At 63.4% G+C, this 98,636-nt stretch carries 71 protein-coding genes, 1 tRNA gene and 3 pseudogenes; 45 read left to right on the top strand and 30 right to left on the bottom strand.

The genetic code is table 11. From position 1 onward, the window contains the following. Positions 1-260: 260 nt before the first annotated feature. The gene (locus G486_RS0100390; RefSeq protein ID WP_027013748.1) at positions 261-1,121 is read right to left on the bottom strand and encodes an isocitrate lyase/PEP mutase family protein; all 861 of its coding nucleotides are present in this window, start codon (positions 1,119-1,121) and stop codon (positions 261-263) included. Positions 1,122-1,292: 171 nt separating this feature from the next. Between G486_RS0100390 and prpR the strand changes: the two genes are divergently transcribed. Next, positions 1,293-3,338 (top strand): propionate catabolism operon regulatory protein PrpR, encoded by a 2,046-nt coding sequence (prpR, locus tag G486_RS0100385; protein WP_084454922.1) that lies wholly within the window; start codon positions 1,293-1,295, stop codon positions 3,336-3,338. Here prpR and prpF read toward each other — a convergent pair. The 4 genes from prpF to prpC all read right to left on the bottom strand — a co-directional run bounded on the left by prpF (position 3,328) and on the right by prpC (position 8,939). After that, positions 3,328-4,527: a 2-methylaconitate cis-trans isomerase PrpF gene (prpF, locus tag G486_RS0100380; protein ID WP_027013746.1), complete on the bottom strand. Its 1,200-nt coding sequence runs from the start codon at positions 4,525-4,527 to the stop codon at positions 3,328-3,330. The two genes, prpR and prpF, sit on opposite strands and share 11 nt — an antisense overlap. A 36-nt stretch (positions 4,528-4,563) precedes the next feature. Further along, positions 4,564-7,179, bottom strand: a complete 2,616-nt coding sequence (gene acnD, locus G486_RS0100375) for a Fe/S-dependent 2-methylisocitrate dehydratase AcnD (RefSeq protein WP_027013745.1) — start codon at positions 7,177-7,179, stop codon at positions 4,564-4,566. 201 nt (positions 7,180-7,380) lie between these two features. Continuing rightward, positions 7,381-7,779 (bottom strand): GntR family transcriptional regulator, encoded by a 399-nt coding sequence (locus G486_RS21220; protein WP_084454920.1) that lies wholly within the window; start codon positions 7,777-7,779, stop codon positions 7,381-7,383. Beyond that, the gene (gene prpC / locus G486_RS0100360; RefSeq protein ID WP_027013744.1) at positions 7,776-8,939 is read right to left on the bottom strand and encodes a bifunctional 2-methylcitrate synthase/citrate synthase; all 1,164 of its coding nucleotides are present in this window, start codon (positions 8,937-8,939) and stop codon (positions 7,776-7,778) included. The genes G486_RS21220 and prpC overlap by 4 nt, the downstream gene beginning before the upstream one ends. A 217-nt stretch (positions 8,940-9,156) precedes the next feature. Here prpC and G486_RS0100355 point away from each other — a divergent pair, with 217 nt between their 5' ends. From G486_RS0100355 to G486_RS0100315, 9 genes are all read left to right on the top strand, one after another. Next, on the top strand, positions 9,157-10,605 hold the full coding sequence (locus G486_RS0100355) for a short-chain fatty acyl-CoA regulator family protein (protein WP_027013743.1): 1,449 nt from the start codon (positions 9,157-9,159) through the stop codon (positions 10,603-10,605). A gap of 264 nt (positions 10,606-10,869) precedes the next feature. Next, positions 10,870-13,095 (top strand): putative bifunctional diguanylate cyclase/phosphodiesterase, encoded by a 2,226-nt coding sequence (locus G486_RS21215; protein ID WP_156919812.1) that lies wholly within the window; start codon positions 10,870-10,872, stop codon positions 13,093-13,095. Then, positions 13,092-13,424 carry a YnfA family protein gene (locus G486_RS23840; RefSeq protein WP_027013742.1) on the top strand — a complete coding sequence of 111 codons (333 nt, stop codon included), beginning with the start codon at positions 13,092-13,094 and terminating at the stop codon, positions 13,422-13,424. Before G486_RS21215 ends, G486_RS23840 begins: the two co-directional genes overlap by 4 nt. A gap of 243 nt (positions 13,425-13,667) precedes the next feature. Continuing rightward, on the top strand, positions 13,668-17,195 hold the full coding sequence (gene smc / locus G486_RS0100340; protein WP_027013741.1) for a chromosome segregation protein SMC: 3,528 nt from the start codon (positions 13,668-13,670) through the stop codon (positions 17,193-17,195). Between the two features lie 49 nt (positions 17,196-17,244). Then, complete coding sequence (locus tag G486_RS0100335) at positions 17,245-18,507, top strand: cell division protein FtsZ (protein WP_027013740.1); 1,263 nt, start codon at positions 17,245-17,247, stop codon at positions 18,505-18,507. Between the two features lie 35 nt (positions 18,508-18,542). Next, positions 18,543-20,651 carry an NAD-dependent DNA ligase LigA gene (ligA, locus tag G486_RS0100330; protein ID WP_027013739.1) on the top strand — a complete coding sequence of 703 codons (2,109 nt, stop codon included), beginning with the start codon at positions 18,543-18,545 and terminating at the stop codon, positions 20,649-20,651. Beyond that, a complete protein-coding gene (locus G486_RS0100325; RefSeq protein WP_027013738.1) occupies positions 20,651-21,622 on the top strand; it encodes a patatin-like phospholipase family protein in 972 nt (323 codons plus the stop codon). Before ligA ends, G486_RS0100325 begins: the two co-directional genes overlap by 1 nt. Positions 21,623-21,794: 172 nt before the next feature. Then, the gene (locus G486_RS0100320; RefSeq protein WP_027013737.1) at positions 21,795-23,354 is read left to right on the top strand and encodes a sensor domain-containing diguanylate cyclase; all 1,560 of its coding nucleotides are present in this window, start codon (positions 21,795-21,797) and stop codon (positions 23,352-23,354) included. A gap of 248 nt (positions 23,355-23,602) precedes the next feature. After that, entirely contained in the window at positions 23,603-23,905 is a 303-nt protein-coding gene (locus G486_RS0100315; RefSeq protein ID WP_245587212.1) for a single-stranded DNA-binding protein, read from the top strand. Between the two features lie 130 nt (positions 23,906-24,035). Here the strand turns inward: G486_RS0100315 and G486_RS0100310 are convergent, their stop codons facing one another. Continuing rightward, positions 24,036-25,061: a porin gene (locus G486_RS0100310; protein ID WP_027013735.1), complete on the bottom strand. Its 1,026-nt coding sequence runs from the start codon at positions 25,059-25,061 to the stop codon at positions 24,036-24,038. Positions 25,062-25,466: 405 nt separating this feature from the next. Here G486_RS0100310 and G486_RS0100305 point away from each other — a divergent pair, with 405 nt between their 5' ends. Then, entirely contained in the window at positions 25,467-26,102 is a 636-nt protein-coding gene (locus G486_RS0100305) for a response regulator (protein WP_027013734.1), read from the top strand. Positions 26,103-26,119: 17 nt separating this feature from the next. Here G486_RS0100305 and G486_RS0100300 read toward each other — a convergent pair whose 3' ends face one another. Further along, complete coding sequence (locus G486_RS0100300) at positions 26,120-28,783, bottom strand: hybrid sensor histidine kinase/response regulator (RefSeq protein ID WP_169728557.1); 2,664 nt, start codon at positions 28,781-28,783, stop codon at positions 26,120-26,122. A gap of 139 nt (positions 28,784-28,922) precedes the next feature. On the opposite strand from G486_RS0100300, the gene G486_RS0100295 reads away from it, so the two are divergent. From G486_RS0100295 to G486_RS0100265, 7 genes are all read left to right on the top strand, one after another. Beyond that, positions 28,923-30,287: a dicarboxylate/amino acid:cation symporter gene (locus G486_RS0100295; RefSeq protein ID WP_027013732.1), complete on the top strand. Its 1,365-nt coding sequence runs from the start codon at positions 28,923-28,925 to the stop codon at positions 30,285-30,287. A gap of 149 nt (positions 30,288-30,436) precedes the next feature. Further along, positions 30,437-31,183: a fimbrial biogenesis chaperone gene (locus tag G486_RS0100290; RefSeq protein ID WP_034386186.1), complete on the top strand. Its 747-nt coding sequence runs from the start codon at positions 30,437-30,439 to the stop codon at positions 31,181-31,183. A 63-nt stretch (positions 31,184-31,246) separates the two neighbouring features. After that, a complete protein-coding gene (locus G486_RS0100285; RefSeq protein WP_027013730.1) occupies positions 31,247-31,642 on the top strand; it encodes a hypothetical protein in 396 nt (131 codons plus the stop codon). 449 nt (positions 31,643-32,091) lie between these two features. Further along, positions 32,092-32,634 carry a fimbrial protein gene (locus tag G486_RS0100280; RefSeq protein ID WP_051302950.1) on the top strand — a complete coding sequence of 181 codons (543 nt, stop codon included), beginning with the start codon at positions 32,092-32,094 and terminating at the stop codon, positions 32,632-32,634. 17 nt (positions 32,635-32,651) lie between these two features. Next, entirely contained in the window at positions 32,652-33,491 is an 840-nt protein-coding gene (locus G486_RS0100275) for a fimbrial biogenesis chaperone (RefSeq protein WP_211233736.1), read from the top strand. A gap of 172 nt (positions 33,492-33,663) precedes the next feature. Next, entirely contained in the window at positions 33,664-36,339 is a 2,676-nt protein-coding gene (locus G486_RS21210) for a fimbria/pilus outer membrane usher protein (RefSeq protein WP_169728556.1), read from the top strand. Positions 36,340-36,434: 95 nt separating this feature from the next. Then, positions 36,435-37,709 (top strand): fimbrial protein, encoded by a 1,275-nt coding sequence (locus G486_RS0100265; protein WP_211233735.1) that lies wholly within the window; start codon positions 36,435-36,437, stop codon positions 37,707-37,709. Positions 37,710-38,007: 298 nt separating this feature from the next. On the opposite strand, the gene nth is transcribed toward G486_RS0100265, so the two are convergent. Then, complete coding sequence (gene nth, locus G486_RS0100260) at positions 38,008-38,661, bottom strand: endonuclease III (RefSeq protein ID WP_027013726.1); 654 nt, start codon at positions 38,659-38,661, stop codon at positions 38,008-38,010. Positions 38,662-38,868: 207 nt separating this feature from the next. Between nth and G486_RS0100255 the strand changes: the two genes are divergently transcribed. Continuing rightward, positions 38,869-40,065, top strand: coding sequence for an aminotransferase-like domain-containing protein (locus G486_RS0100255; protein ID WP_027013725.1), 1,197 nt, complete (start codon positions 38,869-38,871; stop codon positions 40,063-40,065). A 10-nt stretch (positions 40,066-40,075) separates the two neighbouring features. Beyond that, entirely contained in the window at positions 40,076-40,297 is a 222-nt protein-coding gene (locus tag G486_RS0100250; RefSeq protein ID WP_027013724.1) for a SlyX family protein, read from the top strand. Positions 40,298-40,333: 36 nt separating this feature from the next. On the opposite strand, the gene G486_RS23245 is transcribed toward G486_RS0100250, so the two are convergent. Then, complete coding sequence (locus tag G486_RS23245; protein WP_084454960.1) at positions 40,334-40,468, bottom strand: DUF3149 domain-containing protein; 135 nt, start codon at positions 40,466-40,468, stop codon at positions 40,334-40,336. A gap of 391 nt (positions 40,469-40,859) precedes the next feature. On the opposite strand from G486_RS23245, the gene acs reads away from it, so the two are divergent. Together acs and G486_RS0100235 are read left to right on the top strand one after the other, a co-directional pair. Continuing rightward, entirely contained in the window at positions 40,860-42,857 is a 1,998-nt protein-coding gene (acs, locus tag G486_RS0100240) for an acetate--CoA ligase (RefSeq protein ID WP_027013723.1), read from the top strand. 250 nt (positions 42,858-43,107) lie between these two features. Continuing rightward, complete coding sequence (locus tag G486_RS0100235; RefSeq protein ID WP_027013722.1) at positions 43,108-43,575, top strand: hypothetical protein; 468 nt, start codon at positions 43,108-43,110, stop codon at positions 43,573-43,575. Between the two features lie 87 nt (positions 43,576-43,662). Here the strand turns inward: G486_RS0100235 and G486_RS0100230 are convergent, their stop codons facing one another. Beyond that, the gene (locus G486_RS0100230; RefSeq protein WP_027013721.1) at positions 43,663-43,968 is read right to left on the bottom strand and encodes a c-type cytochrome; all 306 of its coding nucleotides are present in this window, start codon (positions 43,966-43,968) and stop codon (positions 43,663-43,665) included. Between the two features lie 109 nt (positions 43,969-44,077). Here G486_RS0100230 and G486_RS0100225 point away from each other — a divergent pair, with 109 nt between their 5' ends. Continuing rightward, positions 44,078-44,317 carry a TIGR04438 family Trp-rich protein gene (locus G486_RS0100225; RefSeq protein ID WP_027013720.1) on the top strand — a complete coding sequence of 80 codons (240 nt, stop codon included), beginning with the start codon at positions 44,078-44,080 and terminating at the stop codon, positions 44,315-44,317. A gap of 237 nt (positions 44,318-44,554) precedes the next feature. On the opposite strand, the gene G486_RS0100220 is transcribed toward G486_RS0100225, so the two are convergent. Then, positions 44,555-45,784, bottom strand: a complete 1,230-nt coding sequence (locus G486_RS0100220; protein WP_027013719.1) for a nucleoside recognition domain-containing protein — start codon at positions 45,782-45,784, stop codon at positions 44,555-44,557. 164 nt (positions 45,785-45,948) lie between these two features. Here G486_RS0100220 and G486_RS0100215 point away from each other — a divergent pair, with 164 nt between their 5' ends. Together G486_RS0100215 and G486_RS0100210 are read left to right on the top strand one after the other, a co-directional pair. Then, a complete protein-coding gene (locus tag G486_RS0100215; protein ID WP_027013718.1) occupies positions 45,949-46,740 on the top strand; it encodes an SIR2 family NAD-dependent protein deacylase in 792 nt (263 codons plus the stop codon). 174 nt (positions 46,741-46,914) lie between these two features. Further along, positions 46,915-48,711 carry a methyl-accepting chemotaxis protein gene (locus G486_RS0100210; RefSeq protein WP_027013717.1) on the top strand — a complete coding sequence of 599 codons (1,797 nt, stop codon included), beginning with the start codon at positions 46,915-46,917 and terminating at the stop codon, positions 48,709-48,711. 90 nt (positions 48,712-48,801) lie between these two features. On the opposite strand, the gene G486_RS0100205 is transcribed toward G486_RS0100210, so the two are convergent. Next, on the bottom strand, positions 48,802-49,344 hold the full coding sequence (locus G486_RS0100205; RefSeq protein WP_027013716.1) for a LuxR C-terminal-related transcriptional regulator: 543 nt from the start codon (positions 49,342-49,344) through the stop codon (positions 48,802-48,804). Positions 49,345-49,418: 74 nt separating this feature from the next. Here G486_RS0100205 and G486_RS0100200 point away from each other — a divergent pair, with 74 nt between their 5' ends. Both G486_RS0100200 and G486_RS0100195 read left to right on the top strand, forming a co-directional pair. Next, the gene (locus tag G486_RS0100200) at positions 49,419-50,135 is read left to right on the top strand and encodes a CoA transferase subunit A (protein WP_027013715.1); all 717 of its coding nucleotides are present in this window, start codon (positions 49,419-49,421) and stop codon (positions 50,133-50,135) included. Between the two features lie 2 nt (positions 50,136-50,137). Next, positions 50,138-50,776, top strand: coding sequence for a 3-oxoacid CoA-transferase subunit B (locus tag G486_RS0100195; protein WP_027013714.1), 639 nt, complete (start codon positions 50,138-50,140; stop codon positions 50,774-50,776). Positions 50,777-50,846: 70 nt separating this feature from the next. On the opposite strand, the gene G486_RS0100190 is transcribed toward G486_RS0100195, so the two are convergent. The 5 genes from G486_RS0100190 to fabI form a co-directional block, all read right to left on the bottom strand. After that, positions 50,847-51,677 carry a DNA ligase gene (locus G486_RS0100190; protein WP_027013713.1) on the bottom strand — a complete coding sequence of 277 codons (831 nt, stop codon included), beginning with the start codon at positions 51,675-51,677 and terminating at the stop codon, positions 50,847-50,849. Positions 51,678-51,926: 249 nt separating this feature from the next. Next, the gene (locus G486_RS0100185) at positions 51,927-52,871 is read right to left on the bottom strand and encodes a ZIP family metal transporter (RefSeq protein ID WP_084454913.1); all 945 of its coding nucleotides are present in this window, start codon (positions 52,869-52,871) and stop codon (positions 51,927-51,929) included. A gap of 80 nt (positions 52,872-52,951) precedes the next feature. Then, positions 52,952-53,587, bottom strand: a complete 636-nt coding sequence (locus G486_RS0100180) for a superoxide dismutase (RefSeq protein ID WP_027013711.1) — start codon at positions 53,585-53,587, stop codon at positions 52,952-52,954. 48 nt (positions 53,588-53,635) lie between these two features. Then, complete coding sequence (locus G486_RS21205) at positions 53,636-54,142, bottom strand: hypothetical protein (RefSeq protein ID WP_245587210.1); 507 nt, start codon at positions 54,140-54,142, stop codon at positions 53,636-53,638. 152 nt (positions 54,143-54,294) lie between these two features. Then, positions 54,295-55,095 (bottom strand): enoyl-ACP reductase FabI, encoded by an 801-nt coding sequence (fabI, locus tag G486_RS0100170; protein WP_027013710.1) that lies wholly within the window; start codon positions 55,093-55,095, stop codon positions 54,295-54,297. Positions 55,096-55,211: 116 nt separating this feature from the next. Here fabI and G486_RS0100165 point away from each other — a divergent pair, with 116 nt between their 5' ends. The 4 genes from G486_RS0100165 (at position 55,212) to G486_RS0100150 (ending at position 61,072) form a co-directional block, all read left to right on the top strand. Then, positions 55,212-57,044: an extracellular solute-binding protein gene (locus G486_RS0100165; protein WP_027013709.1), complete on the top strand. Its 1,833-nt coding sequence runs from the start codon at positions 55,212-55,214 to the stop codon at positions 57,042-57,044. A 103-nt stretch (positions 57,045-57,147) separates the two neighbouring features. Next, positions 57,148-58,173, top strand: coding sequence for a microcin C ABC transporter permease YejB (locus G486_RS0100160; RefSeq protein ID WP_027013708.1), 1,026 nt, complete (start codon positions 57,148-57,150; stop codon positions 58,171-58,173). 125 nt (positions 58,174-58,298) lie between these two features. Further along, the gene (locus tag G486_RS21200) at positions 58,299-59,384 is read left to right on the top strand and encodes an ABC transporter permease (protein ID WP_051302946.1); all 1,086 of its coding nucleotides are present in this window, start codon (positions 58,299-58,301) and stop codon (positions 59,382-59,384) included. A 35-nt stretch (positions 59,385-59,419) separates the two neighbouring features. Next, complete coding sequence (locus G486_RS0100150; RefSeq protein ID WP_027013707.1) at positions 59,420-61,072, top strand: ABC transporter ATP-binding protein; 1,653 nt, start codon at positions 59,420-59,422, stop codon at positions 61,070-61,072. A gap of 161 nt (positions 61,073-61,233) precedes the next feature. Here G486_RS0100150 and selD read toward each other — a convergent pair whose 3' ends face one another. After that, on the bottom strand, positions 61,234-62,292 hold the full coding sequence (selD, locus tag G486_RS0100145; protein WP_027013706.1) for a selenide, water dikinase SelD: 1,059 nt from the start codon (positions 62,290-62,292) through the stop codon (positions 61,234-61,236). Between the two features lie 401 nt (positions 62,293-62,693). Here selD and G486_RS0100140 point away from each other — a divergent pair, with 401 nt between their 5' ends. From G486_RS0100140 to G486_RS23230, 5 genes and pseudogenes are all read left to right on the top strand, one after another. Beyond that, complete coding sequence (locus G486_RS0100140; RefSeq protein ID WP_245587209.1) at positions 62,694-63,260, top strand: YfiR family protein; 567 nt, start codon at positions 62,694-62,696, stop codon at positions 63,258-63,260. Positions 63,261-63,268: 8 nt separating this feature from the next. Continuing rightward, a complete protein-coding gene (locus G486_RS0100135) occupies positions 63,269-64,480 on the top strand; it encodes a sensor domain-containing diguanylate cyclase (RefSeq protein WP_245587208.1) in 1,212 nt (403 codons plus the stop codon). Between the two features lie 14 nt (positions 64,481-64,494). Continuing rightward, complete coding sequence (locus G486_RS0100130) at positions 64,495-64,983, top strand: OmpA family protein (RefSeq protein WP_245587207.1); 489 nt, start codon at positions 64,495-64,497, stop codon at positions 64,981-64,983. Between the two features lie 114 nt (positions 64,984-65,097). Then, a pseudogene (locus tag G486_RS24385) lies at positions 65,098-66,119 on the top strand (transposase). A 416-nt stretch (positions 66,120-66,535) separates the two neighbouring features. After that, a complete protein-coding gene (locus tag G486_RS23230) occupies positions 66,536-67,342 on the top strand; it encodes a HEPN domain-containing protein (protein WP_084454905.1) in 807 nt (268 codons plus the stop codon). 178 nt (positions 67,343-67,520) lie between these two features. Here G486_RS23230 and G486_RS21190 read toward each other — a convergent pair. The 9 genes and pseudogenes from G486_RS21190 to G486_RS21185 form a co-directional block, all read right to left on the bottom strand. Further along, positions 67,521-68,030 (bottom strand): annotated as a pseudogene (locus G486_RS21190) (DDE-type integrase/transposase/recombinase); the annotation flags it as partial. 116 nt (positions 68,031-68,146) lie between these two features. Further along, positions 68,147-68,242 (bottom strand) — tRNA-Sec (locus G486_RS0100110). Positions 68,243-68,347: 105 nt separating this feature from the next. Continuing rightward, on the bottom strand, positions 68,348-70,288 hold the full coding sequence (gene selB / locus G486_RS0100105; protein WP_027013701.1) for a selenocysteine-specific translation elongation factor: 1,941 nt from the start codon (positions 70,286-70,288) through the stop codon (positions 68,348-68,350). A gap of 94 nt (positions 70,289-70,382) precedes the next feature. Next, on the bottom strand, positions 70,383-71,840 hold the full coding sequence (gene selA / locus G486_RS0100100; RefSeq protein ID WP_027013700.1) for an L-seryl-tRNA(Sec) selenium transferase: 1,458 nt from the start codon (positions 71,838-71,840) through the stop codon (positions 70,383-70,385). Positions 71,841-71,842: 2 nt separating this feature from the next. Continuing rightward, a complete protein-coding gene (fdhE, locus tag G486_RS0100095; protein WP_027013699.1) occupies positions 71,843-72,805 on the bottom strand; it encodes a formate dehydrogenase accessory protein FdhE in 963 nt (320 codons plus the stop codon). A gap of 242 nt (positions 72,806-73,047) precedes the next feature. After that, positions 73,048-73,674, bottom strand: coding sequence for a formate dehydrogenase subunit gamma (locus G486_RS0100090; protein ID WP_027013698.1), 627 nt, complete (start codon positions 73,672-73,674; stop codon positions 73,048-73,050). Further along, positions 73,671-74,600, bottom strand: coding sequence for a formate dehydrogenase subunit beta (fdxH, locus tag G486_RS0100085; RefSeq protein ID WP_027013697.1), 930 nt, complete (start codon positions 74,598-74,600; stop codon positions 73,671-73,673). The genes G486_RS0100090 and fdxH overlap by 4 nt, the downstream gene beginning before the upstream one ends. 12 nt (positions 74,601-74,612) lie before the next feature. Then, positions 74,613-77,672, bottom strand: a complete 3,060-nt coding sequence (fdnG, locus tag G486_RS0100080) for a formate dehydrogenase-N subunit alpha (RefSeq protein ID WP_156919810.1) — start codon at positions 77,670-77,672, stop codon at positions 74,613-74,615. Between the two features lie 302 nt (positions 77,673-77,974). Then, positions 77,975-79,159, bottom strand: coding sequence for an AI-2E family transporter (locus G486_RS21185; RefSeq protein ID WP_084454903.1), 1,185 nt, complete (start codon positions 79,157-79,159; stop codon positions 77,975-77,977). Positions 79,160-79,376: 217 nt separating this feature from the next. Here G486_RS21185 and G486_RS0100065 point away from each other — a divergent pair, with 217 nt between their 5' ends. The 5 genes from G486_RS0100065 (at position 79,377) to G486_RS0100045 (ending at position 87,190) form a co-directional block, all read left to right on the top strand. After that, positions 79,377-82,256 carry a 2-oxoglutarate dehydrogenase E1 component gene (locus G486_RS0100065; protein WP_027013694.1) on the top strand — a complete coding sequence of 960 codons (2,880 nt, stop codon included), beginning with the start codon at positions 79,377-79,379 and terminating at the stop codon, positions 82,254-82,256. A 53-nt stretch (positions 82,257-82,309) separates the two neighbouring features. Continuing rightward, positions 82,310-83,536: a 2-oxoglutarate dehydrogenase complex dihydrolipoyllysine-residue succinyltransferase gene (gene odhB / locus G486_RS0100060; RefSeq protein WP_027013693.1), complete on the top strand. Its 1,227-nt coding sequence runs from the start codon at positions 82,310-82,312 to the stop codon at positions 83,534-83,536. A 233-nt stretch (positions 83,537-83,769) separates the two neighbouring features. After that, positions 83,770-85,197 (top strand): dihydrolipoyl dehydrogenase, encoded by a 1,428-nt coding sequence (gene lpdA / locus G486_RS0100055; RefSeq protein WP_027013692.1) that lies wholly within the window; start codon positions 83,770-83,772, stop codon positions 85,195-85,197. Positions 85,198-85,355: 158 nt separating this feature from the next. Next, positions 85,356-86,459, top strand: coding sequence for a cell division protein ZapE (zapE, locus tag G486_RS0100050; RefSeq protein WP_027013691.1), 1,104 nt, complete (start codon positions 85,356-85,358; stop codon positions 86,457-86,459). 59 nt (positions 86,460-86,518) lie between these two features. Further along, positions 86,519-87,190, top strand: a complete 672-nt coding sequence (locus tag G486_RS0100045) for a hypothetical protein (RefSeq protein WP_156919808.1) — start codon at positions 86,519-86,521, stop codon at positions 87,188-87,190. Positions 87,191-87,357: 167 nt separating this feature from the next. Here the strand turns inward: G486_RS0100045 and G486_RS0100040 are convergent, their stop codons facing one another. Continuing rightward, the gene (locus tag G486_RS0100040) at positions 87,358-88,125 is read right to left on the bottom strand and encodes a PP2C family protein-serine/threonine phosphatase (RefSeq protein ID WP_027013689.1); all 768 of its coding nucleotides are present in this window, start codon (positions 88,123-88,125) and stop codon (positions 87,358-87,360) included. A gap of 153 nt (positions 88,126-88,278) precedes the next feature. On the opposite strand from G486_RS0100040, the gene G486_RS0100035 reads away from it, so the two are divergent. Beyond that, positions 88,279-90,282 (top strand): ATP-dependent DNA helicase, encoded by a 2,004-nt coding sequence (locus tag G486_RS0100035; RefSeq protein WP_027013688.1) that lies wholly within the window; start codon positions 88,279-88,281, stop codon positions 90,280-90,282. 107 nt (positions 90,283-90,389) lie between these two features. Here G486_RS0100035 and G486_RS0100030 read toward each other — a convergent pair whose 3' ends face one another. Further along, entirely contained in the window at positions 90,390-91,187 is a 798-nt protein-coding gene (locus G486_RS0100030) for an outer membrane protein assembly factor BamD (protein ID WP_027013687.1), read from the bottom strand. Between the two features lie 200 nt (positions 91,188-91,387). Between G486_RS0100030 and dnaE the strand changes: the two genes are divergently transcribed. From dnaE to clpA, 3 genes are all read left to right on the top strand, one after another. After that, positions 91,388-94,927 (top strand): DNA polymerase III subunit alpha, encoded by a 3,540-nt coding sequence (dnaE, locus tag G486_RS0100020; protein WP_027013686.1) that lies wholly within the window; start codon positions 91,388-91,390, stop codon positions 94,925-94,927. Positions 94,928-95,078: 151 nt separating this feature from the next. Next, positions 95,079-95,438: an ATP-dependent Clp protease adapter ClpS gene (gene clpS / locus G486_RS0100015; protein ID WP_211233732.1), complete on the top strand. Its 360-nt coding sequence runs from the start codon at positions 95,079-95,081 to the stop codon at positions 95,436-95,438. Between the two features lie 63 nt (positions 95,439-95,501). Further along, entirely contained in the window at positions 95,502-97,835 is a 2,334-nt protein-coding gene (gene clpA / locus G486_RS0100010; protein WP_027013684.1) for an ATP-dependent Clp protease ATP-binding subunit ClpA, read from the top strand. Between the two features lie 452 nt (positions 97,836-98,287). Here the strand turns inward: clpA and G486_RS24380 are convergent. Further along, positions 98,288-98,636: pseudogene (locus tag G486_RS24380) on the bottom strand (DDE-type integrase/transposase/recombinase); the annotation flags it as partial.

Raw genomic sequence — 98,636 nt, 5'->3', positions numbered from 1 at the left:
CCTCGCAATAGCACGGCTATTGCTGCGGTGTCGCGCCTCGTATCCCATCCCGCAAAGACACTGGCGCGGCACCGAGGAGATCGTAAACACGTTCTGAGCCCGGAGTCCGCTGTTGATTGCAAGGATTACCCTTTGCTTGCGTTGATGTCGGCCTGCATACCCGCTGGGCTATGGCGCAAGATTCGGAGCCTTGAAGGCAAACGAGTGCACGGCAGTGAGATGCTCTTTGCCGTGCACGCTCGCCGCCATATCGGCGGCGGTTATTGGTATTTTTTCTCCAGCCCATCCCAGAAGGGCTTGTTGACCAGACGCTGGCGCTCGGCGAAGGGGGTGACCACGTTGGGGTCTTCATCCACCTTGCGCTCGTTGCGCAATTGGGTCAGGGCTTTTTGCATGCCGGCCACGGCGCCTTGCAGGGCAGCGTTGGCATAGAGCACGAAGCCATAGCCGAGATCGGCCAGGGCTCCGGCATCGGTGATGGGCGTTTTTCCGCCAATGACCATGTTCATGAGCTGGGGCTGGGGCAGGCGCTGGGGCAGGGCACGGATTTCCTCGGCGGTGGTCACGGCTTCCACGAACAGGATGTCGGCTCCGGCTTCGGCAAAGCGTGCTGCGCGTTCCACGGCGGCCTCGAAGCCCTGGGTGGCACAGGCGTCGGTGCGCGCCATGATCATGGTGCCCTGGTCGCGGCGCGCATCCACGGCGGCCTTGATCTTGCCCAGCATTTCCTCGGTGGAGATGACCTCCTTGCCGCTGAAGTGGCCGCAGCGCTTGGGGCTGATCTGGTCTTCAAGCTGAATGCAGTCGGCACCTGCGCGCTCCAATGTGCGCACGGCATGGTAGGTGTTGAGCGCGTTGCCAAAACCTGTGTCGGCATCGACGATCAGCGGCAGCTCCACGGCTTCACGAATGCGCGCCGTATGGTCTGCAATATCGGTCAGCCCCATGAAGGCCTGATCGGGCAAACCGAACCACATATTCGTCACGCCGGCGCCCGTCACATAAATGGCTTCAAAGCCCATGTCGGCGACCACGCGCGCCGACATGGCGTTGAATGCTCCAGGAACAATGACGCCACGGCGGGCTTGGGCAAGGGTTTTGAGTTGCTGTTTGGTGTTCATGTGAGAGATGGTGTTGGGGTTGCACAGAGGCCGTGGCCTTGTCATGGCATGGGTGTTGCAAGCCCCGTGCCAATGAGAAGAGCAGGCGCATCAGGTCGCGAAAAAGGGCTTTTGCTGCGTGAGGACTGCAAAAAACCCGGCTTGTGTTGCATTGATGAAATAATCACTTTCATGAATGAAACACGTTCCATGCTGCAGACTGTCGCTCCCCCGGGTTTTGGCAAAAGCCTGCCTCTGGTGCTGACCGTGGGGCGCCATCGACTGGGCCAGGTGTTGGAGCGCATGGCCTCGGCGGTCAGCGATCAGGTGCGTGTGGAGCATGTGAGCGCATCTTTCGACGAGGCCGTGCAGGCCGTCGAGGCCTTGCATGCGGCCCAGCCCGTGGACGCCCTGGTGGTGGCCGGAGCCAGCGGCGCCTGGCTGCGCGAGCGCCTGGACATTCCCGTGGTCATGATCGAGGTGGGTGGCTTCGACCTGCTCCAGGCTCTGGCCCAGGCGCGTGTTCTCGCGGAGCGCGCGGCCGGCGCCAGGGCCGAGCAGGGCGCGCGGGCCAGCATCGGTCTGGTGTCTTTCGACCAGATATCGGATCAGCTCCAGCAGTTCGAGGCGCAATTCGGCACGGGCATCGTCCAGTTCAGTTACAGCGGGCCCGAAGATGCCAAGGCCTGTGTGCAGTCCTTGCGCGAGCAGGACGTGGGCGCCGTGGTGGCGCCGGGTCTGGTGGCCGAGCTTGCCGAGCAGGCCGGCATCCCCAGCGTGCTTTTGTATTCGGACGGGGCTGTTCTACAGGCTCTGCGTGATGCCGTGCTGCTGGCGCGCCACCGCCATGCAGAGCGTGCGCGTCATCAGCGCCTGGAAAGCGTGCTCGGCCAGTTGCAGGACGGCGTGGTCGCCGTCGATGCCCAGGGGCGGATCCAGGCCTTGAACTCCACCATGGCGGCTTTGCTGGGGACTCCCATGGCTGCTCTGCATGGACGCAGGCTGGACGAGGTGGCGCCGGTCCTGGGTGCAGGCCTGGTGCTGCAGGGGCGGCTGCGCGAGGGCGAGGCCAGCGAAGAGGTGGTGCAACTGGCCTTGCGCACCCTGTCCGTACGGCGTGCGCCCATCGTGGAAAACGGGCAATTGGCCGGTGCCCTGCTGGTCTGCCGCGACCAGGCAACGATTCAGCGAGCCGACCGCAGCCTGCGCGCCAGCGCCGGCCAGCGCGGCGCGGGCGTGCGCTGGCGCATAGAGGATTACGCGGGCGACAGCGCGGCGGCCAGGCGCGTGCGCAGCCTGGCGCGGCAGTTTGCGGCCAGCGATGCCACCGTGCTCATCCAGGGCGAGAGCGGCACGGGCAAGGAGCTGGTGGCCCAGGGCATTCACCGCGCCAGTGCGCGTGCGGCCCAGCCCTTTCTGGCCGTGAACTGCGCGGCTCTGGGCGAGAGTCTGCTGGAGAGTGAGCTGTTCGGCTATGACGAAGGCGCTTTCACAGGGGCCCGGCGCGGCGGCAAGACCGGACTCATCGAGGCTGCGCACACCGGCACGCTGTTTCTCGACGAGATCGGCGACATGCCTCTGGCCCTGCAATCGCGATTGCTGCGCGTGCTGCAGGAGCGCGAGGTATTGCGTGTGGGCGCAACCACGCCCGTGCCCGTGGACTTGCGCGTGATTGCCGCCACCCATGCCGACCTGCAGGCCTTGGTGGAGCGTGGCGAGTTCCGCCGCGATCTCTACTACCGCCTCGCGGTGCTTCGGTTGCAGACCCCGGGCCTGGCCCAGCGGGGCGCCGAGGACGTGGCCGCCATGGCGGCAGCCATGCTCCATCAGAGGCTGGGGGCGGTTGGTGTGGACCAGGCTGATGGCTTGCGGCGTGTGCTGCAGACGCTGCTTGAGATGGCCGAGGGACATGCCTGGCCCGGCAATGCGCGTGAGCTGGATAACTGGGTGGCCCGGCTGCTGGCCTGCCGACAGGATTTACTGGGAGTCAGGGAGCAGGGCCTCAAGACCAGCCTGCTGGAGCTGTTTCCCGAGCTGGCATGGCGCGAGGTAGGGGGCGCGTCTTGCGCCGAAGGGGCGCAAAAGCTGGAGCCCGAGCCCAGCCTCAGGCAGGCGCGGCTCACGGCTGAGCGTGAACGAGTGCGCGAGGTGCTGCAGCAAGTTCACGGCGATCAGCGCCGCGCCTGCGAGGTGCTGGGCATCAGCAGGGCGACGCTGTGGCGCAGACTCAAAGAGTAGGCTGCGGCACGCGAATCCAGCCCTCCATGAGAATGCGTGCACTGCGGCTCATCAAGGCCTTGGTGACTTTCCACTCGGGGCCGTTGGGGCCTGTTTCCTGTCGGGCTTCGGCGCCCACGCGCAGCGTGCCCGAAGGATGGCCAAAGCGCACCTGACTGCGCTGGCCGCCGCCCGCCGCGAGGTTGACCAGCGTGCCGGGCACGGCCGCTGCCGTGCCAATGGCCACGGCAGCCGTGCCCATCATGGCGTGGTGCAGCTTGCCCATGGAGAGGGCGCGCACCAGCAGGTCCACGTCGCCTGCCTCGATGTGCTTGCCGCTGGATGCGGTGTAGCCGGCAGGGGGCGCCACAAAGGCGACCTTGGGCGTGTGCTGGCGCGTGGCGGCCTCGCTCAGGTTCTTGATCAAACCCATCTGCAGGGCGCCCTGGGCGCGTATGGCCTCGAAGCGTGCCAGGGCTTCGGGGTCGGAGTTGATGGCCTCCTGCAGCTCGCAGCCCGTATAGCCGAGGTCCTTGGCGTTGAGGAAGATCGTGGGTATGCCCGCATTGATGAGGGTGGCCGCAAAGCTGCCCACGCCGGGCACGTCCAGCCGGTCCACGAGATTGCCGGTGGGGAACATGGCGCCGCCATCCTCGCCTTCATCGGCGGGGTCGATGAACTCCAGTGCCACCTCGGCCGCAGCAAAGGTCACGCCGTCGAGCTCGAAGTCGCCGGTCTCCTGAACCTGGCCGTTGGTGATGGGCACATGGGCGACGATGGTCTTGCCGATGTTGGCCTGCCAGATGCGTAGCGTGGCGATGCCGTCCTGGGGGATACGCGCCGCATCGATCAGGCCCATGTGGATGGCGCAAGGGCCGACGGCAGCCGAGAGATTGCCGCAGTTGCCGCTCCAGTCCACAAAGGCCTGGTCTATGGACACCTGGCCGAACAGATAGTCCACGTCGTGATCCGCGCGTGTGCTCTTGCTCAGGATCACGGCCTTGCTGGTGCTGGACGATGCATTGCCCATGCCGTCAATCTGCTTGCCGTAGGGGTCGGGGCTGCCCAGGGTGCGCAGCAAGATGGCGTCGCGCAGCTTGCCGGGCTGGCGCGCAGCCTCGGGCAGGTCTTGCAGGCTGAAGAACACGCCCTTGCTCGTGCCGCCGCGCAGATAGGTTGCGGCAATGCGCAGCTGTGGTGCTGGGTTCATGCTGGATACTCCATTTTTGATAGCTGCTTGCGCTTTTCAGGTATGCGCTACAGGCGTTTTTTGCTTGGAATTCTCGGCCAGAAAGTCCTGGGCGAAGCGCTGCAATACGCCGCCGGCTTCATAGATCGACACTTCCTCTGCGGTATCCAGGCGACACAGCACGGGCACTTCGGTGCGTGCGCCGGTCGTGCGGTAGATGTGCAGCGTGAGCTGGGCGCCTGGCTGGCGCTGGCCGACCACGTCGAAGGTCTCGGTGCCATCCAGGTGCAGCGTGTGGCGCGTGGTGCCGGGCAGGAACTCCAGCGGCAGCACGCCCATGCCTATGAGGTTGGTGCGGTGAATGCGCTCAAAGCCCTCGGCCGCAATCGCCTCCACGCCGGCCAGGCGAACGCCCTTGGCGGCCCAGTCGCGCGAGCTGCCCTGGCCGTAGTCGGCGCCGGCAATGATGATCAGCGGCTGCTTGCGGTTCATGTAGGTCTCGATGGCCTCCCACATGCGCATGACCTGGCCTTCGGGCTCGACGCGGGCCAGCGAACCCTGGCGCACCTTGCCCTCGCCATCGACCACCATTTCATTGAACAGCTTGGGGTTGGCGAAGGTCGCGCGCTGGGCCGTCAGGTGGTCGCCGCGGTGCGTGGCGTAGGAGTTGAAGTCCTCCTCGGGCAGGCCCATCTTGGCGAGGTACTCGCCAGCGGCCGAGTTCAGCATGATGGCGTTGGACGGCGACAGGTGGTCGGTGGTGATGTTGTCCGGCAGGATGGCCAGGGGGCGCATGCCGCGCAGCGTGCGCTCGCCGGCCAGCGCGCCTTCCCAGTAGGGCGGGCGGCGGATATAGGTCGACTGCGGGCGCCAGTCGTAGAGCGGGCTCTCGCTGATGCCGCTGTCCGCATGGATGGCGAACATGGGCTCGTAGACGGTGCGAAATTGCTCGGGCTTGACCGAGGCATTGGCCACGGCGTCGATTTCCTCGTCGCTGGGCCAGATGTCCTTGAGGCGGATCTCGCGCCCCTCGTACAGGCCCAGCACATCGTTTTCTATGTCGAAGCGTATGGTGCCCGCGATCGCATAGGCCACGACCAGGGGCGGCGAAGCCAGAAAGGCCTGCTTGGCATAGGGATGGATGCGGCCGTCGAAGTTGCGGTTACCCGAGAGCACGGCCGTGGTGTAGAGGTCGCGGTCGATGATCTCTTGCTGAATCGCGGGGTCCAGCGCGCCGCTCATGCCGTTGCAGGTGGTGCAGGCAAAGGCCACGACGCCAAAGCCCAGTTGCTCCAGCTCGGACTGCAGGCCGGCTTCCTCAAGGTACAGGGCCACGGTCTTGGAGCCCGGGGCCAGCGACGACTTGACCCAGGGCTTGCGTACAAGCCCCAGACGGTTGGCGTTGCGCGCCAGCAGGCCGGCGGCGATCACGTTGCGCGGGTTGCTGGTGTTGGTGCAACTGGTGATGGCGGCAATGATCACGGCGCCGTCGGGCATGGACGAGCCGTCCTGCGTCCAGGCGCCGGCAATGCCCTTGGCGGCCAGGTCAGCCGTGGCCACGCGTGCGTGCGGGTTGGAAGGGCCGGCCATGTTGCGTACCACGCTGGAGAGATCGAACTCCAGATCGCGCTCGTACTCGGCGGCCTGCAGCGCATCGGCCCACAGGCCGGCTTCGCGTGCATAGGTCTCGACCAGGGCGATCTGCTCGGGCGTGCGTCCCGTAAGCCTCAGATAGTCAAGAGTTTGCTCGTCGATCGCGAACAGCGCGGCCGTGGCGCCGTATTCGGGCGCCATGTTGGAGATGGTGGCGCGGTCGCCAATCGTGAGGCTGCGGGCGCCTTCGCCATGGAATTCCAGATAGGCGCCCACGACTCTTTGCTGGCGCAGGAATTCGGTGAGCGCGAGCACGATGTCCGTGGCCGTGATGCCGCTTTGGCGGCGGCCCGTGAGCCTGACGCCCACGATCTCGGGCAGGCGCATCCAGGAAGCGCGGCCGAGCATCACGTTTTCGGCCTCCAGCCCGCCCACGCCCACGGCGATCACGCCCAGGGCGTCCACATGCGGCGTATGGCTGTCGGTGCCGACCAGGGTGTCGGGGTAGGCAATGCCGTTGTCGGCATGGATCACGGGGCTCATTCGCTCCAGGTTGATCTGGTGCATGATGCCGTTGCCCGGAGGGATGACCTCCACGTTCTTGAACGCGCGCTTGCACCAGTCGATGAAGTGAAAGCGATCCTCGTTGCGCCGGTCCTCGATGGCGCGGTTCTTCTCGAACGCCTGCGGGTCATAGCCGCCGCATTCCACGGCCAGCGAGTGGTCGACGATGAGCTGCACGGGCACGACCGGGTTCACGGCGGCAGGATCGCCCCCTTGATCGGCAATCGCATCGCGCAGGCCGGCGAGATCGACCAGGGCCGTCTGGCCCAGGATGTCGTGGCAGACCACGCGTGCGGGAAACCAGGGAAAGTCGCGCTCGCGCTTGCGCTCCACGATCTGCGTGAGGCACTCGGTGAGCAGAGCTGGCTCGCAGCGGCGCACCAGATTCTCGGCATGTACGCGCGAGGTGTAGGGCAGGCGGCTCCAGGCTCCGGGGCGGATGGCCTCGACGGCTGCCTGGGCGTTGAAGAACTGCAGGTCGGTGCCTGGCAGGGGCTGGCGGTATGAGGTATTCATGGGGCGGGCTCGAAAAAGGCAAAGGCCGGCGTTATGGGGTTGCAGCTCTCGTAATGCAAACAGCGTGCCATGGCGGACTTGCCCATGAGGGTGCATGGGCAAAGGCTGGCCGGCCTTGGAGGGGGCGGGCCCGGATCGAAGTCTGGGGCCGCCAAGGGCTCAAGGTTGTTTCAATTCTGCTTCTGAATTGAAGTATTCATTTCAGAATTGATTTTCGGCAGGGTCTGAGCCCTGAGCCAGTTGCAGCCTGGCCTGGGCCAGGCCGTGCATGCTGCGCGTCAGCTCCTGAGGCGTGTTCTCGCTGTCATGGCGCTGCAGCAACTCACCCAGCAGCGCGTGCAGGCGCCGGGCCTCCTCGATCTGGGCCGGGCTCAGCACGGTCACGCTCATGCCGCGCCTGGCCTGGGCCGTGAGCAGGCCTTCATGGCACAAGAGCTTCATCGCCTCGCGCACGGGGGTGCGGCTCACGCCGAACTCCCGGGCCAGATCGCCATCGTTGACCGCACTGCCGGGCGGCAGGCGGTGCGCGAGAATCAGCTCGCGCAGCTTGTCGGCAATGGCAATGCACAAAGAGTGAGGTTGCAGCGGCCGGACGTTCATTGGCGTGCGTCTATGGGAGTGAACTCCAGATCGTCCGGGCCGATGTAGTTGGCGCTGGGGCGGATGATCTTGTTGTCCTGGCGCTGCTCGATGATGTGCGCCGCCCAGCCGCTGGTGCGCGCGATCACGAACAGCGGTGTGAACATGGCCGTGGGCACGCCCATCATGTGGTAGCTGACGGCACTGAACCAGTCGAGGTTGGGAAACATCTTCTTGGCATCCCACATCACGGCCTCGAGGCGGTCGGCAATGTCGTACATCTTGGTCGAGCCGGCTTCGTCGGACAGGCGCTTGGCCACGCCCTTGATGACCACGTTGCGCGGGTCGCTGATCGTGTAGACCGGGTGGCCGAAGCCGATCACGACTTCCTTGGCTTCCACGCGGCGGCGGATGTCGGCCTCGGCCTGGTCGGGGTTGTCGTAGCGCTTCTGAATCTCGAAGGCGACCTCGTTGGCGCCGCCATGCTTGGGGCCGCGCAGCGCGCCAATGGCGCCCGTGATCGCCGAGTACATGTCGCTGCCCGTGCCGGCCACCACGCGGGCCGTGAAGGTGGAGGCGTTGAACTCATGCTCGGCATAGAGGTTGAGCGAAGTGTGCATGGCCCGCTCCCAGTCGGCGCTGGGCTTTTGGCCGTGCAGCAGGTGCAGGAAGTGGGCGCCAATCGAGTCATCGTCGGTCTCGACCTCGATGCGGCGGCCGCTATGGCTGAAGTGGTACCAGTACAGCAGCATGGAGCCCAGCGATGCCATGAGCTGGTCGGCGATATCGCGCGCACCGGGCAGGTTGTGGTCGTCCTTCTCGGGCAGGGCGCAACCCAGGGCCGAGACACCGGTGCGCATCACGTCCATGGGGTGGCTGGCTGCAGGCAGTTGCTCCAGCGCCACCTTGACGTTGGCGGGCAGGCCGCGCAAGGCCTTGAGCTTGGTCTTGTAGGCACGCAGTTCGGCGCGCGTGGGCAGCTTGCCATGTACCAGCAGATGGGCAATTTCCTCGAATTCGCAGACTTCGGCGATGTCCAGGATGTCGTAGCCGCGGTAGTGCAGGTCGTTGCCGGTCTTGCCTACGGTGCACAGCGCGGTGTTGCCGGCGGTCACGCCGGAGAGTGCCACGGATTTCTTGGGTTTGAAGCTGCTGGCGGCGGTATCGGTGGGGGCGGTCATTGCAAAGTTCTCCTTGGATTCGTAGATGGGAAAAGCCCGGGCTGCATGCTTGCGTTCAGTGCTTGCAGCCTGCGATACTTCGCAATCTACGCATTCGCTGCATTCAGTGAAAGACCTGAATTGGCGAATGATGGCGAAGAAAAAAACGGAAGTTTGCGAAGTTTGCAAATTTCTTATCCAGCCAATGCCCGCAACGAATGAACCAGGAGCTTTATCCGTGGCCAAGACTTTCATGGGCCTGCGCTTGCGCAGCCTGCGCGCCGAACGTGGCCTGACCCAGGCGGCCATGGCCCAGACCCTGGGCCTGTCGCCCAGCTATCTGAATCAGCTAGAGCAGGACCAGCGGCCTCTGACCGTGGCCGTGCTGCTCAAGATCCACAAACTGCTGGGCGTGGATATCCAGCAGTTTTCCGAGGATGAGGAAGCCAGGCTGCTGGCTCAGCTGCGTGATGCGGTGGCGGTCCTGCCCCAGGCCGAAGCGGCAGTCCCGCTGCCCGAGCTGCGCGAGGCCGCGAGCAAGATGCCGCATCTGGCCCGGGCCCTGGTTGCCATGCACAGGCGCCATGCCGTGGATGTGGAGCGCATCGAGGCCCTGGCCAGCCGCCTGGGTGACGGGCGCAGCGAGGAGGAGAGCGGCAATGCACTCCTGGCCGGCGTGGTGCGGCAAATGCCTTTCGAGGCCGTGCGCGACTTCTTCTTTGCGCACCGCAATTACTTCGATGGCCTGGATCGTGCCGCCGAAGCCCTGGCCGCCCAGGCGCGCGCACATGGCGGCAGCCTGCAGGACTGGCTGCAGCAGCGGCTCATGGCCTCGCATGGCGTGCAGGTGGTGCGCGGCATGGGCGAGCATGGGGGGCGGCACAGACATTACGAGCCACAAAGCCGCAGCCTGTTCATCGCTCCGCAGCTGAGCCCGGCACAGCAGGCATTTCAGCTTGCCACCCAGTTGGCCCTGATCGAGCTCGCGGGCCTGATCGAGGCCGAACTGCAGACCGCGACCTGGCAGGACGAGGCCACGCGGCGGCTGGCCGCTGTCGGTCTGGCGAACTATGTGGCCGGGGCTCTGGTTCTGCCCTATGGGCCGTTCTTGCAGGCCGCCCAAGGCCTGGGCTATGACATCGACTTGCTGGGGCGGCAATTCGGCGTGGGTTTCGAGACCGTATGCCACCGCCTGTCGACCTTGCAGCGGCCCGAGGCCCCGGGCGTGCCTTTTTTCTTCATACGCGTGGACCGGGCCGGCAACATCTCCAAGCGCCAGTCGGCCACGCACTTTCACTTTTCCAAGACCGGCGGAACCTGTCCGCTGTGGAACGTCTACGAGGCCTTTGCCCAGCCGGGCCGCATCCTGCCCCAACTGGCCTCCATGCCCGATGGCCGGGTCTATCTGTGGATTGCGCGCTGCATCAGCCATGACGGTCAGGGCTTTGGTGCACCGGGAAAGACCTTCTCCATAGGCCTGGGCTGCGACTTGCAGCATGCGGCCCAGCTCGTCTATTCCAAGGGGCTGGATTTGCGCGACATCCACGCAGCCACGCCCATTGGCATGGGCTGCAAGGTCTGCGAGCGCAATGTCTGCCCGCAGAGGGCCTTCCCATTCGTGGGCAAGCCGCTGCGGATCAATGAGAACGAGAGCGGCTTTGTGCCTTATGGTGCAGCGGCAGCCTGAAGTTGTTGGAGGTCAAGGGTATTTGTATCGAGTACCATGGCTGTCTGCTATTTCTAGGGGTTAACACGGTATCTATTCATTCCGTGTACGGCCAGTCTCGTATGGAGCTCTTGTAGGATGGGGTCTGCATGAACTGATCTTGATCGGTTCCCGGGCCTGCTCTGGTTTCGTTCCTGCCTGCTCAGTTCCGTGAAGGCGGCTCCTGCTCTTGGGCTAGAGTCTGCCTGCTCCTGCGACGACTCTGTTTACCGCCCAATCCACTCCATGTCCTCTTTGCCACAGCGCATGCTTGTAGCCATTCGGTCGCTTTGGAGCCGGCGCCATGGCGCAGGCGGTAGGCCCACGGCGGTCTTGCGCGAGGCGGAGGCGCGTTTCGGGCAATTGTTCGAGCAGGCTGCAGTGGGCGTGGCCCATGTGGATGCCGGCCAGGGCCGGTTGCTGCAGGTCAATCGGCGCTTTTGCGACATCGTCGGCTATACGGCCCAGGAACTGCGCCAGATGCAGGCTCTGGACATGTTGCATGCCGATGAAGTCGAGGGCGATAAGGAGCTCATGCGGCGCATGGCAGTTGGGGAGCTCAAGGAGTTGCATCTTGAGCGACGCCTGCGTTGCAAGAGCGGCGAGCTGGTCTGGGTGGATATTCATGTCTGCGTACTCAGTGAAGGCGAGGAAGGCGTTCGCTTGCTGTCCCTGGTCCAGGATGCAAGCGACCGCTATCTGCTGCGTCAACTGCGCAGTGATGGCGTTCGTCATTTGCGCAGCGTGATTCAGCGCCTGCCCTTGGGGCTGGCCATGGTCGAGACGGGCGGGCGCTTTGCGTACTGGAACGACGAGTTTCTGCGTCTGGCCGGTCATGGCAGCCGATGGCCGAGCATGGACTGGCAAAGCTGGTGGGGCGCCATGGAGGGCGATCCGCAAAAAGTGCAGCGCATGCAGCGCCGTCTTGAGGCCGAGAGAAGCCGTCCCCGCAGCGAGGATCCGACAGCAGGCGCGCTCAAGCCCGAGGAGTATGAGCTCAGAGGGCGCGACGGGGTGCGCCGCTGCATCATGGTCGGAGGGCTGCTGCTGGATGAGGGCTGCCTGCTGATTCTTCAGGACCAGAGCCAGTACAAGCTGGCCGAGGAAGAGATCCACCGCCTGGCTTTCTACGATCCCTTGACAGGCCTGCCCAATCGGCGCTTGCTCGTCGACCGGCTGCAGCAATGTCTGGGATCGAGCCGGCGGCGCCTGCGCTGTGGCGCCGTGCTGCTGCTCGATGCCGATAACTTCAAGAGCCTGAACGACTCCCTGGGACTGGAGAAGGGCGATGCCCTGCTGCGGCAGATCGGTCAGAGGCTGGTGCAGCTCTGGGGCGAGACGGTCACGATCTCGCGCTATGGGGGCGATGATTTCGTCATGCTGTTCGAGGATCTGGGTGCCGACTCCGTACAGGCGGCAGCCCATCTGGAGGGCGAGATCCAGCGCATGCGCGCCGCCTTGCGCGAGCCCTTCTCGGTGGTCGGGCAGTCCTGCAGGGTCACGTTCAGTGTGGGCATCAATATCTTTGGCGACCAGGACATGGGTTCCGACGAGGTGCTCAGAGGCGCCGAGATGGCCATGTACCAGGCCAAGGGCCAGGGTCGCAATACCTTGCAGTTTTTCGATCCCGAGCTGCAGGCCGTGCTGCGCGCACGCACGGCCATGGAGCAGGAAATGCACGAGGGGCTGGCCCAGAGCCAGTTCGTGCTGCATTACCAGCCCCAGGTCGAACGGGGGCGCATCGTGGGCGCCGAGGGCCTGCTGCGCTGGAAGCATCCGCGCCGGGGCTTTATTTCGCCGAATGCCTTCATTCCCCTGGCCGAGGAGACCGGCCTGATCCAGCCGCTCGGCGAGTGGGTGCTCAACGAGGCCTGCCGCCAGTTGCAGGCCTGGTCGCGCCTTCCGCAGATGCAGGAGATGGTGTTGGCCGTGAATGTGAGCGCGCGCCAGTTTCACATGGACCAGTTCGTCGACCAGGTGCTGCAGGCCATGAACGCCCATGGCGTGAACCCCTACCGACTCAAGCTCGAACTCACGGAGAGCCTGCTGCTCTCCGACATGGACGACACGGCGGCCAAGATGGCCCAGCTCAAGGCCTACGGTGTGGGCTTTGCCCTGGACGACTTCGGCACCGGCTATTCATCGCTGGTCTATCTCAAGCGCCTGCCGCTGGACCAGCTCAAGATAGACAGCAGTTTTGTGCGCGATGTGCTCAGCGACGCCAACGATGCAGCCATCGCGCGCACCATTGTTGCCCTCGGAACCAGCCTGGGCCTGCAGGTCATGGCCGAAGGCGTGGAGACCGAGGCCCAGCGCCGCTTTCTTGAAGTCCATCAATGCCATGCGTGGCAGGGCTTTCTGTCCAGTCCCCCGGTGCCTGTGGAGCGCTTCGAGGCCCTGGTGCAACTGGCAGCCCAGCAGCCCATGCCTCAGACCTGGGGCCGGTCCCAGGACCTGGGTGGTGTGCAATGAGCGTTCTCAAGACCCTGGGCCTGTTTGCGGCCACGGCAGTGGCCGAGATCCTTGGCTGCTATCTGCCCTGGCTCTGGCTGCGCCAGGGCGCCAGCGTCTGGCTGCTGCTGCCGGCAGCACTCAGCCTGCTGGCCTTTGTCTGGCTGCTGACCCTGCATCCGGCTGCGGCCGGCCGGGTCTATGCGGCCTATGGCGGGGTCTATGTCTCGGTGGCCCTGGTCTGGCTGTGGCTGGTCGACGGCATCAAGCCCACGGCCTGGGACTGGGCCGGCGTGCTGGTCTGTCTCGTGGGCATGGGCTTGATCGCGTTTGCGCCGCGCGAGCTTTGACCTGCAGGGCTGCAAGCGTCGCTTGCCAACCCTGAATAAAATGCTCCTTTTAAAGTAGCTGGTAGCGCTTTCTGGGTAAGGGCTAGAGGCCAAAAAGACCCATTTTTTTCTTCTGATACGGCATTTGTGCCGGGCCTTGACCGGGGTGAGCCATGCCGGCCCATGGGGCGCGTTATCATCCGTGACTGTTTGTTCAACCCCACCCGGTCCTCTCGACGCCGCTAAACCTATCCGCTACGCACTGTGCGCCTGAATTCGATCAAGCTGTCCGGCTTCAAGTCCTTTGCCGAGCCCACCAACTTCGTGCTGCCCGGCCAACTGGTCGGCGTGGTCGGGCCCAATGGTTGCGGAAAGTCCAACATCATGGACGCCGTGCGCTGGGTGCTGGGCGAGTCCAAGGCCAGCGAGCTGCGCGGCGAGTCCATGCAGGACGTGATCTTCAACGGCACGACGCACAGAAAGCCTGCAAGCCGCGCGAGCGTGGAGCTCACGTTCGACAACAGCGACCACCGCGCGGGCGGACAGTGGGGGCAGTTCGCGGAAATCGCGGTCAAGCGCGTGCTCACGCGCGAGGGCAACAGCAGCTACTTCATCAACAACCAGGCCGTGCGCCGGCGCGACGTGCAGGACGTTTTCCTGGGCACGGGCCTGGGGCCGCGCGCCTACGCCATCATCGGCCAGGGCACGATCAGCCGCATCATCGAGTCCCGGCCCGAAGAGCTGCGCCTTTTTCTGGAGGAGGCCGCAGGCGTCTCCAAGTACAAGGAGCGCCGGCGCGAGACCGAGAACCGGCTCTCGGCGACCCACGAGAACCTCACGCGTGTGGAAGACATTCTGCGCGAGCTCAATGCCAACCTCGAAAAGCTCGAAAAGCAGGCCGAGGTCGCGGCCCGGTACAACGCGCTCAATGACCAGGTCACGCTCAAGCAGCATCAGCTGTGGTTTCTGAAGAAGGCCGATGCCGAGGTCGAGCAGGACAGTGTGCGCATCGAAGGCCTCAAGGCCGTCAACGAGCTCGAAGAGCGCATGGCCGACATCCGCAACAACGAAAGCGGGCTGGAGACCCTGCGCCAGGCGCATTACGACGCCAGCGACCAGGTCAACCAGGCCCAGGCCAAGCTCTACGAGGCCACGGCCGAGGTCGGGCGGCTGGAGGCCGAGATCCGCTACGTGGTCGAAGGCCGCCAGCGCGTGCAGCAGCGCCTGCAGCAACTGGCCGAGCAGGTGCTGCTGTGGAACAACCGCAGCGAAGAGGCCCGGGGCGAGATAGAAAACCTCGAAGGTGCGGGCATGGATGCCGAGGAGCAGGCCGAGCTGTTGGCTGCCCAGGTCGAAGAGCAGGGCATGCGCCTGCCCGATCTGGAGGACGGGCTGCGCGCCGCGCAAAAAGCCGATACCGAGCAGCGCACCAGCGTGGTCCAGGTGCAGCAGCAAATCCAGGTGCTGGCTGCCGAGCAGCGCAGCCTGGAAGAGCAGCGCCGCCAGCTCGAAGGCCGCTTCGAGCGCCTGCGCGCCGACCGCAATGCCTTGCAGGCGCCTGACGAGGCGCGTCTGGCCAACCTCCAGGCCCAGCTGGCCGAAGCCCAGGAGTTGGCCGAAATGGCGGACGCCGTGCTCAACGAGCTGCAGGAGTCCGTGCCCCAGCTCGACGAAGAGCGGCGCGAGCGCCAGCAGGCCGTGAACCAGGAAGCTGCGCGCCAGGCGGATCTGTCGGCGCGGCTCGAAGCCCTCAAGGCCTTGCAGGAAAAGCTCAAGACCGATGGCAAGCTCCAGCCCTGGCTGGCCAAGCACGGTCTGGACGGCATGCAAGGCCTGTGGAGCCGCATCGCCATCGAGCCCGGCTGGGAGAATGCGCTGGAAGCTGCGCTGCGCGAGCGCCTGGCCGCGCTCGAAGTCGGGCGCCTGGACATGGTGCGCGGCTTTCTGGGCGCAGGCGGGCAGGACGCGCCGCCCGCGCGGCTGGCATTCTTCAGTCCGCCCCAGGCGGCCCAGGCCCCGGAGGGCGGGCGCTTTCCACGGCTGTCGGATCTGTTGCGCGTAAACCATGCGGGCCTGCTGGCCGTGCTGACGAACTGGCTCAGCGGCTGCCATACCGCAGCCACGCTGGACGAGGCCCTGGCTCTGCGGGCCCAACTGCAGCCCGGCGAGACGGTGTATGTGCCCACGGGCCATGCGGTCAGCCAGCACAGCGTGAGCTTTTATGCCCAGGACTCGGAGCAGTCGGGCATGCTGGCCCGGGCCCAGGAAATCGAGCACCTGGAAAAGGAGGTACGTGCCCAGGCCTTGATCGCCGACGAATCGCGCTCGGCCCTGGTGCGCGCCGAAAGCGCTTATGCCGAGGCCTCGCAGCGCCTGGTCTCGGCGCGGCGCGAGGCCAGCGAATCGCAGAGCCGGGCCCACGAGCTGCAGGTGGAGACCTTGCGCCTGTCCCAGATGGCCGAGCAGGCCCGGGCGCGCAATGCCCAGATCAGCGCCGACCTGTCGGAAGTCGAGGCCCAGCTGTCGGATATCGAGGAGCGGCGCGTGACTGCCGAGGCCCGGTTTGAAGAGCTGGACATGCAACTGGCCGACAGCCAGGAGCGCCATGCCCAACTGGGCGACAAGGTGCTGGAGGCCGAGCGCCGCCTCAACGAATCGCGCGAGCAATTGCGCACGCTCGAGCGCCAGGCCCAGGAGGCCACTTTCTCGCGTCGCAGTCTGGAGGCGCGCCGAGGCGAGCTGAGCCGCACGATAGAGACTGCAAGCCAGCAGGCGCGCTCCCTGGCCGAAGAGCAGCAGCGTGCCCAGGACGAGCTTGCGCGCCTGACGGATGCCGCGGCCCAGGGCGGCCTGCAGGATGCGCTGGATCTGAAGATGCAGCGCGAGCAGGCCGTGGCCGCGCGCCGCAGCGAATACGACGACCTGACCAACAAGCTGCGCGCCAGCGACGAGCGCCGCCAGTCGCTGGAGAAAGCGCTGGACCCGCTGCGTCAGCGCATTACCGAATTCCAGCTCAAGGAGCAGGCCGCACGCCTGGGGCTGGAGCAGTATGCGAATCTTCTTGAAGAAGCCGGGGCTGATCTGGCTGCCGTGGCCCAGTCGATTGCCGAAGCCAATGTGCGCCTGCACGGCCTGCAGGGCGAGATCGACAGGCTGCACCGCGAGATTGCGGCGCTTGGCGCGGTCAACCTCGCGGCGCTCGATGAGCTGACGCTGGCGCGCGAGCGCAAGACCTTTCTGGACGCACAGGTGCTGGACCTGACCCAGGCCATGGACACGCTGGAGGAGGCGATCCGCAAGATCGACGCCGAAACCCGCGAGCTGCTGTCCGGGACCTTCGAGACCGTGAACCGGCACTTTGGCCGCATGTTCCCCGAGCTGTTCGGCGGCGGCCAGGCCAAGTTGGTGATCACGGGCGACGAAATCCTCGACTCGGGCGTGCAGGTCATCGCCCAGCCCCCGGGCAAGAAAAACCAGACCATTCATCTGCTCTCGGGCGGAGAGAAGGCGCTGACCGCGATTGCGCTGGTGTTCGCGATCTTCCAGCTCAACCCCGCGCCGTTCTGTCTGCTCGACGAGGTGGACGCGCCGCTGGACGATGCGAATACCGAGCGCTATGCCAAGCTCGTGGCCAGCATGAGCAGCGGCACGCAGTTTCTGTTCATCAGCCACAACAAGATTGCCATGGAAATGGCCAAGCAGTTGATCGGCGTGACCATGCAGGAACAAGGCGTTTCTCGCATCGTGGCGGTGGATATGGAGTCCGCCCTGTCCATGGCTGAGCTATCCTGAGAGCCTGCCCGCAAATTTTTGAATCCCGGTTGGATTGCCGTTTCCTGTCATGAGTACCTTGCAAATCAGTCTGGCGGTCATAGGCCTTGTGTTGCTGGCCTTGATCTTTGCCTACAACAACTGGACCGCGCGCCGCAATGCCCCCAGGCGCGCCCAGCCCCTGGACGAAGCCTCGCGCGATCCCTCGCGCCACGAACCCGGAATGGACACCGTAGGCCATGGTCCCGATCTCACGCAAAGTCTGCGCGAGCCCATGCTGGGCGACTTCGGTACGGGCCAGCCGAAGGTGGTTGACCGCTTTGCCCAGACCGATGCCGAGCTGGCCCTGCTCGTGCAGCAGGAAGACGAGCTGCGCCGCATTCAGGAGCAGGCCTTGGAGCAGGCCGAGCCGCCTGCCCAGGAAAGCCGGCCCGCTCCTGCGGCGGGCGATGCCGGACCGCAGGAGCCACGGCTCGACGATGCGGCCCTTGTGGGCGTGGTGGCCGAGCGCCGTGCGGGGCTGGATGCCCTGATCTACGCCATTGCCCCGGTCGCCGTGGGCCAGGCCGTGCCCGGCGAGCTGGCGCTGCAGGCCCAGCCTGCGACCCGGCGTGCGGGCAACAAGCCGTTTGCCATCGAGGGCATGAACGAGCAGACCCAGTGCTGGGAGCGGCTGCAGGCCGGTCAGCGCTATGTGGGCTTTCAGGCCGGCGTGCAGCTGGCCAACCGCACGGGGGCGCTCAACGAGATCGAGTTCTCGGAGTTCGTCGCCAAGGTGCAGCGCTTTGCCGATGCGCTCGGCGCGGCTCCCGACATGCCCGACATGCTCGACGAGGTTGCGCGCGCCAGAGAGCTCGACCAGTTCGCGAGCGAGCATGACGCCCAGCTGAGCTTCATGCTGCGCGCCCGCCAGGCTTCCTGGAGCGCAGGCTATGTGCAGCAGGCCGCTGCGCGCGAAGGCTTTGTGCCCGGCTCCATGCCGGGGCGCATGGTCTTGCCTGCAGCCATGGCAGGCCTGCCGCCGGTGCTGGTGCTCAACTACGATCCCCAGGCCGCCATGGCCGACGATCTCGACTCCTCGGTGGTGCGCGAGTTCATGCTGAGCCTGGATGTGCCTTTGGTGGCGCGCGAAGAGCAGCCGTTTGCGCGGCTGCGCGAGGTGACGCAGAACCTGTGCCAGGCCATGGATGGCGTGCTGTGCGACCAAAATGGCTACCTGCTGCCGGCCATGGCCCTGGACCCGATTGCCCAGGACCTGGAGCAGCTCTACGACAAGCTCGACAGCCGCGAGCTGTCCGCCGGCTCGGTGCTTGCGCGCCGGCTGTTCAGCTGAGGCGAGTCCGCCTCGGCCTTCTCTTTCGGCCCTCAATGACCAACAACCTGGATTTGTTCTCGGGCGCGCATGAGTCTGCGCCCGCACCTGTCGTTCCCGACAAGGTCTTGTTCAAGCTGCAGCAGCTGCGCGCGCAGCTCAACCAATGGGCGCATGAATACTATGTGCTTGACGAGCCCAGCGTGCCCGATGGCGAATACGACCGCGTATTCCAGCAGCTGCAGGCGCTCGAAGGAGCCTATCCCTCGCTGGTCACGCCGGACTCGCCCACGCAGCGCGTGATCGGCGCCGTGCTCGACGGTCTTGCGCCCGTGCGCCATGCGGTGCCCATGCTCAGCATACGCACGGAAACCGACAACGAGGCCACGGGCGCCCAGGCCTTTGATGCACGCGTGCGCCGCGAGCTGGAACTCGATGAGTCGGCGCCCCTGGTCGAGTATGTGGCCGAGCCCAAGTTCGACGGCCTGGCCATGAATCTGCGCTATGAGAACGGCGTGCTGCTGCAGGCCACGACGCGCGGTGACGGCGAGATCGGCGAGGATGTGACGCACAACATCCGCGCGATTCGGCAGATCCCGTTGAGCCTGCCCCGGGATGCAGGCGTGCCGCCCGTGGTCGAGGTGCGTGGCGAGGTCTACATGCGGCGCGCCGATTTCGTCAGGCTCAATGCGCGCCAGCAGGCCGCAGGCGCCAAGAGCTTTGCGAATCCGCGCAATGCGGCTGCAGGCTCGGTGCGCCAGCTCGACTCGGGCATTTCGGCCCAGAGGCCGCTGTCCTTTTTTGCCTACGGCCTGGGCGAGATCACACCGCCCGCCCATGGGGGGCCGGATTTCGCAACCCACTATGCAATGCTGCAGGCCCTAAAATCATGGGGTTTTCCGGTTGCACCCCAGGTCTGCATTGCGCAAGGCGCTCCTGATCTGATAGCTTTTCACGAGCGCATGGGCGCCGATCGAGCCGATCTGCCCTATGAGATCGACGGCGTGGTCTACAAGGTCAACAGCCTGGCCCTGCAGCGCCAACTGGGCTTTGTGACGCGCGAGCCGCGCTGGGCCGTGGCCCACAAATACCCGGCTGAGGAAATGCCCACGCGCATGGAAGGCCTGGACGTGCAGGTTGGCCGCACGGGCAAGCTCACGCCCGTGGCGCGGCTCGCGCCCGTGGCCGTGGGTGGCGTCATCGTGACCAATGCCACGCTGCACAACCTGTTCGAGATCCGCAAAAAGCGCGTGCGCGTCGGCGATACCGTCATCGTGCGCCGCGCAGGGGATGTGATTCCCGAGGTGGTCGGCAAGGTCGCCGGCACGCGTGCGGCCTATGTGCCCAATTTCCGCATGCCCGCAAGCTGCCCGATCTGCGGCAGCGCCGTGGTGCGCGAAAAGGGCGAAGCCAACCACCGCTGCACGGGCGGGCTGTTCTGCCCGGCCCAGCGCAAGGAGGCCTTGCTGCATTTCGCGGCGCGCCGGGCCATGGATATCGAGGGCCTGGGCGACAAGATCGTCGACCAGCTCGTGGATGGCGCCGTGGTCCGCAGCCTGCCCGATCTCTACCGTCTGGGCCTGGTGGCCCTGGCCTCGCTGGAGCGTATGGGCGAAAAATCGGCGCAAAACCTGCTGGACGCACTGGAGAAATCCAAAAGCACCACGCTGGCCCGCTTTCTGTTCGGCTTGGGGCTGCGCCATGTGGGCGAGACCACGGCCAAGGATCTGGCGCGCCACTTCGGCAGCCTGGACGCCATCATGGCTGCCGAGGTCGAGCAGCTCTTGCAGGTGCGCGACATAGGCCCCGTGGTCGCAGCCAGCATCCACACCTTTTTTGCCCAGCCCCATAACCGCGAGGTCGTGGAGCAGCTGCGCGCCTGCGGCGTGCACTGGGAGGAGGGCGCGCAGCGCGAGCTGGGAGCCCAGGTGCTGGCCGGCAAGAGCGTGGTGCTCACGGGCACCCTGCCCACGCTCAGCCGCGATCAGGCCAAGGAAATGCTGGAGGCTGCGGGAGCCAAGGTTTCGGGCTCGGTGAGCAAGAAGACCTTTTGCGTGGTCGCCGGCGCGGAGGCCGGCAGCAAGCTCGCCAAGGCCCAGGAGCTGGGCCTGCCCGTGCTTGACGAAGCCGGCATGCAGGCGCTGCTGCAAACAGGAGAGCTTTGATGCCTTTGGTGCCGCGCAAGCCCAAGCTGGGCCTGGTTCTGGGCAGTGGTTCGGCACGTGGCTGGGCGCACTTCGGCGTGCTGCGCGCGCTGCTGGAGGCGGGCCTCAAGCCCGACATCGTCTGCGGCTCCTCCATCGGAGCGCTGGTCGGGGCCTCGTATGCGGCTGGCGAGATGCAGCGTTTCGAGGACTGGGTGCTGGGGCTGGGCATGCGCAAGGTGCTGGGCTTCATGGACTTCAACATCACAGGCGGCATGCTCAAGGGCGAGAAGCTGATCTCGTTCTGGCGCGAGAATTTCGTGGATTCGGCCATCGAAGACCTGGCCACGCCTTTCGGTGCCGTGGCCACGGACCTGCATTCGGGCGCCGAGGTCTGGCTGCGCAAGGGCTCGATTGCGGATGCCGTGCGCGCCTCGATCGCGCTGCCGGGTCTGTTCACGCCCGTGTACCGCGATCAGCGGCTGCTCGTGGACGGCGGCATCGTCAATCCCGTTCCCACTTCTTTGGCGCGTGCCATGGGGGCCGACATCGTGATCGCCGTGGATCTGAATGCCGACATCATGCGCCGTCACCTGAGACCGCTGGAGGGCGAGCAAGAGACTGAGCTGCCCGATGGAGAACAGGCCGTGCCGGACGCCGAAGAGCCGGCCCAGAACATGGCCTGGATGCGCAGGCTGCAGCAAGGCGTGATGTCCTGGATGCCGGGTCAGCCGCGCAGCGACGAGGTCACCAGCAGCCTGCCGCCCACGCCTTCCCTGCTCGACGTGGTCATGGTCAGCGTGAACATCATGCAGATGCGCATCACGCGCAGCCGCCTGGCCGGCGATCCACCCGAGCTCGTGATCGCGCCCCGGCTGGCGCAGCTGGGCCTGCTGGACTTTCACCGCGCACGTGAAGCAATCGATGCGGGCTACGAGGCCGCCCGGGCGGCGCTGCCGGGGTTGCGCCACTGGGGGCTTGAAAACCGTTAGCCCTGGTCTCGGCAGTTTTTGTAAAAAATTGACACTTTTTCGGGCAGGGTCAATTTTTTCAAGGATGTTGACCTGTGAAGTAGAGTGCTCCTGCTTCGAGAGATATGCGAAACCAATATCCCATACATTTCTCGGGCTTTTCTTGATTGTCTGAGGTGTTATTGGGGTTTTTATGAAGAACAAATCCATCCTGAGAATGGATCTGCGGCGCCTCATAATATTATTGACGATGGCCAGTGCCTTCGTTTCTCTGGTAAATACGTTTTATGCGACCTATTCTGTCCAGCGTCAGCAGCTGATAGATAGCGTCATGCAAAGCAATCTGGTTTATTCAACCAAGCTGGCAAAAAGCACGAATGATTTTCTCAAGCTGGCGAGGCAGCAGCTTTCGGTGAGCTCGAGCATCATCGGGGATCACTTCGATGACGCAGGCCGCTTGAGGGAAGAGGCTGAAAGACTGAAGACCCAGACGGACAGCTTCAATTCGGTCGTCATTCTGGATGCCCAGGCGAACGTGCTGGCCTCGTCGCCGGAAACCTTGAGCCTGACAGGCAGGAAGCTGAGTTCGCCAGGAGTATTGGAGGCCATGGAGCAAAAAGAGCCCATGGTTAGCGAATCCTATGTCTCAAGCATAGGCAATCTGCTGGTTTTTATTTCTCATCCCATATTCAGCAAGAGTGGAGAATATCTCGGCGCTATAGGCGGAACAATCTATCTGAATCAGGAAAGTATTTTGAATCGTCTGCTGGGACAGCATTATCACAAGGACGGCTCTTATCTGTATGTCGTGGACTCCCATGGCAAGCTGATTTACCACCCCGATGTAAAGAGGGTGGGGAGCACGGTTTCGGGGAATGCCGTGATCGAGAAGATCGCCAAAGGGCAGTCGGGCAGCGAGGTCGTGCGCAACAGCCATGGCGTGGAGATGGTGGCCGGCTATGCGATTGTGACGGCCACGGGATGGGGTGTGGTTGCCCAAAGGCCGATGCAGATCACTCTGGCGCCTCTGGAGGCCTTGATGTGGCAGGTGCTCTCCAAGACATTGCCCATGGCCTTGCTGTCATTCGTGCTCATATGGTGGTGCGCGAAACAGGTGGCCAGGCCCTTGAGAATGCTCGCCGATGGCGCGCAGACCATGGGCGAGCCCGGGGCAGAGAGCCGGATCCAGAAAATCAGATCCTGGTATTTCGAATCCCAGGAGTTGAAGAAGGCCATGCTGCTCGGAGTTTCCTTGCTCCATCAAAGAATCCGGCGCCTGCGCGAAGATGCGGAAACCGATCCTTTGACCCATCTGGCCAATCGCCGTGGCCTGGAGGCAGCTCTCCAGAGTCATCAGCTCTCCGGGCTGCCCTTTTCAGTCATCTCCATAGACATCGATCATTTCAAGAAGGTCAATGACAGCCACGGGCACGGCGCGGGCGATCTGGTGCTGCGCGAGCTGGCCCGGCACATGAAAGCGGTTTCCCGCGTGGATGATCTGCCCTGCCGGGTGGGGGGCGAGGAATTTCTCGTCATTTTGCCGAGCACGAACAAGCCGGCGGCATTGCAGGTTGCCGAGAGACTGCGCCAGCGCGTCGCGTCTGCAGACTTCGAGGGCGTGGGGCAGATCACCATCTCTCTGGGCATTGCGAGCTGGCCTGAGGACTCCGAGGACATGTCGGCAGTCTTGAAGCGCGCGGATGAAATGCTTTACCGGGCAAAACACGGCGGCAGGAATCGTGTGGAGAGTTAGCACCTGAGCAGCCAGGGCTATCCGATCCGGTTTTTTGAATCCATTGACTCCGCAAAAGTGCCACCGCCTGCTGGCGGCCTCGGCAGGGCTTGCGGTGGCCGTGGCGGGCGCAAGCCGAGGTGGCCGACGCGCCTGCGCCAAGGCGGGAGCCAGGGGGCTTTCGGGGGCCTGGCTCCCGTCTTGCCGGGGCGGATCAGTTTACAATCGGCGCTTTTTGCAACGAATCTTTTTCTTACTTTTCTCAGATGATGGATGGATTGATTACCGGCCGACTGACCGGTACGCCCGAGCACCGCAGTGATCGCAATCGTCGCCCCTTCATGGTGGCGCGCATGCGCTCCGAGGCCTCCGATGGATCTTCGGTGCCGGTGAATGTCGTGGCGTTTGATACCGAGGCCTGCGAGCGTTTGCGCTGCCTCGTTGAGGGCGATGCCGTGGCCTTGCGCGGCAGCTTTACCCCCAAGGTCTGGATAGACCGCCAGGAGCTTCCCCATCCCGTGCTGGATGTGGTGGCCCACCAGGTATTGGCTTCCCCCGAACTGCAGTACTGAAGAGCCGGCCAGGCTGCCGTCGCTGCGCACGGAAGCCATGAAAATATGAGCTGCTAGCGCCTGCCCTGATTGGATTTCAGATGGTTTTCTATCTGAAACCCAGTAGCAGCAAGCGCTAGCAGCTCATGATTTAGAAGCGATGGCGAATGCCGCCGATCACGCTGGTGCCCGATTTCAGATCCGTCACGCGATCGTGCATGAGCACGGCGTAGACGTCGGTGCGCTTGGACAGGAAGTGGTCGTAGCCCACGCTGTAGGTATCGCGCTTGGTGCTGCTGCTCGCGACTTCGGCCTTGGTATGCGCCCAGGCGGCCTTGATCGAGCCTGCGCCCACGGGCAGATCCAGTCCCAGGGAGTAGGTGCTGTTCTTGCGGTCCTGGTCGCTGACCTTGGCCTGACCGTAGGTCGCGTAGAGCTTGGCCACAACGAAGTTGTAGCTGCCGCCCAGCATCCAGTCGGTCTTGGTGGGCATGAGGGCCAGGCTGACGGGGTTGCTGATCTGGGCGCGCTCGTAGAACGCGGTCAGGCTCAGCGGGCCGCCCGAGTACATGGCGTTCACGCCCACATTCTTCTTGCCCGAGTTGCCGGCCTGTTCGCCGAACTGGTAGTGCACATTCGCCGAGAGGCCGCCAAAGCTGGGTGTGGAGTAGACGATCTGGTTGCTCCAGCCGGTATCGGCCGGTGTGGTCAGATTGTCCGAGCCCCAGCCGCCCGTGCCCATGTTGGCGTGCAGCACCAGGGGAGAGATGGTGAAGGAGTCGCCGAAGGGGTTGGTGCTGATGGTGGGCAGGAAGTTGGGCGCAATGCCGCGACCCAGGCGCAGGCTGCCGAAGCCGCCGCTCAGGCCCACATTGGCATCGCGCGAGAAGAAGGGATCACCGCCGAAGCGGCCGGGCTCGCCCGTGTCCACGCGCAAAAACGAGGTCAGCAAAAAATCTGCCTTGAGGCCGCCGCCCAGGTCTTCCTGGCCCTTCATGCCCCACCAGGAGGTGGTCATGCCGCCGGAGCCGACAACGCCTTTGCTGCCGGCATCGCCGGCCATGCGCATGGAGCCCGCATAGGCATCCATGAGCCCCGTGAACTGTACCGAGCTCTGGGCCTGGGCCGCGCCCGCGCAGGCCAGGGCTGAAGTCAGGGCGATCAACGTGTTTTTCATATGAGAAGTCTTTCTGTATGCGGATGAAGTGGCTCAAGCAAGCCAGGGTCGGGCTTGAGAGTGAAGACGGCTGGCGCGCTGGCCCAGGTGGCAAGCCATGGCAGCGGTGTTTTCACCCCTGGCTCTCGGGGCGCTGGGGCGAATTCCGGGAGGCACTTGTTACAAGCCGCGTATTAAAGCGCAGATGCTTCTTCGGCAAAGGCCTGAGAATGCATATTTGCAGCCCACTGTGGTTTGTTGATCACAGATTGGCTGCAGTTTTCTCCGCCCTTTTTCCTGCACGCTTTCATGCAAGAAGCGTGCCTCTCACGATGGCTGCCGGCTGGAGCGAGAGTCACGGTTTTTTCAGCAAAATGCAGCTCCGCCAGGGCCGGGGCCCGCGAGAGTCGTGCCAGACTTTGCACCATGCTTGAGCCCACGCTTTTGGTCGCTGATGACCACCCCCTGTTTCGTGCCGCCGTAATCCATGTGCTGCGCGAGTCCATGCCCGGGGCCCGTGTGCTCGAAGCGGCCAGCGCGGCCACGCTGGGCAGTTGTCTGGAGCAGCATCCCCAGGCCGACCTGGTGCTGCTGGATCTGAGCATGCCCGGCACACGGGGCTTTTCCGCCTTGCTCCATGTGCGCGGCGAGTACCCGGAGATCCCGGTCATCGTGATCTCGTCCAACGACCATCCGCGCGTGATCCGGCGCGCCCAGCAGTTCGGCGCCGTGGGCTTCATCCCCAAGTCCTCGCCGGCCGAGTCGATTGCAGCGGCGATTGCCACGGTGCTCGATGGCGGCAGCTGGTTTCCTCCGATGGCGGCCGAGAGCTCGGATGCCGATGCGGCGCTGGCCGCCAAGCTGGCCCAGCTCACGCCCCAGCAGTTTCGCGTCCTGATGTGCCTGGCCGATGGCCTGCTCAACAAGCAGATTGCCCATGAGCTGGGTCTGGCCGAGAACACCGTCAAGGTCCATGTGACGGCGATTCTCAAGAAGCTCGAATGCTATAGCCGCACCCAGGCGGCGGTGCTGGTCAAGGCCCTGGAGGCCGACGCCGCCTAGGACGGGGCGAGCGTGATCTAGCCCTGGGGCTCGCGGTGGCGCAGCAGGGTCTGGCTCATGAGGGCGCGCAGCGCGGGTGCACGCACGGGCTTGGCGAGAAAGCCCCAGCCGCGCTCGGCCGCCTGGCGGCGCAGCGTGCTGTCGTTCTCGGCCGTGACCAGGATCACGGGCGGCGACTGGCCCCAGATCTCGCTGAGCCGGGCATAGACATCGGGGCCGTGCAGGCGGCCCAGGCGCACGTCCAGCAGCACCAGTTGCGGGGCCTGTCCGGGCCGGGCGGCTGCCAGGGCGTTCTGGGGCGTGTCCACCAGAGGCGTCTTGCAGCCCCAGCGCTCCAGCAGGGCCTGCATGGCGGCCCGGCTCTGGGCATCGTCCTCGATGTACCAGACGCTGCTGTCCTGCAAGGGCGCATCTCCGGCCAGACCGTGGTGGCCGGGCGTTGGTGCCGCGCTTTGCAGGGCACTGAGGGCGCTGGCATCACCCAGCGGCACGCAGACCCAGAACACGCTGCCGTGGCCCAGGCGCGAGCGCAGGCCTGTCGGATGGCCGAGCAGCCGGCCCAGGCGCTCGACGATGGCCAGGCCCAGGCCTGCGCCTCGGTCATCGCCATGGCCTTCATTGAGGCGGCGGAACTCCTCGAAGATCTCGCCCTGCAGGCTCTCGGGAATGCCCGGCCCTTGGTCGTGCACTTCTATACGCAGCTGATCGCCCTGACGCCGGCAACCGAGCACGATGCGCCCCTGGCGCGTATAGCGAATGGCGTTGGACAGGTAGTTCTGCAGAATGCGGCGCAGCAGGGCCGGGTCGCTGCGCACCACGCAGCGCGTGCTCACGTATTCCAGGCGCAGCCCGTGGCTCTGGGCCAGGATGCCGAAGTTGTGCTGTATGACCTGCAGCAAGGGGCCTAGCGCAAAGTCGCTCACATGGACTTCGAGCTGGCCCGATTCCATGCGCGAGATGTCGAGCAGGCTGCCCAGGATCGCGTCCTGGGCCGCGAGCGCGTTCTCTATGCTTTCTGCCACATGGCGGCCGGCTTCGTCCTGCACATGGCTGCTGAGCAGCGAGGTGAACATGCGCGCCGCATTCAGCGGCTGGAGCAGGTCGTGGACGGCGGCGGCCACAAAGCGCGTCTTGTAGCGGTTGGCCTGCTCGGCCTCGCGCTTGGCCTGGGCCAGGTCGCGCGTGCGCTCGGCAATGCGCTTTTCCAGCGCATCGGCCAGGGAACGCAGCTCGCGCGCCGTATTCTTGTAGCTGGTGATGTCGGCATAGCTGGTCACGAAGCCGCCGTCGGGCAGGGGATTGCCGCGAATCTCCAGCACCGTGCCGTCATCCTTGGTGCTTTCGTGCAGATGCGGCGTGCCCTTGCGCAAATGGTTGAGGCGCCGCTCTATGGCCTTCTCCACGGGGCCGCGGCCCAGCAGGCCACGGCGTGCGTTGTGGCGAAACAGCTCCTCGATGGGCTGGCCGATGTTCAGCAGCTCGGGCGGAAAGCGGAACAGCTCCGCATAGCGCGAATTCCAGGCCACCAGCTTCAAATCCGCATCGATGATGACCACGCCCTGGGGAAGGTGCTCGAGGCTGCGCGACAGGCCGGTGTCGGCCTGCTTGGCGGCCTGGACGATGCCGTCCTGGGCGGTGCGCAGCTCCTGTGCATGCTGCTTGAGCACGGTCTCCAGTTCCCTGCGGCTTCTTTGGCGTATGGCGGCCACGCGGCGGCGCTGCTGTATGAACAGCAACAGCAGTGCCAGGGCCAGCCAGGCCGCGGCTGCGGCCGCTGCCGCCCAGCGGCCCGCGAGCACGGAGGCGCGTGTGCTGTGCAGCAGGTTCAGGCTCCAGTCGGTGCCCGGAATGTCCAGCGTCTGCCAGAGCAGGGGCTCGGCGATTGCGGGGTTGCGGCTGCGGATGATGGCGGCGCCGTCGGGTGCCGTTTTCGTGAGCGCATAGCCCAGCGGCGTGAGCTTCTGGTTGGCATACTGGCGCGTTGCATGCAGCTCCAGGCGGTCGGCCTGACTCAGCGGCTGCAGCAGGCGGTAGCGCCATTCGTTGCGGCTGGCCAGGAACACCACGCCATGCGAGTCGGAGGCAAACACGATGTCGCCGCTGGCCGGCCAGGCGCGTTCGAGCTCGGCCAGCGCAATCTTGATCACCACGATGCCCAGCGGCCGGCCTTGTTCGTCGGCAATCGCCTGGGACAGAAAGTAGCCGGGCACGCCCGTGGTCAGACCTATGCCATAGAAGTAGCCCTGGCCCAGGCTGAAGGCCTGCTGCACATAGGGGCGAAAGCTGTAGTCCTCGCCGACGTTGCTGCGTGCATCGCGCCAGTTGCTGGCCGCGAGGGCAATGCCCTGGCGGTCGATGAGCGTGAGTGTCGAGGATTCGCTGGCTCCGTTGGCACGCTCCAGCTTGAGGTTGAGCGCCTGCACCTCCTGGGGGGATTGAGGACGGGAGACGGCGTCGCGCAACTCCTTGTCCAGCGCCAGCACCAGGGGCAGGGTGCGGTAGCGGTCTATGCGCTGGCGCAAGGTCTGGGCATAAAGGTCCAGCTGCTGGCGAACGGCCTGGCTCTCCTGGCGCAGGCTGCGCTGCTGCACGTAATGGCTGGCAAGACCCATGGAGAGCACCAGCCCTGTGACAAGCAGCAGCAGGCTGCGGGCCGGGCGGAGACGGCGAGGAATCAACATGCGCACAGTATCGGTGCAGCCTGCGACTAGAGGGTTCTACTTACTACCAATAGGTTATGTGCGAATCCAGAGGGCGGCGGTACAAACCAGAGCAGCGCATCTTCAAGGATGCGAGACCTGCTTGCCCACTGGAGCCCTCATGCACGCCATCCCCTCAACCAGCGCCGGCGCCGTGCGCCTGCCGTTTTATCGCCAGCTGTATTTCCAGGTGGTCGTCGCCATCGTTCTGGGCGTTCTGCTCGGGCATTTCGAGCCCCAGTACGCGGAGCAGTTCAAGCCTCTGGGCGACGCCTTCATCAAGCTCGTGAAGATGATCATCGCCCCGGTGATCTTTCTGACCATCGTCACGGGCATTGCGGGCATGACGCATCTGCGCACCGTGGGCCGGGTGTTCGCCAAGGCCATGGCCTATTTCCTGTTCTTCTCCACGCTGGCCCTGATCGTGGGCATGGTCGTGGCCCATGTGGTGCAGCCCGGTGCGGGCATGAACATCAACCCCGCCGATCTGGACCAGAGCGCGGTCAAGACCTATGTGGCCAAGTCCCATGAGCTGACCCTCACGGGCTTTGCGATGGACATCATTCCCAAGACGCTGCTGAGCCCGTTCGTGGGCGACAACATTCTGCAGGTGCTGTTCGTGGCCGTGCTGTTCGGCATCTCGCTGGCCATGTCCGGCGAGGCCGGCAGGCCCGTGCTCAACTTCCTGGAATCGCTCACGGCCCCCGTGTTCAAGCTTGTGGGCATCTTGATGAAGGCTGCGCCCATTGGCGCCTTCGGGGCCATTGCGTTCACGATAGGCAAGTTCGGCCTGAGCTCCCTGGTCAACCTGGCCTGGCTGGTGGGCTCGTTCTACATCACTTCGCTGCTGTTCGTGGTCGTGATACTGGGCTTTGTGGGCCGCCTGTGCGGCTTCTCGGTGCTCAAGCTCGCGCGCTATCTCAAGGCCGAGCTGCTGCTGGTGCTGGGCACCTCGTCTTCCGAGTCGGCCCTGCCTTCGCTGATGGACAAGATGGAGAAGGCCGGCTGCGGAAAATCCGTCGTCGGTCTGGTGGTTCCCACGGGCTACTCGTTCAACCTCGATGGCACCAACATCTATATGACGCTGGCCGCGCTGTTCATCGCCCAGGCCACGAACACCGATCTCTCGCTGGGCCAGCAGATCGCACTGCTGCTGGTTGCGATGCTGAGCTCCAAGGGCGCGGCCGGCGTGACGGGCGCGGGCTTCATCACCCTGGCTGCAACCCTGGCCGTGGTGCCCGAAGTGCCCGTGGCCGGCATGGCCCTGATCCTGGGCGTGGACCGCTTCATGAGCGAGTGCCGTTCGCTGACCAATTTCATGGGCAATGCCGTGGCCACCATCGTGGTCTCGCGCTGGGAGAATGACCTGGACTACGCCAAGCTCACCACGGCCCTGGATGGACGTGCGACTGAAGTCATGGCGCCTGCAGCCCCAACCCTGCGGCCCGTGGATGCGGGTGCCATGGTCAAGGGCCTGAACGCATAAACCCGTTTTCTGCCTCTGGAAAAGGCTTCCGGATTCAGCTTGAATCGTTCATCCTCAACTCCCTGTTTGCGCTTGCGACAGGGAGTTTTGTTTTTTGCATACGCAGCCCGGCAGGCACAGGCTCGGCCCAATGACACAGGTGGTGAAACGTGGATCCTCGATGGTGTCGCGGTGCGCTGGTCGCAATCAGCTGCTTTGCCGGCCTGACCGCCGGGGCAGGGGTCATGGCCGAGCGCACGCGCGTGGTTTTTATTCAGGGTCAGCGTGAGGCTTCGCTGACCCTGGTCAATCTCAATGCCTATCCGGTCATCACCCAGGTATGGGTTGATGATGGGCGCCTTGATGGAGAGCCTGTCACAGCCCTGGCGCCCTTCATGCCCTTGCCGCCCGTGTTTCGCCTTGAGCCCCATCAGCAGCGCAGCCTGAGGCTGTTGAGCACGGGCCAGCCTCAGCCCGAAGACAGGGAGAGCCTGTATTGGCTCAACATCTACGAGATCCCGCCCCGGCCCAGTGCGCCACAGCAGGCGGCGGATGCGCTCTTGCTGACCGTGACCATGCGCACCCAGATGAAGCTGTTCTACCGTCCCAGGGGCTTGCAGCCCAGTGCCGAAGAGGCGGCGCGGCACCTGGCTTTTACGCTGGAAAAGAGCCGCCTCAGGCTGGACAACCCCACGCCCTACCACATCACCCTGACGGGCCTGGTCTTGCAGGTCGACGCGCAGCAGCTGTCTTTGCAAGCCATGCTGCTGCGGCCTTTCTCGGTGCAAACGCAAAAGCTGGACCAGCCCTTGCCCGAGGGGCAGCCCGCAAGCCTGGAGTTCGAATGGATAGATGATGATGGCGCAAGGCACCAGAGCCGGGCGGACCTGAAGCCGCCGCCAGGCTCTCTAGAATAGTTGCCGGCTCTTGAGGGCGGCTCTTTTTGTGTCGACCGGAGCAAGAAAGAGGCAAGAGGTTTTATGAAAAATGATGCGCACCGCAACAAGGAGCTGGCAGAGCAGTTGCTCGACTGGAATCGCCGCAATCTGCGCCACGATGTCGAGCTGAGCCAGTCATTGATCGCAGAGCGCTTTGCGCCCGAGTTTCAGGTATTTGCCAACGGGCGCAGTTATGCCGCCGACCATGAAAGCTATCAGGGGTTTTTGCAAGGCTTCAAATCCAGCATTGCGAGCATCGATTACGAGGTGACTCAGATCGTGGCCGATGAAGCTGGCGTGGTGCTGGCCATGCGCGCCAGGGTCGAGCGTGTCAATGCGGTGCGCGACCAATTCGAGGCCATGCTGCTTTTGCGCTTTGATGAGCAGGGCAAGCTCGTGCTGTGGCATGAGGTGTATGTGCAGTCGCAGGCAGTCTGAAACCGGCGGCCCAGCGCAAGGGCTTGAAAAGCCTGAATTTCTTCCTGCAGGAATATTTTCCAATTATCTTTAGAAGATAATATTTGACGGGTTATTGATGCAGTTTTTTTGCATTGCGTAGGATTAATCTTTCTCCTTGTGAGGAACTGCTCCTCTATGCTGTCAAATTGCATTCTTTAAAATGGACTTGCGTGCAGTTGCCTCATCGCCGCTCCTGAGCAATTGCCTTCCATGAAGCAGTCTTTTCCCAGTGTTCAGCGCCTGGCTGAAATCAGTTCGATGCGGCTGATTGTTCTCTGTTGAATAATTGATCTGTTATGGAATTTTTTATTTCATAAGGAGATCTCCATATCGATTGATTTTCAATAATCTTCCAATTAAATGATTTAAACCCATGTGCATGGTTCGTGTGCATGATGATCCGTGGATTTTATTTTTCAAAGGCTTTGATGTCTGTTCAATTAAAATTATTTATTTTTTCTTTCGCGACTTCCCTGGCTGGTGCTGCAGCCGCAGCCAATACGATTACCTTCAACGGCGAGGTGACCGATCAGACCTGCCAGGTGGAAATCAATGGGTCCAGTGCTCCTGTGGTGATCCTGGATAGCGTGCCTGTTTCGGCCCTGAGTGCTCCGGGCATGGTTGCAGGCGCTACTCCTTTTACCCTGAAGCTGACCAACTGCGTGGCACCTGCCACGGGAAGCGAGAGCTTTCAAGCCTTGTTCCAGGCCGTGAATGCCACATCCAACGGCAATCTGCCGAATGCAGCTGCAGGCGGTGCCCAAGGCGTTTCTTTGCAGCTGCTGGATGCTGTGGGCGGCAATCCCGTGCGCCTGACCAGCGGCAGTCCTGCGAAAGGGGGCAGCATTGTTCTGCAAAGTGGTCAGACCAGCGCAAGCCGTGATTTTGCCATTCAGTACTACTCCGAGAGTGCTGCGGTGAGCACAGGCATGGTGAGCGGCTCCGTGACGTATACCGTGCGTTACGAATAATCCGAAATGCCCGGGCTGTGTTGTACGGTCCGGGCATTGAAGAAGGATTCACTGGCGGCGTGTGGATTCATCAATCGTTGCTTCAGCCGATCTGGACGATGAAACCCATGTCCCAAACCATGTTTCGGTTTTTCATGAAATCGACTGGCTTTCTGATCTGCGGCCTGGTGGCTGTGAATATTGCAAAGGCCAGCGTGGTCGTGACTGGAACCAGAATCATCTATCCGGGTGACATACGCCAAAAGACCATTCAGCTGACCAATCACGATGATTTTCCAAACGTGGTTCAGGTGTGGACCGATGTCGACGATCCAGGCTCTACGCCGGATCAGGAGGGAGCGCCCTTCATCGTCAATCCACCCATATTCCGCATGGAGCCCGGAAAAGGCCAGAGCCTCAGAGTCATCTATGTGGGCCAGGACCTGCCCAGGGACAGGGAGTCCTTGTTCCATCTGAATGTCCAGCAGATTCCACCGCGCAGTTCGGTGCATGCGGGCAAGAGCCAGATCCTGCTGATGCTGAGGAGTCGTCTGAAGATTTTTTATCGCCCTCAGGGAATCGAGGGCCAGCCCGATGAGCTCAAGGAACAACTGAAGTTTTTGCTGTTGAGACATGCGCAGGTCTGGAGCGTGCATGTGGAGAATCCAAGCGGGTACTACGCGTCGTTCGCAGGTGCGCAAGTCAGCGTGGGAGATAGAAAGTGGGCTTTGCAGACCAGCATGATTGCTCCGCGCAGGATCGCGGAGTGGGAGCCCGAAGAAAAAGAGGCCTTGCCCTCAGGGCCTGTTCGCCTGACTTACTGGCTCATCAATGACTATGGTGCCAAGCTGGAAGTCACCCATGAGCTGGCTCCCTGAGGCCGCAGCACCGGTTGACGCTCTCCATTCTGCGGGTCAAGGGCTTGACGGTGGGTCTGCCGTGCGCCCAGTCTTCCCAAGGGGCCGGCCATGGCCCAGGCATTGCATGGCGCATGCTGTCGGGTGGGGGCGCCGGCACGGTGCCGAAGAGGCAACCGGCGCATTCTCCGGCTTGGCGGGTGCACGATGGCTGGTGGGTGGACTGCTCGTCGCCTGTGCGGCCGCAGTCGCAGCCGATGGGGAGCAGGAAAAGCCGGCCCAGTTCGTGAGCCCTGGGCTGCAGGAGGCGCGTGAGCCCATGCTAGAAGGCCGGGCCTCCACCGCGACCTACCAGTTTGATGAGGACTTGCTGCTGGGCTCTGATCTGGGAGGGGCGAATATCTCCCGCTTCAATACCGCAGCCCAGGCGGAGGCAGGCAGCTATAACGTCGATGTCTACCTGAATGGCCGCTTTGTAAGCAGTACCGAGGTGCTGTTCAGCCTTGAAGAAAGCTCCTCGCATGCGCAGCCATGTTTTACGGAAGAGTTTTTTCAAAGGACGTTGGGCGCAAGGCCCAAGGACGCGAATGCCGGCACAGGAGGTGCTACGGCTCGGCAGTGCCAAGGGCTGCAGTTGCGCCTGCCTGGCTCGGGGTTCGAGTTGGACATGGCGCGGCTGAGGCTGGAGCTCTCGATCCCGCAGGCCTTGCTGCTCTCCAGGCCTGAAGGTTATGTCGATCCCCAAGAGTGGGATCCGGGCGAGACCATGGCATTTACCAGTTATGACCTCAGTTTTTACCGGTCACGGCAGACGGGGCTTTCGGCTGCAGGGGCGGAGTATGCGTATGCCGGGTTTAACAGCGGCATCAACTTCGGTTTGTGGCGCTTGAGGCAGCAGTCCAATTACTCCTACTCGCGCTTCGGCAGCCAAAGCCGCAGTCAGTGGACCAGCATTCGCAGCTATGCCCAAAGGGCGTTGCCTGCACTGCGCAGCGAACTCACTCTGGGTGAAGGCTATACCCCCGGCAACTTGTTTTCCAGCCTCGGCTATCGGGGCCTCAGCCTGGTCAGCGATGAGCGCATGCTTGTCGACTCCCGGCGCCAATATGCGCCAGAGGTCAAAGGAACGGCCAGCACGGCGGCGCGTGTGGTTGTCAGCCAGAACGGCAAGAAGCTGCGCGAGATCAGCGTCGCCCCCGGTCCATTTGTGATTGACGACCTCTACGGAACAGCGCCTGCGGGCGATCTTCTGGTGCAGGTGTTCGAGGCCGATGGCAGCATTTCCAGCTTTGTCGTGCCGTTTGCAGCATTGCCGCAATCGATTCGCCCGGGTCTGTCTCACTATGCATTCACCCTGGGCCAGGTCAGGCAGCAGGTGAGATCTAACGACTTGTTTGCGGATCTGAGCTATCAGCGTGGTGTGAGCAATGCTCTTAGCGCCAGCCTGGGGGCGCGTCTGGCCCAGGGCTATATGGCCTTGCAGGGCGGTGGCGTATGGTCCACGGCGCTCGGCGCCCTCGGGATGAGCGCGACCTATTCAAAAGCGGACATCGGCGCGGGTATCTACAGGCAGGGCTGGCGTTGGGGCGTCAATTACAGCCGCACCTATCAGCCGACGAATACGACGATGAGTCTGGCGAGCTACCGTAACTCCGGCGAAGGCTATTTCGAGCTGGTGGATGTGCTGGGCTCGCGTCGAATGCTCAACAGGGGCCGGTCCTGGGACTCTCCGACCAGCAAGCAGCGCAATCAGTGGGTGCTGATGCTGAATCAGAGTCTGCAGAGCTATGGAAGCCTTTATGTTTCAGGCTCCGTCAGCCACTTCTATGGAGGAAAAAACCGTGACTCCCAGGTGCAGATGGGCTATTCGAATCTCTGGGGGCGCGTCGGTTTCAGCCTGTCTTTGTCGCGTCAGCACTATGTCTACGACAACCAGGCATCGTTCGATGCCTATTCCGGTCCACTTATGGCTGCGGGCAGGCAGGGGGGCGTGCACAACACTTTGACCCTGAGCCTGTCCATACCTCTGGGCTCATCGAACTCGGCTCCGGGCCTGAGCGCATCCGCCACGAGAAACTCGGCCGAACCCCGAAGCAGCCGGCTGGATGCGGGCCTCAATGGAACACTGGGTGCAGACCGTGCCTGGAGCTATGCACTGGCTCTGAGCCAGGAAGGCGCAGGCCGCAGTCCTTCCGGCAACGGCACGCTGCAAAAGCAGGCCGCGCTTGCCACGTTTTCTGCCGGCATGGCCGTGAACCAGAGCTACCAGGCGCTCAATGGCGGCATGCGTGGCGCTGCAGTCCTGCATCAGGGCGGACTGACTCTGGGCTCGTCGGTGGGAGACAGCTTTGCTCTCATCGAGGCGCAGGGAGCCAGCGGTGCGGGCGTGCGCGGAACCCGTGCGGGGCGCATAGACAGCCGAGGCTATGCGCTGCTGTCCTCGCTTTCACCCTACAGGTACAACTCCGTGGGGCTGGATCCGCAAGGCCTGGCTGCAGATGCCGAGCTGGTGGAGACCGAGCACAAGGTCGCGCCTTATGCAGGGGCCAGTGTGCGTGTGAAATTCAAGACCCTGAGCGGCAACCCCTTGCTGATCCAGGCCTCCCACCCCAGCGGAGCGCCTTTGCCTCTGGGGGCCTATGTTTTCAGCAATGAAGGGGTGAATGTAGGCATGGTGGGCCAGGGCGGCCAGATTTACGCAAGAGCGCAAGGGGAGCAGGGCAGCCTGCTGATACGCTGGGGGCAAAAGCCTGGACAGTCTTGCGTTCTGAGGTATGACCTGCGTGGTGCTGCGCGCACTCAGACCGTGATTCGGCTCAAGGCGGACTGCATGCCGCAGGCCGGGGCCTCTCCTGGAGAGCATCGATGATGGTTGCATTGCTTCGCTGGGCTGGCCTGGCTGTATTCTGTGCCGCCAGCCTAGCCTGTCTGCCGGCTGCGGCTACCTGCTACAAAGTCACCAAGATGGGGTCCGCCAGAACGGTTGCCTCCCATGAGATCCGCCCTGGGGACGGGGTGTCCACGGGCAACTGGACCGGTGCCTGCGACACCTGCAATGGCTCTCTGGGCCTGCCCGGCGTGGTCAATGTGGGCGATGCCAGCTTTCAGCCCCATCCGGCGCTGATCGCCAGTGCCGTGGCGCCCATCACCCAGTATGGGTCCGCTGGTGGCTACAGCCCGGAACAGGTCTTTTTCCGCTGTGCACCAGGCGATGCGGTGTATGAAATGTTCTCCACCAACGGCGATGACCTCTACAGCGGCTACTACAACGGCGGTGATGCCATGGGCACAGCACTGGGGTTGCCTGCTGCGTACAGAACGGCCTGGGCGAATGTGCTGCTGCGGCTCACGCATATTGCGACCGGAGAGTACATCACCCATGTCTGGAAGGAGCGGAGGCTGACCGGACTGGACCTGGATTCAAGAGGCTTTCAGCTCGTCAAGGCCAAGAATCTCAGCGCGGTGCGCTCCGAGCTCTACAGCGCCCCGCTGGAGCCCGGCGTGTCTTTTCCTTATCGCCCAAGCACGCAGTCCCAAATGTATTTGAGGGCCCAGCCTGCGGCGTATATCGCCATCAAAGGGCCGGGGCTGCCGTATCCGAATGTAGGCCAGCCTCATGCCAGCGGTAACTGGGGCGGCTTTTATGCGCGCTGGCCGGGGGCGATAGGCCTGTACAGAAGCGTGACGCTCAAGCGCTTTCCGACCTGTGCTGTCCTGATGGTCACTCCCCAGGTGATTTTTGCGCCGATCACGCAGGCAGAGCTCAACAGCGGAGGAAGCACGAGCATGTCTTTCGAGGTGCTGTTCAAGTGCCAGGCGGGAGCGCAAAGCAGTACCGCGCCGGGTGCAACAGCCTTGGGCGTGCTGGTCTCTGCGGGGGCCAGAGCTGCCTCGTCCGCGCTTGCTCTTGCCAACGCAAGCGGGGGTCTTGCCTATCTGGTCTCCGACAATTATGGACAGAGCGGCATGGCCGGGGGCGTGGGCATTCGCATCCTGCGAAACAGAGTGCCGATGAATTTGCTGGTGGAAGAGTCTTCGGCCGCTGGCGTGAACGCCACAGATGCGGGCTGGTATCCCGTGATCGGGCCGGCCAGCCAGTACCAGGGCGGAGCCGGGGGCGCGAGCATCTTCAGCGAAATGTTCGAGGCACGTCTGGAAAAGCTCAGGGTCGGAGTCCAGCCTGCGGTCACGCCGGGCCGGGTGCGCGCCACGGCCCAGATCGTGATCCGCGTCCAGTAGGCTTAGAGCGTGTTTACGATCTCTACGCAGGTGCGTTGGAGCGCAATCGGGATGAGTTGGAGTCGATGGGCCGCAGCTTGCACCGGGGTGCAAGCAAGGGCCAGTGCGAAGAAATCGCCCGATTTCGCTCCAACCCTTCGGGCCAGTGCCTTTGCGGGCGGTCTACAGCGTTGCGAATCCTCGCAATAGCACGGCTATTGCTGCGGTGTCGCGTCTTGCATCCCATCCCGCACAGACACTGGCGCGGCACCGAGGAGATCGTAAACACGTTCTTAGGCCTTGAGGCGGGCGGGACCGCTCAGCGTGCGCCCTGGGTGGGTGAGGCTGTCTTGGGCGAGAAGTCGCAGTAGCTGCTGACAACACACTCCCAGCAGCGGGGCTTGCGCGCCTGGCAAACATAGCGACCCAGCAGGATGAGCCAGTGGTGTGAATCCACGGCGTACTCGGCAGGAACGCGCTTGAGCAGCTGCATTTCCACGGCCAGCGGCGTCTTGCCCGGGGCCAGGCCCGTGCGGTTGCTCACGCGGTAAATATGCGTGTCCACGGCCATGGTGGGCTGGCCGAAGGCCACGTTGAGCACCACGTTGGCGGTCTTGCGGCCCACGCCGGGCAGGGCTTCGAGCTCTTCGCGCGTGCGGGGTACCTGACTGCCGTGGCGCTCTACGAGAATGCCGCAGGTCTGCATCAAGTGTCTGGCCTTGCTGCGGTATAGGCCTATGGTCTTGATATGGCCCTCCAGGCCTTCAAGGCCTAGATCCAGAATCGCCTGGGGCGTATTGGCGACAGGAAACAGCCGGCGCGTGGCCTTGTTCACACCCACATCCGTGGCCTGGGCGGAAAGCAGCACGGCGGCGAGCAGTTCGAAGACCGTGGTGTATTCGAGCTCGGTCTGGGGCGAGGGATTGGCGGCCTTCAGGGTCGCGAAAAAAGGCGTGATCTGGCTGGGCTTCATGGCGTGAGGCAAACAATGGGCAATGGCTTGAGCCGGGCGATGCAGGCCTTGGATTGTGCCCCGGCCCGGCCTCTTGTCGTCCAGGGTTTGGCTGAACTTGGGTCAAGGGCAGGGCAAACAGGCCACAATAGCGTAGCGCCGCCCCGAGCGGCCTTTGCCTTTTCGGGCTGCTCAAGATCCCGGGTTCATGGAGAACGGAATACCAAGATGCAATTCGCCGACCGACTCAACAAGGTGGAGACTTCCGCCATACGCGAGCTGTTCAAGCTGCTGGGCAAGCCCGGCATCATCAGCTTTGCGGGGGGCTTTCCCGATAGCGCCATGTTCGATGTGGCCGGGATCGAGGCAGCGTCCAGGGCGGCTTTGCAGCAGGAGGCCGGCGCAGCCTTGCAATATGGCGCGACCGAAGGCTATCAGCCATTGCGCGAGCAACTGTCGGCTTTCATGGCTGACAAGGGGGCCAGGGACGTGGCTCCTGAGCAGCTCATCGTCACCACGGGCAGCCAGCAGGCCCTGGACCTGCTTGGCAAGACCATGATCGACCCTGGTGACAAGGTCATCGTCGAGGGGCCTACCTTTCTCGCAACAATTCAGTGCTTTCGTCTTTACGGAGCCGAAGTCATCAGCGCCCCGGTGGATGGACAGGGCGTGGACGTGGACGGACTGGAGAAATTGATTGCCGAGCATCGCCCCAAGCTGGTGTATCTGATTCCCACCTTCGGCAATCCCAGCGGTGCCACGCTGAGCCTGGAGCGCCGCAAGAAGGTGCTCGAACTGGCGGCAAAGCATCAGACCCTGGTGGTCGAGGACGACCCCTACGGCGATCTGTATTTTGGCGAGGCACCGCCGCCCAGCCTGCTGGCCTTGTCGGCCCAGGTGCCTGGCAGCCGCGCGTGGCTTGCCCATTGCGGCAGTCTGAGCAAGGTGCTCAGCCCCGGCTTGCGCATAGGCTGGCTGGCTGCCGGGCCCGAGTTGCTGGCCCGCGCCGTGATGTGCAAGCAGTTCAGCGATGCCCATACCAGCACCTTTGCCCAGGCAACGGCGGCGCAATACCTGAAGTCCGGCCTGATGCCAGCCACCCTGGCCCGTGTGCGCGAGGTCTATGCGCGACGCGCCAAGACCATGGGTGATGCCTTGCATGCGCAACTGGGCGATGCCGTGGAGTTTGTCCAGCCTCAGGGCGGCCTGTTTCTCTGGGTCAGGCTCACGGGCAAGGGCGGCAAGCTGGCCGATGCGGGCGAGTTTGCCAGGCGTGCCATAGAGCAGGGTGTGGCCTTTGTGCCCGGCACACCGTTCTTTGCGCAGAATCCCGACCCGAGCAGCTTGCGCCTGTCGTTTGCCACAGCCGATGAGGACCGGATACGTGAAGGTGTGACACGGCTGGCCAAGGCCTTGAACGCCTGAAGTCACGCACATGAGCCAAGAGCTGCAAGTGCTGCAGGAGCGAGTGGTCGAGCTGGAGATCAAGGCCAGCTATACCGATGACTTGCTTGAGCAGCTCAATCTCACGATCTACCGCCAGCAGCAGCTTCTCGATCGCCTGGTCGAGGAGCTGCGCGAGCTGCGCCGTCAGGTGCCAGAAGGCGCCTCCGGCGGGCCACGCAATCTGCGCGACGAACTCCCGCCGCATTACTGAATCTGCGGCGGTCCTTGAGATACGGGCCGCCGCTTTTTACTCCAGAGGCTGTGCGGCCACGCTCTTCATCTTGCCCAGGAACAGGCGCAGGAAAAAGGCTGCCATGACAAGAATGAATACGATGACGCCCAGGCTCATCAGGCCGTAGTCGGTGGAAAACAGATCAATCATCAGCTTCATAAGACCTCCTGCGGATATTGCTCGCTAGTGCTGGACAACGCCTCGGAGCTGCTGGCAGGAATGAGCCAGGCCCGGTTGGCGGATGTCTTGACTATCCGCAGCAGGCGGCCTGGCACGCTTGCGCTGGGTCAAAGCCTTGGACTCTGCGGCTTGCGTCAGGACAAGCCCTGGCGGGTTTGTCAAAGTCGGAGCTCAAGTTTGCAGGTGATCGTGGCTTGGTGAGCAACTCCGGGCCAGGGCCGACGCTGCGCACGCGGCTGGATCGTGATCCGGGCCCAGCACTGGTGCGGGTCTGTTGCATGCAGTCAGTGGCATGTAAGACCGGGCAAGGAAAGTAGCACCACTATTTGAATTCGATAACCCGCATTGGAGACAAGAAACAATGACGACAGCAAGCTCGCCCATAGAGTCCGTCCTGGTGGAGAACCGCGTATTTCCGGCTCCGGCCGAGTTCGCCGCCAAGGCCCGCATCTCGGGCATGGAGCAGTACCAGGCCCTGTGTGCAGAGGCCGAGCGTGACTACGAAGGATTCTGGGCACGTCTGGCACGTGAGAACGTTGTCTGGAGCAAGCCATTCACCGAAGTGCTCGACAGCTCCAACCCCCCGTTCTTTCGCTGGTTTGCCGATGGCGAGCTCAATGCCAGTGCCAACTGCCTGGACAAGCACATGGGAACGGCCGTGGAGCACAAGACGGCCATCATCTTCGAGGCCGATGGCGGCGAGGTCACCAAGGTCAGCTACCGCGAATTGCTTGACCGGGTGTCGCAGTTCGCAAATGCGCTCAAGGCCCAGGGCGTGCAAAAAGGTGACCGTGTCCTGATCTACATGCCCATGACCATCGAGGGCGTGGTGGCCATGCAGGCCTGCGCGCGCCTTGGTGCCACCCATAGCGTGGTGTTTGGCGGCTTCTCGGCCAAGGCCGTGCAGGAACGCATCGTGGACGTCGGCGCCGTGGCCGTGATCACGTCCAACTACCAGATGCGCGGCGGCAAGGAGCTGCCGCTCAAGGCGATTGTCGATGACGCCCTGGCTCTGGGTGGCTGCGAAGGCGTGCGCCATGTCTTTGTCTACGAGCGCACGGCAACCGCCTGCGCCATGGTGCAGGGCCGGGACAAGACTTTCGGTGAAATCCTGGCTGGTCAGTCCACCGACTGCGCCCCAGTGGCCGTGGGGGCCGAGCATCCGCTGTTCATCCTCTACACCAGCGGCTCCACGGGCAAGCCCAAAGGCGTGCAGCACTGCACGGGTGGCTATGTGCTGTGGGCCAAGCAGACCATGGAGTGGACGTTCGATGTGCGCCCCGAAGACGTGTTCTGGTGCACGGCCGACATAGGCTGGATCACGGGCCATACCTATGTGGCCTACGGCCCCCTGGCTGCCGGCGCGACACAGATCGTGTTCGAAGGCGTGCCTACCTTCCCGCATGCGGGACGCTTCTGGCAGATGATCGAGCGCCATGGCTGCAGCATCTTCTATACCGCACCCACGGCCATACGCTCGCTGATCAAGGCCGCAGACAGCGATCAGGCCGTGCATCCGAGCAACTGGAATCTGTCCAGCCTGCGTCTGCTCGGCAGTGTGGGCGAGCCCATCAACCCCGAGGCCTGGATGTGGTATTACAAGAACGTGGGCGGTGAGCGCTGCCCCATTGTCGATACCTTCTGGCAGACCGAAAACGGCGGCCATGTGATCTCGCCCATGCCGGGCGCGACGCCTCTGGTGCCGGGTTCGTGCACCTTGCCTTTGCCTGGCATCAAGGCCGCCATTGTCGATGAGACCGGTCACGAGCTGCCCGATGGAGCCGGCGGCCTGCTGGTCATCAGCAAGCCCTGGCCCAGCATGATCCGCAATATCTGGGGTGATCCCGAGCGCTTCAAGAAAAGCTATTTCCCGGCCGAGCTTGGCGGCCAGATCTATCTGGCTGGCGATGGCGCGGTGCGCAGCGAGGACCGTGGCTATTTCCGCATCACGGGCCGCATCGACGATGTGCTCAATGTCTCCGGCCATCGCATGGGCACCATGGAGATCGAGTCTGCGCTGGTGGCCAAGACCGATCTCGTGGCCGAGGCCGCTGTCGTGGGCCGGCCGGACGATCTGACCGGCGAGGCCATCTGCGCCTTCGTGGTGCTCAAGCGTGGCCGCCCCTCGGGCGAGGAGGCCAGGCAGATCGCCAAGGAGTTGCGCGACTGGGTGGCCAAGGAAATCGGCCCCATTGCCAAGCCCAAGGACATACGCTTTGGCGACAACCTGCCCAAGACGCGCAGCGGCAAGATCATGCGCCGCCTGCTGCGCTCCATTGCCAAGGGTGAGGCGATTACCCAGGATACGAGCACGCTGGAGAACCCTGCGATTCTCGATCAGTTGGCACAGGCTAATTGAAGCGCTTCCCCTGTGCGCTTTCCCCTGGCGGGGCGGTCTTTGCTGTGCGACTGCCCCTGGCCTGGGGCAAGTCAGTTTCAAGGGCCGTGGGGGCACGATGAAGGGCTGAGTCCGGGCCGCAGGCTCGGCTTTGTGATGAGGTAAATTACCGGGCTGAGATACCGCCATCCAGGCCTGAGGACGGAATGTCCGGTTGGTACCGGGTGGTGTTTTTTTCCGTCTTTGTCTTCATCACTACGAAAGAGCTGCCATGAATCTTAGAACCTTGCTGCTGCTGATCACGGTGGCTTTGATAGCGCTGCTCGCTGCGTTCAACTGGGGGCAGCTAGCGGCACCGGGAACGGTATCGCTGGGCATTGCCGAAGTCCAGGCACCATTGGGGGTCCTCATGCTGGCACTGACCTGCTTGCTGGGGGTGTTCTTTGTTGCCTATGTGCTGTGGCTACAGGGTTCGGTGCTTGTGGAAGCGCGTCGCCATGCCAAGGAAATGCAAAGTCAGCGCGACCTGGCCGATAAGGCCGAAGCCTCGCGGTTCACGGAGCTGCGCTCGGTGCTCGAAGCCATGCATGCGCGCGGTCAGGAAGCCTTGATAGAGCGCCTGGACGGGCTGGAGATTCATCTGGTGCAGCGTGCCCAGGAGTCTGACAACAGCACGGCAGCCTATGTGGGGCAACTGGAGCAGCAAGTGCGTGAATTCACCAGGGGCACCGGGACCTGAGGGTGAATTGCCTTGGCGGTTGTCCCATGAAAAAGCCACGCAGATGCGTGGCTTTGAGCTGTAAAGGCTTGTCTCTTTTGGCGGGGATTACTTTTGCGACAGCACCCAGGCCACCAGCTTCTTGGCCTCTGCCTCACTCACCTGCGGGTTGGCTGGCATGGGAACCGGGCCCCAGACGCCGCTGCCGCCTTTGACGATCTTGGCTGCAAGCTTGTCGGCCGCATCCTTCTGGCCTGCGTACTTGGTGGCAACTTCCTTGTAAGACGGGCCAACCAATTTTTTATCGACTGCATGGCAGGCCATGCAATTCTTGGACTGGGCGAGAGCCTGATCGGCCATGGCAGGGGCCATGGCACCAGCAGACAGAGCGGCGGCAATCAGTAGATGCTTCATCGAGAGTTCCTGGTTGTTGGTCTGGCAGATTTACTGCAGAACAATTGTAGTGGTGCAGTGCATGGATTTCCCTCATGTGGGGAAGTCGCTAATTTGAGGGAGAAAACGTATGTATTTACTGGGCTTGGCAGTTTTGTTGAGTTTGCTCAAACTGGCCGAGGTCGACCCTGTGGCTGGCTGGCCGTGGTGGTGGATTTTGCTCGTCTATGGTCTCACAACCGCCTGGTGGGCCTGGGCCGACAGCTCGGGCTATACCAAACGGCGCCAGGCCGAGAAGGAAGTGCGTCGTCGTGAGCAGCGCATCAAAAGGCAAAAGGAGTCCTTGGGGTCACAGGCCCGCAAGCGCTGAAAGCAGCGGGCCGTCCCGGCTTGCCTCAAGCTCGCAAGAGGTGGCGCGGATGCCGCGGGCCCGGTCAGTGGCAGGCGTGCCCCGATTTAGCCATGTCCTGTTGTCATGCTATTGAATTGATTGCGCATAGCGCTTGCCAGTCAATGAATTCAGCATTGAATACTGCTGAAAGTCACTGAAATCAAGTGCTGGCAGCTATCAAATTGCTGAGAGTGAATACATCCAAGCCCTGGTCGCTCAGCCAAAGAACTGGTAGCAGACCACAATCGCCGCCACCACTCCCGCAAGCTCGGCCGCCAGAGCACAGGGCACGGCATGGCGCGCGCGCTGCACGCCCACGGCGCCGAAGTACACGGCCAGCACGTAGAAGGTGGTCTCGGTGCTGCCCTGGACGGTGGCCGCGACCAGGGCCGCAAAGCTGTCCACGCCCTGGCTTTGCATGGTCTCTATGAGCATGGCGCGCGCCGCGCTGGCCGAGAAAGGCTTGACCAGGGCGGTGGGCAGGGCATCGACGAAGCGTGTGTCCATGCCCAGCGTCTGCACAGCCCAGCGGATGCCCTGCAAGGCATAGTCCAGGGCGCCCGAGGCGCGCAGCACGCCCACGGCGCAAAGCATGGCGACCAAGTAGGGCAGCAGGTTTTTCGCAACCTCGAAGCCCTCTTTGGCGCCTTCGACAAAGCTGTCGTAGACGCCTACGCGGCGCCAGGCGCCCAGCAGCAGAAATAGCAGGATCAGCGCAAACAGCGTGAGATTGCCCAGCAGCGAGGAAAACTGGGCCAGGGCTGCAGAGGTCAGCGTGGCCAGAAAGGCCATGAGTGCTGCCAGGCCCAGGCCCAGGGGCAGCAGATAGGCGAGCACCACGGGGCTGAGCAGCGGCAGGCGCTGCACCAGGGCGACGGCCAGCAGTCCGGCTAGGGTCGAGGCCGAGGTGGCCAGCAAAATGGGCAGAAAAACCAGGGTGGGATCGGGCGCGCCCTGCTGCAGCCGGTACATGAAGATGCTCACCGGCAGCAGCGTCAGCGACGAGGCATTGAGCACCAGGAACAGGATTTGCGCATTGGTGGCGGTGCCGGGCTCGGGATTGAGCTCCTGCAGCGCGCGCATGGCCTTGAGGCCCATGGGCGTGGCCGCATTGTCGAGGCCCAGTCCGTTGGCCGCGAAGTTCAGCGTGATCAGTCCCAGGGCCGGATGACCGCGCGGCACGCCGGGCATGAGGCGCGCAAACAGCGGCCCCAGCATACGTGCCAGCCACTCGACCAGGCCGGCCTTTTCGGCGATGCGCAAAAAGCCCAGCCACAGGGTGAGCGAGCCGAACAGCAGCACCATGACCTCCACCGACAGCCTGGCCATGGAAAACAAGGCCTGGACCATGGCCGAGAACACCTGATCCTGGCCCCCGATCAGCCACTGCGCGCAGGCCGATGCGGCCGCAACCAGAAAAAAGCCCAGCCACAAGGCATTGAGCATGTTCAGTCCTTTGCTTTGGATGCCATCCAAAGCTTGCGATTAGAACCGGTTTTGCCCTTTGATTCCGGCTTCCAGGCCAGGAAAAGGCCGGTGGGCGCTATGCTTGGATGCCGTCCACGATCCGCAGGCGCGCGTAACAATGGCGCAGCTTTTTTTGCATCTTCATGCCTCTTGCTCCTTCTTCGGATCCATTGTCCGCCTCGCCCCCGGCCCGGCCAGTTGCCGCCAGCGGCGAAGTACAGGCGCTGCGCCAGCGTCTGGCCGCAGCCTGCCAGATTGCGGTGCTCACCGGCGCGGGCATGAGTGCCGAGTCGGGCGTGCCCACGTTCAGGGATGACAGCAGCGGTTACTGGTCCCAGTTCAATCCCCAGGAGATGGCCAGCGAGGCCGGCTTTCGTGCCCATCCGCAAAGGGTCTGGAACTGGTATGCGCATCGCCGCGCCGTGATTGCGCGGGTTGAGCCCAATGCCGGCCATCTGGCCCTGGCCCGCTGGAGCCGGACCCATGAGGGGCGCATGAGCGTGATCACCCAGAACGTGGATGGCCTGCACCAGCGAGCGGGCAGTGCAGGCGTTCTGGCGCTGCATGGCGAGCTCATGCGCAATCGCTGGCTGGATCGGCCCAGGAGCTGCTGCGACCTGCAGCGAGTCGCACCGGGCGAGCCGCCAAGCTGCCCGGTCTGCGGCAATCTGCTGCGCCCGGCCGTGGTCTGGTTTGGCGAGGCCTTGCCGGCCAGCGTCTGGCAGGCCGCCGAGCAGGCGGCGCAGGGCGCCGAAGTGCTGCTCGTCGTGGGCACCTCGGGTGCGGTGTATCCGGCCGCAGGCCTGGCCCAGATTGCGCGCCGCTCCGGCGCGCATGTCGTGGTGATCAATACCCAGGCCACAGAATTGGATGCCGTGGCCAGCCAGTGCCTCACAGGATCGGCGGCGAGGCTGCTGCCCGCGCTGTTCGATTGAGCTGGAGGCCGGTCACGGCCGGGCCCTGCGCAGGTCCTCGGGCGCGACTACCTCGAAACAGAAGCTGTTTTGGCGACTGGATGCGCGCAACAGCCCGGTCATGGGGTTGCTGTTCGGTGTCTTGCCGCTGCGGGGAGGTAAGAGAATTCCGGCCATCACAGAGCTTGAGTCACCATGTTCCACACTTTGCGCGGGCGCCTTATCCTGGTTTGCGTGGCGATCACCACGATTTCGTTGCTTATCTTGTTTCTTGGCCTGTTCTGGTCCGTGCGCGGACACCAGGGGGCAGGCATGGAAAAGAACATGAGGCAGCTCATGACCGCAGAGGCCGAAAGTCTGTCGCAATGGGCCATGGACAAGCAGCGCATCACCAGTGGCGCGCGTCTGGCCGTGGACCATGCAGAGCCACTGCCGGTCTTGCTGGCCTTGCAAAAGGCCGGGGATTTCGACGACATCTACATCGTCTATGCCGACAAGCGCTCGGTCTTTATCAGCCCTGTTGCAGATGACTACGATGGCACGCAGCGCGACTGGTTCAAGCAGGCGGTCCGGGAGGGACGGCCTGGGATTACCCCGGCCTATGCGGATGCCACGACGGGCGAGCTCACGATCAGCTTTGTCGAGCCCGTGGGGCCGGCGGGCTCGCCCTCGGCCGTCCTGGGGTCGGACGTGCGCATCAAGGGCATGGGCGAGCTGGTCAAGGCCATCAAGCCCCAGACCAAGAGCTTCGCCATGCTGGTGGACGAGCAAGGTCGCCTTTTGGCCCAGGCCAGGCCCGAGCTGGCGCTCAAGCCCGTGGCGGACCTGATGCCGGGCCTGAGTGCCGAAAAACTCAAGACGCTGGCAGCCGAGGAGGGGCATGAGCTGTTGACACTCGACGGTGCGCTCCAGCAGGTCTACGCCGTGAAGGTTGCCAACACGCCCTGGACCCTGGTCCTGGTCATGGATCAGCAGCAGGCGAGCGAAGCCTTGAGCCGCCTGCTCAAGATGGCCGCCGTCATCGCCGGGCTGTGTGTCGTGGGCGCCATCTTGCTGATCACGCTGGTGCTGCGCCGTCAGCTGGCCCCGCTTGGCATGGTGCGGGATGCCATGCTGGACATCGCCTCGGGAGAGGGCGATCTCACGCGCCGGCTGCAGGCTCAGGGGAGGGATGAGCTGGGCCAGATAGGCCAGGCCTTCAACCAGTTCGTGGACAAGATCGCCTCGGTGCTGGGCCGCATCCGCGAGTCTTCGGAGTCCGTGCGCGCGGCCTCGCAGGAGATCGCGGGTGGCAACCAGGATCTGTCTTCGCGCACCGAGCAGCAGGCCAGCTCGCTGGAGCAAACCGCATCGGCCATGGACGAGATCACGTCCACGGTCCGTCAAAACGCAGCCAATGCGCGCGAGGCCAGCCAGCTTGCGGCCAGCACCACGGACATGGCCAGCCAGGGCGGTCAGGCCGTGGGCCTGGTGGTCCAGACCATGAGCGGCATAGAGGGCTCGGCACGCAAGATAGAAAGCATTATTGGGGTCATTGAGAGCATTGCCTTTCAGACCAATATTCTTGCGCTGAACGCCGCCGTGGAGGCCGCGCGGGCCGGCGAGCAGGGCCGGGGCTTTGCGGTCGTGGCCAGCGAGGTCCGCGCGCTTGCCCAGCGCAGCGCCACGGCGGCCAAGGAGATCAAGGCCTTGATCGATGCCTCCGTGGGCCAGATCAACGAAGGCAGCCGCCGCGTGCACGAGGCAGGCTCCACCATCGATCGCACGGTCGACGGCGTGCGCCGCCTGGCCCTGCTGGTCGAGGAAATCAGCCATGCGAGCCAGGAGCAAAGCCGAGGCATTGCCGAAGTCGGTGGCGCCATCGGCCAGATGGATCAGGCCACGCAGCAAAACGCGGCCCTGGTCGAGCAGGTCACGGCCGCTGCCCAGTCCCTGCAGCAGCAGGCGGTGCAACTGGCCAATGTGGTCGGAGCTTTCCGGCTGGAAAAATAATATCGCTATATAAAGAGAAGCGCGTAGCGCTTGTCTGCCAAGGGTTGGAGGCGAAAAAAACTTGTTTTCCAAGCCGCTCCTGGCCCTGGGTCAGCCCGCGACCAGCTTGTGCACCAGGTCGGCCGCCGTGGAGGCGCTGTACTTGCGCATCAGCCGGGCGCGGTAGATCTCCACCGTGCGGTGGCTGATGGCCAGGGCGCGGCCTATTTCCTTGGAGGTCAGGCCTTCGAGCAGGCGCGCCGCGACTTCGCGCTCGCGGCCCGTGAGTTCGGCCTTGACCGGGCGCTGGGCCGAGAGGTCCTCAAAGCTCCAGATGCCCGAGGCATGCGGGTTGCTGCGGTCCAGCGTGCGGCCCGTCACATGGCACCAGAAGGCTTCGCCATTGGCGCGCTTCATGATGCGGTTGTCCGAGTACAGGCCATGGGTATTGAGAATCGGGGCGATGCGCGCACCCAGGCGTTCGTATTCGTCCACGCTGGGATAGAGGATTTGAAAGCTCTGGCCTATGAGTACTTCCCGCGAAGCGGCAAACATTTCGCAGACCGCGCGGTTGCAGTCCACCATGATGCGATTGCGCGAGATCACAAGGCCTACGGGAGCTGCATCGAAGGCCTGCCTATAGTCGATATCCATGGTGCAACTCTTTACGAAGAACTACCTAATCAAGTACGTAGTATCGTAGCGTATCCATTCTGAAGGAGACATGTGTGAAAAAGCTCTATCCCTCCGCCAAGCAGGCGCTGGAAGGCGTCGTGGCCGACGGCCAGTTGCTGGCCGTCGGCGGTTTCGGCCTGTGCGGCATTCCCGAGGCCTTGATCGATGCGCTGCGCGACAGCGGTGCGCAGGGCCTGACGGTCATCTCCAACAATGCGGGCGTGGACGGCTTCGGTCTGGGCAAGCTCTTGGAGACACGCCAGATCAAGAAAATGATCTCCTCCTACGTGGGTGAGAACAAGGAGTTCGAGCGCCAGTACCTGGCCGGCGAGCTGGAGCTGGAATTCACGCCCCAGGGCACGCTGGCAGAAAAGCTGCGTGCAGGCGGCGCCGGGATTCCGGCCTTTTTCACCAAGACCGGCGTGGGCACCATCGTGGCTGAAGGCAAGGAGCTGCGCGAGTTCGACGGCGAGACCTATGTGATGGAGCGCTCGCTGGTACCCGATGTCTCCCTGGTCAAGGCGCATCGCGCCGACAAGAGCGGCAATCTGCAGTTCCGTCTCACGGCGCGCAACTTCAACCCTGCAGCGGCCACGGCCGGCAAGGTCTGCGTCGTGGAAGTCGAGGAGGTCGTGGAAATCGGCGAGATCGCTCCCGACGACATCCATCTGCCCGGCATTTATGTGCATCGCATCGTGCACAACCCGAACCCCGAAAAGCGCATAGAAAAGCGCACCATCACCGAAAAAACAGAAAAACAAGGAGCTTGACCATGGCCTGGAACCAAGACCAGATGGCTGCGCGCGCAGCCCAAGAACTCGAGGACGGTTTCTACGTCAACCTGGGCATAGGCATTCCCACGCTGGTGGCCAACCACACGGGCGACAAGGAAGTCTGGCTGCAGTCCGAGAACGGCATGCTGGGCATAGGCCCGTTTCCCACGGAGGATGCGGTCGATGCCGACCTGATCAACGCAGGCAAGCAGACCGTGACCACGATTGCGGGCTCGTCCATCTTCGGCTCGGACCAGTCGTTTGCCATGATTCGCGGCGGCAAGATCAATCTGTCGATCCTGGGCGCCATGCAGGTCTCGGAAAAGGGCGATCTGGCGAACTGGATGATTCCCGGAAAGATGGTCAAGGGCATGGGCGGGGCCATGGACCTCGTGGCCGGCGTCAAGCGCGTCATCGTGCTCATGGAACATGTGGCGCGCAAGAAGGATGGCAGCACGGATCTCAAGATCCTGCCAGCCTGCTCGCTGCCGCTCACGGGCGTGGGTGTGGTGGACCGCATCATCACCGACCTGGGTGTGATGGATGTCACGCCCGAGGGCCTGAAGCTGGTGGAGCTGGCTCCCGAGGTCAGCTTTGAAGAGATTCAGTCCAAGACCGGCGTGCCCCTGATTCGCTGAGCCTGACTGTGGTGTCCGCCCCAAAGCCCGCATCCTGCGGGCTTTGGGCTTTCCGGGCTTCGAGCCGTAATCATTGCTGCACCTGGTAGGCGGGACTGTTCTCGCGTACACGCAGAAAGCGCGCAAAACGCGGCAGGCCGCTGTCGTGCAGGCCCTGGTAGCGGTAGGTCACCCAACTGCCCAGGGGCGGAGGATGGCGGCGCAGCTCGGCTGTCAGGCCCGCGCCCAGCGCAAAGCGCAGGCCCTCGCGGGTTTGCAGCAGCAGGGCGCCGGTCTGGCCCTGCCACTGGCCTTTGCCGCTCTTGTAGCCCACGACCTGGCCCTCGGCATCGTCATAGGGCTTGAGCTTGAGCAGATCGCCGCTGCGGCCCGCGCGGTAGGCTGCGTCGGCCCTGTGCAGCACCAGGCCTTCGCCGCCAGCGGCCACCACCTTGGCCAGCTGGCGCTGCAGCTCGACCTCGCTGGCTACGCGCCACTGGGGTACGGCCTGCACCCAGTCCTGGCCTATGGCCGCCACCACGGACCGCAGCCGGGGCAGGCGCTGGTCAAAGCTGCCGGGGGCGGCGGGCAGGTCAAACACCATGAAGCGCATGCGCCTCCAGGCGGCATCACCGGCCTGGACCTGGCGCGTGGTGGACTGGGCATGGGCAAAGGCACCGCGTCCGGCCCAGAGCTCGCCATCCAGCGGCGTGGCCGGCCAGCCTGCGGTGAACCACGGCGGTGCGGCAATCACCTGGCCGCCCCGGCTGATCAGCCGGCGCCCATCCCAGTAGCCGCGCACGCCGTCGTATTTCTCGCTGACCCAGTAGTCCTTGACGTTCAGGCCCGCATGCCAGACCTGGGCCAGCATCAGCGCCGGAGGCGGGGCGTTGGCGGCCTGCTCGGCGGCCCATGTGCCCATGGGCTGTGCGAAGAGCAGGGCCAGGGCGGCAGCGCCCAGGCAGCGAGCAAGGCCGCAGATCAGGGCCTGGAGGCGGCTGTGCAGTGCGGGGCCGGTGTGGGCTTGCGTGGTCATGGGCTGATCCTGCTGGGGCGATGCCTGCATGATGACAGCCAGGGCCTGTGGCCTGCGGTCTACAGTGTTGCGGATCCTGTCGGGCTCCATCGCGCCAAGACGCTGATGTGCCGCGTAGAGATCGCAAACACGTTCTCAGCCCAGCGCGGTGTCCAGAATCATCATCAGCACAAAACCCAGCATCAGCCCGCCGGTGGCAAAGGCCTCGTGGCCCTTGCGGTGGGATTCGGGAATGATCTCGTGGCTGATCACGAACAGCATGGCGCCTGCGGCAAAGCCCAGACCCCAGGGCAGCAGCGTAGCCGAGCCGCTGACAATGGCTGCGCCGATGACGGCGCCCACGGGCTCCACCAGGCCGCTGGCCATGCCCAGCAGCACGGCAAAGCGGCGGCTGTAGCCGGCGGCCAGCAGGGCCACAGCCACCACCAGGCCTTCGGGGACGTCCTGGATGGCAATCCCGGTGGCCAGGGCGTTGGCGCGCATGCCCTCGTTGGCCGCATAGCCCACGCCGATGGCCAGGCCCTCGGGCAGGTTGTGCAGCGCAATCGCGATCACGAACAGCCAGGTGCGGCGCAGCTTGCGCGCCATGTCCAGATCCAGACCTTCGCGGCCCTTGATGAAATGCTCGTGCGGCAGCAGCTTGTCCATCAGCATCATCACGCCTGCGCCCAGCAAGATGGCGCTGCCCACAATGCCGCCTGCTGCCCAGGCGTTGTCAGCCCACTGCGGCTGCGCACGTACGGACTCCAGCCCTGGCAGGATCAGCGAGAAGGCGCAGGCGGCCAGCATCACGCCGGCACCAAAGCCGAACAAAGTGTCCTGCGTGCGCTCCGACAGATTGTGTGAAAACAGCACCGGCAGCGTGCCCAGCGCCGTGGCCAGCGCAGCCACCGAGCCTCCCAAGAGCGCCTGCAGCACGACAGGGTTGTGCTGCAGGTAGTGCCAGAACTGTATGCCCAGCACAATGGCCCCCGCGAGCACGATCGACCATCCCAGCGCATGGCGCAGGCGGTGGGTGGCGCGGGATGCAGACGCTGGTGATGGCGATGGCGCAGGAGAGGCGGTGGGCAGTCGCGGCATATTCGCGGAAGAAGGTAAAACAAAGGACATGGTGAGGGAAGGTCGCTGCCCATGCAAGGCGCAGAGGCAGCGAAAGCCGGTCAGCCCCTGGCGGCGGCGAAGCGGCGGGCGACTTCATCCCAGTGAATCACCTGGTAGAAAGCCGCGATGTATTCGGGGCGTCGGTTCTGGTATTTCAGGTAGTAGGCGTGCTCCCAGACGTCCAGGCCCAGAATGGGCGTGCCGCCCGAGCCTATGCCCTGCATCAGTGGGCTGTCCTGGTTGCCGCTGCTTTCAATCGACAACTTGCCGTCCTTGCCCACGACCAGCCAGGCCCAGCCGCTGCCAAAGCGCGTCAATGCGGCTTGAGTGAAGGCTTGCTGGAAGGCTTCGATGCCGCCCAGATCGGATGCAATCGCCTCTGCCAGCGCGCCTTGGGGTGCGCCACCACCGCCCTGGCCCACCGGCGCCATCACCGTCCAGAACAGGCTGTGGTTGGCATGGCCGCCACCGTTGTTGCGCACGGCGGCGCGCAGGCCTTCGGGCAGACGGTTCAGATCGGCAATCAACTGCTCCACCGGCTCCTGGGCAAAGGCGCTGTCCTTGAGCGCAGCGTTCAGGTTGTTCACATAGGTCTGGTGATGCTTGCTGTGGTGGATCTCCATGGTCTGGGCATCGATATGGGGCTCCAGCGCGTCATAGGCATAGGGCAGGGCGGGCAGGGTGTGGACGGTCATGAAAGCCTTTCGGTCAAGAGTGGGAATACAGGTATGGGAGCGATGTGCTCAATGCAGCCGGGAGGATGTGGCAGCGTGCGGGGCCGCGCCATTCGCCGCCTGCAGCGCTGCCGTGCTCTGTGCCTGGGTGCCGTGCTGGCGTTGCCACAGCAGCAGGGCGGCGCGGGTCTCGCGCAGATGGCGCAAAGCCGCCTGCTGGACCATGGCGCTCGCATGGCGCTCGGCCAGATCGGCCAGGCCCAGATGGGCATCGCACAGATATTCCAAAGCCAGGGGCTGCTGTCCGCATTGCGACAGCACATCGGCCAGGTTGTGGTGGGACACCACCCAGGCGGCCAGGCAGTGGTCGGGGTGCACGTCCAGCTGGGGGCTGGCCATCAAACGCTGGGCCATGTGCTGGGCCTCGAACAGCAGTGGCAGCACGCTCTGCGGGGGCTGGGTCTGCAGGTGCTGCGTGGCCTGACGGGCTAGCTCTTCCCATGCGCTGAGGCTGGCAGGCTCGGGACGCTGCAGCATGAGAAAGGGAAGATCGCCGGCAGCGGGATGAATGCTCATCGGTGTTCTCCAATGGAAAATATGGATAAGTAATGAGAATGATTCGCAGTATTAGATTATCTTTGATAACCCCATGCTGCTATTGGGGTTGTGCATGAAAAAACCCTGCAGGTCTTGCGGCCTGCAGGGTTGGCGGGGGGCGTGGGCTCGGCTTAAACCTGGTCGGCGGAGAGGCCTGCGGTCTGGCTGAAGCCGCCGTCCACATAGGTGATCTCGGCGGTCACGCCCGAGGCCAGGTCGGACAGCAGGAAGGCGGCCACATTGCCCACGTCTTCAATGGTCACATTGCGGCGCAGCGGGGCGGCATCGGCCACGCGGCCCAGCAGCTTGCCGAAGTCCTTGATGCCGGAGGCGGCCAGGGTCTTGATGGGGCCGGCAGAAATGCCGTTGGCGCGGATGGCGCGACCGTCTTCGGTGCGGCCCACGGCTTCGGCCAGGTAGCGCACCGAGGCTTCCAGCGAGGCCTTGGCCAGGCCCATGGTGTTGTAGTTGGGGATGGAGCGCAGCGCACCCAGGTAGGACAGGGTCAGCAGCGAGGACTTGTCGTTCAGATAGGGCAGGGCCGCCTTGGCCATGGCCGGGAAGCTGTAGGCGCTGATGTCATGGGCGATCTTGAAGGATTCGCGCGACAGACCGTCCAGGAAGTTGCCGGCAATGGCTTCGCGCGGCGCAAAGCCAATGGCGTGCACAAAACCGTCGAACTTGCCCCAGGCAGCGGAGAGGTCGGCAAACATCTTTTCGATCTGGTCGTCGTTGCCCACATCGCAGTCAAACACCAGCGTGGAGTTGAATTCGGCCGCGAAGTCGGTGATGCGGCCCTTGAAGCGCTCGCCCACATAGCTGAAGGCCAGCTCGGCACCTTGCGCGTGGCAGGCCTTGGCAATGCCGTAGGCGATGGAGCGGTTCGACAGAACGCCTGTGATCAGCAGTTTCTTACCGGCGAGAAAACCCATTGTTGTTCTCCAAAAAATCGTGACAGAGTAAGCGGGCGTGGCGCGCAAAAGGCATTCGCCATGGCGCAGCATGGGCCGAGCGTCTGCCGAGCGCCTGCGTGGTGCAGAATTGTCGCATGCGCCATTGGAAGATTTTCTCGCTGCTGCTTGCAGTGCTGCCTGCTGCCTCTTGCTGGGCCGATCCGGCCTATGGTCTGTGGGGCAGCGTCCGTTATGCCCCGGGCTTTGAGCATTTCGATTACGTGAATCCCAAGGCTCCCAAGGGCGGGGAGTTGCGCCTGGTGAGCAATCTGCGCATCTCCACCTTCGATAAATACAACCCCTTCACGATCAAAGGCACGGCGCCTGCCTATCTGCAGGAGCTGATGTTCGACAGCCTGCTCACTTCGCCCATGGACGAGACCACCGCAGGCTATGGCCTGCTGGCCGAGGACGTGCAGGTCGCCGATGACGGCCTGTCGGTCACGTTTCGCCTGCGGCCCGAGGCGCGCTTTCACAACGGCCATCCGGTGCTGGCCAGGGACGTGAAGCACAGCTTCGATACCTTGGTCAGCCCTCAGGCGCTGCCGGGCTACAAGACCATGCTCATCGACGTGGCGGGTGTGGACGTGCTGGGCGAGCGCGAGCTGCGCTTTCGCTTCAAGAAGGCGAGCCGCGAGCTGCCCTTGCTGGTGGGAACCATCCCCGTGTTCAGCCATGAATGGGGCATGGAAAACGGCAAACGCAAGCCCTTCGATGAAGTCGTCATGGAGCCGCCGATTGCCAGCGGTCCCTACCGCATAGGGCCGGTGCGCTTCGGCAAGGACATCACCTATGTGCGCGACGCCGACTACTGGGCGCGTAACCTGCCGGTGCGTGTGGGCACGGGCAACTTCGACCGCATCAGCGTCAAGATCTACCAGGACAACACGGCACGGCTGGAGGCGCTCAAGGCCGGCGAGTTCGATCTGATGCGCTTTTACAGCGCGGGGGACTGGGCGCGCAGGTTGTACGGCAAGCGCTTTGACCGTGGCGAGCTGGTCAAGGGCGAGTTCAGCAGTCATCTGCCTTCGGGGTTTCAAAGCTATGTGCTCAATACGCGCCGCCCCTTGCTGCAGGATGTGCGTGTACGCAAGGCGCTGGGCCTGGCCATGGATTTCGAGTGGATGAAGCGCAGCATGTTCTACGGCGCCTATGAGCGCGTGCACGGACTGTTCGGCAATACGCGCTGCGAAACCCATGGCATGCCCAGCAGCGAAGAGCTGGCCTTGATGGAGCCCTGGCGTAGCCGCATAGTCCCCGAAGCCTTTGGGCCCATGGCAGAGCCGCCGCGCACCGATGCAGAGCATTCGCTGCGTGACAACCTGCGCCAGGCGAAGAGGTTGCTGGCCGAGGCCGGCTGGACGGTGCAGGGCGGGGTGCTGCGCAATGCCCAGGGCCAGGCGATGGAGCTCGAATACCTGGACACGCGCGACGAGGGCGTGCGCATGCTTGCGCCCTGGATGCGCAATCTGGAAAAGCTGGGCATACGGCTGCGCTTTCGCGCCGTGGACTTTGCGCTCTACCAGCAAAGATTGAGCAAGTTCGACTTCGACATCATCACCATTGCCTACCAGGGCTCGGACAATCCGGGTCAGGAGTTCGCCGACCTTTTCGGCAGCCAGGCTGCGGATACCGAGGATTCAGGCAACTTCCCCGGCGTGAAGAACCCGGCCGTGGACGCCATGATCGGCGCCATGACCAGCGCCAGAACCCTGGAGCAGCTGCTGCCCGCCTGCCATGCGCTGGACCGCATCATCGGCCATGGCCACTACCTGATTCCGCAGTGGAGCGACAGCAGCCTGCGCATGGTCTATAACTCCTGGCGCCTGGTGCGACCTGCGGTGGTGCCTGCCCATGCCCAGGGCGAGCGCTGGGCCATGGATGCCTGGTGGGCGCGAGACCCGGTGCTGACCGCGCCGCCGCCATAATCATCAGCGCCTTGCCGCGAGTGGCGGCCGGGCCCGGTCCGCAGAAAGCAGCGCCCAGAGGGGTGCCGGAACATGTACAAGCAGTGGAGATAATGCACAACCTATGTGGTCCTACATACTCAAGCGTGTACTGCTGATGCTGCCAACCTTGTTTGGCGTGCTGCTGCTGACCTTTGTCGTCGTGCAGTTCGTTCCGGGCGGACCGGTGGAGCAGTATCTGGCCGAAGCCAAGGCCGGCGTGCGCGGAGCCGATGGCGGGGGCATGAGCTATCGCGGCGGCCAGGGCGTGGATGAAAAGCGGATCGCGCAGATCAAGGCCTTGTACGGCTTCGACAAGCCGGCGCCCGAGCGCTTCTGGCAGATGATTTCCCAGTTCGCGCGTTTCGATCTGGGTCGCAGCTTTTTCCAGAACAAGGATGTGTGGCAGCTGATCAAGGAAAAGCTGCCGGTCTCGGCCAGCCTCGGTTTGTGGAGCTTTTTCATCAGCTATCTGGTCGCGGTTCCGCTGGGTGTGGCCAAGGCCGTGCGCGCGGGCTCGCGCTTCGACTTCGTGACCACGCTGCTGATCCTGGTCGGCTATGCGATTCCCGGGTTTGTGCTGGGCGTGGCCCTGCTGGTGATCTTTGGCGGCCAGTTGCAATGGTTTCCGCTGCGCGGCCTGACTTCGGCCAACTGGGATGAGCTGTCCTGGGGCGCGCGCATCGTCGATTACCTGTGGCATATCGCCTTGCCCGTGACGGCCATGGTGGCCGGCAGCTTTGCGGTCACGGCCATGCTCACCAAGAACGCCTTCCTGGAAGAGATACGCAAACAATACGTGCTGACCGCGCGTGCCAAAGGCCTGTCCGAGCGCCAGGTGCTCTACAAGCATGTGTTTCGCAATGCCCTGATTCCCATCGTCACGGGTTTTCCGGCGGCTTTCATCGGCGCCTTCTTCACGGGGGCCTTGCTCATAGAGACCCTGTTCTCACTCGACGGCCTGGGGCTGCTCAGCTACGAGAGCGTGATCCGCCGCGACTATCCCGTGGTTCTGGGCACGCTTTATCTGTTCACGCTGATCGGCCTCGTGACCAAGCTGGTCAGCGACCTTTGCTATGTGTGGGTGGATCCGCGTGTCAAGTTCGATTAGCCCCCTGAGCGGCCTGGCCGCTTGCTGCACCTCCCCCGCCGTCTGCGGGCGGCGGACGATGCCCTCGCTGCGGAGTCGCGCCTGTTTTGCAGGGAGTCCGGATGCCAGCCATTGAGGAGACCGGGATGCTTGCTCCCTACAAGTCGATTCCTCCAGGCACAAGGGCCTGGCTGCGCTTCAAGCGCAATCGCCTGGGCTACTGGAGCCTGATCATTTTTTGCGCCATGGTGCTGCTCAGTCTGGGGGCCGAGCTTCTCACCAACGACAAGCCGTATGTGGTGCGCTACCAGGGCCAGACCTACTGGCCGATGTGGAACAGCTATCCGGAAAAGGTCTTTGGCGGCGACTTCGATACGCCCACGGACTATCTCGATCCCTTCATACGCGAGCGGCTGGAGCGCGGCGACAACTGGGTGCTCTTTGCGCCCAATCGCTATGGGCCGGAGACGCTGAACTACTTTGCCGAAAAGCCCAATCCCGCGCCACCCTCGCGCGAGAACCTGCTGGGCACCGATGATCGCGGGCGCGATCTGCTGGCCCAGCTGATCTACGGTTTTCGCGTGAGCGTGCTGTTCGCGCTGGCGCTGACTGCCACGGGCGTGCTGCTGGGCGTGCTGGCCGGGGCGGTACAGGGCTTTTTCGGCGGCAGGATCGATCTGCTGGCCCAGCGCGTGATCGAGATCTGGGGCTCCATGCCCGAGCTTTATCTGCTGATCATCTTCAGTGCCGTGTTCGCTCCCAGCGTGAGCCTGCTGCTGGTGCTGCTGTCGCTGTTCGGCTGGATGGGGCTGTCCGACTATGTGCGCGCAGAGTTTCTGCGCAACCGCCAGCTCGATTATGTGAAATCCGCCCGCGCCCTGGGCGTGGGCAATGCGGCGCTGATCTGGCGCCACATCCTGCCCAACAGCCTCACGCCCGTGGTCACGTTCCTGCCGTTTCGCATGAGCGCGGCCATTCTGGCACTGACATCATTGGATTTTCTGGGTCTGGGCGTGCCGCCGGGCACGCCCAGCCTGGGCGAGCTGCTGAGCCAGGGCAAGAACAATATCGATGCCTGGTGGATCTCGCTGACCACGTTTGGCGTGCTGGTGCTGACCTTGATGCTGCTCACGCTCATGGGGGATGCGCTGCGCGATGCGCTGGATCCGCGCCGCCAGGACGTCAGTGAAGCTGCGCCAGAGGCGGCATCTGCGAGCAAGGGGGCGGCATGAGCGCATTCGACTACGAAACCATGCCCAGCCCGCTGATGCCGCTGGCATCGATCAACCAGCCCTTGCTCTCGGTGCGCGATCTGCGCGTGCGCTTTGGCGCCAAGCAGGTCGTGCACGGGCTGAACCTGGACCTGGCCGCAGGCGAGAAGCTGGCCCTGGTGGGCGAGTCGGGTTCGGGCAAAAGCATGACGGCCCTGGCCTTGCTGAGGCTGGCCGGCGAGGCCCAGCTCAGCGGCCAGGTGCTGCTGGGCGGGCGTGATCTGCTGCGCCTGCCCGAGCGCGAGATGCAGGCCGTGCGGGGCGACGATGTGGCCATGATCTTTCAGGAGCCGATGACGGCCCTGAACCCCTTGATGAGCGTGGGCCGCCAGGTGGCCGAGATCCTGCAGCTCAAACAGGGCCTGACGCGCAGCCAGGCGCGCGCCCAGGCGGTGGAGCTGCTTGCGGCCACCGGCATTGCCGAGCCCGCGCGCCGTGCCGATTCCTACCCCCACCAGCTCAGCGGCGGCCAGCGTCAGCGCGCGATGATCGCCATGGCCCTGGCCTGCAGGCCCAAGCTGCTGCTGGCCGACGAGCCCACGACGGCGCTGGATGTGACGCTGCGCACCCAGATCCTGGAGCTGCTCGACGGCCTGCAGCGCCAGACCCGCATGGCCTTGCTGCTCATCACCCATGACCTGCACCTGGTGCGCCGCTTTGCCGATCGTGTGGCCGTCATGCAGCATGGCCGCTTGGTCGAGCAAGGGCCTGCGGGCGCCATCATGGGCGCGCCCCAGCATGCCTATACGCGCAAGCTGCTGGCCAGCGTGCCGCAGCGCCATGTGCTTGAAGGCCCGGTGCCGGACGGCGCCAGGCCCTTGGTCGAGGCGCGCGCGCTCAAGGTCAGCTATCCCGTGCCCTTGAGCGGATTGCGTGGCTGGTTCGGCCAGGGCCGCTATGTGGCGCTGGAGTCGGCCGAGCTGCGTCTCATGCCGGGGCGTACGCTGGGTGTGGTCGGCGAATCGGGTTCGGGCAAGTCCACGCTGGCCCAGGCCGTACTGGGCCTGCTGGAGCATGAGGGCGAGCTGCGCATAGGCGGCCAGGCCTGGCAGCAGCCTGCAACCCGCAACACCGATGTCAACCGTGGCTTGCGGCGGCATCTGCAGGTGGTGTTGCAGGATCCGTTCTCCTCGCTGTCGCCGCGCCTGAGTGTGGAGCAGATCGTGGCCGAGGGCCTGCTGGTGCATGCGCCCGAGCTCTGCGATCGGCAAAGGCGCGTGCGCGTGCTGCACATGCTCGAGGCCGTGGGCCTGTGCGAGCTGCAGTTCCCGGGGCTGTTGCAGCGTTATCCGCACGAGTTCTCGGGCGGCCAGCGCCAGCGCATCGCGATTGCGCGGGCCCTGATCCTCGAGCCCGAGGTGCTGGTGCTCGACGAGCCCACGAGCGCCCTGGATGTGACCATACAGCAGCAGGTGCTGAGCCTGCTGCAGCAGCTGCAGCGCGAGCGCGGCCTGGCCTATCTGCTGATCACCCACGATGTGGACGTGATCCGCGCCATGGCCCACGATGTCCTGGTGCTCAAAGACGGCCAGGTCGTGGAGGCCGGCAGCGTGGAGCAGATTCTGGGCTCGCCGCGCGAAGCCTATACGAGAAGCCTGGTCGAGGCCGCCAGCTATCGGGGCCAGGGTCAGGAGGCCGGGCTTTTCTGAAGATGCAGGTACGGGCCTGCACCCTCCGCATGGATTGAATAAAAAGTGAGCTGCTAGCGCTTGCTATATCTGGATTTCAAGTGCTTTTCATATTGAAATCCAGAGCAGGTGCGTGGTAGCAGCTACTTTTTTATTCGTGGCCAGCGCGCCGCCGGTTGCACTCAATCCACCTGCACGCGTGCTGGGCCGGCCTGCATGCGGCCGATGATCGCGGCCTCGCCAAAGCCTTGTGCGGCGAACAGCGCCAGCACCTGGTCGGCGACCTCGGGGGCGCAGGACACGAGCAGGCCGCCCGAGGTCTGGGGATCGGTGAGCAGGGCGCGCTGCGCATCGCCAAGACCGGAGCCCAGCGTGATGTGTTCGCCGTAAGAGGCCCAGTTGCGTCCCGATGCGCCCGTGATCACGCCTTGTCCGGCCAGATCCTGGACGCCGGGCAGAAAGCGCAGTCTGGCGCTGTCGATGTGCACGCTCAGGCCTGCGCCGCGGGCCAGCTCCAGGCTGTGCCCCAGCAGGCCAAAGCCCGTGACATCGGTGAGGGCGTGCACGCCCTCGAGCTGCGCAAGCGCCGTGCCCGGGCGGTTGAGCAGCGTGGTGGCCGCCACCATGGCGCGGTAGCCGGCTTCGTCAAGCAGGTTCTTCTTGAGCGCGGCCGACAGAATGCCCACGCCCAGGGGTTTGCCCAGGATCAGCACATCGCCGGCCCTGGCATCGGCATTGCGCTTCATCTGTGCAGGGTTCACCAGCCCGATGCCGACCAGGCCGTAGATCGGCTCGACCGAGTCGATGGAGTGGCCGCCGGCCAGCGGAATGCCGGCATCGCGGCACACGGACTCGCCGCCCTCGAGGATTCTGGCAATCGTGTCGTGGGGCAGGACATTGATGGGCATGCCCACGATGGCCAGGGCCATCAGGGGCTGGGCGCCCATGGCATAGATGTCGGACAGCGCATTCGTGGCGGCGATGCGCCCAAAGTCATAGGGATCGTCGACGATGGGCATGAAGAAATCGGTGGTGGCCACGATGGCCTGCTCGGCATTGATGCGGTAGACGGCAGCGTCGTCGGCAGTCTCCGTGCCCACGAGCAGGTCGGGGAAGAACTGCTTGGGCAGGGCGCTCTTGCCGATGAGCTCGGCCAGCACGCCGGGCGCAATCTTGCAGCCGCAGCCGCCTCCGTGAGACAAAGAGGTCAGGCGCGGGGTCGGGGAGGTGTCAGTGGTCATGGAATGCTTGGCCGGCAGTTTGTTCTTGAAAGACGGGCCCGAAGAGCGGGCCCGGGAGCCCGGTCATTATCGGCAGCCTTGATATTCCTGTGCCGGGCACTAGCCTTCTGCGCAAGCCGCAAGGTCCGAGGTTTTGTACAGTAGGCGGTTTTGCGCCTCGATTCCGTGCCGGGCTCTCTCGCACCCGGCTTTCCCGGGCATGCGCAACACGGATTCCTGAGGCTGGATTTCATTTCCCTGCGCAAGCCCCGGACTTTCATGAAAGCTTCGGGGTTGGCGCGATTTGGCAAGTTGTGAAAAAATGATTCTTTTGAGTCAATTGGTGTTTCTGGCGTTTCTTTTTCTGTGCAATGCGATCGGCTGACCGGTCTGTGAAAGGTGCCTACGCGCAAGGAGTCTGCTTGAAGTTTCAGCGTCAGGTGCGAAGCAAATGGTGTGGCTGGCAGGCCTTTCTGTGGATGGCCTTGGCATTGGCGTGCCTGAAACCGGCCGCAGCCGGGGCCGAGGCGGCCAGCGATGAGCGCGCGGTTGCTGTCACCCGGACGGTTCTGGGCATTGTTGGCTATACGCGCTGGCCAGCCGGGCCTGCAAGCGTGCGCATCTGCGTGCTGGGAGAGCCCGAGCATGCCGAGGACCTGCTGCAAAACGGCAACCAGATGGTGGGCTCCCAGCAGGTGCAGGTGCATCGGGTGGCGCTCGATGACGAGAAGGCCTTGAACGGTTGCGAAGGCATTTATGCGGGACCACTGGAAGAGGGGGTCTGGCATGGGCTGATGCGGCAGTTTGCGGGGCGGTCGGTCTTGACGATTAGCGAGCGAGGGGAGCTGTGCCGCATAGGCGCGATGTTTTGTCTGAGGCACCGAGGAGATGGCGCTGGCTTTGAAGTCAATCTGGACTCGGTTGCACGCAGCGGCTTGCGCGTCAATCCCAAGGTCTTGCAGCTTGCGCGCCACAAAACTGCTCCGTGATGGTTTCCATGTCGAATAAAGCGTCCCTACACGATGTGATCCGCCGGGCCCATCTGCGCATGGCCTGGGTGTCGATTTCGCTTGCCGGCGTGCTGTTGCTGTTCGTGGGCCTGGGTGTGCTGCGCCTGTATGTGTCGGACAATCTGCAGCTTGTGGCGCGCTCCCTGGCCTATACCGTGGAGGCTTCGCTGGTGTTTGGCGATCGGGAGGAGGCCGGGCGTGTGCTCGAGCAGATGCTGCGCGGCGAAGGCGTCTCCCATGCGCGGGTGCTGGATGCCCAAGGAGAATTGTTCGTGCAATGGGTGGCCCATGGGCCGGCCGTCACCGAGCGCCTGGGAACGGCCCTGGCCGCAAGCATGGGCCTGTCTCCTGGAGAGGCGGCGGTCATGCAGGGCAGTACCGCTGTAGGCTCGGTCCAGCTGCACAGTGATGGCGGAGGGCTGGTGCGCTTTCTCGGGGCCGGCCTCGTGGTCCTGTTTCTGGGTGTGGGCGTGAGCGGCTATGTGGGCCTGCGCCAGTCCCGGCGCATGCTGGCCGATATTGGCCAGCCCCTGCAGGAGCTGGCCAAGGTCGCACGGGCCGTGCGCCATGACCGTTCCATGGAGCAGCGCGTGGGCCGCGCCCATCTGGCCGAGCTGCGCGAGCTGGGCGATGACTTCAATGCGCTGCTGGCCGAGCTGCAGATGCGGCATCAGCGGCTGGAGCAGCAAAACTCGGCACTCACGCGCCAGACGCAAAGAGATGCGCTGACCGGCCTGGCGAACCGCCCCTTCTTCGAGCAGCGGCTGGTGCGTGCGATGGAAGAGTTCGAGGCGAGCGGCAGAAAGCTGGCCGTGCTGTTTCTTGATCTGGATCGGTTCAAGCAGGTCAACGATATGTATGGTCATGCTGCAGGAGATGCCTTGCTCAAGGTCATCAGCATGCGCCTCAAGGCCCAGGTCAGGGAAAGCGATCTCGTGGCCCGGCTGGGCGGCGACGAGTTCGTGGCCTTGCTGGAGCCCGTGCGCGGCGTGGCCGATGCCGAGCATGTGGTGGAGAAGATCCAGCAGGCGATACAGGAGCCGTTGCTGCTGAGCGAGGACGTGATTCTGTATCCGGCACTCAGTGTGGGCGTGGCGATTTATCCGGACGACGGACGCAGCCTGGAAGACTTGATGGAGCATGCGGATCGACGCATGTATGTGACCAAGGCAAAGCAAAGAAAAAGCATAGGAGTTTGAAAATGCAGGGAATGATGGGAATCAACAGGTTCAAGAGCTGGCTTTATGGCCTCGCATTGCTCATGTCGCTGGCCGCCTGCCAGACGGCTCCCCAGCCAGAGGGCAAGACCTTGACCGAAGCCCAGCGCAGCGTGCTGCGCACCGAAGGCTTCGTCGAATCGTCGGAAGGCTGGGAGCTGCAGATGCCGGGGAAGATGCTTTTCGCCTTTGACTCCTCAACGGTGGATGCCACATCCAGGGAGCGCATTGCCAAGCTCGGCCAGGCGCTTTTGGAGGCCGGCATCGATGAGCTGCGCGTGGAAGGCCATACCGACAGCCAGGGCTCGGATGCCTATAACAAGCGCCTGTCCCTCAAACGTGCAGAGGCCGTGAATGAGGTGCTGGTCGAGTCCGGTTTCCAATCAGCCCGGATCAAGGTCCTGGGCCTGGGCAGCGATCACCCTTTGCAGAGCAGCGACCCCGCAGAGAACCGGCGCGTGGCCGTGGTCGTGCCCTTGTTCTGAAGGTGTTCCCCTGTCTGGGGTGTGGCGGAATGACCTTGGCCCCGAAAAACGTATCCCTTGCTGAGTGGTCCAATCCAAGCAAGAGGAAACGAAATGAATAAGACAAAGACGGCGATGACCAGGGCGCGTTACACGCTGAAATTCAAGCAGGAGGCTATGCGGCTGGTGGAAGGCGGGCAGAGCATTGCGGGGGCGGCTCGCGCGCTGGGCGTGGTGAATCAGACCTTGTTCAACTGGGTCAAGGCCAGCCGTACCGGCAAGCTCAGCGGCGCGGACAGCAAGCCTGTGAGCGCCGAGCAGATGGAGCGCGACATCTTGGGAAAAGCGACGGCGTACTTTGCAAAGACATCGAGCTGAAGTACGCCTTCATCCAAAAGCATCGCAAGGAGCTGCCGATCTCGGTGCAGTGTCGGGTGCTGAAGGTGAGCGTGGCGGGATATCACGAGCACTTCGCGCGCCGCGCCAGCGCGGCTCAGAGACGCCATCTGAGCGACGACGCATTGCTGGTGCACATCAAGGCAGTGCACGCCGAGAGCCGAGATGGCTATGGCTGGCCTCGGGTCTGGAAAGAGCTGCTCGCGCGTGGCATTCGGGTTGGCAAGGAGCGAGTGCAAAAGCTCATGCAGTTGCATGACATTCGAGGCAAGGGCAAGAAGCGATTCAAGGTTACGACCGACAGCCAACTGTGCATCGTGCACATGGTGCGCCACAGCCTGAACTACGTGTCTTGGAAACGCAGGAAGGAGGTGGCCGCTGACCTGCGCCGCATCTACACAGCCAGCACTGCCGACGAGGCCGAACTGCGCCTGGGTGAGTTCGAGGCCAAGTGGGATGCCGACTACCTGCCCATCGGCCAGTCCTGGCGCAGAAACTGGAGTCGGCGGACCCCGTTCTTTGATTACCCGCCAGAGATCCGCAGGGTCATCTACACGACCAATGCCATCGAGTCGGTGAACATGGGACTGAGGAAGCTGAGCAAGAACCGGGGCTCATTCCCCAGCGATGAAGCTCTGACCAAGCTGTTCTATCTGGCATTGCGCAATATCAGTCAGAAGTGGGGCATGCCCATCCGCGATTGGAAGGTTGCCTTGATCCGCTTTACCATTCAGTTCGGAGACCGTATCTCCGCCAACTGAAGTCCGACCCGTTTACACAAAAATTCGGACACGCCCTTATGTGAGCCCTATGCAGTTCGAGATGAACTGGCTTGCGGCGTAGTCTGCAAGTCACATCGCTGCTCGGTCATGGGATACGGAATCCGAGGGCAAGGTCATTCTTACTGCCCATCAATAGCAAAAAATTAAAAAGATCGTATGAAGACATGGAGTTCTCAACACGGAGAAGAAAAAACCTGCAGCCAATGCGGTTCTGTTTATGAGGTTCTATACCGTCAATCGCCAGTGAAAGATAGCGACTCGGCTAACTGTTATGTCTGCGGTCAAGAATTGGACAGGTGGAAATCAACACGCTATCCAAGCTTCACCCTCAAAACGCGCAGTGATTGGCCAAAACCCGATTAACCTTATCAAAGAATTATTTACTTGAGAGCAAAATGCCTTGGCCTGTAGACGTACTTATAAATAACTTTGCGATTCGATCTTTCCGTGAAACGGCAGATAAGGATTACATAACAGCACGTATGGCATACAGGGCGCGCCTGATACAGCCATATCGGTGGTCAGCACTACACTGCTTGGAAAAATATATTAAAGGCATTTGCCTATTAAATCGTATTAAATCTCACTCAGGACACTCCGTGCTTGCAGGTGTTGAACTGATTGAAAAATCTGGAAAACTCTCACTGGACCTAAGCCCAGCAACAAAACAATTCATCAGTCACTTAGAGGAAAGTGGTGCGGAGTTTCGCTACTATGAAGCTTCCTACTACAACAGGGAATTTGACATTATTCGATTAGATAAGGCGGTATGGGAAATCCGCCGTTATTGCCAACCCCTTAATTACGAAATAAATCTCAACGATGGCACACAAAAGAACATGCTCCACCTAAATCTAGAGCGCGTCAAAAATTCTGTGTCAAAGAAGGAAAAAGGCTCGTGCATCACGGGTGGAGTTCTTGAAAATATTATTAAGGATAAAAACCATCCCGCTCGAAAGTCACTTGTTTGGAACAACCTATTCTTTGGACCGTCCAAGCGGAAGAGTGTCAAAATGCGCCCTGACTGGGAATGTGGCAATTCACCCTTCTTTCTTCATCCTGAAATCATTGATGAAGTTGTGAAATACGTGCACATACCTAAGAGGATCGCCACGCAAGTGCGCGATTTTGCTCAACAACAAGCAACCAAAAAAACCGCCTCAGCATCAGAAGAGGCAATGAGTGCTGAAGCGAAGCAGTAGCCCCTCCTCTTTTTTCAGCGGCCATCTCCAAAATTCTATTAACGCATTCCCCTGTACTCCGTCTTCAGACTCTTCAGGGCAGCACGAGTGGCCTTGCCCTCGGATTCCGTATCCCATGACCGAGCAGCGATGTGACTTGCAGACTACGCCGCAAGCCAGTTTCTCTCGTACTGCATAGGGTGTCGCATCCCGGACGATCATATGGACGCTTATGAAACAGTTTTGGGTGCGCCTGATACCACTGCTTCATGGCTTGCAGCCCTGACTGTGGCAACTGGTGGTGGTACAGGAACACATAGCGCAGCAGCGTCTGCTCTAAATCCTCGGCGCTGTTGAAGCGGTGGGTCTTCAAGACGTCCGCAATCCGGCCATTGAAGCGTTCGACCATGCCATTGGTTCTCGGCGTTCTGGGCTTGGTCAGGCGATGCTTGATGCTCAGTGGTTCGCATAGCTGATCGAACTCGTGGTTGCCGCTGGGCTCGCGCTCACGGCTGGCAAACAGGCGATCGGTGAACTCCTTGCCGTTGTCGGTCAGCAGCTTGCTGATCTTGATGGGAAAGGCCTTGTACGAGGCCTTCAAGAAAGCCTTGGCATTGGCGGCTGCCTTGTTGGATTTGACCTGCACAAACACCCGGCGGGTTGCGCGGTCTATGGCCACGAACAGATAGCGGCGATTGGTCCCATCCTGTCTCTAGAGAGTGGCGAGAGCCCCTCTGGTTGAGTCCTTCAACAGTCGCCATTTCGTCTTTCCCTTTTGGGTGGGATTGAGTTGGACGATGTAGCACTTGACGGTAGTACTTTGAGTGGCGGAAAGCAGCAGGAGTCGAACCTACCCAGGAGCGGCTGACGCCCCTGACCGGGTTTGAAGCCCGGGCGCACCACCGGGTGCGTATGCCTTCCTTGATGCTGCGTTGGGCGACTGGCGCTGCCCCTGCTTTTTTGGGGACTGCGCCTGCGCCTTCCGATTTACGGGAGCAAGGCTTGGCATTGTAGCGGTCCCCGAGGTCAATTTTTCACAGCGGCGCTGTCGGCCCATTGCACGTCGGGGCGCAGCAGGTGGGCATCGCGTACGCGGCGCGTATAGCCTATGCGGTCAAAGAATTCCAGCAACTGGATGGCGCGCTTGCGTCCCAGGCCCGTGGCATCGCGGAATGCGCGGGCCTCGACCTCGCCGTGAGGCGCCTGGGCTGCAAGATTTCGCACCAGGGCCGCAAGCTCGTCCATGCGCGAGGGCGCATAGAACAAGTCCTTGACCACCTGGAACAGCAATCCCTGGCGCGAGAGCTTGCGCAGCAGCTGGCGCACGCTGTCCTCGCCTGCGCTGCAGTCGCGAGCCAGATCACGTACCCATGGCGGGTCGTAGCGGCCATTTTCCAGTACGGGCAGGAGCTGCTGCGCCAGCCGGGCCTCGTTTTCCGTGAGCTGAACGCTGTGGCTGGGCAGGTGCAGCCAGGCGCCGCTGGAGACGATGGAGCCCTCCTGCAGCAAGGCCCCGACCAGTCCGCGCCAGAGTCCGTCGTGTGTCGCCTGGCCCAGGCCCGGCAGGCCCATGCGCCTGAGGCGCGCTGCATTGACGCCAGGCTCGTCGGGGCTTTTTTCATGAAAGCGCGCAAGCGCGCCCAGCAGTTGTTCGCGCAGTTGTTGCCAGCGTGCCTCGCCCAGCAGCAGGGCATCGCCATCGCTGAGCACCAGGCTTCGCATGCCGGGGAAGGCGGCGGCATTGCCGGACAAGGTGCGGCCCGTGAGCCGCATGAGCTGGCTTCGGCTGATGCCGTGGGCCGCATGGGCGATCAGCGCGCTTGCATCGCCCGTGACGATCAAGGTCTGCAAGGCCTGCAAGTAGGCCTGGCGGTCCGGGCTGCGGCGCTTGCGTGCAGGCGCAAAGGGGTCGATCACGGTGCCGCCGGCGATGGTGCGGCTGGCCTGGGCGTTGCGCAATACCAGCCGGTCGCCGGGCAGGGTGTGGACGGGGGCATCCAGCACCAGTTGCACCACGGCCTGGCTGCCAGGGGCCAGGGGCTGATCCTGGAGCAGGGCCACGTGGGCGGTGACATGGGCCGTGCCCAGATGCAGGTGTACGGGCGCCCATTGGGCGAGTTCGGGCGCATCGCTCAGCAACTGCAGCTCGACATCCATGCGTTCGCTGGCCTGCAGCAGACGGGCATCGGCAATCCAGTCGCCACGCGCAATGTCTTCCTTGGCGATGCCCGCGAGGTTCAGTGCACAGCGCTGGCCGGCGCGGCCTTGCTCGCTGGCCTGGTTTTGCGCATGCAGGCTGCGTACGCGTACGGCCTGTCCGCTGGCCGAATGGGCCAGCACATCGCCTACGCGCACCGAGCCGCCAAACACCGTGCCTGTGACCACCGTGCCCTGGCCCGGCAGGCTGAAGCTGCGATCCACCGCGAGGCGAAACAGGCCGTCTGCGGTTTTGTCGCTCTGGCCCAGGGCCTGCTCCACAAGATGGGCGCGCAACTGCTGCACACCGGCATCGCCGTCTTGGGCGGCAGAGGTTTCAAAGACCGGCGCATGGGCCAGGGGGGTGCCGCTCAGCAGGGCGGCAATCTGATCGCGCACCTGTTGCAGGCGCTCGGGCGTGGCCTTGTCGGCCTTGGTCAGTGCGACGGTGCCTGCGCGCACGCCCAGCAGGCGCAGAATGTCCAGGTGTTCGCGCGTCTGCGGCATGACGCCATCGTCGGCGGCCACGACCAGCAGTGCATGGTCTATGCCCACGGCGCCTGCGGCCATAGTGTGCACGAATTTCTCATGGCCGGGTACGTCCACGATGCCCAGCACGCGTCCGTCAGGCAAGGGCGTGTAGGCGTAGCCGAGCTCTATGGAGATGCCGCGCGCCTTTTCCTCCTTGAGGCGGTCGGTCTCGACTCCCGTCAATGCGCGCACCAGCGTGGTCTTGCCATGGTCGATATGGCCGGCTGTGCCAATGATCATCAAAAGTCCTCACCCGGTCATGCGTGCCGGGTCATGCATCAAATAGGCCTCAAGCGCTTGATGGGCAAGCGCTTGCAGCTATGTTTTCAATAGTTCAGGCAGCCGTCTGGCCGCGAGCCTGCAACTGCTTCACAAAGTCTGGCTGGTCGCTGGCTTCAAGACAGCGCAAGTCCAGCCACAAGGCATTGTCGTGCAGCCGGCCGATCACCGGCCGGGGCAGGGCGCGCAGCCAGGCTTCAAGCTGGCTGAGCCTGCCTGGCACAGCACCTGCGCTGGCGGGCTCTATCCTGAGGCCGGCGCTGGGCAGGCTTTCCACGGGCAGGGCGCCGCTGCCTATCTGGCTGCTCATGTCTGCCACCTGCACCACAAATCCTGGACCCAGAGCCTGTTGCATCTGCGGTTGCAGCTCCCGGGCCTGGGCCTGCATGTCTGCGCGCGTGCGTGTGAACAGGCGCAGCGTGGTCAATTGCCGGGCCAGTTGTTCGGGGTGAAGGTAGAGCCGCAGCGTGCTATCCAGCGCGGCAAGCGTGAGCTTGCCCACGCGCAGCGCACGCTTGAGCGGGTGCTTCTTGATGCGCGCAATCAAATCCTTTCTGCCCACGATGAGCCCGGCCTGGGGGCCGCCCAGCAGCTTGTCGCCACTGAAGGTGACCAGATCGGCGCCGGCTTCCACGGTTTCGCGCACCGTGACTTCATAGGGCAGGCCCCACTCGCGCAGGTCGACCAGGGTGCCGCTGCCCAGATCGACAATCATGTCCAGTCCCGCGCCATGCGCAATGCGGGCCACATCGGCATCGCCTACCGATTTGGTAAAGCCGGTGATCGCGTAGTTGCTGCAATGCACTTTCATGAGGGCCGCAGTCTGCTCGCCGATCGCCTGGGCATAGTCACGCTCATGCGTGCGGTTGGTGGTGCCGATCTCGACCAGGCTGGCGCCTGCATGGCGCATCACGTCGGGGATGCGGAACGCGCCGCCGATCTCCACCAGCTCGCCGCGCGAGACGATGACCTCCTTGCCGGCCGCGAGCGTGGCAAGGCTCAGCAAGACGGCCGCGGCATTGTTGTTGACCACGGTTGCGGCCTCGGCACCCGTGAGGTCGCAGATCAGGGCTTCGATCAGATCGTCACGATCGCCGCGTCCGCCGTCGTCGAGGTCGTATTCGAGATTCGCCGCAGCCGTCATCGCCTGCACCACGGACGCGACGGCCGCCTGAGGCAGCAGGGCTCGGCCGAGATTGGTGTGCAGCACTGTGCCTGTGAGATTGAACACGGGCCTGAGCCGGGATGCAAAGCGCTGCTCAAGCAGTACCTGGGCCTGGGCGATGACCTGGCTCACATCGACGGTGGCCAGGCATCTATCCGCCTTTTGGACCTGCTGGCGCAATTGCTCGCGCAGTTCGGCCAGGGCCTGGCGCACGGCCCGGGTGCAGGCGTCCAGCCCATGGCTTTGGCGCAGCGACTGCATGGCTGCGTCCTGCAAGACCTTGTCCACGGCGGGCAGGCGCAGGGGTACAGGGAGGGAGCGGGCGGGAGTGGCGGCGTCGTGCTGCATGCTCAGGCCGCCGGGTCTATGAGTTCGTCGCTGTCGTCATCCTGCTCCTCGGCAAAGGCGACATAGAGCAGAGGGTTGGCGCTGGCGCGCCGAAAGCGGGTCTCGCTCATGAGCAGGTCCAGGGTCAGCGAAGCCAGGTCGTCGGCCAGGGGCTCGGCCAGCGGATCCTTTTCCTGGTTGGAGAGTTTGCGGTAGCTGCTGCATTCGTCGCAGGTCTCGGCCACCAGACCATCACCCGCACCTTCTATGCCCTGGTAGCGGATGCCCTTGGTGGATTCGCAGTGCGAGCACTTGACGCGCACCATATGCCACTCCGTGCAGCAACTGCCGCAGTGCAGATAGCGGTGGCCTGCGGCCTGGCCGCCTATGCGCAGCACGCTGGCCACAGGCTCGCCTGCACATACCGGGCAGATCGAGGCCGGATCGGTGTAAGGCACGTCGCGCGCATCCAGGCTGCTGGCGCGTTTGGCGAGCACGACCTGCACGGCCGCCATGATGAAGGGTGCCATGCCCACATGGCGTGCCGCGACTTCCTTTTGCAGCAGCTTGATGGCAATGTCGTTGCGCTCTTCCACGCCGAGTGCGGCCAGCTCCTGAAGCAGGGGCTGCAAGGGCTCGGGCAGGGCATTGCTGGCGCCCAGCGTCTCGATCATGGCCTCCAGCACCTGGTGCCAGGCGGGGTCGAGGTGCTCGGCCGCAGGCAGCAGGGGCATGGAGTGCTGCTGTGCACGCTGCATCAGGGCGGCATCGGGTGTGTCCAGCACCAGCGAGGCCTGGGCCTGGTGCTGGGCGTCGACGATCTTCGCCACGAACAGCAGATAGTCGGCAATGGGGTTGTCCACGGCCAGTTGGCGCAGGCGCGCTGCACGCTCGGCGAACAGGCTCGCCACCTGGGGCAGGCGCACGCGAGGAAAGCTGGTGTTGTCCAGGGCTTCGATTTCGCCGGGTTGAAGAATGCGTTGCATCTGAATATTCCCAAAAAACAAAGCGCCCAGCGTCCGGGGACGCTGGGCGGCTCATGGCGTCAGACTAGAGGCTAGCATGATGCCGAGGACGGCTGGCATGGCCGGGCAATGATGAAGGGCTATGAGCAGTGCCTGCTGGAAGCCATGTCTCAAAAAACCGGCAGAGCCCGCTCAAGGACGCCAGGCAAGAGCCACCTCGCGGTGCGTAAGCGCCTTGGAGCGTGTTCACGCTCTCAGGGGCCTTAATCGTTATCCCCGGTCATCTTGCGGTACCAGCCGCGGTGGTGCTGCTTGGCCCAGGCGCGCGTCACGGTGCCGTAGAGCATGGCGCGGATGGTGCCCCGGGTCCAGATGGCGGCGTACACGTGCATGATGATCAGGCCAATCATCCATACGGCCGCAATGGCGTGCACCACCGAAGCGGCGCGCACCACGTCCACGGGCAGGGTCCACCAGGCACGCCACATCAGGGCACCGGTCACGGTGATCAGCAGCATGCCGATGACCAGGCCCCAGAACAGCAGCTTCTGGCCGCCGTTGTACTTGCCTTGCTCGGGCATGTCGTGGTCGTCGCCATCGATCATCTTGTTGACGTTCTTCAGCCATTCAACATCACGGGGCTCCATGATGTTGAGCTTGGCAAAACGGCAGGCCATGATGATGAAGAACAGCGCCATCACCACCCCGATATAGGGGTGGAGAATGCGCGTCCAGGGACCACCGCCGAACAGCTGGGTCAGCGGGAAGAACGCTGGATGGAAGAACGCCAGACCCGACAGGGCTAGCAAAATGAAGCAAATGCCGACCACCCAGTGGTTGGCGCGCTCCGATGCGTTGTAGCGCACGAGGTCGCGTGGATTGCGTTTCATTGCCTGTCCTCCTTGTTCAGCGCGTTGGCATCCTTGCGCTCCATTTCATCTTCGAGCTCCTTGGACACATCGTTCGGGCCCTTGGTGATGTAGTGGAACAGGCTGCCCACGGCAGCAGCGCCCAAAGCAGCCATGGCCAGCGGCTTGGCCACACCCTTCCACAGTGCAACCATGGGGCTGATCCTGGGATCATCCGGCAGGCCCTTGTAGAGGGATGGCTTGTCCGCATGGTGCAGCACGTACATCACGTGGGTGCCACCCACGCCTTGCGGGTCATACAGACCGGCCTTGTCAAAGCCGCGCTTGTTCAGGTCGGTGATGCGGCGCTCGGCCTGGTCCTTCATGGCCTGCTTGGTGCCGAACATGATGGCGCCGGTAGGGCAGGTCTTGACGCAGGCAGGTTCGCGTCCGACGGCCACGCGGTCAGAACACAGCGTGCACTTGTAGGCCTTGTTGTCCTTCTTGGAGATGCGGGGGATGTTGAACGGACAGCCCGTGACGCAGTAGCCGCAGCCCACGCACTGGTCCTGCTGAAAGTCCACGATGCCGTTGCTGTACTGCACGATGGCGCCCGGCGAAGGGCAGGCCTTGAGGCAGCCCGGGTCTTCGCAGTGCATGCAGCCGTCCTTGCGGATCAGCCATTCCAGGTTGCCCGTGGCCTCGTTCTCGTACTCGGTAAAGCGCATCACGGTCCACGACTGATCGGTGAGATCGGTGGGGTTGTCGTACACACCTGCTGCGCAGGTACCGATTTCGTCGCGCAGATCGTTCCACTCCATGCAGGCGGTCTGGCAAGCCTTGCAGCCAATGCACTTGGATACATCGATCAGCTTGGCCACCTCGCCGCTGTGCGTTTCGCGGGCGCTGGGAGCAGGCGTCGTCGTTGCCGAGCGACGCTTGATATCTAAAGACATGGTTGATGACATCAGCGCTACTCCTTAAGCCTTTTCAACCTTCACGAGGAAGGTCTTGGATTCCGGGGTCAGGCTGTTGCCGTCGCCAACCGAGGCCGTCAGATTGTTGGCCATGTAACCCTTGCGCCCCGTGGACGAGAAACCCCAGTGGATGGGGACGCCCACGTGGTGGATGAGCTTGCCGTCGATCTTCAAAGGCCTCAGACGCTTGGTCACCACGGCGGCGGCCTTCACGAAGCCACGCTTGGAAGACACCTTGACCTGCTGGCCAGTTTCTATACCCAGCTCCTTGGCCAGCGCCTCGCCGATTTCCACGAACTGCTCGGGCTGAACAATGTTGTTCAACTGCACGTGCTTGGTCCAGTAGTGGAAGTGTTCGGTCAGGCGGTAGGTCGTGCCCACATGCGGGAACTCGGCGGCCGTGCCTGCTGTGTCCTTGACCGAGTCAAAGATGCGCATCGCAGGGTTGATCACAGCCAGCTTGTTGTCGGGGTACATGGGGTTGTAGCCCAGCGGGTTGTCGAATGCCTCGTAGTGCGTGGGGAACGGTCCTTCGTTCATGCCCTTGCGTGCGAACAGACGCGCCACACCCTCGGGGTTCATGATGAAGGGGTTGGTGCTCTCGGGCGGCATGGTCGGGCCCATGTCGGGCACGTCGGCACCGCCCCAGGTCTTGCCATTCCACTTGATCAGCACGCGCTCGGGGTTGAACGGCTTGCCATCGCGGTCGCAGGATGCACGGTTGTAGAGCACGCGGCGATTGGCCGGCCAGGCCCAGGCCCAGTTCAGCGTGTTGCCTATGCCTGTGGGGTCGCTGTTGTCGCGGCGCGCCATCTGGTTGCCCGAGGACGTCCAGCTGCCTGCCCAGATCCAGCAGCCACCCAGGGTGGAGCCGTCGTCGCGCATCTCGCCAAAGCCTGCCAGTTGCTCGCCCGCCTTGCGGATGAGCTTGCCTTCTGCATCGATGAGGTCCACCAGTGCTCGGCCGTTGTATTCCTTGGCAATCTCTTCCGAGGACGGATGAGCTGCCTGGGCATAGGGCCAGTACAGGTTGGTGATGGGGTCGGGGAACTTGCCGCCTTCCTTCTCGTACAGCGCCTTCATGCGCAGGTGCAGGCCCGACATGATGGCAATGTCGGTCCTGGCCTCGCCCGGAGCGTCGGCAGCCTTCCAGTGCCACTGCAGCACGCGCGAGGAACTGACTACCGCACCATCTTCTTCTGCAAAGCAGGTGGTGGGCAGGCGGAACACCTCGGTCTGAATGGAGGCCGAGTCCACGTCGTTGAACTCGCCGTGGTTCTTCCAGAACTCGGAAGTCTCGGTCACCAGGGGATCCATGATCACCAGGAACTTGAGCTTCTTCAGGCCTTCGCGCACATTGTTGCTGTTGGCCAGCGCCGCAAGAGGGTTGAAGCCCTGAGCGATGTAGCCGTTGACCTGGCCCTGATTCATCAGGTCAAAGATCTGCAGCATGTCGTACTGCCTGTCCAGCTTGGGCAGGTAGTCGAAGGCCCAGTTGTTCTCCGCCGTCGCCGCAGGGCCCCACCAGGCCTTCATCAGGCTGACGTGGAACTTTGGCGTGTTCGACCAGTAATTCATCTGGCCCGGCCGCATGGGCTTGGGCGTGCGTGCGTCGATGTACTTCTGGTAGTCCTGCTCGGCTTCGTTGGGCAGCGTCAGATAGCCGGGCAGCGAGGCCGACAGAATGCCCAGGTCCGTCAGGCCCTGGATGTTGGAGTGACCGCGCAGCGCGTTCATGCCGCCACCGGCGACGCCGATATTGCCCAGCAGCAACTGGATCATGGCGCCGCAGCGCAGCATCTGCGCCCCCGTGGTGTGCTGTGTCCAGCCCAGGGCGTACATGATGGTTGCCGAGCGGCCGGCTTCGGCTGTGGATGCAAGCTTTTCGCAAACGTGCAGGAACTGCTTTTGCGAGGTACCGCAAATGGCTTCCACCTTCTCGGGCGTGTAGCCTGCATAGTGCTTCTTGAGCAACTGGTAGACGCAGCGCGGATGCTCCAGGCTGGGGTCGACCTTGACGAAGCCGTCTTCACCGAGCTCATAGTCCCAGGTGGACTTGTCGTAGCCGCGCTTGTCGGGGTTGTAGCCCGAGAAGATGCCCTCGTCGAACGCAAACTCCTCCTTCACGATGAAGGTGAAGTCGGTGTAGTTCTTCACGTACTCGTGATGGATTCTGTCGTTCGTGAGCAGATAGTTGATCACGCCGCCGAGGAAGGCGATGTCCGAGCCCGAACGGATGGGGGCATAGAAGTCGGCCACGGAGGCAGAGCGGTTGAAGCGCGGATCGACCACCATGAAGTAGGCACCGTTGTGCTCCTTGGCCTCGGTCACCCACTTGAAACCGCAGGGGTGTGCTTCGGCAGCATTGCCGCCCATGATCAAAATAACGTCCGCGTTCTTGATGTCGACCCAATGGTTCGTCATCGCTCCACGGCCAAACGTCGGGGCAAGACCTGCCACCGTCGGGCCGTGTCAGACACGTGCTTGGTTGTCGAGTGCAAGAAGGCCCCAGGAGCGGGCCACTTTGTGCGTTACATAGCCGGCTTCATTGCTGGAGGCCGAGGCGGCCAGCATGCCGGTGGTGAGCCAGCGGTTCACCGTCTGGCCCTTGTCGTTTTGCTCCACGAAGTTGGCATCGCGGTCTTGCTTGAGCAGCTTGGCGATGCGGTCCAGGGCTTCGTCCCAGGACATGCGCTTCCATTCGCTGGAGCCGGGCGCGCGGTATTCGGGGTATTGCAGGCGGTGGGGGCTGTGAACAAAGTCCAGCAGTGCTGCACCCTTGGGGCACAGCGTGCCGCGGTTCACCGGGTGGTCGGGGTCGCCCTCGACGTGTATCACGGAGAGCTTGGCATTGCGCACGCCGTCGCTCATGGAGTACATCAAGATGCCGCAGCCTACCGAGCAGTAGGTACAGGTCTGACGCGTGACCGTGGTCGCGGCCAGCTTGAACTGGCGCACCTCAGCCAGGGCCGTGCTGGGAGAAAAACCCATCAAGGCAAGGCTGGATCCCGCCAGAGTCGAACCAGTCACTTTCATGAACTGGCGCCTGGAAAATTGGGCCATGGGGTACCTTTTTAGAAATATACGCTTGTGACCAAATTTTATGACCCTGACCAAGGGTGAATCCGGGAAGTAACCCTTAATCCTGAGCGTTGGCGTGCGATATCGGGAAAATGCATGCCTCAAAAGGCTGGATAGTCCTCAAGTCCTTGTCGGGAAAGGGTTTGATGATTTATTTGAAAATAAAAAATTCGAAATATCCATATGGATATTTCGAATTTTGTTAATGATTTATGTTGAAATCTATTTTTTGAAAAATGATTCAAATGTTTTCAGGAGTATTATCAATATCGATGAAGATTGTTCTACGAGTGATTTTGTCCTGAATCTTTCGATAAAGCGACTGGTGTAGCTTGCTCCTCGGCATTCTTTGCGGCTTGGTCAGGACTTTGCGAGTAGTTCGTTATATTTGTTTGTTCATTTCGTGTGCGCTCCTCGAGGTCTTGTTGCTGCATGCGCGAGAACAGGTCCCAGATGACCATGAACAGGGCGGCGATCACGGGGCCGATCACAAAGCCCGTCAGGCCGAACAAGGACATGCCGCCGAGGGTGGAGATCAGCACGATGTAGTCGGGCATCTTGGTGTCCTTGCCGACGAGCTGAGGGCGCAGCACATTGTCCACCAGGCTGATCACGAGGATGCCGTAGGCGGCCAGGGCCACGCCCTTCATCATGGCTCCAGTGGCAATGAAGTAGATCGCCACGGGGGCCCAGATCAGGCTGGCACCCACGGCGGGCAGCAGGGACAGAAAGGCCATGATCACCCCCCAGAGCACGGGGCCTTGAATGCCCAGAATCCAGAAGATCAGTCCGCCCAGGGCGCCCTGGGCTGCGGCCACGGCCATGTTGCCCTTGACCGTGGCGCGGATCACGATGGTGAACTTGCTCGACAGCTCTCTCTTGTGCTCGGCTTCCAGGGGAATGGCGGCGCGCAGCTTCTGGGTCAGCTCGGTGCCATCGCGCAGCAGGAAGAACAGCAGATAGAGCATCACGCAAAAGCCCACGAGAAAGCCCAGGGTGTTCTGGCCTATGCCCACGGCCTTGCTGGCCGCGAGCTTGCTGGCCTGCATGGCGACATCGGTGAACTTTTCCTGAAGGTCGGCCATGGAGCCCAGATGCAGCCTGTCCATCCACGGTGTGGCCCAGGAGGGCAGGGCGCTCATGATCTGCTCCAGATAGGTTCCGGCGTCCAGGTTGCCGCTGCTCAGGCTTTCATAGATGGCCGAGGCCTCGCTGATCAGCGATGTTCCGAGCAAGGCCAGTGGCAGGATGACGACGATCAGGCACAGCAGCAGGGTTGACAGTGCAGCCAGATTGGTGCGCCTGGGCATGCGCGCCAGCAGGCGCCGGTGCAGCGGCGCAAACAGTATGGCCAGCACAATGCCCCAGAAGATGGCTGCCATGAACTCCCAAAGTACAGCAGCAAAGCCAAGGGTTGCTGCAATGAGCAGTAGCATGAAGGTGCGTTTATGTAGTGGCAGCAGGTTCATTTTTGAATCCATCAGAACATGTGCGAATGTACGCGACCTTTGTGTCGGACCGCTCGCGCGCACAGGTCTGCCTGGATGAGAGAACGGTGGCACAATGTCGGACGCAACAAAAGGCCCTTCCCAGCCACAGTCGCATCCGCCAATCGGTTCAGCCGTGTCGCGGAAGGTTCCACAAACCAGCTAAGGCCTCCCATAGGGGGGCGAAGGTCAGCGCAACATGAGCGATCAGACATCGGTCTACCGTGCCTACCAAGGCAATACCTATCTCTTCGGCGGCAATGCCCCCTATGTCGAAGAGATGTATGAGAACTACCTAGCCAACCCCGGCAGCGTGCCAGACTCCTGGCGCGAGTACTTTGATGCATTGCAACATGTGCCCGCGGCTGATGGCACGGATGCCAAGGATGTCCCCCACCTGCCCGTCATCAATGCTTTCGCCGAGCGTGCCAAGCAGGGCGGTACACGTGTTGTCGTGGCTTCGGGAGCCGACTCCGAACTGGGTCGCAAGCGCACGGCCGTACAGCAGCTGATTGCCGCCTACCGCAACGTGGGCCAGCGTTGGGCCGATCTCGATCCCTTGAAGCGCACCGAGCGCCCCGAGATTCCCGAACTCGAACCTGCGTTCTACGGCTTTGCTGATGCAGACCAGGAAACCGTGTTCAACGTGGGCAACACCTTCTTCGGCAAGGAGACCATGTCGCTGCGCGAGCTCATGAACTCGCTGCGCGAAACCTATTGCGGCACCATCGGCGTCGAATACATGTATGCCACCGACCAGGTGCAAAAGCGCTGGTGGCAGCAAAGGCTGGAAGCCATCCGCTCCAAGCCCAACTTTGATGCCAGCCAGAAAAAGCGCATCCTCGATCGCCTGACGGCTGCCGAAGGCCTGGAGCGCTATCTGCACACCAAGTATGTGGGCCAGAAGCGTTTCTCGCTCGAAGGCGGTGAGTCCTTCATCGTGGCCATGGACGAGCTCATCAACGCTGCCGGCCAGAAGGGCGTGCAGGAAGTCGTGATCGGCATGGCCCACCGCGGTCGTCTGAACGTGCTGGTCAACACCCTGGGCAAGATGCCCAAGGACTTGTTCGCCGAGTTCGACCACACGGCTCCCGAAGACCTGCCTGCGGGTGACGTGAAGTATCACCAGGGCTTCAGCTCCGACGTGTCCACGGCCGGCGGCCCGGTGCACCTGTCGCTGGCCTTCAACCCCTCGCACCTGGAAATCGTCAATCCCGTGGTCGAAGGTTCGGTGCGCTCGCGCATGGACCGTCGCGGCGATCCGCAGGGCAAGCAGGTCCTGCCCGTGCTGGTGCACGGCGATGCAGCCTTTGCAGGCCAGGGCGTGAACCAGGAAACTCTGGCGCTGATGCAGACCCGTGGCTACACCACGGGCGGCACGGTGCACATCATCATCAACAACCAGATCGGCTTCACCACTTCCGATCCGCGCGATGCACGCTCCACGCTGTACTGCACGGACATCGTGAAGATGGTGGAATCCCCGGTGCTGCACGTCAACGGCGACGATCCCGAGGCCGTGGCCCTGGCCGTGCAACTGGCGCTGGACTTCCGCATGGAGTTCGCCAAGGACGTGGTCGTGGACATCGTCTGCTTCCGCAAGCTGGGCCACAATGAGCAGGACACGCCTGCGCTGACCCAGCCGCTGATGTACAAGAAGATCGGCCAGCACCCCGGCACGCGCAAGCTGTATGCAGACAAGCTCGCGGCCCAGGGCCTGGGCGATACTCTGGGCGACGACATGGCCAAGGCCTATCGCGCCGCCATGGATGAAGGCCGTCACACGGTGGACCCCGTGCTGACCAACTTCAAGAGCAAGTACGCGGTGGACTGGAGCCCCTTCTTGGGCAAGACCTGGACCGATGCCGGTGACACCGCCATTCCGCTGACAGAGTGGAAGCGTCTGGCCGAGCGCATTACCACCATTCCCGAGACCGTGACGCCTCACGCCCTGGTGAAGAAGGTCTATGACGACCGCGCTGCCATGGGCCGTGGTGACATCAATGTGGACTGGGGCATGGGCGAGCACATGGCTTTCGCCTCGCTGGTGGCATCGGGCTATCCCGTGCGCCTGTCGGGCGAAGACTGCGGCCGCGGCACCTTCACCCACCGCCATTCGGTGATTCATGACCAAAAGCGTGAGAAGTGGAGCGAAGGCACCTATATCCCGCTGCAGAACGTGGCCGAGAGCCAGGCTCCGTTCGTGGTCATCGACTCCATCCTGTCCGAAGAGGCGGTGCTGGGCTTTGAATACGGCTATGCCTCCAACGATCCCAACACCCTGGTGATCTGGGAAGCCCAGTTCGGCGACTTCGCCAACGGCGCTCAGGTCGTGATCGACCAGTTCATTGCCTCGGGTGAAGTCAAGTGGGGCCGCATCAACGGCCTGACCCTGATGCTGCCCCATGGCTATGAAGGCCAGGGCCCCGAGCACAGCTCGGCGCGCCTGGAGCGCTTCATGCAACTGGCCGCCGACACCAACATGCAGATCGTGCAGCCGACCACGGCCAGCCAGATCTTCCACGTGCTGCGCCGCCAGATGGTGCGCAATCTGCGCAAGCCACTGGTCATCATGACGCCCAAGTCGCTGCTGCGTAACAAGGATGCGACTTCGCCCCTGGCCGAGTTCACCAGCGGGGGCTTTCGCACCGTGCTGCCCGAGCAGGACGAGGCCGTGGTGAAGAACGCCGCCAAGGTCAAGCGCGTCATTGCCTGCTCGGGCAAGGTGTACTACGACCTGGTGAAAAAGCGCACCGAGAAGGAAAGCAAGGACGTGGCCATCATCCGCGTCGAGCAGCTCTATCCCTTCCCGCACAAGGCCTTTGCTGCCGAGCTCAAGAAATACGGCAATGCCACGGAAATCGTCTGGTGCCAGGATGAGCCGCAGAACCAGGGTGCCTGGTTCTTCATCCAGCACAACATCCACGAGAACATGCTCGATGGACAGAAGCTGGGCTACTCCGGCCGCGCTGCCTCGGCATCGCCTGCCGTAGGCTACTCGCACCTGCACCAGGAGCAACAAAAGGCACTGGTCGAAGGCGCATTCGGCAAGCTCAAGGGTTTTGTCCTGACCAAGTAAGGCAGTGACCCCATCCTCGTATCAGAACAGAACACTTTTTGGAAGAATTCAAAATGGCTATCGTTGAAGTCAAAGTTCCCCAGCTGTCCGAATCCATTGCCGAAGCCACCATGCTGACCTGGAAGAAAAAGGTCGGTGAAGCTGTGGCCGTGGACGAAATTCTCATCGAGATCGAGACCGACAAAGTGGTGCTGGAAGTGCCCGCCCCTTCGGCTGGCGTGCTCACCGAAATCGTCCAAGGCGACGGCGCCACCGTGGTGGCCGAGCAGCTCATCGCCAAGATCGACACCGAAGCCGTGGCAGGTGCGGCCGCGCCTGCAGCCGCAGCCCCCGCTGCTGCTCCTGCAGCCGCTCCCGCCGCAGCGGCCAACAAGGGCGATGTGGCCATGCCTGCTGCCGCCAAGATCCTGGCGGAGAACAATCTGTCGGCTGCCAATGTGGCGGGCACGGGCAAGGACGGCCGTGTGACCAAGGGTGATGCGCTGTCTGCCATCAAGGCTGGCGCCACCATCCCCACCGGCGCTCCCAAGACTGCTCTGCCCCAGGTGGCCGCGCCTGCGGTCAAGGAAGACCTGTCGGGCCGCCCCGAGCAGCGTGTGCCCATGACCCGTCTGCGTGCCCGCGTGGCCGAGCGCCTGCTGCAGTCGCAATCCACCAACGCCATCCTGACCACGTTCAACGAAGTGAACATGGCGCCCGTGATGGCCTTGCGCAAGAAATTCCAGGACGATTTCGTCAAGGAGCACGGTGTGAAGCTGGGCTTCATGTCCTTCTTCGTGAAGGCGGCAGTGCACGCCCTCAAGAAGTACCCGGTGCTCAACGCCTCGGTGGACGGCAACGACATCGTCTATCACGGCTACTTCGACATCGGTATCGCCGTGGGCTCGCCCCGTGGCCTGGTGGTGCCGATTCTGCGCAACGCCGACCAGATGAGCTTCGCCGACATCGAAAAGAAGATTGCCGAATTCGGCAAGAAGGCGGCTGACGGCAAGCTGGGCATCGAGGAGATGACCGGCGGCACCTTCTCCATCTCCAACGGCGGCACCTTCGGCTCGATGATGTCCACCCCCATCATCAACCCGCCCCAGTCGGCCATCCTGGGCGTGCACGCCACCAAGGACCGCGCCGTGGTGGAAAACGGCCAGGTCGTGGTGCGACCCATGAACTACTTCGCCATGTCGTATGACCACCGCATCATCGACGGCCGCGAAGCCGTGCTGGGCCTGGTGGCCATGAAGGACGCGCTGGAAGATCCTTCGCGCCTGCTGTTCGATCTGTGATCAACCCCCTGAGGCGCTGTGCGCCTTCCCCCTTCTCTCGAATTGCCTTGCAATTCGGGAAGGGGGACGCCATCAGCGCTGCGGGGCGGCCCTTGCGCGATGGCCATTGGCTTGGTCCGCGCGTGTGCACAGGGCAAAACAACACTTGAACATCTAGCAGTGAAAACCCACCATTGGCTTGACATGGCCTGATGGTGGGTTTTTTCCAGCAACATAGAGAAGAGATTCAAATCATGAGCAAGCAATTCGACGTTATCGTGATCGGCGCCGGCCCTGGCGGCTACATCGCGGCCATCCGCGCTGCCCAGCTGGGCAAGAGCGTGGCCTGTATCGACGAGTGGACGAACGCCGCTGGCGGCGCTGCTCCGGGTGGTACCTGCACCAACGTGGGCTGCATCCCCTCCAAGGCCTTGCTGCAGTCTTCCGAGCATTTCGAACATGCCAAGCTGCACTTTGCCGACCACGGCATCTCCACGGGCAAGGTGGACATCGACGTGGCCAAGATGGTCGGCCGCAAGGATGCGGTCGTGAAGCAGAACAACGACGGCATCCTGTACCTGTTCAAGAAGAACAAGGTCACGTTCTTCCATGGCCGTGGCTCCTTCGTCAAGGCGGTTGAAGGCGGCTACGAAATCAAGGTTGCGGGCAAGCAAGAGGAAGTCATCACCGGCCAGCAGATCATCGTGGCCACGGGCTCGAATGCGCGTCCGCTGCCCGGCGTGGCCTTTGACGAGGAGAACATCCTCTCCAACGACGGCGCGCTGCGCCTGGGCAAGACTCCCAAGACCCTGGGCCTGATCGGCTCGGGCGTGATCGGCCTGGAGATGGGCTCGGTCTGGCGCCGTCTGGGTGCGCAGGTCACCGTGCTCGAAGGCATGGACAAGTTCCTGCCCGCCGTGGATGAGCAGATCGCCAAGGAGGCCAAGAAGGCCTTCGACAAGCAGGGCCTGAAGATCGAGCTCGGTGTGAAGGTCGGCGAAGTCAAGGCCGGCAAGAAGGGCGTGACGGTGGCCTACACCAACGCCAAGGGCGAAGCCCAGACGCTGGAAGTGGACAAGCTCATCGTCTCCATCGGCCGCACGGCCAACACCAACGGCCTGAACGTGGAAGCCGTGGGCCTGGCGCTGGACGAGCGTGGCGCCATCGTCGTGGACGACCACTGCAAGACCAATCTGCCCGGCGTCTGGGCCGTGGGCGACGTGGTGCGCGGCCCCATGCTGGCCCACAAGGCCGAGGAAGAGGCCGTGGCCGTGGCCGAACGCATTGCCGGCCAGCACGGTCATGTGAACTTCAACACCATTCCCTTCGTGATCTACACCAGCCCCGAAGTGGCCTGGGTGGGCCGCACCGAGCAGCAACTCAAAGAGCAGGGCGTGAAGTACAAGGCAGGCTCTTTCCCCTTCCTGGCCAACGGCCGCGCACGCGCGCTGGGCGATACCACGGGCATGGTCAAGTTCCTGGCCGATGCCGAGACCGACGAGATTCTGGGCGTGCACATGGTCGGCCCCATGGTCTCCGAGCTGATCTCCGAAGCCGTGGTGGCCATGGAGTTCAAGGCATCAAGCGAGGACATCGCACGCATCTGCCACGCCCACCCCTCGCTGTCGGAATCCACCAAGGAAGCCGCTCTGGCGGTTGACAAGCGCACGCTGAACTTCTAAAACCCCCTGGGGTTTTTGAGAACGTGTTGACGTTCTAAGAGCATGTTCATGATCTCTACGCAGGCGCGCCGCGAGGAGATCGTGAACACGCTCTAAGCCGCCAAGCCCTGGTTTCGCCAGGGCTTGGCTTTGTCGTTTTTGAGAGTGAAGAACTGAGAATGAGCGTTTCCGTGCGTGAGGCCTACGAGGCCGAGTTGGTGGCCAAGGGCTTTCAAAGCGATCCCGCGCAGCTGCGTGCCGTCGAGGCCTTGCAGCGCTGTGCCGATGACTGGGCCGGCTACAAGACGCGCCGCTCCAACAGTCTCAAGAAGCTCTTCAACCACCCCGATATTCCGCGCGGCGTCTACATGTACGGCGGCGTGGGGCGCGGCAAGAGCTTTCTCATGGACTGCTTCTTCAATGCCGTGCCGCTCAAGCGCAAGGTGCGGCTGCACTTTCATGAGTTCATGCGCGAGGTGCACCGCGAGCTCGTCGTGCTGCAAGGCACGCAGAACCCGCTGGATGTGCTGGGCGCGCGCATTGCCAAGCGCTACAAGCTCATCTGCTTTGACGAATTCCACGTGGCCGACATCACGGACGCGATGATCCTGCACCGCCTGCTCGTGGCCTTGTTCGCGAATGGCGTGGGCTTTGTGACCACCTCCAACTTCATGCCCGACGAGCTCTACCCGGGCGGCCTGCACCGCGACCGCATCCTGCCGGCCATCGACCTGCTCAACGAGCGCATGGAAGTCGTGAACGTGGACAACGGCACGGATTACCGGCGTCGCACGCTGGAGAATGCCAGGCTCTATCACACGCCGCTGGGCGCCGAGGCCGATGCAGCCATGCAGCAGACCTTCGAGCGCCTGGCCGAGGCCCGCGACGAAGACCCGGTGCTGCGCATCGAGGCGCGCGAGATCCGCGCCAAGCGGCGCGCAGGCGGCGTGGTCTGGTTCGACTTTCGCGAGCTGTGCGGTGGCCCGCGCTCGCAGAACGACTACCTGGAAATCGCCAGCCAGTTCCACACCGTGCTGCTGTCCGACGTGCCCTATATGCCCGTGAACATGGCCTCGCCCGCGCGGCGCTTCACCTGGCTGGTGGACGTGCTCTACGACAGGCGCGTGAAGCTCGTGCTCTCGGCCGCCGTGCCGCCCGAGCAGCTATACACTGAGGGGCCGCTGGCCCATGAGTTTCCGCGCACGGTTTCGCGTCTCAACGAGATGCAGTCCAAGGAATTCCTGGCGCTAGAGCGCCGTGTGGTCGATACCGGCCTGACCTGACAACAGCGGCCCCGGGCCCGGCGGCTCACTCCACCGATTACCAGATGCTGAAAATCTCCATGCGTGCATTCATTCCGTTCCCAGGCCGCAGACAGCAGGCCGGTCTGGGCCTGGCGGCCCTGTGGCTGGCCATGGCCGGCTCCTTGCATGCGGCGCAGGAAGTGACCGCGCCGCAGGCCGCGAACAGCGTCCAGGCCGAGCGCGAGGCCGAGCGGGGCCGCATCGAGCTGCAGCGCGCCGACATAGAGCGGCGCAAGACCGCGGCCGAGACCCTGTGCTATCAGCGCTTTGCGGTCGAGGACTGCCTGCGCGACGTGCGCCGTCAGGCGCGCGAGGAGCTGCATCCGCTGCGCGAGCGCGAGCTGCAGCTCAACCAGGCGCAGCGGCGCGAGAACGCCGAGTTCCGCCGCCAGCAGATCGAGGCCAAGAAGGCGGACAAGGCCGCCTCCGGCCTCAAGGCCCAGCAGCGGCCCCCGGCCCAGCCACGCGATACCGAGGCCTTGCGCAGCCAGCGCGAACAGCAGGCCCGGGAGCGTGCTGCCCAGCAGGCCGACAACCAGCGCCGCCATGAGGCCCAGCAAAACCAGCGTCAGGCCAGCGAGGCGCAAAGGCGCAGCCAGGCGCGCGCCGACTATGAGGCCAAGATCAGGGCTGCCGAAGAACGCAAGGCCAGGGCCGCCGAAGCCGCACGCGAACGCGGCCCCACGGCAGCCCCCTTGCCGGCGCCGTGACCGAGGTGGACTGAGAATTCAAACTTCATAGCTGCCAGCGCTTGTCCTGTATGGGTTTAAGGTCTTGATAGTCCTTAAATCCAGATGAGGCAAGCGCTGGCAGCACTGATTTTGATAGCGCAATCTTCTTGCGCGCGGCATCGCGCACTCAGATCGTAAACACGTTCTCAGCTGTCCGAGGCCGGGCTCTCCAGCTTGAGCACCACCAGAGACAGATTGTCGCCATGGCCGCCTGCGCGCTCGCGCGCCTTGTTGATCAGGAACTCCGTGGCCTCGCGCGGCGTCAGCGCGTTCAGGACCAGGCCCAGCTCGTCATCGGTGAAGTAGTGCCAGATGCCGTCACTGCAGGCCATGAGCGTGCTGTCCGGCACCAGCTTGTCGATCACATGGTGCTCGCAGGGCGGGGACTGCTCCATGCCCAGGCAGCCCAGCAAGATATTGGACTGGGGGTGGTTTTGTGCCTGGGTCTCGGTGAGCTGGCCCTTGTCCACCAGGGACTGCACATAGGAGTGATCGCGCGTGCGCCGCACGAGGCTGGCCTGGCGAAAGAGGTAGATCCGCGAATCGCCTGAATGCACCCAGTGGCAGCGCCCCTGGGGCAGGAGCACAAAGGCCGCAATCGTGCTGTGGGGCTCCTGCTCGGCCGAGATGGCCGTGAGCCGTATCACCATGTGGGCGTCCTCGACGATGGCCTGCAAAAAGGCCTGGGCATCGTCGGCGCTGGGGTCGAAGCGCTCGAACAGCTGGCCCGCCGTGAGCATCACCTGGTCCGAGGCCGCGCGCCCGCCGCTGCGCCCGCCCATGCCGTCGGCCACCACGCCCAGCAGGCAGCCCTTGACGCGCGGATGGCTGAGCAGCACGACCTGGTCCTGCTGGTATTCGCGGTCTCCCTTGTGTATGCCGGTGGAGGCATGGATTCTGTACGCTGGCTGCATCTTTTCTGGGGCTTGCAATGGGACAGCGGCAGGCGTTGCCGGCCGCTGCAGTGCGCGCATATTAGCGGAGCCGGTGGCCGGGTGCTGGACAATGCGGGGTGCCGCACCCGAACAGCGGTCTTCATTTCCTCCTGTCTGAACGGATTTTCTCAAGTGGACTCCCTGATGGCCGCCGTGGACGCGGCCTTTGCGCCCGAGGGCCTGCTGTCGCGCACCCAGGCGCAGTTTCGCCCGCGCGAGGGCCAGACCCGCATGGCCCTGGCCGTGGCCTGTGCCATAGAGCAGGGCCAGACCCTGGTCGTGCAGGCCGGCACGGGCGTGGGCAAGACCTATGCCTACCTGGTGCCTGCGCTGCTCAGCGGCCAGCGCATCCTGGTGTCCACGGCCACGCGGGCCTTGCAGGACCAGCTGTTCGCGCGCGATCTGCCGCGCCTGGTCTCGGCCCTGGGCCTGCCGCTGCGCATGGCCAGGCTCAAGGGGCGCAGCGCCTATCTGTGCCTGGAGCGCCTGGAGCGCGTGCTCCAGGGCCGCGCCGGCCCGCAGGATCCCCAGGTGCTGCGCAGCGTGGCCGTGGTCCAGCGCTGGGCCCAGGCCACGCGCACCGGTGATCTGGGCGAGCTGCCCCAGCTCGACGAGCGCTCGCCCGTCGTGCCCCTGGTCACTTCCACGCGTGACAACTGCCTGGGCTCGGAGTGCGCGCACTGGAAGTCCTGCCATGTGAACACCGCGCGCGCCCAGGCGCTGGAGGCCGACATCGTGGTCATCAACCACCACCTGATGTTTGCCGACCTGGAGTTGCGCGAATCGGGTGTGGACCAGTTGCTGCCCGGTGCGGGCGTCGTCGTGGTCGATGAAGCCCACCAACTCAACGACACGGGCGTGCAATTCGCGGGCCAGACCCTGACGGCTCACCAGCTCACGGGTTTTGTGCGTGATCTGCTGCGCACGGCCCAGGCCGATGCGCGCGGCCTGGCTGACTGGCTGGTGCTGTGCGCGCAGGTGGAGCAGGGCGTGCGCGATCTGCGGCTGGCCGCAGGGCAGGCGCCCGCTGCAGGGCGCCTGCCCTGGCAGGGCGTGACGCCCCAGGGCCTGCAGCCTGCGCCCTGGCGCCAGGCCATGCTGGGCCTGGGCCAGAGCCTGCGTGCGGCGCTGACAGCCCTGGCCCAGGCCCAGACCAGTGCCGAGCTGGCCAGGCTCTACGAGCGCGGAGCCGGGCTTTACGAGCGCCTGGCCACCTTTGCGAGGCCGGCGGCCGAAGACAGCGTGCGCTGGCTGGAGCCGGGCGCGCAGCAGCTGCGCATGCTGGAGTCGCCGCTGACCATTGGCCGGATTCTGCGCGACAGGCTCATGGAAGGCGGCGGCCAGCAGCCCAGGGCCTGGATCTTCACCTCGGCCACGCTCGGCGATGACGAGCGCCTGTCCTGGTTCACCGAGCCCTGCGGCCTGGGCGATGCCCGCGTGCTGAGCGTGGAAAGTCCCTTCGACTACGCGCAGCAGGCCGGGCTTTACGTGCCCCAGCCGTTTGCGGCCGCCGGCAGCGCCGAGCACAGCCTGCAGGTCGCGCGTCTGGTGGAGCAGGCCGCGGGCCGGCTGGGCGGACGCACCCTGGTGTTGACCACCACGCTGCGCGCCATGCACGCCATCACCCGCGAATTGCGCCAGGCCCTGGGGCTGTTTGCCGAGATCGATGTGCTGGAGCAGGGCGATGCGCCCAAGCTGGCCTTGATCGAGCGCTTCGAGCAGGCGGGCCGGGCCGGGCAGCGCGGCTGCATTCTCGTGGCCTCGGCCTCGTTCTGGGAGGGCGTGGATCTGCCCGGCGACAGCCTGCAGTTGCTGGTGCTCGACAAGCTGCCGTTTCCCCCGCCCGATGACCCGCTGGTCGAGGCGCGCTCGCGCCAGCTCGAAGGTCTGGGCCGCCAGGCCTTTGCCGATTACCTGCTGCCCGAGGCTGCGATGGCGCTCAGGCAGGGCGCGGGTCGGCTCATACGCAGCGAGACCGACCAGGGGCTGCTCGTGATCTGCGATGCGCGCCTGCAGGCCAAGGCCTATGGCCGCAGGCTCAGGCAGGCGCTGCCGCCGATGCGCGAGCTTGCGACGCGCGAGGCCTTCGACGAGGCGCTGGAGGCGCTCAAAAACGGCTGCTGCGGCGCAGACTGAACAAAAAAAGAGCTGCCAGCGCTTGCCAGCAATGGATTTCAGTGCATAAACCGTCTGAAACCAAGCTGTAGCAAGCGCTGGCAGCTCACTTTTTTAAAGAGTAGGTCTTACCAGAGCTGCCACCAGGACTTGGACTTCTGGGCATCGCCGTCCGGCGGGGTCTTGCCGTCGCCATAGGTGGCGGTCAGCACGCGCTGGGCGTCGTCGCGCAGCTGGGTCATGCCCAGGGCGTCGTAGGACTTGACCAGGACTTCCATGGCATCGCGCACTGCGGGCACGCCGGGGTAGTCGCGGATCGCGACCTGGGCGCGCGCAATGGCCGCCACATGGGCGCCACGGCTGTGGTAGTAGCGCGCCACGTGCACCTCGTACTGGGCCAGCGAGTTCACGATGTAGAGCATGCGCTGGCGCGAATCCTCGGCGTACTTGGATTCGGGAAAGCGCGTGACCACCTCGCGGAAGGTCTCGAACGAATCCTTGGCGGCCTTCTGGTCGCGCTCGGACAGATCCTGGCGCGACAGCCAGGCGAACATGCCCAGGTTGTCGTTGAAGTTGACCAGGCCCTTGAGGTAGAGCGCATAGTCCATGGCCGGGCTGGCCGGGTGCAGCTTCATGAAGCGGTCCAGCGTGGCCACGGCCTGGACCTTGTCCCCGGCCTTGTACTGGGCATAGGCCTTTTCGAGCTGGGCCTGCTGGGCCAGGGGCGTGCCGGCGGCGCGGCCCTCGAGCTTTTCGAACAGCGGCACGGCCTTGTCATAGGCGCCGGACTGGGCTTCGTCGCGGGCCTCGGTGTAGATGCGCTCGGGCGTCCACTTGGCCGTAGGGTCATCTTTGGTGCTGGAGCAGGCTGTCATGACGCCTGCGGCAAGCAAGGCGGAAGCGATGGACAGGAAGGAACGCTGCATGGTGGACGAGTTGGCAATCAAAGGCGATGAATGTGAGCCAGTTGCGGCAGGATGCGCAACGGCGGCAAGGCGGGCAATTCTCCCGCAACCTCGAAAAGGCATTGTAACGGCCAGGGCTTGGCGCCGGACCAGGCCCCGGGCGCGCAGGTTTTGCCGGCGATCGCGGCGGGGGTGGCCTGCGGCTTTCTACAATGGCGCCCATGTTTGTCCATTTGCGCCTGCACACCGAATTTTCCGTCGTAGACGGAACCAACCGCATCAATGCCATCGTCAAGGCCGCTGCCGAGGATGGGCAGGTGGCCATGGCCATCACCGATTACAACAACCTGTTCGGTGGCATCAAGTTCTACCGTGAAGGCCGGGCCAAGGGCGTCAAGCCCGTGCTGGGGGCCGAGATCCAGATCGAGGGCGAGAACGGCGCCCAGCCCTCGCGCATCATCGTGCTGGTGCAAAGCCAGCTGGGCTACAACAACCTGGCCGAGCTGCTGGCGCGCGGCTGGACGCGCAACGTGGTCAAGTCCCAGGCCGTGCACACCTGGGCCTGGCTGGAGGAGCTGGGCCAGGGGCTGATCGTGCTCTCGGGCGCCCAGGCCGGCCCCGTGGGCCAGGCCCTGGTGCGCGGCGACGAGGCCGGCGCCGCAGCCATGGCCCAGCGCCTGGCGCGCATGTTCCCGCACCGCTTTTTCATCGAGCTGCAGCGCGCAGGCCGCAGCGATGACGAATCCCATGTGCTGGCCGCCGTGCGGCTGGCCGAGCGCCTGAACCTGCCCGTGGTTGCCACCCACCCTCTGCAGTTCTTCGGCCCCGACGACTACGAATCCCATGAAGCGCGCGTGTGCATTGCCGAAGGCGAGATCCTGGGCAACCAAAAGCGCGTGCGCCGCTTCACGCGCCAGCAGCACTTCAAGACCGCCGCGCAGATGGAGCAGCTGTTTGCCGACATTCCCAGCGCGATCGCGAACACCGTGGAGATCGCGCGCCGCTGCAGCCTGACCCTGGTGCTGGGCAAGCCCCAGCTGCCCAACTTCCCCGTGCCCGAGGGCATGACCATGGACGAGTTCTTCCGCAACGAGTCCTTCAAGGGGCTGGAGGAGCGCCTGGCCCACCTCTATCCCGACCCTGCCAAGCGCGAGGCCCAGCGGCCGCGCTATGTGGAGCGCCTGGAGTTCGAGATCGGCACCATCTTGAACATGGGCTTTCCCGGCTACTTCCTCATCGTGGGCGACTTCATCAAGTGGGCCAAGCAAAACGGCTGCCCCGTGGGCCCGGGCCGGGGCTCGGGCGCGGGTTCGCTCGTGGCCTATGTGCTCAAGATCACCGACCTGGACCCGCTGGAATACAACCTGCTGTTCGAGCGCTTTCTGAACCCCGAGCGCGTGTCCATGCCCGACTTCGACGTGGACTTCTGCCAGGCCAACCGCGACCGCGTGATCGACTATGTGAAGCAGCTCTACGGGCGCGATGCCGTGAGCCAGATCGCGACCTTCGGCACCATGGCTGCGCGCGCGGCCATCCGCGACGTGGGCCGGGTGCTGGACATGAGCTACAACTTCTGCGACGGCATCTCCAAGCTCATTCCCAACAAGCCGGGGCTGAACGTCACGCTCAAATACCCGCCCAATCCCAAGAAGGAGGGCGACAAGTACACCTATGCGATCGAAGCCGAGCCCCTGCTGGCCGAGCGCATAGAGAAGGAAGAGGACGTCAAGACCCTGATCGAGATGGCGCAAAAGCTCGAGGGCATGACGCGCAACATCGGCATGCACGCGGGCGGCGTGGTGATCGCCCCGGGCAAGCTCGCGGATTTCTGCCCGCTCTACCAGCAGCCGGGCAGCGACTCTGCGGTGGCCATGTACGACAAGGACGACGTGGAGGCCGTGGGCCTGGTCAAGTTCGACTTTCTGGGCCTGGCCACGCTGACCATCCTGGAGATCGCGCGCGAGTTCATCATCAAGCGCCACAAGGGCCAGGAAAACTTCGCGTTCGAGAACATTCCGCTCGACGATGCACGCACCTACAAGCTGTTCTCCGAAGGCAAGACCGAGGCCGTGTTCCAGTTTGAAAGCCGGGGCATGCAGGGCATGCTGCGCGACGCCATGCCGTCGCGCCTGGAGGACCTGATCGCGCTCAACGCCCTGTACCGGCCCGGCCCCATGGACCTGATCCCGAGCTTTGTGGCACGCAAGCACGGGCGCGAGGTCGTCGAGTATCCGCATCCGCTGGTGGAGAAGGTGCTGGCCGAGACCTACGGCATCATGGTCTATCAGGAACAGGTCATGCAGACCGCCCAGGTGCTGGGCGGCTACTCGCTGGGCGGCGCCGACCTGCTGCGCCGCGCCATGGGCAAGAAAAAACCCGAGGAAATGGCCCAGCACCGGCTGCTGTTCCGTGAAGGCGCGGCCAAGAACGGGCTCGACCAGGTCAAGGCCGACGAGGTCTTCGACCTCATGGAGAAGTTCGCGGGCTACGGCTTCAACAAATCCCACGCGGCCGCCTACTCGCTGCTGGCCTACCACACGGGCTGGCTCAAGGTGCATTACACGGCCGAGTTCTTCTGCGGCAACATGACCGTGGAAATGGACAACACCGACAAGCTCAAGGTGCTGTATGAGGATGCCCTCAAGATGGGCATGGAGTTCGAGCCGCCGGACGTGAACCGTGGCCGCTACCGTTTCGAGCCCGTGACCGACCGGATGATCCGCTACGGCCTGGGCGCCATCAAGGGCACGGGCCAGGCCGCGATCGAGGCCATCGTCGCGGCGCGCGAAGGCAAGGGCGCGGGGCCGCGCGGCCATGAGAGCGGGCCCTTCAAAAGCCTGTTCGACTTTTGCGTGCGCGTGGACCGCTCACGCCTGAACAAGCGCACGCTGGAGGCCTTGATCAAGGCTGGCGCCTTCGATGCCATCGAGCTCAACCGCGCAGCCTTGCTGGCCTCCACCGACACGGCTTTCGAGTTCGCGAACAACACCCTGGCCAATGCCAATCAGGGCGGCCTGTTCGACATGATGGGCGAGGATGTCCTGGGCTCCAGCACCCAGGAGCCGCCACTGGCGAATGCCCTGCCCTGGGGCGTGAAGGAAAGGCTCACGCAGGAGAAGACCGCCGTGGGCTTTTACCTGTCGGGCCATCTGTTCGACGAGGTCGAGCAGGAGGTGCGCCGCTTTGTGCGCACACCGCTGGCCGAGCTGCGCGACAGCCGCGAGAGCCAGACCCTGGCCGGCATCATCAGCGACTTTCGCTCCATCAACGGCCAGCGCGGACGCCTGGGCCTGTTCAAGATAGACGACAAGTCGGGCGTGATCGAAGCCTCGGTGGACGAAGCCGGGCTCAACACCTGGCGCGAACTGCTCAAGGACGATGAGTTCGTCATCGTCACCGGCCGCCTGCAGCTGGATCACTTCAGCGGAGGCCTGCGCATGAAGGTGCAGCAGATCCAGAACCTGGCCGATGCGCGCTGCCGCTTTGCGCGCTATCTGCAGGTCAGCGCCCAGGACATGCAGCAACTGCCCGATGTCGGCGACCTGCTGCGCCAGTTCCCTGCGGTGCAGGAAGAGGGCGAGCACGGCCTCGTGCAAAGAGGGCTCAGAATCCGGCTGGGTCTGATGTGCGAGGACGAGCGCGGCCAGGCCAGCTGCGAGCTGGCCCTGGGCGATAACAGCCGCTTCTACCCCAGCGATGCTGCCCTGGCCGCCTGGTATGCCCAGGCCGGCAGCGCCCAGGTGCAACTGATCTACGAATGACAAGGCCTTGCAGTCGGCGCGTGCCGGCTGCAGGAATGCGGCCCCGGGTGCGCTGGTGCGCTGGTGCGCTCCAGACTGGGCTTGAAATACCTAGGAAAACCTCGCATATGCGACGGGTAAAGTGAGTTCCCCTATGGCTAGAATGATTTGCATGGCAACCCAACTCCCCAAGACTCCTCTTGTCCCGCCAGGGCAGAGCCCCGTCAGTGATGACGGGGAGGCTGTTGTGCTGGAGAGACGGCGCCAGCGTTTGCAACCACCTCAGATGTATCAGGTCGTCATGCTCAATGACGACTTCACACCCATGGAGTTTGTCATCGTGGTGCTGCAGGAGTTTTTCGGAAAGGACCGGGAAACCGCGACCCAGATCATGCTCAAAATCCATCTCGACGGGCGGGGCGTCTGCGGCGTTTATTCGCGCGACGTGGCAGCCTCCAAGGTGGAGCAGGTATTGCAGGCCGCGCAAAAGGCGGGCCACCCGTTGCAGGCCCTGGCCGAACCTGTTGAATAAATCCGATCCGCCCCGACCTATGGTTGCAGTCAATAATCGCAAGCAAGCACAAAGGAGTCCCCAATGATCGCCCAAGAACTGGAAGTCAGCTTGCACATGGCCTTTGTCGAGGCACGTCAGCAACGCCACGAGTTCATCACCGTGGAGCACCTGCTGCTGGCCTTGCTGGACAACCCCAGTGCGGCCGAGGTGCTGCGCGCCTGCTCGGCCAATATCGATGACCTGCGCTCGGCCCTGTCCAACTTCATCAAGGACAACACGCCGCAGGTGGCGGGCTCCGACGAGGTCGACACCCAGCCCACGCTGGGTTTCCAGCGCGTGATCCAGCGCGCCATCATGCATGTGCAGTCCACAGGCAATGGCAAGAAGGAAGTCACGGGTGCCAACGTGCTGGTGGCCATCTTTGGCGAAAAGGACTCGCATGCGGTCTACTACCTGCACCAGCAGGGAGTGACACGCCTGGACGTGGTCAACTTCATCGCCCACGGCATCAAGAAGGGCGAGCCACCGGAGCCTGCGAAGGCAGAGAGCCCGGCCGAGGGCGAGGAGGGCGCGAGCAGCGAACGCAGCGAAAAGGCCTCGCCGCTGGAGCAGTTCACGCTCAACCTCAACCAGGCGGCCAAGGACGGCAAGATCGATCCGTTGATCGGCCGCGATTTCGAGGTCGAGCGCACCATCCAGATCCTGTGCCGCCGCCGCAAGAACAACCCCTTGCTGGTGGGTGAGGCCGGCGTGGGCAAGACCGCGATCGCCGAAGGCCTAGCTTGGCGCATCACCGAAGGCAAGGTGCCCGAGGTGCTGTCCGAGGCCGTGGTCTACTCGCTGGACATGGGGGCGCTGCTTGCCGGCACCAAGTACCGTGGCGATTTCGAGCAGCGCCTCAAAGGCGTGCTCAAGGCGCTCAAGGACAGGCCCAATGCCGTCCTGTTCATCGATGAGATCCATACGCTGATCGGCGCAGGCGCGGCCTCGGGTGGCACGCTGGATGCGTCCAACCTGCTCAAGCCTGCGTTGTCCAGCGGCCAGCTCAAGTGCATTGGTGCAACCACCTTCACCGAGTACCGTGGCATCTTCGAAAAGGACGCTGCGCTGTCGCGTCGCTTCCAGAAGGTGGACGTGGTCGAGCCCAGCGTGCAGGAGACGGTGGACATCCTCAAGGGCCTCAAGAGTCGCTTCGAGGAGCACCACAGCGTGAAGTACGCGGCCGCCGCGCTGCAGGCCGCGGCCGAACTGAGCGCCAAGTACATCAACGACCGCCATCTGCCCGACAAGGCCATCGACGTGATCGACGAGGCCGGTGCGGCCCAGCGCATCGTGCCCCCCGAGCAGCGCAAGGCCACGATAGAGAAGGCCGAGATCGAGGCCATCGTTGCCAAAATAGCGCGCATCCCGCCGGCCAATGTCTCCAACGACGACCGCAGCAAGCTGCAGACGCTGGAGCGTGACTTGAAGAGCGTGGTCTTCGGTCAGGACAAGGCCCTGGAGGCCCTGGCAGCCTCGGTCAAGATGGCGCGCTCGGGCCTGGGCAAGCCCGACAAGCCCATCGGCTCCTTCCTGTTCTCGGGCCCCACGGGTGTGGGCAAGACCGAGGCGGCCAAGCAACTGGCCTTCATCATGGGTGTGGAGCTGATCCGCTTCGACATGTCCGAGTACATGGAAAGGCATGCGGTCAGCCGGCTCATCGGTGCACCTCCCGGCTATGTGGGCTTCGACCAGGGCGGTCTCCTGACCGAGGCCGTGACCAAGAAGCCGCATGCGGTGCTGCTGCTCGACGAAATCGAGAAGGCCCATCCCGACATCTTCAACGTGCTGCTGCAGGTCATGGATCACGGCACGCTGACGGACAACAACGGGCGCAAGGCCGACTTCCGCAACGTGATCATCATCATGACCACGAATGCGGGCGCCGAGACCATGAACAAGGCCGTGATCGGCTTTACCAACCCACGCCAGGCCGGCGATGAGATGGGCGACATCAAGCGCTTGTTCACGCCCGAGTTCCGCAACCGGCTCGATGCCATCGTGAGCTTCAAGCCGCTGGACGAACAGGTCATCCTGCGCGTGGTCGACAAGTTCCTGCTGCAACTGGAGCAGCAACTGGCCGAGAAGCGCGTGGAAGTCACCTTCACTGACACCTTGCGCAAGCATCTGGCCAAGCAGGGCTTTGATCCGCTCATGGGCGCGCGCCCCATGCAGCGTTTGATACAGGAGACGATCCGGCGCTCGCTGGCCGATGAATTGCTGTTCGGTCGTCTGGTCGATGGCGGTCGTCTGGAGGTCGACTGGACTGTCGATGCGCTCGACGAGACCAAGGGTGAAGTCAAGCTTGAGATCACCCCTTTGCCTATGATCGAAGATTCCGAGTCGGCCGAGCCCAAGGAAGCAACGGCAGATTAGGCCTCTTGAACCAAGCCCAGGAAAAGCCGGTTTTTTGCCGGCTTTTCTTTTGTTCATCGTGCGACCGCGAGGTGTTTAGGAGTTGGCGATTTAAGGTGTCGTTTCAGGGAAGTGGTACGAAACCGAGCGTAGCTTGGGGTAGGGAAAAGTAGTTTTAAATCAGTTGCTTATCGTATTTTAGCGAAAGCTGTGAAAACTGATGTGTGTACTTTTGCTGTACCGAAGTATGGGCTCGGTACAGCTGGAAGGTATGAGTCAACTGGTGTCTGGTGATTGTTGGGATGTAGCGGACTGGCTGTTTTCGACCTATATAGTCATTCAGAGGGGCAGAAATTCCGTGTTTTAGGCTGGTTAAGCATTACACGGAACGAGGGTGTACAAAATTGTGTTTGCGGACAAGCAGGCTATAGCCTGCGATGGATTGTCCGTTTACACAAAATTCTGTACGCTCTCCAGCGGGCGATGGCCTCTTGCACAGTCTCAATGCAAAACTGCACATCCATGGTGTTGGACAGCCGCCAGGCCAGCACCTTGCGGCTGTACCAGTCCACCACGGCACACAGATACACCCACCCTTTGTGCATGCGCACGTAGGTGATGTCCATGGCCCACACTTGATTGGAGTGGGTCACAGGCTTATGGCGCAGCAGGTACGGGTAGACCTTGTGCTGCGGCTGGCGAGCACTGGTGCGAGGCTTGCAGTACAGCGCTGCGATGCACATGCGCTGCATCAGGGATCGCACACGTCTGCGCCCCACGCAGTGGCCCTGGCGCTGCAGCAGTGTCCGCAGCATGCGCGAG

Origin of the sequence: Comamonas composti DSM 21721 (assembly GCF_000429845.1) — a bacterium.
GTDB classification, from domain to species: domain Bacteria; phylum Pseudomonadota; class Gammaproteobacteria; order Burkholderiales; family Burkholderiaceae_C; genus Comamonas; species Comamonas composti.
The sequence above is the reverse complement of the archived record's forward strand: the minus strand, read 5'-3'. Positions and strand labels throughout refer to the sequence as shown.

Excerpts from the sequence above, each read along its gene's own strand:
- G486_RS0100390 (WP_027013748.1), bottom strand. The coding sequence starts at position 1,121 with ATGAACACCAAACAGCAACTCAAAACCCTTGCCCAAGCCCGCCGTGGC.
- prpR (WP_084454922.1), top strand. The coding sequence starts at position 1,293 with ATGAATGAAACACGTTCCATGCTGCAGACTGTCGCTCCCCCGGGTTTT.
- prpF (WP_027013746.1), bottom strand. The coding sequence starts at position 4,527 with ATGAACCCAGCACCACAGCTGCGCATTGCCGCAACCTATCTGCGCGGC.
- acnD (WP_027013745.1), bottom strand. The coding sequence starts at position 7,179 with ATGAATACCTCATACCGCCAGCCCCTGCCAGGCACCGACCTGCAGTTC.
- G486_RS21220 (WP_084454920.1), bottom strand. The coding sequence starts at position 7,779 with ATGAACGTCCGGCCGCTGCAACCTCACTCTTTGTGCATTGCCATTGCC.
- prpC (WP_027013744.1), bottom strand. The coding sequence starts at position 8,939 with ATGACCGCCCCCACCGATACCGCCGCCAGCAGCTTCAAACCCAAGAAA.
- G486_RS21215 (WP_156919812.1), top strand. The coding sequence starts at position 10,870 with ATGTCCTCTTTGCCACAGCGCATGCTTGTAGCCATTCGGTCGCTTTGG.
- G486_RS23840 (WP_027013742.1), top strand. The coding sequence starts at position 13,092 with ATGAGCGTTCTCAAGACCCTGGGCCTGTTTGCGGCCACGGCAGTGGCC.
- G486_RS0100335 (WP_027013740.1), top strand. The coding sequence starts at position 17,245 with ATGAGTACCTTGCAAATCAGTCTGGCGGTCATAGGCCTTGTGTTGCTG.
- ligA (WP_027013739.1), top strand. The coding sequence starts at position 18,543 with ATGACCAACAACCTGGATTTGTTCTCGGGCGCGCATGAGTCTGCGCCC.
- G486_RS0100325 (WP_027013738.1), top strand. The coding sequence starts at position 20,651 with ATGCCTTTGGTGCCGCGCAAGCCCAAGCTGGGCCTGGTTCTGGGCAGT.
- G486_RS0100320 (WP_027013737.1), top strand. The coding sequence starts at position 21,795 with ATGAAGAACAAATCCATCCTGAGAATGGATCTGCGGCGCCTCATAATA.
- G486_RS0100315 (WP_245587212.1), top strand. The coding sequence starts at position 23,603 with ATGGATGGATTGATTACCGGCCGACTGACCGGTACGCCCGAGCACCGC.
- G486_RS0100310 (WP_027013735.1), bottom strand. The coding sequence starts at position 25,061 with ATGAAAAACACGTTGATCGCCCTGACTTCAGCCCTGGCCTGCGCGGGC.
- G486_RS0100305 (WP_027013734.1), top strand. The coding sequence starts at position 25,467 with ATGCTTGAGCCCACGCTTTTGGTCGCTGATGACCACCCCCTGTTTCGT.
- G486_RS0100300 (WP_169728557.1), bottom strand. The coding sequence starts at position 28,783 with ATGTTGATTCCTCGCCGTCTCCGCCCGGCCCGCAGCCTGCTGCTGCTT.
- G486_RS0100295 (WP_027013732.1), top strand. The coding sequence starts at position 28,923 with ATGCACGCCATCCCCTCAACCAGCGCCGGCGCCGTGCGCCTGCCGTTT.
- G486_RS0100285 (WP_027013730.1), top strand. The coding sequence starts at position 31,247 with ATGAAAAATGATGCGCACCGCAACAAGGAGCTGGCAGAGCAGTTGCTC.
- G486_RS0100280 (WP_051302950.1), top strand. The coding sequence starts at position 32,092 with ATGTCTGTTCAATTAAAATTATTTATTTTTTCTTTCGCGACTTCCCTG.
- G486_RS0100265 (WP_211233735.1), top strand. The coding sequence starts at position 36,435 with ATGGGGTCCGCCAGAACGGTTGCCTCCCATGAGATCCGCCCTGGGGAC.
- nth (WP_027013726.1), bottom strand. The coding sequence starts at position 38,661 with ATGAAGCCCAGCCAGATCACGCCTTTTTTCGCGACCCTGAAGGCCGCC.
- G486_RS0100255 (WP_027013725.1), top strand. The coding sequence starts at position 38,869 with ATGCAATTCGCCGACCGACTCAACAAGGTGGAGACTTCCGCCATACGC.
- G486_RS0100250 (WP_027013724.1), top strand. The coding sequence starts at position 40,076 with ATGAGCCAAGAGCTGCAAGTGCTGCAGGAGCGAGTGGTCGAGCTGGAG.
- G486_RS23245 (WP_084454960.1), bottom strand. The coding sequence starts at position 40,468 with ATGATTGATCTGTTTTCCACCGACTACGGCCTGATGAGCCTGGGCGTC.
- acs (WP_027013723.1), top strand. The coding sequence starts at position 40,860 with ATGACGACAGCAAGCTCGCCCATAGAGTCCGTCCTGGTGGAGAACCGC.
- G486_RS0100235 (WP_027013722.1), top strand. The coding sequence starts at position 43,108 with ATGAATCTTAGAACCTTGCTGCTGCTGATCACGGTGGCTTTGATAGCG.
- G486_RS0100230 (WP_027013721.1), bottom strand. The coding sequence starts at position 43,968 with ATGAAGCATCTACTGATTGCCGCCGCTCTGTCTGCTGGTGCCATGGCC.
- G486_RS0100225 (WP_027013720.1), top strand. The coding sequence starts at position 44,078 with ATGTATTTACTGGGCTTGGCAGTTTTGTTGAGTTTGCTCAAACTGGCC.
- G486_RS0100220 (WP_027013719.1), bottom strand. The coding sequence starts at position 45,784 with ATGCTCAATGCCTTGTGGCTGGGCTTTTTTCTGGTTGCGGCCGCATCG.
- G486_RS0100215 (WP_027013718.1), top strand. The coding sequence starts at position 45,949 with ATGCCTCTTGCTCCTTCTTCGGATCCATTGTCCGCCTCGCCCCCGGCC.
- G486_RS0100210 (WP_027013717.1), top strand. The coding sequence starts at position 46,915 with ATGTTCCACACTTTGCGCGGGCGCCTTATCCTGGTTTGCGTGGCGATC.
- G486_RS0100205 (WP_027013716.1), bottom strand. The coding sequence starts at position 49,344 with ATGGATATCGACTATAGGCAGGCCTTCGATGCAGCTCCCGTAGGCCTT.
- G486_RS0100195 (WP_027013714.1), top strand. The coding sequence starts at position 50,138 with ATGGCCTGGAACCAAGACCAGATGGCTGCGCGCGCAGCCCAAGAACTC.
- G486_RS0100190 (WP_027013713.1), bottom strand. The coding sequence starts at position 51,677 with ATGGGCACATGGGCCGCCGAGCAGGCCGCCAACGCCCCGCCTCCGGCG.
- G486_RS0100185 (WP_084454913.1), bottom strand. The coding sequence starts at position 52,871 with ATGCCGCGACTGCCCACCGCCTCTCCTGCGCCATCGCCATCACCAGCG.
- G486_RS0100180 (WP_027013711.1), bottom strand. The coding sequence starts at position 53,587 with ATGACCGTCCACACCCTGCCCGCCCTGCCCTATGCCTATGACGCGCTG.
- G486_RS21205 (WP_245587210.1), bottom strand. The coding sequence starts at position 54,142 with ATGAGCATTCATCCCGCTGCCGGCGATCTTCCCTTTCTCATGCTGCAG.
- fabI (WP_027013710.1), bottom strand. The coding sequence starts at position 55,095 with ATGGGTTTTCTCGCCGGTAAGAAACTGCTGATCACAGGCGTTCTGTCG.
- G486_RS0100165 (WP_027013709.1), top strand. The coding sequence starts at position 55,212 with ATGCGCCATTGGAAGATTTTCTCGCTGCTGCTTGCAGTGCTGCCTGCT.
- G486_RS0100160 (WP_027013708.1), top strand. The coding sequence starts at position 57,148 with ATGTGGTCCTACATACTCAAGCGTGTACTGCTGATGCTGCCAACCTTG.
- G486_RS21200 (WP_051302946.1), top strand. The coding sequence starts at position 58,299 with ATGCTTGCTCCCTACAAGTCGATTCCTCCAGGCACAAGGGCCTGGCTG.
- G486_RS0100150 (WP_027013707.1), top strand. The coding sequence starts at position 59,420 with ATGCCGCTGGCATCGATCAACCAGCCCTTGCTCTCGGTGCGCGATCTG.
- selD (WP_027013706.1), bottom strand. The coding sequence starts at position 62,292 with ATGACCACTGACACCTCCCCGACCCCGCGCCTGACCTCTTTGTCTCAC.
- G486_RS0100135 (WP_245587208.1), top strand. The coding sequence starts at position 63,269 with ATGTCGAATAAAGCGTCCCTACACGATGTGATCCGCCGGGCCCATCTG.
- G486_RS0100130 (WP_245587207.1), top strand. The coding sequence starts at position 64,495 with ATGGGAATCAACAGGTTCAAGAGCTGGCTTTATGGCCTCGCATTGCTC.
- G486_RS23230 (WP_084454905.1), top strand. The coding sequence starts at position 66,536 with ATGCCTTGGCCTGTAGACGTACTTATAAATAACTTTGCGATTCGATCT.
- selB (WP_027013701.1), bottom strand. The coding sequence starts at position 70,288 with ATGATCATTGGCACAGCCGGCCATATCGACCATGGCAAGACCACGCTG.
- selA (WP_027013700.1), bottom strand. The coding sequence starts at position 71,840 with ATGCAGCACGACGCCGCCACTCCCGCCCGCTCCCTCCCTGTACCCCTG.
- fdhE (WP_027013699.1), bottom strand. The coding sequence starts at position 72,805 with ATGCAACGCATTCTTCAACCCGGCGAAATCGAAGCCCTGGACAACACC.
- G486_RS0100090 (WP_027013698.1), bottom strand. The coding sequence starts at position 73,674 with ATGAAACGCAATCCACGCGACCTCGTGCGCTACAACGCATCGGAGCGC.
- fdxH (WP_027013697.1), bottom strand. The coding sequence starts at position 74,600 with ATGTCATCAACCATGTCTTTAGATATCAAGCGTCGCTCGGCAACGACG.
- G486_RS21185 (WP_084454903.1), bottom strand. The coding sequence starts at position 79,159 with ATGAACCTGCTGCCACTACATAAACGCACCTTCATGCTACTGCTCATT.
- G486_RS0100065 (WP_027013694.1), top strand. The coding sequence starts at position 79,377 with ATGAGCGATCAGACATCGGTCTACCGTGCCTACCAAGGCAATACCTAT.
- odhB (WP_027013693.1), top strand. The coding sequence starts at position 82,310 with ATGGCTATCGTTGAAGTCAAAGTTCCCCAGCTGTCCGAATCCATTGCC.
- lpdA (WP_027013692.1), top strand. The coding sequence starts at position 83,770 with ATGAGCAAGCAATTCGACGTTATCGTGATCGGCGCCGGCCCTGGCGGC.
- zapE (WP_027013691.1), top strand. The coding sequence starts at position 85,356 with ATGAGCGTTTCCGTGCGTGAGGCCTACGAGGCCGAGTTGGTGGCCAAG.
- G486_RS0100045 (WP_156919808.1), top strand. The coding sequence starts at position 86,519 with ATGCGTGCATTCATTCCGTTCCCAGGCCGCAGACAGCAGGCCGGTCTG.
- G486_RS0100040 (WP_027013689.1), bottom strand. The coding sequence starts at position 88,125 with ATGCAGCCAGCGTACAGAATCCATGCCTCCACCGGCATACACAAGGGA.
- G486_RS0100030 (WP_027013687.1), bottom strand. The coding sequence starts at position 91,187 with ATGCAGCGTTCCTTCCTGTCCATCGCTTCCGCCTTGCTTGCCGCAGGC.
- dnaE (WP_027013686.1), top strand. The coding sequence starts at position 91,388 with ATGTTTGTCCATTTGCGCCTGCACACCGAATTTTCCGTCGTAGACGGA.
- clpS (WP_211233732.1), top strand. The coding sequence starts at position 95,079 with ATGGCAACCCAACTCCCCAAGACTCCTCTTGTCCCGCCAGGGCAGAGC.
- clpA (WP_027013684.1), top strand. The coding sequence starts at position 95,502 with ATGATCGCCCAAGAACTGGAAGTCAGCTTGCACATGGCCTTTGTCGAG.